Here is a 115343-nt window from a genome sequence, read left to right on the forward strand (position 1 = left end):
TGCTTTTTCACTATGGAGGTCAGAGTATTAAAAAAAGCGGACTCTATCAGGAAGTGGTCGATTCTCTGAATCGTGAAAATATAGAGTTTGTTGAGCTGCCAGGCGTTCAGCCGAATCCAAGGCTTTCCCTTGTCTATGAAGGAATTCGGCTATGCAGGGAAAACGGGATTGAATTTATTCTCGCAGTGGGCGGCGGCAGTGTGTTGGACTCCTCAAAGGCTATTGCGCTGGGAGTTCCTTATGACGGAGATGTATGGGATTATTATCTGACCCGGAAAGAAGCCGATAAAGTTCTTGATGTAGCCACCATCCTGACTTTGCCGGCCACCGGAAGTGAGTCCAGTGACAGTTCGGTAATTACCAATGAAGAGGCTCAGCTGAAGCTGGGATATGGAAGCGATAAAATCAGGCCGTTGTTCAGCGTTATGAATCCGGAACTGTTCTTTACCTTGCCGAAACACCAGATGGCTAATGGTGCCTGTGATATGATGAGCCATATCATGGAACGCTATTTTACCAATACTCTTCATACCGATGTAACGGACGGGCTCTGTGAAAGCACTCTCAAAGCGATTATGAAAAATGCCCTGATTCTGAAAGATGATATGCAGAATTATGACGCCTGGGCGGAAGTGTCCTTTGCAGGATCCATTGCCCATAATGGACTTCTGGGTCTGGGGAGAATGCAGGATTGGGCTTGCCACAAAATGGAACATGAGCTCAGTGCTATTTATGATGTCGCTCACGGAGCAGGATTAGCGGCAGTAACACCCTCCTGGATGAGATCTGTGTATCAGGAAAACATAGGCATGTTTCTGCAGTTTGCCGTAAATGTGATGGGCGTGGAAGCCTCTTTCAGAGATCCGGATGCAGCTGTACTGGAAGGCATCAGAAGATTGGAACAATTTTTTGCTGACCTGGGTCTTCCTGTTACGCTGACAGAACTTGGAATTGAGGAAAAAGATTATGAGCGAATGGCAAAAAAGGCCACCTGGTTTGACAGAGGTCCCGAACGACCCATTGGCGGCTTAAAAAAGCTTTATTGGCAGGACGTTCTTCAAATCTATAAGATGGCTAAATAAAACAGACAAAGCCCCCGCCTTGTGTTGTGGTGTGATACCACAATGCAAGGTCTATTTTTTTGATTTTCCCTTCATCTAAAATCTCAATCACCGCATTCTTTTCATCTCCGGTTGAATCTATGGAAATGACGGTAACCCAGTGCCAGCGATCTAAATTTTCTTCACATCCATTGCAAAGATTCAGAAAAGCCACCGGGATATTTTTTATCAGAGCTTTTTCAATAAAATCAATCATCTCTTGAAGGGGCGGGCGCAATGTTTTTTCTTCAGGGATATCACAAAACTCGTAGCCTATGGGGAATTCTTTCGCTTCAGCATATGCCAAAACCCGATCGTAAAATAGCTTTGTGGTAGGAATTCCCATTTCTGTGGGCGTTACATACTCCCAAATTTCTTCCATGAAGGACAGACATTTTGATTTAGAACTGATATCATGGACAAGATCCGGTTTTTCGGAATGCAAGTAAGTGATTATATTGCAGGCTACGGATGGCCCGCAGCCGGAACGGCGCTGCCATTCAGAGGTGTACCATTCCTGATTGCATCCATAGTAGGCGTTCTCGTTGTTTTCATCCAAAACTTTAAAGATATCTATATTAGATAAGCTAATTTTCATGATTCTATCACCTTACATCTATAACTGCAAATAAACAATAAAAATCTTCTCCATGTAGTATATGTATCAAGTTTGCACTTGTCAACCGGGACCCCGGAGAAACAGCAGCATGAAAAAATAAAAAAGTGGAAATGACAGAATAATATAAAACTGTCAGGAAAGGATAAGACCTTTTCTGACAGTAAAGCATGAAACCTATAGGGTTTTATAAGCAGGGTTTGAGAGAGTTATTCCGGATTCTGCCCGTTTATGATCCACTGGGCAACTTGTACCGTTCTCTTTGCCTGGTGATGTACTGCCTCCTTCACATCCTCCACCATTCTTCCGTCTTGGCCCTGCGTAACGGATGTCCCGTATGGATTGCCGCCACCCTTGAATATAGATGCATCTGTATAACCGGGGGGTACAATAATGGCACCCCAATGCATCATGGAAGTGTAGAGAGAGTGAATGGTTGCCTCCTGTCCTCCATGTGGATTTTGGGCTGAGGACATGGCACTTACCACTTTGTTCATCAATTTTCCTTTGGCCCATAAACCTCCTTGCAAATCAATAAATTGTTTCATTTGTGAAGCAACATTTCCAAAACGTGTCGGCACGCTGAAAATGATGGCATCAGCCCATTCGAGATCTTCAGATCCGGCCTCCTGAACGTCTTTGGTGGACTCTGTATTTGCTTTCCAAGCCGGATTTTTTTCGATTACAGATTCCGGTGCCAGTTCCTTAACCTTTAGAAGTCTTACTTCTGCTCCGACGGATTTTCCGGCATTAGCCGCCCATTCTGCTAACTGATGGTTGATCCCGGTCATACTGTAATAAATAACAGCTAGTTTTACAGCTTTCATAAATTGATCTCCTTTCACCTTCTATTATCTTATCCTATCTTGCTCAACTGATCACGATTACGTAACAAATAACAACCCTTTTGTACTAATTAATTACCCTTTTGCACATCTATTAATCAAATAGTTCCGTTATTTTGTGAGGAAAACGTAAAAACCCTCTTGCTTTCAAGTTGGGTTTGATTTATAGTAGAGGTGTTAGCACTCTTGTCAGATGAGTGCTAATGCCTAGATTTTGATTCGTATACAGCAGAAAATTTCAAGGGAGGGAGATAACATGGCAAAAAAGCAATTTAAAGCAGAGTCAAAGAGGTTGCTGGATCTGATGATTCACTCTATTTACACCCATAAGGAGATTTTTTTAAGAGAGTTGATCTCCAATGCAAGTGATGCTATAGACAAGCTTTATTATCGCAGTCTGACCGAAAATAATACAGGCCTTTCCAGAGAGGACTTTGAGATCCGGCTTGATATCAATTCGGAAGAGAGAATCTTAACCATTTCGGATAACGGCATCGGCATGACCAGGGAAGAATTGGAATCCAACCTGGGAACCATTGCAAGGAGCGGATCTCTTGCATTTAAGAAGGAAAAGGAAGCCAAGGATGAGATTGATATTATCGGCCAGTTCGGGGTTGGCTTTTATTCCTCATTTATGGTGAGCAGCAACGTTACCGTAATCAGTAAGGCCTATGGGGAAGAACAAGCTTACATGTGGGAATCAACGGGTTCGGATGGATATACCCTTACGGAATGTGACAAGCCCAATTATGGAACCGAGATTATCTTAAAAATAAAAGAGAATCATGAAGATGAAAATTATGATGAATTTTTACAGGAATATAAAATAAGAGGTCTTGTTAAGAAGTATTCCGATTATATCCGCTATCCGATTAAAATGAATACCCAGCAGCGAAAGCTGAAAGAAGGTACGGAAGATGAGTATGAGACTGTTATAGAAGATCAGACCTTAAACAGCATGGTTCCCATCTGGCGGAAAAATAAAAACGAAATTAGCACAGAGGAATATCATCACTTCTATCAGGAAAAATTTTATGACTTTTCCGATCCCGCCAAAGTGATTCACACCAATGTGGAAGGGGTATCCACTTACAATGCGCTGCTTTATATTCCGGGGAAAGCGCCTTATAATTACTATACAAAAGAATATGAAAAGGGCCTGCAGCTCTATTCCAGCGGTGTATTGATCATGGATAAGTGTGCGGATCTCTTGCCTGATTATTTCAGCTTTGTGAAGGGACTTGTGGATTCGCAGGATTTATCCCTGAACATTTCCAGGGAAATGCTGCAGCATGACAGGCAATTGAAAGCCATTGCATCCAGGCTGGAGAAAAAAATCAAAAGTGAGCTGCTGGAAATGCAGAAGACGGAACGAGAAAAATATGAGGATTTCTTCAAAAATTTTGGCCTTCAGCTGAAATACGGCCTTTACGACAGATTTGGGGCGAATAAGGAAATGCTTCAGGATTTGGTTCTGTTCTATTCTTCTACCGAGAATAAACCGGTGACGCTATCGGAATATGTTTCTCGTATGAAGCTGGATCAAAAATATATTTACTATGCCTGCGGGGATTCTGTGGAAAGGATCGAGAGGCTTCCTCAGACAGAGATGCTGAAGGATAAGGGATTCGAAATCCTCTATTTCACTGATGATATCGATGAATTTGCAATCCGGATGCTGCATGAGTTCGACGGAAAAGAATTCCGGTCCGTATCCAGCGATGATCTTGGATTTGAAGAGAGCGAAACGGATAAAGAAGCCGCCCGGAAGGAAGCGGAGGACTATCAGGATATGTTTGCTTTTATGAAGGAAACCCTTGGGGATAAGGTAAGCGAAGTAAGACTGTCCCAAAGATTAAAGACGCATCCTGTCTGCCTGGCCAGCAGCGGCGGTCTGTCCATTGAAATGGAAAAGATTCTGAATGCCATGCCCAATGACGAAAAAGTAAAGGCTGAAAAGGTGCTCGAGATCAACGCAGGCCATCAGGTTTTACAAGCACTGAAAAAGGCATATGAAAGCGATAAAGAAAAAGCGGGAAAATACACTGAACTGCTCTATAACCAGGCTCTGCTGATCGAAGGAGTTCCTATAGAGGATCCTGTTGCCTTTTCCAATGCAATCTGTGATTTAATCATCTGATAGAATCCCTATACAAAAGAACTTATAGCAGCCGTTCCGGGCAGGTTTTCAGGAAATTCGGTATAGATAGAATTTTCAAGTGACACTGTCCGTAACGGCTGTTTAACATAATCTTTGCTCCAGGAATATTATAAATTATATCTGTCGTTGCAAGTTTCTGCTTGGAACAGCGGACATGAAAATAAACGAACTGGAGTGAAGCAAAAGATGAGAGCATTCAAACATCTTTCCCATGTCTTTGATTCGGCGCTGGAGATCCCTATAGACGATTCATCCAGAATCGTTCTTATGAGCGACTGTCACCGGGGGGATGGCAGCGGTGCAGACGATTTTTCAAAAAATGAGAATATCTATTACGGTGCATTGTCTCACTATTATAATGAAGATTACACCTATATAGAGCTTGGCGACGGAGATGAACTCTGGGAAAATAAAAGAATAAACGATATCATAAATGCCCATAGGGACGTATTCAAGCTCCTCCTGAAATTCTACCGGGATAAGCGGCTTTATTTTATTTTTGGGAATCATGATATCGTTAAGAAAAATGTAAATTATGTAAAAACCAATTTATACCGATATTTTGATAAACGGGAAAAAGAATTTCAGCCATTGTTTGAAAATATTACGATCCATGAAGGGTTGGTTCTAAGATATAAGGACACGGATAATAAAATTTTGCTAATTCACGGACATCAGGTAGATTTTCTAAACAATGAATTGTGGAGGCTAAGCCGTTTTTTAGTCCGATATCTATGGAGACCCTTGGAGCTCTTTGGAATTCAAAATCCTACAAGTCCTGCGGAAAACCAGGAAAAGAAAGAAACGGTGAGCAGGAAACTTTCGGAATGGGTAAGCAAAGAAAAGCATGGCATGGTAGCAGGTCATAATCATCGCCCTAAATTCGCCGGGCAAAAGGATGCGCCTTACTTTAATGATGGGAGTTGTGTTCACCCTCAGTTTATTACAGCCATTGAAATTGTTAACGGCAGCATTCTGTTGGTAAAATGGGGAATTAAAACGAAGGCGGACGGGACTTTGTATATCGGTAAAGAGGTAATTGCCGGCCCCAGCAAACTGACGGAATATACGGATCGGTTGTAGGTTTCAAATACCGGTTTGGTGAGCGAAATGGATTCCATTCTACGCTCTGATGAAAAGATACAAATCGTATATTTCACAGGAGCCGGAGGCTCGGTCAGAGTTGCTTCTGCATTTGCCTGTTCTTTTTCACAAAAGGGATATGAAGTCTTCATCCTTCCATTAGATCAACAAAGCTGCGAATATCAGGAAAAACCCACAATAGAGCATACCGTAGGACTTTTAGTTTTGATCAGTCCCTTTCATGCATTTGATGCCCCGTCTACTATGTGCAGCTGGATTTCCGGCTTGAAAGGAAATAAGGAAATCCCTACGGCGGTGATCACCGTTTCCGTAGCAGGACAAATTTGGCTGAATACAGCCGGCAGGGCAAATTGCATAAAGACCCTGGAAGAAAAGGGCTGCATTACTTTTTATGAACGTATGCTTCTGATGCCTGCCAGTATTTTTACTCCTGGAAAGGCTGAATCTGCAGCAAAATTGCTGCAAGTTCTCCCCTTAAAAGCAGAGCACAGTGTCGCTGAAATTCTTGGAGGTAATGTTAGAAGGCCAGGAAAGACTAAACTTTTTTTCCTAGGAATAAAAAAGTATTTGAAAAATATCAATGTTTAGAATCAGGGCTTCCGTTTAGAGGAGCAAGCTACACGAATACAACAAGTTTTCATAAAAAATATCGTGCCAAATGACACGATATTTTTTATATTTGAACTTTTTAATTATAAATGACCATTCTTTAAGCGAATTTCTTTATTGACGAAATAAGCTTCTCATAGTATAATTCCTTTAAATAATTGCGAATATATGCAAATAGTAAAGTAAAAAGATAGTAAAGGTATATATATGAATAATCAAAAAATTCTATATCAGATGCACGCGGATTTCTGTAAATTTATGAGTAATGCACTAAGAATAGAAATTCTTTTTCTTTTAGGCAATAAAGAGATGTGCGTTGAGGATCTAGCTTCAGCAATGGATGCGAAATTACCCAATGTATCGCAACATCTGGCGATAATGAGAGAAAAAGGCATCGTAAAAGTTAGACGTGAAGGTAACAGAATGTATTACAGCTTATCAAATCCTAAAACCCTTAAAGCTTGTAACATTATGAGAGAAGCGATGATTGAGGAAATGAAAAAAAATATAGGATTGGTAAGTGAATTTACGGAGGAAATAAATGAAATATAGAGAATCGGGTATGCCACCGGAAGACCTGTGGGATACATTTTTTACACCGGCTGAGATACTTGAAAAACTAGGTGTTGATGAGAAAATAAATACTTTGGTAGATGTTGGCTGCGGATATGGTACTTTCTTAATTCCGGCTGCAGAACTTGTTGGCGGAAAAGTAATAGGCATAGATATAGATGATGACATGATCAAAGCTTGTAAAGATAAAATACAAGATTATAACGTTCCTTTTGTGGAATTAATTTATGGTGACATAATGACCGATGAGACTATGAATTTTTTAAGTGATTATATCGGTAAAATAGATTATATTTCCCTGTTTAATATTTTACATTGTGAGGAACCGTTATTACTTCTAAAAAAGGGATATGAAATTTTAAATGATAAAGGCAAAATTGGAGTTATACATTGGAAAAGCGAAGAAACACCAAGAGGTCCTTCCATAGAAATCAGACCAAAGCCTGAAATGATTATTCATTGGGCTTTACAAGCAGGATTTACATTGGAGCAGCAATTAGAACTTCCGCCATATCATTTTGGTTTGGTATTTAAAAAATGAAAAAGTAAAGGAGTAATGAAAAAATGAAGGCAGGTTTAATAAGATGTTTACAGACAGAGGATATGTGCCCTGCAACTACATGTTTAAAGGTAATGAGTACGAAGAAACTCGCTTTTGAGGGTATTGAAGAGGATATTGAAGTAGTTGGAGTTAATACTTGCGGAGGTTGTCCGGGTAAAAAAGCAGCAACTAGAGCTGAAGAAATGGTAAAACGAGGAGCAGACACAATCGTATTAGCTTCCTGTATAACAAAAGGTACGCCAATTGGATTTGCTTGCCCCCATGCTGAACAGATGAAAGCTGCAATCAAGAGAAAAGTGGGAGAAGACATTACAATTATCGATTACACTCACTAATCGCTTACATAATGAATAATGTATAAAAAAATCATGCAATCTGAAGTGCACCCCAAATGTTAGACGCATTTGGAGGTGCATTTTTTATTTGGTTTTATACTTGTATTGTAACGAACGTTACATTATAATGATATTAATGTAACGGATATTACAAATAGAATGAACGAGGTAATAAGATGGAAAAAAGAAGATGGATCACCATGAATTATAACCTGCCTACAGAACCTTCAAGGCATCGGGTGGCCGCTTGGAGAGCCTTGAAAAAGCTGGGTGCCGTTAATGTACAGCAATCCATGTGGGTATTGGCCTATAATGAAAAGAACTATTCCTCTCTGGAGAAAATAGCATCGGATATTGAAAATAATCGGGGAGAAGCGTTATTATTGGATTGTGTTTTCTTTGAGAAAAAACATGAGGATCGGGTGATTTCGCTTTTTCATGCGGTACGGGATGAAGAATATCAGGAATTGATCAATGAATGTGTCAAGTACTTAAAAGAATTGGAAAAGGAAATTAGTATTGAAAAGTTTACCTTTGCCGAATTGGAGGAAGAAGAGGAGGAGCTGACGAAGCTCCTGGCCTGGTATGATAAAATTGCTGAAAGGGATTTGTTCGGTGCCCCGGAGTCTGATTCGGCTAAGGAGAAGCTGCTGGAGATCAAACAGGCTTTTGATGAATACAGCACGCTGGTTTACCAGCACAACAGCAAAGAATCCAATTGATTCGGAGGAAGATATGTTCGACAGGAAACAAAACAGTAGCAGAATTCTGGGAATCGAAAAGAATATCTTTTTTATAGGTATAACCAGTTTTTTGACAGACACGACTACAAAAATGATATATGCCGTAATGCCTCTGTTTTTAATGAGCCTTGGAGCTTCGAAAACGGAACTTTCCCTGATCGAGGGCATAGCTGAAAGTTCGGCATCCCTGCTGAAGGCATTATCCGGGTGGTGGAGCGATAAAATCGGGAAAAATAAACCCTTTATGATACTGGGTTATGCATTTACCGCGCTGTTGTCGCCATTGTTTGCTTTCACCGCAACTCCATTGCAGGTTCTCCTCATAAGGTTTACCGAAAGAGTGGGAAAAGGGATTCGTACCGCGCCTAGAGACAGTCTTATTGCAGGTTCTGCTGAAACAGGCGGCAGGGGGAAAAGCTTCGGATTTCACAAGGCTATGGATAACAGCGGGGCCATCCTGGGCCCTCTGGCAGCCTTTGGTATTTTAATGCTGTTTCCGAAAGCTTATTCCAAAGTATTTTTCATTGCGGCAATTCCCAGTTTGCTGGGCCTATTGACGCTAATCGTATTTGTAAAAGAAGCAAAGAAAGAAAAAAAAGACAAGCTGGAGAGGATCAAGGTAAGTGATTTTCATAAGGATTACTATCTCTTTCTCGGAATCGTGTTTCTGTTTACACTTGGGAATTCAACGGATGCATTGCTTCTTGTAAAAGCCTGCGACATCGGAATAGAGGAGACGTTTATCCCTGTCCTGTACCTGGTTTTCAATTCGGTGTCTGTTTTATGCTCTGTTCCGGCAGGCATGCTTTCAGATAAAATCGGACGGGAAAGGATCATCATTTTCGGATTTCTGCTATATTCAGCAATTTATCTTGGATTTGGCAAAACAAGCAGCCCTTCCGTAGTGATCCTTCTCTTTGCATTTTATGGACTTTACAGTGCCGCTACCGACGGCGTCCAAAAGGCATTGGTTTCCGACTTGATTCCGGAGAATAAAAGAGGAACCGGATTGGGTCTCTATAATTGTATTTTAGGCTTCACCTTATTGCCTGCCAGTCTGATAGCCGGATTTTTATATGACCATATCAATAATTCCGCTCCCTTTTATTTTGGTGCAGCAATGTCATTTGCCGCCTCTGTCCTGCTGTATGGATTCTATAAGAAAAGAAACGGCAAATGATTCCTCCTGCCTGCTGAAAGGACTTCAAGTATCATTCTTGCCGCCGGAAGCATAAACTATAGCACATCGGGAAATTGACAAAAAGGAGGAAAATTTCCATGATTCAAGAAACGGTGCAACTAATGGGAGAAACACTGTCCCAGCAGCCTGCTGCCTGTGCAAATATAACCGGAAGCTCAGAACTTCCAGATCTGACGGGTAACGTATTTCTTTATCCGTTTTTGGAAGGAACGTTAGTGGTGGCTGATGTTGCCGGGATCCCTTTTTCAGGTTTTTATGGTTTTCATATTCATCAGCATGGGCCTTGTGTAATGGGGGAAGGGTATACCGGATATCATGATGTAGGCGGCCACTATAGCCCTACGGAGCAGCCTCATCCCTACCATGCAGGTGACCTTCCAGTACTTATGGCTTACAACGGTCATGCTTTTATGGTGGTATATTCCGACCGGTTCGTTCCGGATGAAGTCATCGGCCGTGCAATGATTATCCACGAATGGCCGGATGATTATCATACCCAGCCAACAGGCGACTCAGGAGCCCCGATCGCATGCGGAACCTTCTATCCCTGCGAGGCTCAAGTAGGTCCCTTATTACCCTAAAGTAAAAATCCCGAAGCTGGATCTATTCTTCGGGATTTTCTTTCTGTTTTATCTTCGCCATCCTTTCCTGATAGGAAAGGATATTCTTTCTGGAGACAAGCCTTTTGCAGGTGTTGCACATATATCCTACCGCACCGCAGCCCGAAAGACGCTCCAGTTTGTCAAAACATTTTGGGCAATAGTAATCTTCCATATCCGCTCCTTTCTTATGGAACAATATTTTGTTCCATAAAGTCTAATGAGTAATACAGCAATGCTGGATTTTAACGGCTTTGTTCATTATACCATACAAACATAACAATCAAACAAAAATCCCAGCTGCATTTGGGAATGAATTTACGTTATGATGGGTAAAACTAGAGAAGAGGTTCAGGTCACGGCGGTCAAGCTGGATAAGACGGAAAATATGATGAAAGACGAAAAAAGAAATACGATATCGTGAGCGAATCTGAAAAATAGAAAGAGAAAGCGGGGTTACAAAAGTGAAGTTGAGAATGAAAAAGAAATTCGGCAGGCGTATTATGATCTGCATTGGAATACTGACGTTGCCTGGTATGCTGTTTGGCTGTTCCGGCAGCAACAGCAACGATCCGGATCCGTTGCCGGAGGAAAAGGCTTCGATTCAGGATTATTTTCCCATGCTGGAAAATGTCCGATATGTTTATGAAGGAAAAGGCAATGAATACGCCACTTATGAAACCTATACGGAATATACTTTCGGGGATAAAATGCAGCAACGAGTGGAGAATGGCGGAACTGTGGTAAATCAAGTCTATCAGGTTACGGAAGAGAAAGTTACCAGATTGCTTGCAAGGGGTGAAACCTATTATCGTGAGAATATGCTGGAAAAGGGAGACATGGAAGAAGTTCTGTTGATGGAGCCGCTGGAGGTAGGTACGACCTGGTCTCTGAAGGATGGCAGGGAAAGAACCATTACCAGTCTGGATTCAAAAGTTGAGACACCGTCCGGATCCTATAAGGCCATTGAAGTGATTACGGAGAGTAAAGATTCCACCACCACGGATTATTATGCAAAGGGTGTTGGTCTGGTAAAATCCGTTTTTGCATCCAACGGAGTAGAAATCAGTTCTTCATTGAAAGAAATGGAAGCCGATACGGACCGGGTGGAAATGGTATCCTTCTATTATCCCAATATAGAGGAAGATAAAATATATTATATTAATAAAGAGGTTTCTTTTAAAACCAATGATGTTACAAGCGATGTACTGGAAAAAGAATACAAGGAATCTGTAGATCAGACGCTGGGGGTGGTAATTCCCGAAGAGACCAGGATCAATGAGCTTTATCTTGACGAGAATAATAAAGTAAGGATTGATTTAAGCACTGGTTTTGTGCAGGCTATCAATGCAGGAGGCGGCTATGAATCCATGATCCTGCAAAGTATTGCCAATACATTTGGACATTACTACAATGCAGAGGAAGTGATCATTACCATAGACAAAAAACCATATGAATCAGGCCATTTATCCATGAAAGAAGACCAATCCGTAACTGTTGACTTTGAGAATGCGGTGGAATTCAGATAAAAAACTGGCGGCATACCAAATTCAATGATGGAAATTGAAACCGGATAATGATGAAAAGCGCTTGCTGAAAGGCAAGCGCTATTTTATACTATTATTAACGTTTAGGCCAACAGTTGATGATATTACAGTCACATGACCGTCGTCTGCAACAATCATGTCTGTTGAAACAATCATGACGTCTGTTGCAACTGCTGCCTGCAACGAAACCTAACAGCAATGGGAGAATACAATACATTGCGCTAACCTCCATTCGTTGTTAATTTAATATATGCGGTTTGATACAAAAAGGAGTTAGAAGCCCATGAAAAAAATTGCGGTTGTGTATCGTTCCAAATCCGGTTTTACAGAAAAATATGCGAAATGGATTGCCGGATCTACTGGAGCCGACCTGATGGAAGGCAGTAAGATCAAGCCGGAAGATCTGGTGCCCTATGACATTATCGTCTATGGAGGAGGCCTTTATGTAGGCGGAATTTATGGTCTGAAATTAATTACCGATCATGACGAGCTGCTTCGGGATAAACATATCATTGTTTTTTGTCAGGGTGCTACTCCGGTTCGGCCTGAAATAAGAGATGAGGTAAAAAAGAAAAACTTTACGTCTGAACAGCAGGAAAGGATCGCTTTTTATATGCTGCGAGGGGGCTTTGATTATAAAAAATTAGGTCTGGTGGATAAAGTTTTGATGAACATTCTTAAATTCAAGTTAAAGAGAAAAGAAAAACCGTCAGCGGATGAAAGGGGGATGCTTGCAGCATATTCTCATCCTGTTGACTTTACCGATGAAAAAAATATACAGTCAATATTAAATACCATTGGAGATTATATTCGTGAATAAGGGGAAAGATCCGGTTTTTATCAGATTTATAAAAGGATTTATTATAGGGGCATCCATGCTGGTTCCGGGAGCGAGCGGCGGTACTATGGCAGTGATTCTGGGAATCTATGATGAATTGATCCATGCTGTCAGTTCTTTAGGCAGAAATCTAAAATTCAATGTAGTGATTCTTGGGCAATATGTTGCCGCAGGCATCCTGGGAATTGTATTGCTGTCAGGACCTATGCTGACGGCACTGAACTTGTGGAATAAGCCTATGATGTTTCTGTTTATGGGAGCGATTATTGCAAGTATTCCCCCTCTCTATAGAAGAGTAAGAGTATCAAGAATAAGGCCCGTTAATATCGCCGTATGCGGTATCGGAGCTCTGTTGGGTGTACTGACCATGCTGCTCCCCAAGGACTTATTTCAATTTAGTGAAGGCTTCCATTTGACGAATTTTCTAGCTCTTACTATGGCTGGGATCATTATTGCGGTGGCGCTGGTGCTGCCGGGAATCAGCGCCTCCTATATTCTGCTGATGCTGGGGATGTATGATATCACCTTACTGGCCATCAGGGAATGGAACCTGTCCTATCTGCTTCCTGTGGCACTCGGACTTATGGCCGGTACCTATCTTTGCGCCGGCATATTGGAACGGGAGATGAAACGGCATCCTCAATTCACTTTCATGCTGATCATCGGATTTATGATCGGTTCTCTGATTGAAGTCTTCCCTGGGATTCCCGACAGAAATGAAATCATCCCATGTATCGCTACGTTTTTGCTGGGGTTCTTTGTTATCCTGTGGGTGGGAAGCACCGGTAAAAAAACCGGTAACAAATCAAAAAAGAGGAAATAAACATATATCGACTGTCAGTATAGGATTAAAATTGCAGAACATCAGGAAGAGTTTGAATTGATTCACCGGTTAAACTATAAGACCTTTGCGGAAGAAATCCCGCAGCATCCCTCAAATGGCAGACAACTTCTGGTCGATAAATTTCATCAGGAGAACACCTATATCATTGCTATGGATGGAGATAAACTGGGTCTGAAGAAGCTAAAAGTCTTCGGTTAGCAATTTTCCTATTGTATTCACATCTTCTTCCATTGTCAGCGGCTTCACCGCAGGACCCTCGATGACCTTTCCTTCGTATGTGAATCTGGATCCATGGCAGGGACAATCCCAGGTTCTTTCCGCATCATTCCAATTCAATTCACATCCCATATGAGTACAGGTGGTATTGACAACATACAGAATACCATCTTCGTCACGGTAGGCACCGGCTCTTTTTCCGTAAAGTTCAATGACCTTTCCTTCACCCGGCTGAATATCCACGTCATCTTTCGGATTGGATTTTATTTTTCCGCCGATAAGTTTCTCTGCTACATTGAAATTTTCTACTACAAAATTGATAGCAGATGCCGCCATGGTCTGCCTGGATGGATTATAGACATCCTTCCAAGGACTGTCGCCTTTTACAATGAGATCTCTTATCAGCATGGAAGAAGCCATACTGTTTGTCATTCCCCATTTTTTGAATCCTGTAATGATATATAGATTCGGCGTTTTCGATGTGAACTGGCCGACATAAGGCAGTCCGTCCAACGTCATGCAATCCTGAGTAGACCATCGATAAGGCATGTTTTCTATGGTAAAGTAGGTGTTTGCATAGTCAATTAGGGCATGATAATGTTTTGTGGTATTTCCATCCTGCCCGCATTTGTGTTCGTCTCCTCCCACAAGGATTAATTCTCCGTTGTTATAGGGCTGACTCCGAAAAGATCGCGCCGGTTCTTCCACGTTGATATACATGCCTCCGGGGTATTTTTCCCTGGCTTGGATTCCGATGACATAGGACTTTTCCTGATAGATCCTGGTAAAATACATACCGTGCTTATTGTAGATGGGATAGTGAGTTGCTATAATCACCTTTTCAGCCGTTACTTTTATGCCGTTTTCCGTTGTAAGGATGAAATTCTCACCCTCTTCAATATCGACAACTCTGGTATGCTCATGAATTTTACCCCCCAGTTTGACGTATTCTTCGGCCAGCGGGAAAACATATTTCAACGGATGAAATTGGGCCTGATCATCAAACCGGACGGCAGCCTTTACCGGAAATGGGAATGGGAGCTCATCAACATAGGCAGCTTTTATTCCGAGACTGGAAGCGACGGAAACCTCCTCCATAACATCTCTGATGTTCTCGTCTCTTTGTGTATAGGCAAAAGCAGATTGCGGGATATAGTCGCAATCAATCTGCAGCTTATCGATGACTTTTTTTATTTCTTTTATCGCGGTTTCATTTGCATCCGCGTATTGCTGCGCCAGTTCCTGACTCATCTGATTTTTTATTTTATGATAAATCAATTCGTGCTGGGATGTTATCTTTGCCGTGGTATGGCCAGTGGTATTTCCGGCTATACGGCCGGCTTCCAGGATCATCGTATCCACGCCTGCCTGAGCCAGAAGATAGCCGCAGGTAATTCCGGCGATACCGCCGCCTATAATTACGGTTTGTATTTTTCGTTCTTCCTCAAGTTTAGGATAATTGTCGCCGTCTGCCGATGCTAACCAATAGGATTCGGGTAAACTTTTAAAATTTTTGATTTCTTCTAATTTCATTTTATTTCTCCCAATCTTTACGAAATAAGATATCTATGAACGCAAGCCAATGAGATGCAGCGTTTCACGATTTATGGTATAATATATTCTCTACATTTACAGGAACTTTATCCGGAAAATTTTTCAATTTTTAGGCTGAGATGCTATTGAAAATTGATTTCGGAATAAATCCTAGGTAGAATATTTTTAAAAATACATTAAAATTTTATTTCGACCCCAATTTTTATTTTATGCTCCTCGAATGTTATATTATGAGGTAAGTTGTCGATGAGAGAAATTGATCAAAATGCAATAAAAGCACAAAGCGATGCGGCTTATTTAGAAATATTTATAAAAGAATATGAAGTTTTTATATTACATACGGCACATAAGAGTGCAGGCAAATATATCACAAAAAGAGATGATCAGTGGGCTGTTGCCTTATCTGCTTTTCACGAAGCAATTCTATCCTATGATATGGACAAAGGAGCCTTCTTATCCTTCGCCGAAATCGTTATAAAAAGAAGGCTCTATGATGATAAGAGAAAGCAGCTTCGTCATTCCAATGAAATCTTTATTGATTCTTACTCCTTGGAAAATGATATGGATGTTGATGATATTTCCATAAAGCAGGAAGTGATGGCGAAAACCACCATGGTGCAGCAGGACATAGCGAAACTGGAAATCGAAGCGATCTCCGATATCTTAAAAGAATATGGATTTTCTTTTTCCGATTTGGCACAGGTTTCGCCAAAAGCTGCAAAAACAAAGAAAATATGCGCCCAGGCAATCATCTACCTGATAGACCATCCGGTATTATTCCATGAAATGAAACAAAATAAGACAATTCCGCTGAAAGTTCTTGAAAAAAATGGCGGGCTACCCCGAAAAGTTCTGGAAAGGCATAGAAAGTATATTATAGCAGGGACAGAAATTATCTCCGGAGATTATCCAGTCCTCGCAGAATACTTAAGCTATGTTAGGAAGGAGCTGAAAAAGTGAAAGGGATAATTGTTGAAGCCAGTAAAATAGATGCTGTTGTTCTTCTTGAAGATGGAACCTTCCAGAAGGTAAAAAATAATCGTTATGAGGTAGGTCAGCAAATCACTCTCGAACTGCGAAAAAAGGTCTCCAGATTTATGGCTGGTGCCGCCAGCTTTGCCGCAGCAGTAGCCGTGTTTACCATAGGAACCTTTGCCTATTTTACGCCGACGGACTATGTCAGCCTTGATGTCAACCCATCCATAGAATATTCTCTGAACCGGTTTGACAGAATCCTGAAAGCAGAAGCTGTTAATGATGACGGAGAAAAGATTCTTTCCCAACTGGAAGTGAAACATATGACTGTTGAGAAAGGCGTAAAAAAGACCATTGATCTTCTCATTGAGGAGGGGTATCTGACGGATGATGAAAACAGCGGTGTGGTCATTACCACTTCGAATTCCGATATGGATGAGGCGGAGAAGCTGGCAGAAGAACTGAAGGAAAAAATTCAGGGATATCTTGACGACAAAGCGGATATCCATGCAACCATAGAAGCAGAAGCAGTAGGAAAGGCCAGAGTGCAGGAAGCAAAAGCCTTAGGGGTAACACCGGGTAAATTGAATCTGGTTGAAAAGTTAAAGGCCTCTGCGGAAGGCCAGTCAGAAATCGATATGGATGAGTGGCTGACAAAATCGGTCAAGGATATCAATAAAGCAATTAAAGAGAATAAAATCAAAAATAAAGACCTGAAAGATGATCCTGAAGGGATTGAAGATCAGGAAAATACAGTTGATCAGCCTGGGAAAAGCCAGGAGACGAATGCTCGAATCAAAGACAGAAACACGGAAAAATCTTCGCTAAAAGATGAGCCCTCTTTAGAAAATGAGGAGTCTGATACGGATACGGAGGATGATTCCGATAAAGATAAACTCGAAGAAAAAAAAATGAAAGAATTTGAAAAAGTAGAAAATGAAAACCGGCAAACAAACAAACCGGAAAAGGAAAAGCAGAATTCCGGCAAGTCGGATAAAAATTAGACACTTCACACAATTTTATACACACACACACAATGAAAAGAACGCCTTTATAGGTGTTTTTTTCATTTTTGCATATGCAATCGGCTTGGCACTTTCCTGCTGGAAGTAAAAATTTTGTTTAAAAGAGCATGAAACTGGGAATTAGTATATTGTAAAGATTCTGAATATTGTTCGGAAAATGGAATGCAGTACCACTTGAAATACATAAAATAATCTATATAATATTACTAGGAATTAACGTTTATCTCCTGCAGAGATAAATAAAGAGGAGGGGTATCCTGTTATGACCGGATTGGATTTTGCAATTAAAATGGAGCTTGACGGAGAAAAGTATTATCTGGAGCAAGCTGAAAAAAATCAATCGAATCGTCTCAATACCGTGTTTAAAATGTTGGCAGCCGAAGAAAAAAATCATGCGGAGCTGCTGAAAAATAAAGCGGAGAATTTACCCTATGTGTTATACAATACCTACTCCGAATATAAAAATTTATTTCAGGAAGTGGGCGATTATCAAAACATTATCAAAGACATCCCAGACGCTTTAGATCTTTACCAAAAATCTTTGAAAATGGAGAAAGAAAGTATTGCTCTCTACCGTGATTTTTTAGCAAAGGCATCGGATGACAACGACAAAGAACTGTTTCAATATATCATTGAGCAGGAAGAAGATCATGTGGCTTTGCTGGACAATTTGACAGAACTTCTGAATCGTCCCAATGATTGGGTGGAATCTGCGGAATTCGGTCTCAGAACTGAGTATTGATTCAAAGTTGCAGGATGCAACGGACAATTTAAAATATAAATAATATAATCGATAAGTTCATGATTAAACCCAGATTACGGGGGTATATTAATAACGCCGGAATATTCTTCGGCGGTATTTATATGTGCTTTTATATGTTAAATTCCTAACAATATTGTTGACAAAGGACTCTTTATTATGCAGTTCTAGATAATATTGTTCAAAAAAAGAGAAACAAAGGAGAGTAAAATGGAAAAGAAAATCGTAATAGTTGGAGCGGGGTATTCCGGTATACTGACCGCGAAAAAACTGGCAAAGAAATTTAAGCGTAATAACGAAGTTTCTATAACGATTATAGATAAAAACCCTTTCCATACTATGCTCACTGAGCTGCATGAAGTTGCCGCAAACCGTGTAGACGAAGACAGCATCAAGATCAGTCTGGATAAAGTATTTGCAGGCAGAAAAGTGGATGTGAAGCTGGATACCATAAACCGGATCAATTTTGAGCAAAAATTGGTGCTCGGCAATACAGAGACCTATGCTTATGATTATCTCGTACTTTCGGCAGGGTCAAAACCCACATTCTTTGGCACTCCCGGTGCCGAGGAATATACCTTCAAGCTGTGGTCCTATGATGATGCCGTAATTTTAAAGGATCACATACACAATATGTTCCGTAAAGCAGCCAGCGAAACAGACAGGGAAGAGAAGAAAAAATTATTGACTTTCTATGTAGTAGGAGCAGGGTTTACCGGAGCGGAAATGGCTGGCGAACTGGCAGAATATGCTCCTATTTTGTGTGAAAAATTCGAAATTGATAAAAATGATGTTACGATCTGCAACGTAGACGTATTAAACCGAACCATCCCGAATCTGCCTGAAAAGTTGTCGGATAAGGTGGAACGCCGTATGAAGAAAATGGGCATCAGGATCATGCTGAATACCGGTGTTGTTGCGGTGGGAGAAGATTTTGTCGAGACAAAACAGAACGATATCGTAACAAGAGAAGCCACAAGGACGGTTATTTGGGCTGCAGGGATAGAAAGTGCCGATATCGCTGCAGAAGCTGCCAAAACGTTGTCTTCTGCAGGGAGAGGCAGAATTAAACAGGATTCTTATTTGCGCTCGGTGGATAACGAGGAAGTATACGTTGTCGGTGACAACATGTTTTATATTCCTGAGGGAGAAGAAAGACCGGTTCCTCAAATCGTTGAAAACTGTGAACATAGTGCCGCAACAGCGGCAAACAATATCGCCTGTGCCATTACCGGACAGGGGAAGATGGAGGAGTATAAACCTTCCTTCCATGGATTTATGGTTTGCATCGGCGGACGATACGGAGTAGCCAGAGTGGGCTTACCCAACTTTATGTTGAATCTTCCTTCTTTCCTGGCGATGTTTTCCAAGCATTTTATCAATATCATTTATTTTGTTCAGGTTTTGGGATGGAATAAAGTTTTCAGCTATATGAGGCATGAATTCTTTACTATCAGAAATTGCAGAAGCTTTGTCGGAGGCCATTTTTCCAACAGAACCCCAAGCTTTTTACTGGTGCCTTTAAGAGTTTGGCTGGGAGCGGTCTGGCTCTTTGAAGGAATTATGAAGATTGTCGAGGGCTGGCTTACCGATGCAAAACTGACTGGTTTCTTTGGCGGTGCCACTGCATGGTTTAACAGTATTGTCAACGGTGCGGATGGTACCTCAGGCGCAACGGGTGAGGCAGCTGCCCAAACCGCAAAAGTAGTGGCGGATGCGGTAACAGCAGCTACAGGTGAGGCTGCAGGCGGAGGCGCTGCGGGCACCGGTGAAGCTGCTGCCCAGCTGGGTCATGTGATTTTCAATTTTGATTTCCTTGGACTTTTCCAGGCTATCTTCGTATGCGGTAAGGAATTCGCCGAAGCGACCATCAGTGATTATGCCTTTAAGCTGGATATACCGCTGATGAACTGGTTTGTGGATACTTTTGTTCTTGCAAGTGATCCGGTACAGGTTGCTATGCAGACATTTATCGTTGTAGCGGAAATCCTGATCGGCCTTGCGCTGATCGGCGGCCTGTTTACAACACCTGCGGCGGCCCTTTCTTTGATCCTTCAGTTCATGTTTGTTGCTACAACAGGACTTTATCTGGGAACTTTCTGGATGATCTTTGCAGGAATTGCCGTACTGATCGGTGCGGGCAGAACTTTCGGATTGGATTATTATGCAATGCCGGCTTTGAAAAAACAGTGGAAGAAATTATCTTTTGTAAGAAAGTTGTATATTTATCATGATTAATGAAACAAAAGAAAAAGCCCTAGAAAGAGAAATAAAGTTTGATCAGGCATTTGAACTTGTGAAGAATGAGGTGGACAGAGCGCTGTCTGCCTCTCCTCACATCGTCAGAAAGTACACAAAGCATCTGGCCTCTTCCATGGGTAAATTTATCAGAGCGGTATCCCTGCTCACCTGCTCCGAGGACAGAGACGGGCTGATTCCACCGGATGCCATAAAGTTTGCTGCAGCTATAGAACTGCTGCATTTGGCTACCCTGGTTCATGACGATGTCATTGATAATGCCGATCTTCGCAGAGGAGAAATTACTCTGCAGAAAAAATACGGCAAGAGAACAGCGGTAATTTGCGGAGATTATTTATTGTGCATGGCGGTAAACCTGGCAGCTTCCGTTCCCAATAAACAGGATTATCTGGATCTGGAAATGCCTGATTATATGAGCAGGGTCTGCCTGGGTGAATTGAATCAACATATTAATAACGGAAACTTTGATTTATCCGTACTTCAATACTTAAAAATTATATCGGGCAAAACAGCAGCACTTTTTGAAGCTTCCTTTTATGGTGGTGCGCTTCTTAGTGAAAAGAATCCTGACATGCTGAAGAAGTATGCAAAAATTGGGAAATATGTGGGTATGATATTTCAACTGACCGATGACTGCATGGATTTTGAGACTACGGAGCAGGTAGCGAAAAAGCCGGTTCAGTCGGACTATGAACAAAATGTGATTACGCTGCCGTTAATTCATGCTTTTCGGGAAAAGGATGAATTTAAACAAAAAGCAAAAAACGGAATCATTACCCGTGACGAAATTAATGATACGGTACTGTCCACAGGCGGATTAAAATTTACGCGTATGGTAGCAAAAAAATATTATGAAAAAACATTGAAACTGATTGAGTCTTTAGATGCAGCAGCTGGGAAAAAATCAAACTTAAAATCCATACTGGATAAAGCATATCGTGTTTTTTGATCGACAGGGAGAATACAGTGATAAACAGGTTTCTGAATTATGTGGAAATACGGACGAAAATAACAAGTCTCTTTGCATTCCTGATGACATTGGCATACTTGTTTTATAAAGATCAACCCGTTTCATGGAATGTGACCTTTATTTTCTTCGCTTCCATGTTTTTATTTGATCTTACTACCACGGCTATTAATAATTACATTGATACAAAGACAAACGCACAGGTTTTGCAGTTTAAACGAAGCATCGCTCTGGCTATCATACTGGTCCTCCTTGGTATCAGTACAGCGCTGGGGTTGTATCTGGTTTATCTGACAGATCTGCTGGTATTGATTTTGGGAGGGCTTTGTTTTCTTTGCGGGATATTTTATACCTACGGTCCGGTTCCTATATCGAGGCAGCCATTGGGAGAAGTCCTGTCAGGTATCTTTTACGGTTTGCTGATTCCGTTCATTTTGTTATATATCAATATGCCTGCAGGTACCTATATCAACCTGGATATTCGTCTGGAAACCATCAGTATTACCCTGCATATTCTGCCGATCCTCACGGTACTTCTGCTTTCCGTGGCACCGGTTTGCACCACTGCAAATATCATGCTGGCCAATAATATCTGTGATTTGGAAAGCGATATTGCGGTAAAGCGCCATACCCTTCCCTATTATCTGGGAAACAAAGCATTGCCTCTTTTTGCGGGAATTTATTACTGTACGTATCTGGCGACGATGGTTATGGTGGCTTTTAAAATAGTATCCCCTATCATGCTGCTTTCTTTGCTCACGATTGTGATTGTTCAAAAGAACATTAGAAAGTTTTTTCAAGTACAGGAAAAATCCAAAACCTTTATTTTATCAATTAAGAATTATGTCATTATTATGACGGCGAATACTTTGCTGATGTTTATCAGCGGCTTTTTTTCCTGATAAGAGAGGTTTACAATGAAATTTTTTAAGAAAACGGATTTAATCATCATCTCTGTTATTTTAGCAGTCAGCGCTGCAGCCTGGTTTGCGTATCAACACAGCTTTGGACAGGAACGGGCAGAGGCGGAGATTTATTATTATTCCGAGCTTGTGGAGACGGTGGCATTAGATCAAGGAATTGAAAAAACCTTTTCTATACCGCAGGATGAACATGTGGTATTTCATTTATATGCTGACGGCACTATACGATTTGAAGAATCCGATTGTCCTGACAAAGTCTGTATTCATGCAGGAAGGCTGGGTACCGTCGGACAATATGCGGCTTGCCTGCCCAATGGAATCATATTGAAGATCGTACCTGTAAATGGACATCATGAGGAGGATGTGGACATCACCGTCGGAAACTGATAAGAAATAATAAAAAGGATTTTGCTGTGATATTTCATTAGGAAATCGAAAAGTCACAGTTAATCAGACAGCAGAAAACAGAAAGGTTCATCATGGACATAAAGTTAAGCGATTACAAAGGAATAGCAAATCTGAACAAAACCCAGCAAATGGTGCTTACCGGTTTGATCTTTGCCGTTGCTCTGGTCTTAGCCGTGGTGGAGAATACATTGCCGCCGCTGCCCCTTGCAGTACCAGGAGTGAAATTTGGATTGTCCAATATTGCGGTTATGTATGCACTCTTTTTCCTTGGCAGGAAGCAGGCCTATTTAATCGCTGTTCTGAAAGCTTTTTTTGTATTTACCACTAGGGGAGCCATTGCTGCCGCACTGAGTCTTAGCGGCGGACTGTTGTCTATTACGGTTATGATCCTGCTCATGTTTCTTTTTCGAGATAAGATTACTTATCTGATCATCAGCATTTTGGGGGCGGTTTTTCATAACATTGGACAATTTTTTGTTATTATCCTTATTTATACGGGTATGAATCTATGGGCATACCTTCCAGTACTTTTGATTTCAGGACTGGTGGCCGGAATTGTCACATCAACTTTACTGAAGTTTATTTTACCGGCTTTAAAACGGCTGGTTTAATAATAATAAAAAAATATTTTGGAGGAAAGAAATGAAAAAGAGATTAGCACTATTGTTGAGTCTGACCATGATTATGGTTGCACTGGCAGCTTGCGGCGGAAAGACTGAAGAACCTGTCAGTAATGACGAGCCTTCTGCTGCTGTTGTAAAAACAGGTCTTGCAGTTATTACATCTACTGCAAAATCCACAGATGCTGCAGACGCAGACGGACTTGCCCAGGCGGATTCCGTTGTGGTAGCTGTAACCGTTGATGAAGCAGGAAAAATTGTGGATGCTGCAATCGATCAGGCACAGACAAAGATTAATTTTTCCAAAGAAGGTAAGATCGTTACTCCGTTAGACACCGTATTCCTGGCAAAGCAGGAGCTTGGTGCTGACTATGGCATGGGCAAAGCTTCTTCCATCGGGAAAGAATGGAACGAACAGGCGTCTGCTTTTGCTGATTATGTAATCGGAAAGACAGTAGACGAAATCAAAGGCATCGCCGTCAATGAAGAAGGTGTTCCGACCGATGCTGAATTAGCATCATCTGTAACCGTTCATATCACTGAATTTGTTGAAGCAATTGAAAAGGCGGTTGCCAATGCACAGGATTTGGGTGCATCAGCCGATGACAAACTCGGTCTTGGCGTAATCACTACGATTGCCAAGTCTAAGGATGCCGGTGATGAAGATGGATTGGCACAGGTGTATTCCAACTACACGGCAGTCACCTTTAATGCGGACGGCGTGATCACAAGCAGTATCATCGATGCTTCTCAGACCAATGTAACCTTCTCCAAGGAAGGCAAGATTACATCCGACATCGCAGGAACATATAAGACAAAGAATGAGCTTGGTGCTGAGTACGGCATGGCTAAGGCTTCTTCCATCGGAAAAGAATGGAATGAGCAGGCGGCTGCTTTCGCAGAGTACGTAGTAGGAAAAACTGTTGATGAGATAAAGGGTATTGCGGTAAATGAAGAAGGCGTTGCTACTGATGCGGAGATAACTTCTTCCGTAACAGTGCATATTACCGATTTTGTTACGATTATTGAAAAGGCTTTTAATTCTGCTAAATAGTGAATATAATAGTCATCAGAGGATGCTGAAAAACGCATAAAAGCCTTGATTCGTAGTATGAAGTAAAAAAAGAAAGAAATGATGTTGAGAGGTAGAGATTCTACCTCTCAGCTTTTGAGGATTGAATGAATGAAAAAAGCCATCGGGATCATCCTGTCACTGATCATGATCATGAATATAACAGCTTGTGGAGCGCAAAACGAAAAAAAGCGTTATGAAGCCGAATTTCTCCTGCTTTTTGATACCGTAACCAGAATCGTCGCCTATACGGAAAGCAAAGATGAATTTACAAAATATGCGGAGCTCATTCATGACAAACTCGAAGAATATCATCAGCTTTACGATATCTATCACGATTATGAGGGGATCAATAATGTGAAGACAATCAATGATCATGCGGGCATTTCCCCGGTAAAGGTAGACCGTAAAATTATTGATCTTTTATTATTCTCAAAGGAAGCCTATGAACTTACAGGCGGCAAGGTGAATGTAGCCTTTGGCTCTGTGCTGAAAATTTGGCATGACTATCGCACCGAGGGCATCGAGGATCCTGAAAAGGCCAAGCTGCCGTCTTCCGAGGAATTACAGGAAGCGGCGAAGCATACGGATATTCATAACATGATTATCGATGAAAAGGCTTCAACTGTTTACCTTTCGGATCCTGATATGCGCCTTGACGTAGGAGCTGTTGCCAAGGGTTATGCTACGGAACAGGTCAGTGAATATGCCATGGAGCAGGGATTTCGTTCAGGCCTGCTCAGTGTAGGGGGTAACGTCAGAGCCATAGGAACCAAAGGAGACAGCGATGCGCTTTGGAACGTAGGAATTCAAAATCCCGACAAGGAAAGCAAACAGTCCAATTTATATGTGGCCAATATAACGGATTTATCGCTGGTTACCAGCGGCACCTATGAACGATATTATTCGGTAAACGGGGTGAATTATCACCATATCATAGATCCCGAAACCTTATTTCCTGCTCAGTACTTTACAGCTGTTACCATTGTAACCCATGATTCCGGTCTTGCAGATGCCTTATCCACTGCTATCTTTAACATGCCTGTGGAGCAAGGTAAGAAACTAATTGAAAGTATGCCGGATACGGAAGCCTTATGGATTTTTCAGGACGGCACTACAGCAATGAGTACAGGCTTTCCAGAATTTATAAAAGAATAGAAGTCACAGAATTCATCATCATCATTCTAATCTCATTTTACGATTAACAAAAAAAGCCAAGATTATTTGGCTTTTTTTTTCATCTCCATAAAATATACATAACCTTTTGTTAGGATAAAGCCAATAGAACAAATCTGCCAATGACGCAAACAACAACATAATGAGAAAGGGGTTTTTTTATGGCGCTTAATTTTATAACAAAAATAATTAAAATAGATGGTATGACTTGTGTAAGCTGTGAAAATAGAATCGAAAGAACGTTAAAAAATACAGAGGGGATCATAAGTGTAAAGGTCAATTATTCGAAAGGAACTGCTACCGTTACCTTTGATGCCGGGATGATTCGTCTCAAGGAGATAGAAAAAATCATAGAAAAACTTGACTATCGAGTCATAAAACCGGATCAGCATTCAAATAATAACGAAAATACCAGTGTGCAGATTGTTGGAGTGATCGTGATCATTCTTGCTCTCTATATGATCATCAATCGATTCGGCGGATTTAATATCTTCAATTCTTTCCCGGAAGCGAAGGAAGGAATGGGATACGGGATGCTCTTTGTGATCGGACTTCTGACTTCAACTCACTGTATTGCTATGTGCGGCGGGATCAACTTATCCCAGTGCGTGCCGTATCAATCAGGAAAAACAGAGGGAAAACACAGATTAGCAAGTTTAAGCCCAAGTCTCCTTTACAATGCCGGAAGGGTGATTTCCTATACGGTCATAGGAGGAATTGTAGGCACTTTAGGATCTGTGATCAGCTTCTCAGGAGCTGCAAAAGGAATCGTGGCGGTGATTGCCGGAATCTTTATGGTTATCATGGGCTTGAATATGTTGAATCTGTTCCCATGGCTGCGTAAATTGAATCCCAGAATGCCGAAAATATTCGCCGCTAAAATTTATGAGCAAAAGAAAAGCAACCGGCCGCTTTATGTAGGGCTTCTGAATGGTCTGATGCCCTGCGGTCCGCTTCAGGCCATGCAGTTGTACGCTCTTTCTACGGGAGATCCTGTGAAAGGTGCTTTATCCATGATGCTGTTCAGTCTGGGTACCGTACCCCTTATGTTTGGCCTTGGTGCTTTAAGCTCCGTTTTAAGCCGAAAATTTACACACAGAATGATGACTGTCAGCGCAGTGCTGGTCGTAATCCTTGGCGTATTTATGTTCAGCAATGGAGTGGCTTTGTCAGGATATGCCCTGCCATTCTCCGATGGCATAAGCAATACGGAAAAAGCAGGCGGGATCGCCACCGCTGAAATCATTGACGGTGTTCAGGTTGTGACAACCACACTGTCATCGGGAAGATATGAGCCTATCCGGGTACAGGCAGGAATTCCGGTACAATGGAATATTCAGGCGGAAGCAGGTTCCATCAATGGCTGTAATAACAGAATCATTATACCGGAGTACCAATTGGAAAAGAAGCTGGAACCCGGTGACAATATCATTGAGTTTACTCCATCAAACAGCGGTACGATTCCTTACAGCTGCTGGATGGGCATGATCAGAAGTGAAATCGTAGTGGCGCAGGATCTGAATGATCCTGCCGAAGCGGTTTTACCACCTTCGGAAGGTTCCCTGCAAAATTTACCTAGCTGCTGTAATTAGGGGCTACTGAACAACCCACAAAAATAAAAAAGGTAAAAATGGGCAAACTTTGATTATCGAAATCATACAGATTCGACTAGATTCTATAAGGTAAATCCGGATAATCAAAGTTTGTTTTAAAAAAAATAAAATTGGCATTTTTTATTTGATTGAAATATACCCTACAGGGGTATAGTATATAAGAAGTGGATAAGGAGGTTGAAAGAATATGCAAGAAAATGATAAGAATAACCAATGTCAGCATTGTCAATTGGATTGTAATGATATGAAAACGACACACAGAGAGCAGAAGCTGCAATCAAACCTCATAACAAGATTAAATCGTGTTGAGGGACAAATAAGAGGCATAAAAGGCATGATTGAAAAAGATGCTTATTGCAATGATGTTTTAAACCAGATTTCAGCCGTCCAGGCAGCTTTGGATTCTGTCAGTAAATTAGTCCTGGAAAATCATATTCGCGGCTGTCTGGTAAAAAAGATTCAGGCAGGGGAAGATGAGATCATCGATGAATTGCTTGTAACCATAGGAAAGATGCTTTAAAGATCACATAAAGAAGGAAAGGTGAGGGTATGAAAAAAGATACGTTAAAAATAACCGGTATGACCTGTGCGGCCTGTGCGGCCCGAATAGAAAAGGTGGTAGGAAAAGTAGAAGGAGTAGATCAGATTTCAGTCAATTTAGCCACGGAAAAGGCGGTTGTCACTTATCATCCTGAGACCACGAAATTGGAAGATATCAAGAGCCGAATTGAAAAAGCAGGCTATGGAGCATTGGATATAGAAGAAAAAAAGATTGTAGATGAGGATAAATTACGCAAGGAAAAGGAAATTAAAACCCTTTGGACGAAATTTACTGTCAGTGCGGTATTTGCGGTACCTCTCCTGTATTTCGCCATGGGCTCCATGATCTGGTGGCTCAGGTTCCCGATCCCGGAAATAGTGGATCCAATGCAGTTTCCATTAAATTATGCAATCCTCCAAATCGTATTGACTCTGCCAATCGTTGCAGCAGGATATAGATTTTATACAGTAGGGTACCATGCTATCATCAGCAGGAGTCCCAATATGGATTCTCTGATTGCCATGGGTACCACAGCAGCCATTGTCTACAGTCTGTATTCCGTATATCAGATTTCCATCGGGAATTTCGGTGCGGTGGAGGGTCTCTATTTCGAGACGGCAGGCGTTATTATCACCCTGATACTTCTGGGGAAATCTCTGGAAGCAGTATCCAAAGGAAGAACCTCGGAAGCAATCAAGAAGCTCATGGGTCTGGCACCAAAGACTGCAGTGGTGCTTCGGGATGGAAAAGAATATGAAGTGCCTATTGATGAAGTGGAAATCGGCCATGTCATTCTTGTAAAGCCGGGTGAAAAGATTCCTGTAGACGGTGTTGTATTAGAAGGAAATACTTCTATCGATGAATCCATGCTGACCGGTGAAAGCATTCCCATTGAAAAGAAAGCCGGAGATCCGGTTTATGCTGCAAGTATCAACAAGAACGGCATGATCAAGTTTCAAGCTACGAAAGTCGGCGGAGATACGGCACTTGCCCAGATCATAAAGCTTGTTGAGGAGGCCCAGGGTTCCAAAGCCCCTATTGCACAAATGGCAGACATTGTATCCGGATATTTTGTCCCTATTGTATTTGTCATTGCTGTAGTTGCGTTTCTTGCCTGGTTTATCAGCGGAGAATCCCTGGTATTCTCCCTTACCATATTTATTGCTATACTGGTCATTGCATGCCCTTGTGCCTTGGGCCTTGCCACACCGACAGCCATTATGGTGGGTACCGGTAAGGGTGCCGAATACGGTATCCTGATCAAAGGCGGAGAAGCATTGGAAACCACCCACAAAATCAATACCATTATCTTTGACAAGACCGGAACCATTACAGCAGGGAAACCGGAGGTGACGGATGTGGTCACCGTAGAAGGTATTGAAAGAAATCAGCTGATTCAAATCGCCGCTTCCGCAGAGAAGGGATCGGAGCATCCGCTGGGAGAAGCTATTGTAAAGGCGGCTGAAAAAGAAGAATTGGAGCTTTCTGATCTGGATCAGTTTAAAGCTATTCCGGGACACGGAATTGAAGTTGAGATCAAAGGCAATGTGGTATTGCTGGGAAATAAAAAGCTAATGAACGAAAGCAGCATCTCATTGGAAGCTTTGCAGGCAGAGTCCGACCGGCTTGCCGACGAAGGGAAAACCCCTATGTATATTGCCATAAACCATAAGATCGCAGGTATCATAGCCGTAGCCGATGTGGTAAAGGAAAGCAGCGCCAAGGCTATTGAAAAATTGCAGTCCATGGGTCTGGAGGTGGTGATGATCACCGGAGACAATGAGAAAACAGCCAGAGCCATTGCCAAACAGGTAGGGATTCAACAGGTTCTTGCAGAAGTTCTCCCTCAGGATAAATCCAACGAGGTTAAGAAGCTGCAGACAGCGAATAAAAAGGTGGCTATGGTAGGCGACGGTATCAATGATGCCCCGGCCTTAGCTCAAGCGGATATTGGAATCGCTATCGGCTCCGGAACCGATGTGGCAATGGAATCAGCCGACATCGTTCTAATGAGAAGTGACCTGATGGACGTTCCGACAGCAATACAATTAAGCAAAAGCACCATTAAAAATATTAAAGAAAACCTGTTTTGGGCCTTTGGTTATAATGTAATCGGAATCCCCATCGCAGCCGGATTACTGCATCTCTTTGGCGGTCCGTTACTGAATCCCATCTTTGCCGCAGCGGCCATGTCCTTAAGCTCGGTATCCGTGCTAACCAATGCATTGCGGCTGAAGAGGTTTAAACCCTATAAATAAACGCAGATAATGATAAAAGCGAAAGGAAACAAAAAATATGAAAAAGAATTTAAAAAAGAAATTTGCAATCCTGTCCGTATCCGTTCTTCTGCTGCTTGCACTGGCAGCCTGCACGGAAACAGATGTAGTGGGAGAGACCTCCATTACATCCTTTGAAGCCGTATTGAACGCAATCCCGGATAATATTCAGGCTGATGATGAGAATGGGGGCTGGTCACTGACTTCACCGACAGGAAGTGAAAGATTCATCTGGAGCAAAGATTTCAGCTCAGGAACACCTCATGATGTAATGTTGGAATTTGATGCCAAGCCATTTCTGGATGCCGGCTTAGATCCAGGCAAGCTCCCTGCCGGAATGTTCCTTGGTGACAAGATTATGGTAGGAACCAATCTGGGTGAAGACAAACTGACTTATCAGGGGGACGCGACTCCGCTGGAATCATACAAAAAGATCGTGGAGCTGAAGAGAGATCAAATTAAATATCATAAGGATCTGGATCATTATGGTGTGGATCTGGGTGAAGGAAACATGTTTGAATGGGCCAAGGATATGGGTACCAATGATAAGGACATTGTCTTTGTCCTGAACCCGCAGATGTTTATCGATGCAGGAGTGGATCCTGAAAAGGTGGAAGGCTGGTTATTTGCGAAGGTAAAAGTAATGGATGAAGACGGCAAGCCTATCGAGGTGGATAAATTCCTGAAACCTTTCAACTTAAAATAACAAAGGAAATCATGAATCTAAACAAATGAAATCATGAATCTAAACAAATGAAATCATGATTCTAAACAAATGAAATCATGATTCTAAATAAATAAAATCATGAATTTAACAAATAAAATCAAGAAAACTATTGATAGAAACAAAGAAAAGAAATCGGAGGAAAAGAAAATGGAAAAAACAGTTTTAAATGTAGAAGGTATGTCTTGCTCTCATTGTGTGAATGCAGTAAAGAATGCAGTAGGTGCACTGGACGGAGTAGCCGAAGTAGAGGTAAATCTCGAAGGAAAAACCGTAACCGTAACCTATGATGCCGGTAAGGTATCGCTTTCCGCAGTAAAGGATGCCATTGAAGAAGAAGGGTACGATGTTCTATGAGAGAAGAGAAGAAGAAGGTTCTTATCGTAGACGATGAAGCCAAAATTCTGGATGTGGTCAAGTCTTTTCTTGAAACTAAAGGATATATCGTCTACTCTGCTGAAAATGGCAGGGAGGCCTTCCAAATCTTTGACAGGGAAAACATTGCGCTGGTTATTCTGGATTTGATGCTTCCGGACATGTCCGGTGAGGAAATCTGTATGGAATTTCGCAAGAAATCCAGGGTGCCTATTATCATGCTGACGGCAAAATCAGACGAAGAGGATATGTTGACGGGACTTTCAATCGGCGCCGATGATTATCTGACCAAACCCTTTAGCCTAAAGGAATTATCAGCAAGGATGGATGCTATTTTAAGGCGTTCTGGAAACGATCTGGTCCCGTTATACAAAAGAAATTCTTTTCGGGAAGGCGAACTTGAGGTTGATTTTGAAGGCCGGAGCATTCGGAAAAATGGAATGGAGGTCAATTTGACCCCCAATGAGTTTAAACTGCTTGCAGCTTTGATCAAGTATCCGAACAGGGTATTTACAAGAGAGGATTTGATATCTGTTGCCCTTGGAGATGAATTTGAAGGGTACGATCGTGCTGTCGACAGCCATATAAAAAATATCAGACAAAAAATAGAATCGGATTCAAAAAATCCGGTGTATATCCTCACAGTTCATGGGGTTGGATACAAATTCGGAGGGAAATAAGATGAAGTACAGCTTGAAGACGAAACTGTCCCTGTCGATTGCTGTAGTTGTATTGCTGACGGTGGCACTGGTCAGTCTTCTTGCAAACTACTTTATTGAAAATCAGTTTAAGAACTATATTGCCACCCAGCAGCAGAAAACGGCACAGGAAATCGTTGGCAGTATCAGCAGACAATATGATCCCGGCTCGAATACCTGGAATGTGGATTTTGTGCATACCATCGGCATGTATGCCTTGTATGACGGCTATATTGTTAAGGTTTACGATAGGGAAAACCAAACGGTTTGGGATGCGGAAGCCTGTGATATGAGCTTATGTACGAATGTCATGAACGATATTACCCATAGAATGATGGAAGAATACCCCAACGTGAACGGTGAATTTACATCGAAAGATTTTCCTGTTTATCAAGACAGCGGAGTGATCGGGACCGTAAATATCAGCTATTTCGGCCCCTACTTTCTAAGTGAAAATGATTTTCGTTTTATTGACTCCCTCAATAAAATCTTGATAACCATAGGTTTTCTCTCACTGATTCTGTCCATTGCCGCCGGAATCCTGATGGCAAAACGGCTAAGCCGGCCGATTCTGAAGACCGCCGACGCCGCAAAGCAAATTTCCGCGGGTGATTATACCGTTAGAATTCAAGAGGATCCCGATACAAAAGAAGTGGAGGCATTAACAGAATCCATCAATCAGCTTGCTGCTTCCTTGGAAAATCAGGAAAAATTACGGCGCCGGCTGACAGCGGATGTTGCGCATGAATTAAGAACCCCTCTTGCTACCGTTCAGACTCATTTGGAAGCAATTATTGAAGGGGTTTGGGAGCCTACCAAAGAAAGATTGGAAAGCTGCTATGATGAAATGTCCAGAATCAGTAACCTGGTCAAGGACTTGGAAAAGCTTGCTAAAATTGAAAGTGAAAATTTAAAATTAAATAAATCTCCGGTGGACCTTCTGGAGCTGACGAAGAAGGTTATAATGAATTTTGAAAAAGAGACCAAAACCAAAAATCAGCAGGTTTCCATCTTGGGAAACAGTCAGGAAATCTATGCTGACAGAGATCGCATCAGTCAGGTTCTGATCAATCTGGTCTCGAATGCCGTAAAATATACTCCCGATGGCGGAGACATCAAAATTACCATATCTCAAACAGAGGATGCTGCTATCTTTCAGATCGAAGACAGCGGGGCAGGAATTCCCGAAGAAGAAATCCCCTTTATCTTTGAGCGATTCTATCGAGCCGATAAATCGCGTAACAGAATGACCGGGGGTTCAGGGATCGGTCTTGCTATCGTAAAATCCATTGTGGAAGCCCACGGTGGAAGTATACAGGTAGAGAGCAGGGTGGAAGAAGGGAGTTCTTTTATGGTAATTCTCCCAAAAGGAAAGGAAATGGAAAAATGAAAAAATCAAATATTATGATTGTCATTGCTTTGGTGATCGTATCTATTACAGCTTTCTCCATGTATGTTACTAAAGGTAACGATGGGGATGCAGGGCAAGGGTCCGCCGCTATCCCGGCAGTCAATGAAAATGGGGATCTGGAAATTCCAATAGCAGATATCACAGAAGATGCAACCTTTTATGCATACGATGAATTGGACTCCAAAATGGAAGTGATCGCTGTGAAGGCATCGGATGGAACCATCCGGACTGCTTTTAACACCTGTCAGGTTTGTTACGGGTCGGGCAGGGGCTACTATATCCAGGAAGGAGATTCTCTGGTCTGCCAGAACTGCGGCAACCGTTTTGGTATGGACGATGTAGCGCTCACAAGAGGCGGCTGCAACCCGGTACCGATTCCGGATGATAAGAAAGAAGCAAACGGTGAATCTATTATCATCTCAAAGGAGTTTTTAAAAGAAGCAGAAGTGATTTTCCAAAATTGGAAGCTGTAGAGAATGGCTGGAAGCTGTTATAGACGATGCTCAAACACAAAAGAATTGACATTTACCGACAGGTCACATATTCTATTAACATAGATTTATACGATAGACTCGGAATATGAAATCATCGGATCAAGGGGTGTTACTATGGATGAAAAATATATGATGAATGCAAAGCTGTTTAAAGCGTTATCTGATCCAAACAGACTCAGTATTTTAGATATGCTTTCCTGCGGGGAACTGTGTGCCTGCAAGATCCTGGAGGAATTCAGTATAACTCAGCCCACGCTTTCCCATCATATGAAAATCTTGTGTGACGTTGGACTCGTTAAGTCGAGACGGGAAGGAAAATGGACACACTATACTCTGGACACGGAACAAGTAAAGGAGTTTCAAGAGTTCTTTGATCACATAACCACTAAAAAAGAAGATTGCCTTTGCAATTCCAAAAAATAATATTTTAAAACGCCTATGGTCAACAGGAGCGAATCGAAATCATTGATTTCGTCATTCGCTCTTTTTTTGTAAAAAACATTGACAATTATCTATGTGATTCATATAATGGTTATATAGATGATTGTCTATGTTTAAACATGGTTAAATTATTGGAGGTCGCATCTATGTTTTTTATACAAACCGTATGGGATTTTTTTCAATACCAGGTACTGGGGATGAAATGGTTAAATGAATTAATTGGAGATATCCTCACTTCTATGGGACTGGATCTTACCGGAAGAATAGGCGGAAGTCTGCAGTTTCTTATTTATGATATCATTAAAATACTGATATTACTTTCGGTTCTGATCTTTATCATTTCCTATATCCAAAGTTATTTTCCGCCGGAAAGAACAAAACAGATACTGGGGAGGTATAAAGGTATCACTGCGAATTCAATGGGAGCGCTTTTAGGAACGGTGACTCCTTTCTGCAGTTGTTCTTCAATTCCTCTTTTTATAGGATTTACCAATGCAGGTCTGCCAATAGGCGTTACTTTTTCCTTTCTGATTTCCTCACCGCTGGTTGACCTGGGCGCCTTTGTGCTTCTGATGAGCATCTTTGGATTTAAAATTTCTCTCGCTTATGTAATCGTAGGCCTTGTGCTCGCCATCCTAGGAGGATCCTTTATTGAAAGGCTTAGAATGGATGATCAGGTTGAGCAATACATTCGAGCAGCGGGAAGTATAGATATTGAAATTCCGGATCTAACCAAGCGGGATAGATTCCTTTACGCGAAGGAGCAAATGCTGAATACCGTAAAGAAGGTGTATCTTTATGTTTTTATCGGTGTCGGGATTGGAGCATTGATTCATAACTGGATTCCGGCTGAGGTCATCCAAAATATCTTGGGCAGGGACAATCCGTTTTCAGTACTCATTGCTACTGCTGTTGGCATTCCTATGTATGCCGATATCTTTGGTACGCTGCCTATCGCGGAGGCCTTGTTTTCCAAGGGTGTAGGACTTGGCACTATTCTATCCTTCATGATGGCGGTAACGGCATTATCGCTTCCTTCTGTTATCATGCTGAGAAAAGCTGTGAAGCCAAAATTGCTTGGAGTCTTCGTTGTAATTGTAACGATAGGGATCATTATCATAGGCTATTTCTTTAATGCATTCAGTTTTCTTATCGTATAGGGTAAACTATGGTCTTAATTGTGTTATTTAAAATATGAATCTATTTCTATGAGGAGGGTTATTTCATGAGTGAAAAAAAAGATCTGCTACAAGGAGCCGACGGGGTGATGAATATTAAAGTTCTAGGGCCGGGCTGCAAAAATTGCGTAACGTTGATGGAAAATACAAAGCTGGCATTAAATCAAATGAGACTGGAGGCCAATGTTGATAAAGTCACGGATTTCGCTGAAATAGCAAGTTATGGAATTATGTCCACACCGGGGTTGGTGATCAATGGCAAGGTAGTTTCCTTCGGAAAAGTGCTAAAGCCGGCAGACATCGTTAAGATTATTGAAAAGGTTCAGTAAACTTTTGCAAGATTCCGAAATTCCTATAATATAATAAGAAATAGGAAAGGAAGTGGAAACGGTGAAAATGATAAATTTGGAATGTATTTTTGAGGAAGTAGGAATTCCATTGAAAGTCTTTATCAGGAGGCGTGTAAATAACGACCAAGATACAGAAGATATTCTACAGAATGTTTTTTTAAAAATTCATCAGAATATTCATACGATAAAGGATTACAATAAAATTCACCCTTGGATTTATCAAATCACCAGAAACGCTGTCATTGACTTTTATAGAACTCAAAAAGGAGAAATTATAACTGACGATTTCATCCGGGAAATGAACCGTGATACCTTTGAAGGCGGAAACGTAAATGAAGAAATTGGTCAATGTTTAAAGTTAATAATTTGTCATTTGCCTGAAAAGTATAAAGAAGCACTTTTACTGACAGAGTTCCAAAACCTGACACAGAAAGAATTGGCGGAGCATCTGGGCTTAACGTTATCAGGGGCAAAATCGAGGGTTCAAAGAGCACGCGCTAAACTGAAAGAACTCCTTTTATGCTGCTGCCGTGTGGAATTTGATCATTATGGGAATGTAATAGATTATGAACGCAGATGTGGTAATTGTAAATTTTGTTAAATAAGGTGTAATTTTAAGACGCAAATTTGCGTCTTTTTTATTTTTCTTACGTCTTTCTTTAGGTAATCAATAAATCAATACCATTTAAGATAGGAGGCTATGGAATGGGAAATAAGGAAGAAGTCAGGAATTTTATCCGAAAAAACTATGCGAATGTTGCATTAAAAGGCTCAAATGGTGGGTGCTGCAGTGGCGGTTGCTGCTGCGGGGGAGATTCTTTTGATATCAATGAGGCATCTGCGAGGATCGGTTATACGGAAGAGAACCTTTCCAATATACCTGCCGATGCCAACATGGGTCTAGGCTGTGGGAATCCTTTAGCTATAGTATCTCTTAAAAAAGGAGAAACTGTTCTTGATCTCGGAAGCGGCGGCGGGTTCGATTGCTTTCTTGCAAGGGAGCAAGTAGGGGAACAGGGATATGTAATCGGGGTTGACATGACCCCTGAAATGGTCAGTTTGGCCCGAAAAAATGCTGAGGAAAGCGGTTTCACCAATATTGACTTTCGGCTCGGCGAAATCGAACATTTACCGGTATTAAATGAATCTATTGATGTCATTATTTCAAATTGTGTTATCAACCTTTCTCTTGACAAAGAGCAGGTATTCAAAGAAGCTTTTAGAGTTCTTAAATCCGGTGGAAGAATGTCGTTATCGGATATAGTCATTACTTCGGAATTGCCGCAAAACGTAAAAGAGAATCTTGCGCTGACAGCAAGCTGTATCAGTGGAGCAGAATCTGTTGAAAATCTCGAAAGTATGCTTTATAAGGCCGGATTTCAACATGTTAAAATGACGCCGAAATTGAACAGTAAAGAAATAATCAGGAATTGGAATTTGGGAAATCATCTGGAGGATTTTGTTGCCTCGTACCTAATAGAAGCAGAAAAATAAAATAATGATATCAATAAAATACATTAAGTAATAAGTTAAAAATATTTATATTGACGTTTATCTATGTTTGAATTAAAATATAGATAAACGTCGATATGTTTTTGTGAAGAAAATATTTTAAGTTTCATATTAAAAAATTATTATGAAATAATAATTCAAAAAAGGGAGGTTCTCTTATGGTAAAAGAAAAAGTATCAGGTATCGGGTTTTTTGAAAAGTATCTGACGGTATGGGTTATACTGTGCATGATTGCGGGAGTATTTATTGGAAAGTTTATACCCGATATACCGAATTTTTTAGGAAAATTTGAGTATGCAAATGTATCTGTACCCATAGCAATTTTAATTTGGATCATGATTTATCCGATGATGATGAAGGTAGATTTTCAAAGCATAAAGAATGTAGGAAAGAACCCCAAAGGGCTTTTTGTAACATGGATAACAAATTGGATTATTAAACCATTTACAATGTATGGGATTGCAGCTTTTTTCTTTTATATAGCGTTTCAATCGTTTATATCGCCTGACTTGGCGAAAGACTATCTGGCAGGTGCGGTTTTGCTTGGTGCGGCACCCTGCACAGCGATGGTATTTGTCTGGAGTCATTTGACAAAAGGAAATCCTGCTTATACGGTTGTACAGGTTGCTACAAACGACTTAATTATTTTGATTGCATTTACTCCTATTGTTGCTTTCCTGTTAGGTGTCAGCGGTGTTACTGTTCCCTGGGATACCCTTATTTTATCGGTAGTCCTGTTTGTTGTAATTCCTCTTACCGCCGGAATATTTACTCGTACATCAATACTTAAGAATAAAGGAGAAGAATACTTTAATCAAATATTTTTGCCAAAATTCAATCATATTACAATCATAGGGTTGCTTTTGACGTTGATCATCATCTTTTCATTTCAGGGAAATGTTATTTTGGGAAATCCAATACACATTATACTGATAGCGGTTCCTTTGATCATACAGACATTTCTGATATTTTTTATTGCTTATACTGCTGCCAAAATATTAAAATTGCCGCACGATATTGCTGCCCCTGCGGGGATGATTGGAGCGTCAAACTTCTTTGAACTTGCTGTAGCGGTTGCAATTGCAATTTTTGGAACAACATCGCCGGTAGCCTTGGCAACGATTGTAGGGGTGCTTGTTGAAGTGCCTGTAATGTTGATTCTTGTTAAAATAGCAAATGGTACAAAACATTGGTTTATCTCGGAAAAAAAAGATTATGACTGGTAACTATGTTAGTTTTTTGTTGAAGATGGTATATAAAAAGGGAGGATAATTAAGAAAGGGGAGTCAATCTATGAGGATTATCATAATCGGTGCAGTGGCAGGAGGTACTTCTGCAGCTGCAAAGGCAAGGCGAAACTCAGAGGATGCTGAAATCGTGATATATGAAAAAGATTCGTTCATATCCTATTCCGGATGCGGTATGCCTTATTATATCGGAGCGCATGTGGATAGATTTGAAGATCTGGTGCCTCGAGATGCTGATTTTTTTAAGAAAAAATATGATGTTGATGTCTTTACCGGACATGAAGTTTTGGATGTTGATCCGATCCATAAGAGAGTTCAGGTAAAAAACCTGACCTCCGGCAAACTTTTTACCGACAAATATGATAAATTAATCATTGCTACCGGGGCTTATGCTGTAAAACCTCCCATAAAAGGTGTGGATCAAGATCATGTATTTACGCTGCGAAGCATTACGGATATGAATCAGATCCTTACCTTCCTGGAAACTCGAAAACCAAAAACTGCTGTGATTATCGGAACGGGATTTATCGGGCTGGAATTATCTGAGAACTTTACAGACAGAGGAATCCAGGTGACGATGGTGGAACGGCTTCCCCAGGTAACGCCTGGCCTGGATGGTGATATGGCAGACTATGTTCAGGAATATCTTGAAGGTCATGGCGTACAGGTTAAAATAAACGATGGCGTGGAAACCATCGGGAAAGAGGATGTGGTATTATCCTCGGAGGAAAAAGTACCCGCCGAACTTGTGATTGTGGCGGCAGGAATCCGGCCCAATGTGTCCCTCGCAAAATCGGCCGGTGCGATGTTGGGGGTTACCGGCGCTATACAAGTGAATCATAGAATGGAAACCAGCCTTCCTGATATTTATGCCTGCGGAGATTGCATTGAGCATTTTCACCTGGTAACCGGAAAGCCGGTTTGGAGACCTCTTGGGTCTACCGCTAACAAGACGGGTAGAATAGCCGGTGATTGTGCCACCGGGGGCGACATTGAATTCAGAGGGATCCTTGGCACCGGAATTTTTAAAATCTTTGATTTGGCTGTTGCTCAAACAGGGCTGTCCGAACGGGAAGCAAAAGAACTCGGTTATGACGTTTCTGTCAGCCATAATATTAAAATAAGCAGAGCTGAATACTTAGGAGGAAAAGAACTCATCATCAAGGGCATCGCGGACCGGAACAGCGGCCGTCTCCTTGGCGTACAGATCGTCGGTGAAGACGGAGTCGACAAGAGAGTGGATGTATTTGCCACCGCCATCACCTTCGGTGCGAAAGCGGAGGATTTATTTCACCTTGATCTGGCCTACGCACCTCCTTTTTCAACAACCAAGGATCCGGTCATGTATACGGGCATGATTATGGAAAATGATATACACCGGGGACGGGGGATGATTACCGCGGAACAACTGAATGACCTGCTGGAGTCCGGTGAACGGGTGAATGTCATCGATGCCAGAATACAAGAACAATATGAAAAAGATCATATCGGGCAGGCCGTAAATGTTCCCCATGAAAAGATCCGATGCAGCTGTGAGGCTCTGGATCCTGAAGCAGTTACGGTGACCTATTGCAATAAAGGGGTAACGGGAAATGCTGCACAGAATATCCTCCTCAACAGGGGATTTAAAAAAGTATTGAACCTCTCCGGAGGATATAAATTCTATACAATGAAGAAAAAGGACTAATTATGGAAGAAAAAGGTTTGGCCTATCATATCTTTTCTCCTGTTTACAATCAGGACTCAAAAATATTAATATTGGGAACCATGCCGTCTCCGGCTTCCCGGGAAGTAGGATTTTATTATTCCCATCCCCAAAATCGATTCTGGAGATTGCTTTCAGATCTTTTGGAGGTAGATTTGCCGAGAACCAACGAAGAAAAGCAAGCCTTTCTTCTTGCCAACGGCATCGCTCTTTGGGATGTTTTGCAATCCTGTGAAATACAGGGTGCTGACGACAGCAGCATCAGAAACGGGGTGGAAAATGATATCAGTATGGTATTGAATCAAGCGGATATCAAAGCGGTTTTTACAACGGGAACAAAGGCTACGGAATTATATCGGAAACTTTGTTATCCGAAGACAAAAGTACCGAGCCGGTATCTTCCCTCTACAAGTCCTGCCAATTGCAGACACTACACCTACGAGAGTTTGCTGGAACAGTATCGGATTCTGCTGCAATATCTGAGAAAATAATAGTATGAAAACCTCAAAATAGAGAGAGTAAAATTAAAAAAATAAAGAATGTAAAATTAAAAAATAAAAATATAAAAAGCTGCAGGCAAAGGAAGCGAAGCCTGCAGCTTTTTTGACCTTATGTTCCTTACGGTTACTTAAGGTCAGGTCTGGGAATTTTATATTTCAGAATGAATCCTAAAATGAATCTAAAATATTCATAACAATCTCTCTGAAAACTCTGGTGTGTTTGTCAATGTCATCTTCTGTTGTGGCTGCCGCAATCAAAGCCATGTTGTGGAACGGAGTCATTAAAATTCCGCGATTGAGAGATGCAAGATGCATATATTGATCCAGTTCAAAATCAACTGCGGCCTCTGCTTCTCCGCCATTTCTGGCAGGCTCCTTCCGGAACCAGTATTCTGTCCTGCAGCCAAGCTGTGTCGTGTTCCAGGGCAGGTTGAATTCATTGATGACGCTCTGAACACCTTCGTTGAATCTGGTAGCTAAAGGAATATTTCTGGCATAGAATTCTTCGGTTAAGATTTCGCTCAACGTTGCTTTCATAGCATGCATGCTTAAAGCGTTTGCTGCAAGGGTTCCGCCGATTCCGCCGATATCGCAGAGTTCATAGGGAATTTCCGCTGCAACTTTGGCTCCCAGCTCCTCTGAAAAACCGTAAGCGGCAGCCGGAATGCCCGCAGCGATGGTCTTGCCTACCACGACGATATCCGGTTTTAAATTGTAAGCTTTGGTATAACCACCGACTCCTGTACAGATGGTATGAGTCTCGTCGATAATGAGAATAGCCCCGTATTTCTTCGTCAGCTCTCTTAATGCATCATGATAACCAGGCTCCGGATGTACGATTCCGCAGTTTGTCATAACGGGTTCGGCAAGAACTGCTGCCACATCACCGACCTTAAGGGCGGCCTCCAATGCAGGGATATCATTCCATTCAATGATTCGGGTCGTGAGCCCCGGATCAACCTGCGGTCCCAGATTTCCAGGCTTTGCAACGGTTTTTCCGTCTTCTGACATGATGGCTACGGTTTCGTCTACTGTACCGTGATAGCACCAGTTATAGGCAATGATCATAGGCTTTTTTGTAACCTGTCTTGCCAGGCGAAGGGCAAACCTGTTGGCATCAGTGGCACTGGTAGAAAACTGCCAGTATTTCATTCCAAATCGTCTGGAAAGCTCTTCGCCGTTCCATGCAGCGTCCTCCGTTGGCAGCATAAACGTTGTACCTTGCTTCACGTAATCTGTAATCGCTTTCACAGCGGCTTCCGGTGCGTGACCGATCATGGAGCCGGTATCGCCGAGACAGAAATCTATGTAGTCATTCCCATCAACATCTTGAAAATGCGCACCCTTGGCATTGGCTACAAAAACGGGATAACTGCCGGCCCATTTCACCATCCAGTTCATGGGTACACCCTGGAGCAGACTTCCCTTAGCTCTTTCAAACAATTCTTTCGATTTCGGATGGGTCCCTTCAAAGAGCTCCATTTCTTTTTGATATTGGATTTTCAACTTTTCTCGATTGATCATTTCTTCTCCTCCATTTTTTATTCCACCAAATTGTGAAACAGATACTATTTATATAAGCAAGAGCAATGCCAAGGATAGGAGATTCATATCAAATGTGAAAATAATCCGAAAAGGCAGTCGTTTTAAAGGATCTTTAGGATTCATCGAGGAGGTTGCCTGCCTGAAATTTTTCTATATGAATAAAATTCAGCAATTAATTATCAATTATGAAAAAATAATTGTCAATATTGAAAAATAATATTATACTGATTTTAAATCAAAAGAGATGATTTTTTAAGTAGAATGAGATCACAGGGCTTCAAAGTGAATTCGGAAAGGAGAGTCCTATGCTGGAGTTATCAGTTATTCGGGATACCGTTATGAATGTAGCGGAGGCCATTACCGCTGCATTGGAAATAGAAACGGAGATTATCAATGAGCATTTGGAAATCATCGGCGGCACCGGCAGATACCGTTATAAAATAGGCACCTATGAAGAGGGCGGGGATATCAATTCCGGTGCAATCTATGGAAAGCTGTTGAAATCCGGGAAAACGTATATTTGTCTGGACCCGGAAAATGATCCCGAATATGACCCTCAGGAGGGAGAACTGGCTGAAATCTGCTGCCCCATTCAACTGGAAGACCGAATCATAGGTCTCATTGGTTTGGTAGCATTTAATGAGGAGCAGCGGAAAAAAATTATGGACAACAGCGAAACCTTAACTCTTTTTCTGGAGAGAATGTCAGAGCTGATCGCCAGCAAGCTGTCCGAAACAGAGCAGAGAAATCAGCTTCAGGGTATCGTGGAGTCCATGCATGAAGGACTTATTGCTCTTGATAAAAACGGCAGGATTATGTCCTGCAATTTCGAATGTGAAAAACTGCTGGGTGTTAAACGGAATCATATGGTCGGAAAGCTACTTTCCGATGTTTGGGACATCAGGGATGCGGAAAAAGTCATCAGCACCGGGGTTCCCATCAAAGACAAGGAGGTTCTCTACCAGGGGAAAAAAGACAGAGAACAGCGATATTTATGTACCATAATACCTTTACAGCTGAGAAAAGGGGACCATGAGGAAACTCCTGCTTTGGGCGCCATGATCCTGTTTCAAAGCAGTTCCGATGTGAAAGAACGTATCTATAAAATGACGGTCCATGACAAGCAGACAACCTTTGCCGACATCATAGGAGAAAGCCAGGCCATGATTCAGGTAAAAAGAAGAACACTTCAAATTGCGTCAAGCGACTCAACCGTCATGATCACAGGGGAAAGCGGAACCGGTAAGGAATTGTTCGCCAGAGCCATTCATTCGGAAAGCCCCAGAAGAGATTCGCCTTTTATTGCCATCAATTGCGGCGCTATTCCGGAGATGCTGCTGGAAAGTGAACTGTTCGGCTATGAAAAAGGAGCCTTCACCGGTGCTGACTCCAGGGGAAAACCCGGAAAGTTCGAGATCGCACATAAAGGGACATTATTTCTGGATGAAATCGGTGATTTACCCCTCCATTTGCAGGTGAAACTGCTTCATGCCATTCAGAACAGGCAGATTGAAAGGGTCGGAGGAATCAGCCCCATCGATATCGATGTCCGTATCATATCGGCAACCAATAAAAATCTGGAACAGATGATTACGGCAAGGGAATTTCGGGAAGATTTATTTTTCAGACTAAACGTAATTCCGCTAAACATCCCTCCGCTTAGAGAAAGGGATGGGGATGTGGAGCTTTTACTGAACTTCTCTCTCAGAAAATTCAATGAGCTGCTGGGGAAACGTATCACTAGCTTTGATCCCTCTGCTTTGCAGGCCTTATTGCAATACGTATGGCCGGGGAATGTCAGGGAGTTGGAAAATGTAGTGGAATATGCGGTGAATATGGAAACCGGGAATCAAATTCGTTTAGAGAATTTACCGGATAAGATTGTCAAAAGGCATATGGAATCGCGGACCAATCGGTCCGGCTTGAAAGAAAAGATGGATGACTATCAGAGAATGCTGATAGAAGAATGTCTGGATAAGACGGGAAGATCTACCGAAGGGAAAATCATGGCAGCAAGGCTTCTGGGAGTCAGTGAGTCTACCCTGTATCGAAGAATCAGGGAGCTTGGAGTCAGATAAGAGGCTGTATCAAAAAGATGATCTTTGATCTTTTTGATACAGCTTTCTTTTATGGAATACTTATTATATAAATGATTGTTTCTTTTCTGCTAGGATTGAGTTTTTATCGTACAAAGCAGTTATCTGCCGTTTAGAGATTCCCGTTTAAAGGAGGGAATTTATCGTCGAAGGCTACCTCGTCGGCTGCAAGGGTCCTTACGGATCGTGTTTTCCCCATGGTTTTCAGAACCTTATAGATCACCATCGGACCTGCCGTCCAAGCCACTGAGAAAATAAAGGCGGAGAGCAGATCAGGCTGGAAGGCCATGAACAGCAAGCCTACGACTATGACAAAGAGCCCTATGGCAGGAAGCACAGGATGAAGCTGGGTTTTCACAGTCAGAACCTCATTTGGATCATAACCTCTTTTTTTCAGTTTTCTGCGCATAATCAGCTGTGCGGCAATGATTCCGCCCCAGCATACGGTGCCGGTGAATCCTGCCATCCCAAGGATCATGGTATAAAATGCTCCTTCACCGAAGTAATAAGCGCAAGGGATAAAAAGCCACATGGGGATGATGGTAAAGATGGTGGCAATTTGTGGAACGTTGTATTTGTTCAGTTTTAAAAATGCCTTGGGGGCCAATCCTTCGGAAGCTAAACCGTATAATGCCCTGACTGTTCCGTACACACCGGAGTTTGCACAGCTGAAGGCGGCGATCATGACGATCACTGAGAAAAAGCCTGCAGCCCATCTCATTCCATACATAGCCAGTGCCATACTGAAAACGGAGTCCTCTAAATTTGCCTTTTCATAAGGAAGGATCATCACCAGCAGTGCAAGAGGTATGATATAAATCAAAATGATTCGATAGGCTACCCTTCTGCAGGCAAGAGGAATGTTCTTTTCCGGATCCTGCGTTTCCGATGCGGCAAGACCGACGATTTCCGAGCCCTGAAAATTAACCAGGATCATCACCATGGTAGTAATCATGACCCAGGAACCATGAGGGAAGAGAGAACGATACCAGCCGACTTCAGGATGATAAAGGATGGAGAGTCCAATAGGCTCGCCCCCTATGACTCCAAATATAATCAGTATTGCACATACCGAGAAAATGGCAATGGCAGCGATTTTCATAATGGATAAAATGGACTCGATATGGCCGAACCAGGTAACGTGATAGAGATTTACGATGGTAATCAGTAATAGCGCAATGACGGAATACAGAACGATGTTTCCGGGTATAAAGGTATTCATAATGATTCCGCAGGCAACTGCTTCAGCCGGTACATAGCCTACCCAGTTGATCCAGTATGCCCATCCTGCGCCGCAGGCAAAGCTTTCGCCGATAAATTCCTTGGCATAGGAGACAAAGGAACCTCTTCTTGGGACATTTACCAGCAGCTCTCCAAAGGACTGCATGACGGCGTAAATGACTAAACCGCCAATCAGATAGGCGGCTACAATGGAGGGTCCGATTTCATTGATGGTGTAACCGGAACCGAGAAAATAGCAGGAACCAATGATGCCGCCAATGGCAATTAAAGAAACATGCCATGGATGAATTCCACGCTGCAATGTTCTTTCCTCCTGCGGGCAATGGGATACATTCTTTTCTGACATTGAATTTTCCTCCTGACAAAAGATTTCACGTAATAAAATTATGAAGTAATATTGGAGTAAAGTAGCAAAAATAATGCCATTTTTCTTTTTTGCTCCCTTTTCTTTTTTTGATTGGATTTGTAAGGGTAACAACAGGTTAGAATAAACATTATTCGGAAAGCCCAGAAAAATAATAATCAATGTTGACAGAAAATTGTCAGAATTGACAATTCGAAAAATAAAATCCATTAATATATTGAAAGAAATTTTTATGAAAAATTTTTTAAATTTCTATTGACCTTTCCGTTGCGTCAATGTGTATGATAGATTTATCAGGAGGTGAAAACATGGAATATACAGTGAAAAGCCTTGGAAAACTGGCGGGAATCAGTACAAGAACCCTACGTTACTATGATGAAATTAACCTTCTCAAGCCGGCGAGAGTGAATTCATCAGGATACAGGATTTATGGACAGAAGGAGATTGATCAGCTGCAGCAAATTCTGTTCTACCGGGAACTTGGAATCAATCTGGAGGATATCAAAGATATCGTTTCCTCCGCAGACTTTGACAAGAGAAAGGCTTTGGATGAGCATCATGAAAAACTTCTTGAGAAGAGAAAACAATTGGATGCCTTGATTGAAACGGTTGAAAAGACCATCGCATCAGAAGAAGGGAGAATCGTTATGAGTAATAAAGAAAAATTTGAAGGTTTTAAGAAAACCATGATAGAAGAAAATGAAAAGAAATATGGTCAGGAAATCAGAGAAAAATATGGAAAAGAAACAGTCAATAAATCAAATCAGAAATTGATGAACATGACACAGGAAGAATATGAGGAAGTGACCAAGCTGGCCCAGGACATTACGGAGACTTTGCATGAAGCATTTCAAACCGGGGATCCTGCCGGTGAACTTGCACAGAAGGCAGTTGAGCTTCATAAAAAATGGCTGTGCTTTTATTGGGACAGCTATTCCAAAGAAGCCCATGCCGGGTTGGGTCAAATGTATGTGGATGACGAAAGATTCCGCGCCTATTATGACGAAAAACAGCCTGGAACAGCGGAGTTCCTGAGGGACGCCATTGCAGTCTATACCTCAAAATAAAAAAGAACTGTCTCTATAAAAGAAAGAAGATAAAATTGGATAGCCATGATTTGTAGGGTTCGTTTTCGGAATTTATCTTTTCATAAATTTTACTCCTGACTTTCAGACAGAAAAGCAAACGATAACGCCAACAGTGCTTTTCTTCGCATTGCATGCTCGCTGAAAGTCTGGATCGTAAAATTTGAAAAGATAGAAATTCCTCAAAATACCCTTCATACCATGGCTATCTCAAATATATCTATTTATTTTGAGACAGTTCTTTTTATCTCATGCGGACGGCGGCCATAGCGCAGGCACCTTCATGAACCACCTTGAACCCCTTTTTCTCTGCAAACTCTATGATTTCCTTGTCATAGGTTCCTGGCTGCAGCCAAATGTAAGGATGAACCGACGGATCCATTTCTTCAAGGCTTTTTAATGTAACCTTCGGGGGAACGACAAAGTCTACACAATCGGGAACCTGAGGAAGATCTTCCAGACAGGCATAACATTTACTGCCGTCCTCCATTTCCGTATAGTTCGGGTTAACGGCATAGGCTTTGTACCCGTGAGAACGAAGGGTATGGTAAATATGGTTTGCTGTTTTATCCGTATTGGGAGTGGCGCCGACGATAGCCCAAACCTTTTTCTCCAGCATCTCGTTCATTTTCTTTTCATTATCCATAGTGGGCTCCTCCAATTTCATTAAATTTATGTTAATCATAGTTTAATTTTTCCCATTTTTCAAGAAATGAAACAATTTTCAGGAATCCAACTTTTATATTTTCAATACATATTGTCCACTTTTTCAGAATACAATCTACAAGCGGTTAAATTTTGAAAACGTATGACAAGGAGTAATGAATATGCGAAAGCACATTGGATTAAACCCTTCCGAGGTTGCAGAATCCAGAAAAATTCATGGGGGCAACGTGTTTGCTCAGAAGAAGAGGAAGGGATTTTTGAAACAATATCTGAGCAGCTTCGGCGATCCTATTATCAAAATTCTATTGGTTGCACTGGCTCTCAATATCATTTTCCTTTTTCGGGATGCAAATTGGATGGAATCTGCGGGAATTGCCATTGCGGTGTTTCTTGCAACTTTTGTTTCGACACTGTCCGAATATGGAAGTGAGTCTGCCTTTGCAAAATTAATGGAGGAAGCCCAGCTGATCCAATGCAGGCTTATTCGGTCGGGCCAACCTGTTTCCGTACCCATTACGGAGGTTGTTACAGGAGATATCGTCTTGCTGCAGGCAGGTGAAAAAATACCTGCAGACGGCATTTTACTTTCAGGAATACTAAAGGTCGATCAGTCCGCTTTAAACGGGGAGAGCAAGGCCGCAGCAAAGTTCCCCTCCGATTCTCCCGGAATACCGGATTCTGTCCGGAATTGGGACTTGCTCGCTTCTCATCAATTGTTCCGCGGCAGCGTGGTGGATGAAGGAGAGGGCATCATGGAGGTGTGCCGGGTCGGAAAGGATACCTTTTACGGACATATGGCAGGAGCCATGCAGGAAGAGACAAGGGAAAGCCCTCTGAAACTTAGATTGGGCCAATTGGCAAAAACCATAAGCCGTCTTGGATACATAGCAGCATGTCTTGTAGCGCTGGCAGACCTTTGCAGCAATGTAGTGCTGCAAAATTCCATGAATCCTGTACTGATACTGCGGGAACTGACAAATCTGCATACCATGACAGGACATGTTCTTCATGCCCTGACTTTAGCCATAACCATCGTTGTGGTTGCTGTTCCGGAAGGGCTGCCGATGATGATTACGGTTGTGCTTTCCTCTAATACCATGAGAATGATGAGGGACAATGTTCTCGTCAGAAAATTGGTGGGGATTGAAACAGCTGGCAGTCTGAATATTCTATTTACGGATAAAACGGGAACCCTTACCCAAGGAAAGCTGTCCGTGAGCCATTTGATTACGGGTGAAGGGAAAATATACAGAAACAAGGACCGGCTCAGAAGAGGCTCGAAGCTTCTATATTTACTGACTCTCTCAGGATTTTACAATACCGGCTGTGTTCTTTCCGGAGAGGAGCCTCTGGGAGGAAATATGACAGATCGTGCTTTGCTGGATTATGTATTGCCTATTCACGGAGATATGAATGAATACGTGAAAATGGATTCCATTCCCTTTGACAGCACCAATAAATTTTCAGCTGCCAGGATATCAGGTCCGACGGATCTGTCACTGATTAAAGGGGCACCGGAAAAGCTTCTATGTGCCTGTACCAGGTACTTTGACGAAGAAGGGCGGATTCAGCGCCTTTGTAATCAGGACATGCTGGAGTCTTTGTGGCATAAGCTTTCTGATAATGCAGTACGTGTTTTGGTGATCGCAGCAACGGAAAAATGGCCTGTTCAAAAGGACAGGTTTTCTGATCTGATCCTGATCGGTATTGTCGGAATACGGGACGAGCTGAGACCGGAGGCCTATGATTCGGTAAGGCAGGTCACCAATGCAGGTGTTCAGGTGGTTATGGTAACAGGAGACAATCAGGAAACCGCAGTGGCCATTGCCAGAGGATGCGGACTCATTGATGTTTACAATAAAAATCAGGTGATCACCAGCACAGAGCTGGGACGGTTAACGGATGATCAGTTAAAATCTGTTTTGCCGCAATTGCGTGTAGTTGCCAGGGCACTGCCGACGGATAAAAGCAGGCTTGTGAGCCTTGCACAGGAAATGGGTATGGTAGCTGGAATGACAGGGGATGGGATTAATGACGGACCGGCTTTAAAGATAGCAGATGTAGGCTTTGCCATGGGGGACGGAACGGAAGTGGCCAAGGAAGCCGGAGATATTGTGATTCTTGATAACAATATTGCTTCCATAGCCAAGGCCATCCTGTATGGTAGAACCATTTTCAAGAGTATACAGAAATTTATCATATTTCAGCTTACTATGAATCTGTGTGCGGTAGGTGTCTCTCTTATCGGACCGTTTATCGGATTTGAAACACCCATTACGGTCATTCAAATGCTTTGGGTAAATATTATCATGGATACCCTTGCAGGGCTTGCCTTTGCAGGAGAGCCGCCATTGGAGGAATACATGGAGGAATCGCCTAAATCCAGAGAAGAGCCGGTTCTAAACGGAAACATGGTCAATCAGATTATGTTTGCGGGTTTGGTCACCATTACTATTTGTATGCTGTTTTTAACAATGAGCTGGGTAAAGGTATTTTTCCACTATCATCTCAATCCCATTTGCTTCTATTCCGCATTTTTTACCCTGTTTATCTTTTGCGGTATTTTTAACAGCTTTAACGCCAGAACACCCAGGATCAACCTTACGGCCTATTTGTCAAGAAATCCGGCTTTCATACTGATCATGTCTTTTATAGCCATTGTGCAGATTTTGCTGTTATACCTAGGAGGAAGTTTATTCAGAACCATAGGGCTTACGTTTTCAGAACTGGCTTTCACCCTTGGAGCAGCTGCCATCGTAGTGCCAGCAGATGTGATAAGAAAAATTATGGTGAAAAAGATCAGAAAGGTCAGAAGATTATAGATTACTACTGTATTTTTGATAAAGTTTGTGATAAAATATTAAGAATACTTTGGAGTAGGTTATTTGGAGTCAAAATAGAAATCGGAGGAATTTATATGAGAGCAGTAGTAACTGTAATCGGTAGAGATATGGTCGGTATTCTGGCAAAAGTCAGCACAACCTGTGCAGAAGCCAATGCAAATGTCATTGAAGTAACACAGTCCGTGCTTCAGGAGTTCTTTGCCATGGTAATGCTGATCGATATTTCACAAATGAATTGCGAATTAGGTGAGCTTCAGGAAAAGCTGAAGAACAATGTATCCGGAATGAAAATTCACGTGATGCATGAAGATATCTTCAATTCCATGCACCGCATTTAGAAACTGGAAGTTGGAGGTATGAAATGCTGAATATGACGGATATCATGGAAACTATAACCATGATACAAGATGAAAATCTTGATATACGAACCATTACCATGGGAATCTCCCTGTTGGACTGCTGTGACAGCGACATCGACAAGTCCTGCGAAAAGGTTTATGAAAAAATATACCGCTGTGCCAAGGATCTTGTAAAAACCGGCTGTGATATTGAGCAAAAATATGGGATTCCGATTATTAACAAAAGAATCGCCGTGACACCGATTGCCATGCTGGTGGGGGCTTCCGGCGGAGACCCTGTGAAATATGCAAGAACCTTGGAGAAGGTGGCAAATGACGTAGGGGTCAACTTTATCGGAGGATTTTCCGCCCTTGTACACAAAGGCTTTTCTCCGGGTGACAGAGAATTGATTGAAGCAATTCCGCGTGCTTTGGCTTGCACGGAACACGTGTGTGCTTCTGTAAATATTGGATCTACCAAGTCTGGAATCAATATGGATGCAGTGAGAACCATGGGCAAAGTAGTGAAAGAGGCTGCAGAGCTTACGGCTCATGAGCAGTGCATCGGAGCCGCTAAACTGGTAGTTTTCTGCAATGCTCCTGAGGACAATCCGTTTATGGCAGGCGCCTTCCATGGCCCCGGAGAACCGGATTGCGTGATCAATGTGGGAGTTTCCGGCCCCGGTGTTGTGAGAGCCGCCCTTGCAAAAGCAGGAGATGATTGTGATTTGACACAGGTAGCCGATATCATCAAAAGGACAGCCTTTAAGATCACACGTATGGGACAATTGGTAGGAAGTGAAGCTTCCAAGCGGCTGGGTGTGCCTTTTGGTATCGTAGATCTTTCCCTGGCACCGACACCTGCCATTGGAGATTCGGTAGCATATATTTTAGAGGAAATTGGTCTTGAGAGCTGCGGTGCCCACGGCACCACAGCGGCACTTGCCCTATTGAACGATGCGGTGAAAAAGGGCGGAGTCATGGCTTCTTCCAATGTAGGCGGCTTGTCGGGAGCCTTTATCCCTGTGACCGAGGATGCCGGCATGATCAATGCTGCCCGCAGCGGTGCCCTTTCTATTGAAAAACTGGAAGCAATGACGGCTGTTTGTTCGGTAGGATTGGATATGATCGTTATTCCCGGCGATACCTCGGCAGACATCATTTCTGCCATCATTGCCGACGAGGCCGCCATCGGCATGATCAATTCCAAGACGACAGCGGTAAGAGTCATTCCTGCCATCGGTAAGGGAGAAGGGGAGGAGCTTGAATTCGGCGGTCTGTTGGGAAATGGTCCGGTGATGAAGGTAAACCGTAATTCCCCTGCAAAATTGATTCGCCGGGGAGGAAGAATCCCGGCACCGATACAAAGTTTAAAAAATTAAAAATCAGCGGGTTCCGCTATATAAGTATCCTCAGGCAAGGTATCCTTCATACGAAAGGAAAACCGGTACTGGGGATATTTTTTTTCAAAGTAATATCGATTACATTTTTTATTACCGATCATATTGGAAAAGGATGTGCTGTTGCTGAAAAATGTAATCGCCTTATGATAAAATCCTTGGATTATCAATGATTGCAGCTCCTTCTCCAGCTTTTCCTTTGCGATTTCACCCTCTACAAGCTGTCGGAATGCAGGATGGTAGGTACCACCGGTGATTTCTCCGTTTTCGCTGATAAAATCGGTGCTCTTAAGGCCGACTCTGATGATATTGATTCCGGCATTCTGCAGAATCACATACATGTCTTTCGTGGTTCTTACCGCTTCCTCCAATGTCAGCGGAGTATAAGCTCCCTTACGGTACATCTGATATAATTCCGTATTCTGAATGATGATCGTTGGATACAACCGTGCAATAGAGGGTCCGACGGAAACAGATTCCAAAGCGGAGGCAACGGACTTCTCATGAGAGTCTCCCGGAAGGCCGATCATTAACTGATGCCCAAGCTGGAATCCATAGGTTTTGATTAGCCTGGAGCTTTGATAAATAATCTCTCGGTTATGCCCACGGTTTGAGAGCTTTAATACTTCTTCGTCGAAGGACTGAACTCCAAGCTCTATGATATCAACGTCATACTCTTTCAAATGGGTAAGGATGGCTTCATCAATATAATCGGGCCTGGTGGACAGATGGATTTTGTGAATCAGACCTCTGTCTTTATATTCTTTGGCAATGCTCAGATATTCCCTTTGCTGGGAAAGAGGAATCCCGGTGAAGCTTCCGCCGTAAAAAGCCGCCTCTACAGTCCGGATACCGCGATGGGATATAGTTTTCAAATATCGGTCCAAGAGATCCATAATCTCTTCTCTTTCCACAGGCTTGTTTTTCGCTGTAATGGTTTTCTGATTACAAAAAACACAATCATTGGGACAGCCCAGATGGGGAATGAATATAGGAATAATTGCATGAGTTTTCAAAGGGTACCTCCTGTTATGACGGATCCGATATCTTTCAGAGGGAAATCCTTAAAATAGGTTACGGATAAACTCCGTTTTTCAATAAATATTTTTATTCTTTCGAAATCAGGGTGTCTTGACAGATCGCCGTGAAAGATGATTTCATTTCCAACTCTGCCGGATGCTCCTCCCAGAAAACCATAGGGGAAACCCGGCAGCTCCACATGTCCATGGGAGATCAGCAGGGTGTCGATCTTATTTTTCTCCAAGCTGCGGGCAAGACCCTCATCCGAGGTGATAACGGATTGCTCGTCCACCACTACAAGGCTGCATTTGGTGTACCCCTGTTTTACCGGTATCACCTTCAGTCCTGTCTGTTCAACCTTTTTCATCAGGTCAGATGCGGTGAACGCCGTATTATGAATAAAATAACTGCCTAATTGCACTGCATTATACTTGATATTATCAGGATACCGGCTGCCCAAAGAATCCCTGCACAGAGTAAAGGGCATAGATTCCCGGGATAACGCTTCTTTGATCATCGGATACTGCTCCTTGGCAACCATCAGCTCCTGTCCTATTTTACACAGAAATATATCAGCATGGGAGGCGATGGCATCATAAACAACACCGCATTTTCTGATTTCGCAAAGGCGGTGCCCCTGATTGATCAAATAAGTTTTTACGATTCGATGCGAATCTTCCGATAAATAGATGTTCATATGGGTATTATACACCATAACGCCTTGTTTTTTTTGGAATTTTATTATAATATAAGAATATGGTTAATATAGGTAATGACTGGGATCAAATCCTGGAGGGAGAATTTGAAAAAGAATATTACAAAAGTCTTAGAGCATTTCTGGTCAGTGAATACAGGACACGAATCGTTTATCCATCCATGTATGATATTTTTAATGCGTTGAAATTTACTCCTTATCATGGTGTAAAGGCGGTAATCCTGGGACAGGATCCTTATCACGAACCTAATCAGGCTCATGGGCTATGTTTTTCTGTTAAAAGAGGGGTTCCAAAACCCCCTTCTCTTGTCAATATCTTTAAAGAGCTGAAAACAGATTTGGGAATGGAGCCTCCCGATCATGGAAATCTTGAAGACTGGACGAAGGAAGGCGTTTTACTTCTCAACACGGTACTTACAGTGAGAAACGGCCAGGCCAATTCCCATAAGGGAAAAGGCTGGGAAATCTTTACGGATCGTGTCATTGAACACTTGAATCAACGGGAAAAGCCGATGGTTTTTCTCTTATGGGGAGCCAATGCAAAAGCCAAGACAGGGTTGATAACCAATCAAAATCACCTGATTCTTACGGCAGCCCATCCAAGCCCCCTATCCGCACATAACGGATTTTTCGGATGCAGGCATTTTTCGAAAACCAATGAATTCCTTTCACGGTATGGGGAGAGTATAAATTGGAAATTGGATGTTTAAGAGGGAGAAGTGAATGAACGTGATGTTTTTAGGTATGGTAGCCATCGTAGTCCTGGTTATTGTTGTGGGCGTTGTGATTGCCATTTCAAACAGGTAAAAAGCTGATTATAAATAAAAAGGGTTTAGGAGGTTAAAAAATGGGGACAGTATCGATTGTTCTTTTAATCATTGTTGCTGTTATCGCAGTTCTGGTGATCTGGGTGATTGCGGCCTACAATGGTTTTGTGCGCTTGCGCAATATGGTAGAGGAAGCATTCTCCACCATGGATGTATATCTGAAAAAGAGATATGATTTGATACCGAATTTGGTTGAAACAGTGAAAGGTTATGCTGCTCACGAATCCGGTACTCTGGAAAAGGTCGTGCAGGCCAGAAACATGGCGGCGTCTGCCACTACCATTGAAGGAAAAATTCAGGGTGAAAACGCATTACAGGGGACTCTGAAGAGCTTATTTGCCATAGCGGAAGCTTATCCGGATCTGAAAGCAAACACCAATTTTCTGGATTTGCAGGCGCAGCTCCAGAGGATCGAGGATGAAATCGCAAATTCCAGAAAGTATTATAATGCCATAGTGAAGGAATTTAATACAAAGACCGAAGTGTTCCCGAGCAATATCGTTGCCGGAATCTTTAACTTCAGGCGGAAGACTCTCTTTGAAGTAAATGATGAGAGAGAGCGGGAAGCTGTAAGAGTTGCATTTTAAAAATTCAGGAACGACCGATGGTCGTTCCTCATTATTTTGTTTAAATAAAAGAAATAAGAGAAGGAAAGTGGTTAGAGACTATGATGAGATATCAGAAAGTGATTGCCATCCTGTTTTTTACTTTGATTTTTGCGGGATTCAGCTACGTTTATGCCAGTGCAGAGTCCTTTGAAACAAAGAATTTCGATGTTCAGGTGGATCTGAATGAGAATAACACCTTTCGTGTCAATGAATCTATAAACGTTGAATTCACGGAGCCGAGGCACGGAATTTACCGCTATATCCCCTATACCGGCGTAACAACCAGGAAGATAGACGGAGAGGTGGTTGAAAAAAGATACCGGATGAAGATTTCGGATGTTCAGGTTGACGGGTACGATTTCGATACTTATTGGGAGAATGGAAATCTGGTGATTCGAATCGGCAGTGAAGATATTTTGGTAAACGGCCCGCAGACCTATCATATCAGCTATCAATGCACGCTCTATGATGATAGGAATGAAGCATTTGACAGCTTTTATTGGAACATGATTCCGGCAGAATGGACTTCTCAAACAGAGAGTGGATGGCCTTCGTCCATAGAATCAGCCGCTATGACCGTTCAGATGCCGAAAGAATTTGATCAAAATAAGGTTGAATTTATAGCTGGTTTTTATGGTATGGCGGATCTTGATTCAGTAGATTGGAAAAAAGAAGGTACCGTTATTACGGCAGCTACCAATCGTGTCCTGGAGGCTGGGGAGGGTGTCACCCTGAATATTCTGCTGCCCGAAGGATATTTTGCCGGAGAGAAAACCAATGACTGGATGCTTTGGCTGATGATTATTCTGATGATTGCGGCGCCTGTTTTGAGCCTGCTCTTGTGGTTTGCCTTCGGCAGAGATCCGAAACTGATCAAGACTGTGGAATTTTACCCCCCGGGGGATATCAGCCCTGCAGAAATCGGCTATATTATAGATGGCTATGTTGACAGCAAGGATTTGGTTTCCCTAATTATTTATTGGGCCAATAAGGGATATATAACCATTAAAGAACTAAAAAAAGATCATTTTGTTTTAAGAAAAGAAAAGGATCTGCCAATCAATGCCAAGACTTATGAATATACCATGTTCGGCGGTTTATTTCAGGATCGTGACGAAGTGACTCTTGAGGAGCTGAAAGGTGACTTCTACAGTCATTTCGACGCAGCAAAGGGGCAATTGAAAGCAAACTTTACCATGAGAAAAGAAAACCGGATATTTACTCAAAGTTCTTTGGGCGCCAGAGCAATGGGCATTCTTTTGATGGTGGTTCCTACCTTCTCGTTATTGCTGCTCGGATGGGGTTACAGCTTATTTGATCCGCTCTTCCTCATTTTTGGCATTCCGGTCGTGCTCTTTGCTATCCTTGGGTTTGCAATCATTATTGTGACCTATGACAGAAAAGACAGCAATTCCGGAAGAAAGAGTACCACACTGTATTTCTTCGGATATCTGCTTTTCGGGCTGTCCGGAGTCGGGGCAGTGGTTTACAGTTATTTTTTACTGGATGCTGTTTTAGTAGGTGTGATGGCAGTACTGGCATCGTTGATTTCTCTTACTTTTACCATGAGGATGAAGCAAAGAACAAAGAAAAGCACCATGCAGCTGGGCCGAATCCTCGGCTTTAAGGAATTTATCAGAACGGCGGAATTGGATCGTATCAAAATGCTGGTGGAAGAAACGCCAAATTATTTTTATAATGTTCTGCCCTATGCCTATGTTTTTGGTCTGACAGACAAATGGGCCAAGAAATTTGAAGGGATCGTTGCAGAGCCGCCCAACTGGTACCAAGCGGGCTACCAGGGAGGAGTATTTCACACCTATCTCTTTATAAACTCTTTCCACCATTATACAAATGCATTGCAAAACAACATCGCCATACCACCGGCCCCTTCCGGCGGAGGCAGCGGCTTTTCCGGCGGTGGTTTTTCAGGAGGCGGCGGCTTCTCAGGCGGCGGCATGGGAGGCGGAGGAGGCGGCAGCTGGTAGCCGATCATTCAACGACAAAAATAATAATAGTGCACCTGCCTGGTATATTCCCTTGGGAACACGGTCGCTTTCACGTAAAGAAAAGCTCCAACGGTTCCCGCGGAAACATACCGGCGCGGTGCACTTTTTTCGACTATTTGTTAAGTTGACTTATTGTGGGATTGACGTTCCAGTACTCCGAAAGCTGCCGGAATTCCTCTCCTGAGGATTTCTTTTCCTTTCCTGTTTTGACAGCCCGGATCATGATATTTTTTGAGGTATGTTCCAGGCTGGTAAACTCCACTAAAGCGACGTCATAGCCTACTTCCTCCAGCTTCAGGCTGCGAAGGCCATCCGTAAGAATAGAGGAAAACCGTTCTTTTAATATACCGTGCTTCATGATCGGTAAGTGAAAATTGTTTTCAAGCTGATGAAATAATTCATGCTGACAGCAAGGAACGGATAGTATGATAGATGCATTCCATTTGACAGCCTTCATCAATGCAAAATCAGTTGCGGTATCACAGGCATGAAGGGTGACCACCATGTCAGCAGGATCATTACCGGTATAATCAGCGATGTCTCCTTTTAAAAACTTCAGTTCCTGATAGTTCAAATCAGCTGCAACGATATTACAGAATTCGATTACGTCTTCTTTCAAATCCAACCCAATGATTTCAACATTTTTGTTCAGCATTATTTTCAGATAATAATAAAGTGCAAAGGTGAGATAAGCTTTGCCGCAGCCGAAATCTACAATCCTGATTGCTTTGGCATCTTTTGCAGGATCCGGCAAATATGCTAATACATCAGAAACAATATCTAAAAATCGATTGATCTGCCGAAATTTTGAATAATGCTTCTGTATAACATGTCCTTCCTGATCCATGACTCCAAGACGAATGAGAAAATCACAGGGTATGTCGTCAGGAATCAAATATTGCTTTGCCTGATTATGATCTAAAGAAGGCAGTCCTTTTGAAGGAGGCTTTTTTAGGATTCTTGGCAGGTGTGGTTTTGCTGCCAGTATCTGATAGTCTCCTTCGGAGCTAAATAAATTCACCTGCTTAAAGCTGTCCTGAATTAAGTTTTTACTAACCTCCAAGCATTTTTCAGGGGACAGATTTTCATGGGTGACCTTATTTTTATAATGGTATTCGATCTGACAGTAATAACTCCCATTCAGAAGGATCGGCCTTATCACAGCTTTCTGATAAGGTACGGACTTGTTTCGTAATCCGCTGAAGACCGCCTTTACTAAGGTTTGATTTGATAGTATTTCTTTCAATAATAAAATAATCTTTTCCATATTGGTATTTTACCATATTTCATCTTTTTTTAACAATAAAAGAATGACGGCTATGTATTTTTGCAAGGGCCGCCATTCCATCCTTAAGGTCTTGGTCTTTCAAAGGGGATGCCGAAATATTGAGACACACCCAGGGCAAGAATTCTTCCTATGGCATTGAGGTTATCCTGGATCCAAAGGGCATCAAGAAGATTATCTCTGTATCCTACATTTGCGCGAATGGAAGTAGCGTTGGTTAATCTTAATTCTTCATTGGTTCGATTGGGTACTGTCGTTACCAGATTGGGTCTGGGATAAATCGCTCTCAGATTATCCGCTATGATTTCCGCTGCTATTTGTCCTTGCGGGTCATCGGCAAAAAAGAAAAAAGTAGGTCCTTGTAAAGTTCCTGATAAGTACTCCGGTGATACACTGGAACCTAATGAGAAGTGCAAGTCATAGTTACCGGCATTGGATTCCTCTATAATTTCAGATAGATCTGCATTGGGTGCGCTTCGAGTCACCTCGATCCCGCTGCCAATTAAATAAGGCACCATGGCATCAGCGATTTTGTTCATATAATATTCTTCGGTTCCTCCGGTAATAAACTCAAAATCATCACTGGAAGGGCTTAAATATAGTGTAGGCACGAAAGTAACCTCCTTCAAAAATTATGTTCTTGTGACAGGATTATAGAAATTTGGAAGCTCTGTAAATGGAATATTGAAATATTCTGTTAAAGATAAAACTAATTGTCGGGCAATGGGCTGAATATTATCTTTGATCCATTGAACCTCTTCTGCATTATCCCGATACCCCAAGTCAGCAACGGTGGCAACCGCATCTGTATAGACCAGCTCCATCATGGTTTTGCTGGGGACTGTCAGCACCAGATTGGGTCTGGGATAAATCGCTTTTAAATTATTGGCAATAATCTCGGCAGCTGTATGACTGCGAAGATCATAGGCAAAAAAATATATTTCAGGACCTTGTATTTCTCCAGCCAGTTCCTCAGGTGCTTCATTGGTTTTCAAACCAAGAAACAGATCATAATAGCCTGCGTTGGCATCCTCAATAATCTCGGATAAAGAGTCGCCCGGGTTGCTTCTTGAGAATTCAATGCCATTAGCTCTCAAATAGGGAACCATTGCGTCAGCAATAAGGTTCATATAGTATTCTTCTGTACCTCCATTGATCAATGGAATCTCACGGTTGGATGGATTTAAATAAACTCTGGGCACAAAACTAGTACCTCCTTATCCGCTTTTTAAAAGCCGGGGTCACGGGTTGTGCTTGCTGCGGTGCCGCAAAGGGGACATCGAGATACTCCGCTATTGACATTACCAGATTTTGAGCGATGAGATCGATATTGTTCGTAATCCACATAGCATCCAGAAGATTATCCCGGTACCCAAGCATTGGCATCACTGCCGCTGCATCGGTATCCCTCAATTCCCTCAGAAGGCGGTTGGAGTTTACCTGAACAAGGTCCGGATTGGGATAAATCTGTTTCAGGTTTTTTGCCATTATATTTGCAATGACTCTTCCGCCAGGGCTGCCCGTATAATAGATGACATTGGGCCCCTGAAGCGTTCCCACAGAAAATTCCGGTGCTGAATCGGTGTTGAGTGCAACATGCAAATCATAGTATTGAGCATTGGACTCATCGATGATTTGCTGCTCGGTCATATTGGGACTGCTTCTTGTAAACTCTATTCCCGAAGCGCGCAAATAGGGTACCATGGCGTCAGCAACCTGGTTCATGTATTCTTCCTCGTTTCCTCCTGTAATAAAATACTGAAATTCTGCACTTGAGGGGCTTAAATAGATTCTTGCCACAAAAAATACCTCCTTTATATTCTTGAGTAGGGAATGGCAGAATTCCCTTGATCAGTTACCTGCTTCTATTCCGGCAAAAGGAATTTCGAAGTATTCCGTTAAAGAATGTACCAAATTTCCAGCTATAATATTGATATTGTTTTCTATCCACTGCGCATCATCATAATTATCATGATAAGCAATTTCAACCAGAACCGACGGAGCTTTGGTTCTTCTGAGTTCGGCAAGAGTGGTAGTTGGAATTACGGTGACGAGAGTAGGATCCGGATAGATTTTTTTCAGGTTATCACCAATGAGTTTTGCTGCTTGTTTCCCGGCGGTACTGTAGGCATAATAGTAAACATCCGGACCTTGCAGGATCCCGGCCAAATTATCCGGAGAAGAGTTGGAGTGCAAAGCAAAATGTAAATCATATTCGTCAGCATTTGACTGTTCGATTACCTGAGATAAGGAAACGGCAGGATTATTTCTTGCAAACATGATATTGTTTGCCCTTAAGTAGGGTACCATTGCATCTGCAATGAGATTCATGTAATACTCCTCATTCCCGCCTGTCACATAAGAATTCTGATCCTGGACAGACGGGCTTAAATATATATTAGGCACTAAAAATACCTCCTTTTTTTCCTATATATTATGCGAAAGCAAGCATGCTGGTGATTTATTTAAAATAATAAAGAAAGTACTTTACCTGTCGTACCGTCGTAGTTTTCCTCTGTTGGGATTTACGAGGGAGCTACATAATAATTTAATAAATTACTATAAAAATTACGATAAAGTAGAAAAAACTGTTGTTTTTCTGATAATTCTGTTATAATAGTAAGGTTGAAAAACAGAAAGCAGGAAATAACTCATGAAAGAAAAACAAAAAATAATTAATATTGCTGTAATTGCCCACGTTGATGCGGGGAAATCCACATTGGTGGATGCCTTTCTTTCTCAGAGCGGAGTATTCAGAGAGAATGAAGAAATCGTGGACTGCATCATGGACAGCAATGATATAGAGAGAGAACGGGGAATCACCATATATTCAAAAAATTGTTCCGTTATGCATAATGATGTTAAGATCAACATCGTAGACACGCCGGGGCATGCCGATTTTTCATCCGAGGTAGAGCGTATTATCAAAACGGTAGATACGGTAATTTTATTGGTGGATTCCAGTGAAGGGCCTATGCCGCAAACCAGATTCGTGCTGCAAAAATCTCTGGAAATGGGGCTGAATCCTATTTTGCTGATTAATAAAATCGATAAGAAAGATCAACGGGCCGTAGAAGTCGTAGACATGGTCTACGAGCTGTTTATGGAGCTTGATGCAACCAACGAGCAGCTGGATTTTCCGATTCTCTACGGCATTGCAAAGCATGGTATTGCAAAAACGGAACTGGACGAGGAAAGTGACGATATCACACCTCTCTTTGATACCATAATCAATCATGCGGAACCTTATCCCGACTATAATGACGAGCCTCTGCAGATGCAGGTATCTACCTTGGCTTATGATGATTATATCGGCAGACTTGGAATCGGCAGAATCTATAAGGGAAAGATCAGAACCGGCCAGACCGTGGCGGTCTGCAAGGCCGACGGCAGTACGGTTCAGAGAAAAATCAATCAAGTCTTCGTTTATAAAGGACTTAAGAGAACACCGGTAGAAGAAGCTGAATGCGGGGATATTGTGGTACTTTCCGGAATATCCGATATTTCCATCGGGGAAACCATTTGTGATGAAAAATTCCCGGAAGCTATGGAAATGATCCATATCGAGGAGCCTACCTTATCTATGAACTTTATGGTAAATAAGTCGCCCTTTGCCGGCAGAGCGGGAAAATATGTAACTTCCAGACATATCAAGGAGAGACTGGAAAAAGAGCTGGAGGTCAACGTAGGGCTTTTGGTAGAACCCCTGGAAACCACCGATGGGTTTAAGGTCTCCGGCAGAGGAGAGCTCCACCTGTCCATCCTTCTTGAAAACATGAGAAGAGAAGGCTATGAAGTAGCGGTATCCAAACCTGAAGTCATCATGCATCGTGATGAAAAGGGGAAGCTGCTGGAACCCATTGAACAGGCAGTGATCACCGTTCCTGACGAATACTCCGGCGCTGTGATTTCCAAATTGAATATCCGAAAAGGGATCATGACCAGCATGTCCGGCAAGGACGGGTATTCCAAGCTGGAGTATCTGGTTCCCACAAGAGGGCTTCTTGGGTACCGGACAGAATTTATCAACGACACCAGAGGAGAAGGAACCTTCGTCAGACGCTTTGAAAAGTTTGAACCATATAAGGGAGAAATACCACAAAGAATAAACGGTGCTGTCATTGCACAGGAAGAGGGTGTGGCTACGCCCTATGCTCTGGATAATATCAGTGAACGTGCAATTCTGTTTATCGAACCTGGGACAAAGGTTTATGAAGGTATGATTGTAGGAATGAACAGCAGGAATGAAGACATGGTGGTAAATGCCTGTAAAGCAAAAAAGACTACTAACATGAGAGCAGCAGGAAGCGATGAAGCAGTCAAGCTTTCGCCGGCCAGAATCTTCACCCTGGAAGAAGCTCTGGAATTCATTAATGACGATGAGCTGGTGGAAATCGTCCCTAACGATATACGATTAAGAAAAAAATATCTAAAAGAATTAGAACGTAGAAGAAGCGGAAGATAACCGCTTCTTTTCTTTAAATTCTCTATTGACAATGTGTGACTACGAGTGTAAACTATAACCGTGACTACGATTGTAGTCCGCGTTTCAAAAGGGGTATTTCTTCGTTCTCGGATACAGGGTGAATTTTCTGGAACGAAGGGATGCTTTGTGAAAGGGGAAATATTGTGGAATTACTCATTAATATGACCATTGCAGGGACAGTGACGGCATCTGTCATTCTAATGATAAAAATAATCTTTAAGAATAAGCTTACACCGAAGTGGCACGTGGCTATCTGGTTGGTTTTAGCTCTTCGGCTGCTGATACCCGGACTTCCTGAAAGCAATGTGAGCATATTCAACACCGTCCCAAGAGCAGATCATGTTCAGATTGTAGAAAATACAATTGAAAATTCGACGGATAGCACCGTGAATGAGCAAGCGATGGCCGGGCGCTTTACGGTAAAAGCCCCTATTACAGGAGTTGAGAGAAAAGGTGAATTTACGGTAAGAAAACAATTGTCAGACTGGATCCTTTATGGTTGGGCCGCTGGCATGACGGTGATGGCCGCTTACCTTATGGGCGTATCTGTCGTGTTCGGAAGGCGGGCAAGAAAACTTCCGTTGTGCAGTGACAGAGAGCTTTTCAATCTCTTTGAAGAATGCAAAAGAGAAGCCGGTATTCAAAGCGATAGGATTACTTTGAGAATGGGCAGCAACACACCTATGCTGCAGGGAATTCTAAGACCTGTAATTTTGATCCCGGAGGGTTATACCTATCAGGAACTAAGACATATACTGCTTCACGAACTCTGCCATTACAAACATAAGGATATCTGGATCAATATTTTATGCTGCATTATCCTTTGCATTTACTGGTTTAACCCGGTTCTTTGGATCTGCTTTTTTGTGATACGCAGAGATCTGGAGATGCTTTGCGATTATCGGGCTATTGAAATTACCGGAGAACGAAAGGCCTATGCTACCGTTTTACTGAGAACCGCATTAAGAAAAAATCAGTTTATCTTTGCAACCACATCTATGCAAAATGGGGAAAAAGAGGTCAGCAAGCGGATACGGTCTATTGCGCTGTCTAAAAAACCTAAGCGTTGGATCACAATCTCCGCGTTCCTTCTTCTTCTTGTAATCGCCGCAATTTGTCTTACCAATGGAAGCTTCAGTAACACGGTGATCCAGGATGCGGGAGAAGGATATTACTTCAAAATACCCGAAAGCTGGGAAAAGAATGCAAAAAATGAGGTTCATGACGGCCCGGAAAGCTTCCTCGGATACACGATCTTTTATGATGGACAGGGAAATACTTTCGGTGGAATCGAAACACTGGGGATTGATATCAGGGATATGGAGCAAGTGGATTATGAAACTATTGACCTTCCGACACCAAACCATTCCGTCATTCTCGAGCGTAAAGTAATGGAAGGGATTTTACCCTTTCCGGTGATCATGGTAAATCTGGATCAGGATCTGGAGACGGCGGCCCAGGAAGCAGAACGAAATACTTTAGGAGATAAGACTCCATTAAAGAAGAGCAATCAAAATCATATATTCCTATGGCCGGATCAGAACTTTGGCAGAGTATTTGATCTTTGGGCCGACAGCAGTGAGGTAGATGCAGAAGAACTGCTGGAAATCGCTAAGACCTTCCAAAAAGAGCCTGATCCGCAAATGTATCAGCCGGAAACATATTTTACGGGGGATTGGTCAAAAACGGCCGATTACCTTCTGACCAAGTATTTTGACAATTACAGGGATGCTGAGCTTACCAAAGCCTCAGATATCAGCGGCTATGAAATAACAAACATTCAACCCGTTGAGGACAAAGAAGGCTCCTGGAGCGTTGTCTACCCTGATGCTGCGGTATTTCTGATAGACTATACCTTAACTATCACTTATCCCGATCAATATACTTTTGCCGGCGGGGATTTTGAAATAGGAGAAGGAAATAAAACGAAAATATATTACAATCAATTGGCGGTATTTCAGACTGGTTCCGATGGTCAGGCACGATTCCTTGGATTTGTTTGGCCTCAGAACATCGGGGAAATGGGAGAGTCCATGGCAATTATTCATACCATCAATTATTCTCAAATGGATGTAAATGCAAAATTGCTTTTGGAACATAAAACTCCTTATATTGGCAATCATGTAATGGTGGGACAATTGATTCAATTGATGCCGCTGGCCCGGTATGCCTCTGCATTGGAGCTGCAAACTAAGGAGGAGCCGTACGGTTTGACGGTAAATTACGATATGACCCAACTCGGAGGGCAGATCTTTGCCGATGACGGGGAGAGAGCTCCAACAGACAGCAGGGGTTGGGATCCCAATCCGTATTTGAATGCCCAGCTGTATCAGAATGCTGCCAAGCTATTGGCACTGATCGATAACGCTGGATGGGTTTCTCTGAAAGTTCAGGGGATTTCAGATATCGGCGCACCCTATACCTACATTTACAATCTGGATCGAACGGTTCTGAATGAGAAATTTCCCAAGGATGCAAGACTCTCCACAGAAAGTTATGAGAAGTTTGTTGAATTTCTGAGCCTTTTAGCCCAGTCCCAATCTTATCCTGCTGAAAAGGATATGGTGTATCAAATCAATGAATAAGAAATTTCATTGCGGCTGAAAATTAGCATTAAATTGAAAGAAAGGGGATCAGAAATGGAAAACAGCAAAGGAAATATCCATATCAGCGATTCCGAGTGGAAAGTCATGAAGGTCTTATGGGAAAAACCGGACCTGACACTGAAAGAAATATCAGCAAAGTTGGAAGATACCAAATGGAGCTATACCACGATACGGACATTGGTTACCAGACTGATGGATAAAGGTGCCATAAAAGCCGACAAGACTTCCAGCAATTTTCTCTATTCTCCGGCGATAGCGGAAAAGGAGTGCAAGACAAAAGAAATCAACAGCTTTCTGTCAAAGGTATTCGATGGTTCGGTTTCAATGATGGTCTCTGCACTTACCAAAGACAGCAAGCTTACGGAAGAAGAACAGAAAAAATTAATGAGCATTATTGAAAAAATAGAATCTTAAAAGTGGCGGACAGCCACTTTTTTCATTTGTGCAACCGGACAGGCTGGTGTATAATTAATACATCTTTTTTATAAGGAGGAATTTCATGCCGGATAAAACCGTTACATTCATAGATGTCGGCTTGGCCCTGTTGATCGTCGTTGTAGGATTCCTTGCAATCACCGTAATTTGCAAGCTGTTACGGAAAGCGTTGATGAAAAGCAAACTGGATGAAGCACTTCATACTTTTTTTGTTAATTGCTTAAAAGTTTTTTTATGGATCATTGTTCTCATCACTGCCATGAGCTACATCGGTATCCCTGTTTCAGCTTTTCTGGCTGCACTGGGAGCCGCCGGAGTTGCGATAGCCCTTGCGCTAAAAGACAGCCTGGCCAATTTTGCAGGGGGAATTCTTATCATCCTGACAAAACCTTTCAGCAAAGGTGATTTTATTGAGGATTATGAAACCTCGGGGAAAGTTGATAAAATAGACCTTTTATATACGACCTTGAAAACATTTGATAACAAGATTATCACAATCCCCAATGGAAAGCTTGCCAACTCCACCATTGTGAACTATTCAAGAGCCGACAACAGACGTGTGGACTGCAATTTCTCCATCGGGTATGATGACGATATCGCGAAAGCGAAGGAGATTCTTCTCGTAGTTGCTGAGTCAAATCCGGATATCTTTGATGATCCTGCCCCGCTCATAGGAGTATCAGGCCATGGTCAAAACAGTGTTACCATAGACCTGAAAGTATGGTGTAAGAACAGCGATTACTGGGATATCAAATATTATTTGGAGGAGCAGGTGAAGCTGGCATTTGATGAAGCTGGGATCACCATTCCTTATCCTCAGTTGGATGTTCATATCAAGAAATAACGAGATGAAAAGATGTCTCCCGCTTCTATAAGAGGCGGGTGCCATATTCAACCCGTCAGGTAAAAACACAGCAGAAACGGAGAAACTATATGAGCAAAATCAGTGTCGTTTTGTACTACTGGATCGCAGTGGCTGCCGCACTTCTATTTGCCAGAACGGCAGGGATCGCAGACAATGATGCGGCAATTATTAAGATTTTAATTGTGGTAACCATCGCATATATCGGACTGGTAATGATCTTCCATTCCAGAGCAAAATCCGTAACGGAAAATCAGTCCGGGCAAAAGAAGAACAGGAGCCAGCAAACCAATCATCAGAAAAAGAAAAAATAATAGATAAATTACTTGATTACTTGTTGATAAAATTTTGAATTTTTATCAATAAAAAAAATATTGGAAGGTATTTTTGATTTGGCCTTGACGAACAGATTAACATGTGATAACATACTGGAGATTTGAGCAAAATTTCGAAAGGATGAGGGACATGATTCTAAAGGCAAAAGTAATGGCAAAATACCTTGATACCTTCAGCACACCGGGTGCGGATTGCCTTTTCTATTCCAAAGATAAGGCGGATTGCCTTTTCCGTTCCCAGGGTAAGGCGAATTGCCTTTTCTATTCCCTAAGTGTCGCGTTCCCTGTTTTTTCTGAAAAGTATTTTTAAAGTCTTCCTTTTGGAAGGCTTTTTTTTTATGTTTTTTCATTAACTGAGGGATTTTAATCCCGGTAAAGCAGAGGAGGAGATGGAATGTTAGAAGGAAGAAGCTTGTTGGAGCCTATGGATTTTTCAGCAGAAGAGCTGGAGTATTTATTTACATTAGCGGATAAAATTATAGATTCCCCGGAGAAGTTTCAAAAATCATGCGAGGGAAAACTGCTTGCCACCTTGTTTTACGAGCCCAGCACCCGTACCCGATTTAGTTTTGAAGCAGCTATGCTAAGGCTGGGAGGACAGGTGATCGGATTTTCCGAACCCAACTCAAGTTCTGTTGCAAAGGGTGAAAGCATTGCCGACACCATCCGAACGGTAGCATGCTATGCGGATATGGCGGTAATGCGGCATCCAAAGGAAGGAGCACCGAAGGTTGCAGCCCAGAGCACGAATATGCCGGTGGTAAACGCAGGGGACGGCGGGCATCAGCATCCTACCCAAACCTTAACAGACCTCTTGACCATCAGACGGGAAAAGGGCGGATTTCAAGACCTGAAGATCGGTATTTGCGGAGATTTGAAATTCGGAAGAACCGTACATTCTTTAATCAAGGCATTATCGAGATATGAAAATGTATCCTTCGTTCTAATCTCACCGGAAGAGCTGAAAATTCCGGATTACGTAAGAAAAGAGATTCTGGTGAAAAATAAGATTCCCTTTAAGGAAATCGAGAGCATGCAGGAAGTGCTTCCGGAACTGGATATCCTGTACATGACCAGAGTCCAGAGGGAACGGTTCTTTAATGAGGAAGATTATATCAGACTGAAGGACAGATATATTCTGGATATGGCAAAGATGAAACTGGCCAAGGAGGATATGATGGTGCTGCATCCACTTCCAAGGGTCAATGAAATCGCAGCCGAAGTGGATCAGGATCCCAGAGCGATGTATTTTAAACAGGCTAAATACGGTATGTTTGTTCGTATGGCATTGATTATGAGTCTGTTAGGAGTGGATAAGGAGGGAACGAAATGGTAGTGATCAACAGCATTGAAAAAGGAATTGTAATTGACCACATTACAGCAGGCCTTGGTGTAAAAATTCTGGAGTTTCTCGATATCGACACCACAAAAAATACCGTAGCATTCATTATGAATGCTACCAGCAGCAAATACGGCAGAAAGGATGTCATCAAGATTGAAAACGTTGTGGATATCAATCTTGCCGCATTAGGGCTCATTGACCCGAAAGCAACGGTAAATATTATCGAGGATCACTTGATCAGCAAAAAAATCAATCTAAAATTGCCAGAGATGGTGACCAATATTGTCAAATGTAAAAATCCACGCTGTGTTACCTCCGTCGAGGTCAACGCACCTCATATCTTCCACCTGATCGATAAGAAAAACAGAGAATATAAATGTGATTACTGTGACGATATCATCAGCATGAAGGAGGGATTTAACAATGAAATTATACATAAGCAATGGCTTCATCGTTGACCCGTCAAGTAACCGGCAGGGAATTGGCACACTGGTCATTGAGGATGGGATCATTTCAGAGATTCTTATGCAGGAAGGCTTGTCCGAACTGAATTTTCAGATTGATCATCAGGTTGATCAGTGGGTTGATGCGGAAGGAAAATGGGTGGTACCAGGACTCATCGACCTCCACGTTCATCTGAGAGAGCCTGGGTTTGAATATAAAGAGGATATTGCAAGCGGCTGCCGGTCAGCGGCCAGAGGCGGAATTACGACCCTCTGCTGTATGCCAAACACAAAGCCTGCCATAGATCGGGAAGAAGTGGTGAAATTCCTGTATAAGAGAGCGAAAAGAGCCAATGGCGTACAGATCCTTGGTGTGGGTGCCATAACGAAAGGTCAGGCAGGAAAAGAGCTGGCAGACTACGAGGGAATGCTGAATTGTAAAACCACAGATTCGACCCTATTCGGCAAGGGTATCTGCGCCCTCAGCGAAGACGGAAAAACGGTAGAGGATGCAGACCTGATGAGAGAAGCGATGCAGGAAGCGAAAAAATATGGGCTCCCTATCTTTTCCCACGCGGAACCGGAGGCTGAAATCGTAGAAAGAGACTTAAAACTTGCGGCGGAAACAGGCTGTAGACTTCACTTTTGCCATATCAGCAAAAAAGAGAGTGTAGCGCTTATCCGGGAGGCCAAGAAAAGCAATGGGAATATTACAGCGGAAACGGCGCCCCACTATTTTACCATGGATGAGAGTATGACCGGCAGGGATCCAAACAAAAAGATGAACCCACCCCTGAGAGAAAAGGAAAATGTCGCAGCAATCCTGGAAGGAATCAAGGATGGCACCCTTGATATCATCGCTACGGACCATGCTCCCCACCACTCCAGAGAAAAAGAGCTTCCCTTTGAAGAAGCCCCTTTTGGAGTCGTCGGGCTCGAAACAAGTTTTTCAGTAAGCTATACTGCCCTTGTCAAATCCGGAATTCTGACTCCCTTAGAGCTGATGCGAAGGATGAGCACGAAGCCCGCTGAAATCGTCGGGATCGAAAGAGGGAGCTTGCAGCCGGGAAAAGCGGCTGACCTTGCCATGATTGACGTTAACAGGGAGTATGAAATAAAACCGGAAGACTTTCTGTCAAAGGGAAGAAATTCAGCTTTTATCGGAAAAAAGGTATTTGGAAGAATCGCCTGTACCATCATAGGCGGAAGGATTCTTTGGAAGGAGGAATCAAATGATTGACAGACTGATGCAGAAGATAGATCAATGCAGAAATCCCACTGTGGTAGGGCTGGATCCTACCTATGAAATGATACCCTATGGAATCCGCATGGAAATGATAGAGAAATACGGAAAAACCACAAGAGCGGTATCCAAGATGCTCCTTTGTTTTAATAAGGCCATTATAGAAGGAGTCGGTGATCTGGTTCCTGCAGTAAAGCTGCAGATTGCCATGTATGAACAATATGGGCTGGAAGGGATTCGGGCATATCTGGAAACCATTGTAGCTGCAAAGAAAAAAGGGCTGATCATTATCGGAGATATCAAAAGAGGGGATATTGCCTCTACTGCCGCGGCCTATGCTTCCCATCTCGGAGGCGTTACCATAGAGGGAACCCATTTTGATATCTGGAATGAAGATGCGGTGACCTTGAATCCTTATCTGGGCTTTGACAGCATTGAACCCTTTCTGCCTTATTGCACGGAATTTGATAAGGGACTCTTCCTTCTGGTAAAAACCAGCAACCCCTCAGGAGGGGAAATCCAGGACCTGATAGCAGACGGAGTTCCGGTCTATGAGCATACTGCAAGGCTGGTAAGCCAATGGGGCAGGTTGGTTATGGGGGATAACGGCTACAGCAAAATAGGAGCTGTGGTAGGAGCAACTTACGGCGAGCAGGGGAAGAGCTTAAGAGAGAAAATGCCCCACACCTTTTTTCTTGTGCCCGGATATGGGGCCCAAGGGGCTAGCGGAAATGATATCAGAGGATATTTTGACCGGGACGGAAGGGGCTGTATTGTCAACTCTTCCAGAGGTATCATAGCCGCTTATCAGAAGGATAAAAAATATGGTGCTCATAACTTTGCAGAAGCCGCACGTGAGGCGGTGCTGACCATGAAGAAGGACTTGGAGGATAAAGGATGATGAAAAAAATATTGAACGGCAGAGTTGTAGAAAACATAGAAATTGCAGATAAGGTTTACAGGCTTGTTGTAAATGCCCCGGAAGCCGTAAGAGATTACGTCCCGGGCCGTTTTGTCAATGTATATCTGAAAGACAAAAGCCTTCTTTTGCCCAGGCCTGTCAGCATCAGTGAAACGAACGGTGAAAATATGGCCTTGATTTACGGAGTGGTTGGAAAAGGTACTTCGGAGATCGCTCAGTACGATATGGGAGACAGAATCCGCATCAGTACACCCCTTGGCAATGGATATCAAATAGGCAGCCTTCTGCAAAAGATGAAAAGAGATCATGCAATGCAAGACGGAGCAAAAGCCGGTGTGATCGGATTGGTTGGCGGCGGCATCGGTGTACCGCCTCTTCTTGGCCTTGCAAAAGCTATCAGAAAAATGCAGCGTGAAGCTGCGGATGACGATAAAAGTAATCTGGAGTTTCGGAATCTGAAAACCGTAGCAGTCCTTGGATTCCAGCGGGAACCTTTTTTAGAGGAAGAACTGAAGGAGTACTGTGATGAAGTGTTGATTGCCACTGATGAGGGGAACTTTGGCTTCCACGGTAATGTTTTGGATTTGATCGGTCAAAACCAAATTCATGCGGATGGTTATTTTGCCTGCGGTCCAAAGCCAATGCTGAAAGCCCTGTCGACCTATTGCAGAGAGCGGCAGATTCCGGTTCAGATTTCCATGGAAGAGCGCATGGGCTGCGGATACGGCGCCTGTGTGGGCTGTGTTTGTAAAACACAGGAAAAAACAGATGAAGGTATTGCTGTTGCAGCAAAGAAGGTCTGCAAGGATGGACCGGTTTTTTATGGGGATGAGGTGATTTGGGATGAAGAATAAAGGACTGGATTTACGAGTAACGATAGCAGGAATCACGCTGAATAACCCGATCACCACCGCTTCCGGGACTTTTTCCGCCAGAGAAAGCAGTGCCTTTTATAACATCAATGAGCTTGGAGCCATGATCACAAAAGGGGTGTCCACTATACCATGGCCCGGAAATCCCACCCCCAGAATTGCGGAGGTATATGGAGGAATGATCAATTCCATCGGTCTGCAAAATCCCGGTATCGATGTTTTCATCAAGGAGGAGCTTCCCTTTTTAGAGCAGTTTGATACGGCTCTTATCGTTAATGTAGCAGGGAGAACCGTCGAGGAATATTGCGAAGTAGTGGAAAAGCTGAATGATACAAAAGCGGATATGCTGGAAATCAACATTTCCTGTCCGAATATCAAAGAAGGCGGGATCAGCTTTGGAACGGACCCGAAAATGGCGGCGGAAGTAACGAAGCAGGTAAAAACGCGTTCACAGAAACCTATTCTTATGAAGCTGACACCCAATGTGGGAGACGTTGCGGAAATCGCGCGGGCAGTTGAATCAGAAGGGGCGGATGGCATTTCACTGATCAATACCCTGCTTGGCATGCGGATTGATGTACATAAAAAAACACCGGTACTGTTTAATCGGATGGGAGGCCTTTCAGGACCTGCCGTGAAGCCTGTCGCCGTAAGGATGGTTTACCAGGTGCGAAGAGCAGTAACCATTCCCATTGTCGGAATGGGCGGAATCATGTCGGGTGAGGATGCTGTTGAATTTATCATGGCCGGAGCGGATGCCGTATCCGTCGGTACGGCAGCGCTGGTGGACCCCGCGGCCCCCGTGCGGATTAAGAAAGAGCTTATAGAATATATGAAGAAAAATAATTTCAAGACAATGAAAGATATCAGAGATTCCTTCCAGGATAGATAGGAGAATACCATGAGCTATAAGGACGAATTTATCCAATTTATGATCGGTGCCGGAGTCCTGACTTTTGGCCAATTTATTACCAAGAGCGGGAGGGAGACCCCTTATTTTATCAATACCGGCAATTATCGAACCGGAAGTCAGATTTCGGCACTTGGAGGGTTTTACAGTGATTGTGTGATAGAAAATATGAAAAAGGGAACGATCAAGGAAGATATAACGGCACTGTTTGGCCCGGCCTATAAAGGAATTCCCATAGCGGTGGCTGCTTCCATCGCTTTCGCCGGTAAATACGGCAAGGAGATCAATTACTGCTTCAACCGAAAAGAAAAGAAAGACCATGGCGAGGGCGGCGTAATGGTAGGCTATCCGCTGAAGACCGGAGATTCGGTTCTGATTATGGAAGATGTCATTACGGCAGGAACTGCGGTGAGAGAATGTCTGCCGATTTTAAAAGCAGCCGGTGAAATTTCCGTAGAGGGTCTCGTAATCTCGGTTGACAGAATGGAAAAGGGAACAGGGGAGAAAACAGCGGTTCAGGAAATCTATGAAGAATTCGGGATCAAGACCTATTCCATCGTTACCGTTACCGATATCATCCAATACCTGGATCAACATCAGGAAATGAAAATCGAGGATAGCATCCGAAAAAGAATGGACCGGTATTTTAAAGCCTACTGCGTAAATAATCGATAGATTAAAAGCATAACGAATCTCTTTTTGGAAAAAATAGTTTTAAATAGGAATAACAAAGGGAGATTCATTATGCACGAAAATAATCAATTCAATGAATATATAGCGTTTTTTCGAAAGAATCTGGGTGTCGGCGAAAGCTTTGATGTGGGTGAAAGAAAGCTCATTATCGGCGGGAAGGAAAGCTGCATTTACTATATTGAAGGATTTATTATCAGCGATATCCTGCAGGAAATTATCTCAGATTTTTTCTCGGTGGCTAAAAAAGATATGGATCAAACCGTTACGGCAATGGATTTTATCAAATCTCATTTGCCCTATGCTCAGGTTACATTAGAGAGCAATACGGATAAGATGGTAAAGGCGGTACTGTCCGGCCTCATCATCTTGCTGGTAGACGGTTATTCGGAAGCAATGATAATCGATCTTAGGACCTATCCGGTCCGTGGGATAGAAGAACCGGAGAAAGAAAAATCTTTAAGAGGGCCAAAGGACGGTTTTGTGGAAACTTTGATGTTCAACACCAAAATGATCCGCAGAAGAATCAGAGATACCAGGCTGGTTTTCGAAATGCACACCATTGGGTCGGCATCCAAAACCGATGTTTGCGTCACCTTTATGAAGGGAATTGCTGATGAAAAAGTGTTGGAAAAAATCAGGGATAAAATGAAGGGAATCAGGGTGGACACTCTTACGGTTGGAGATCAGAGCCTTGTAGAAGCCATTGCAAAGTCACAATGGTTAAATCCGTTTCCAAAGGTGAGATACACACAAAGGCCTGACGTTGTAGCCGCTCACTTGACTGAAGGCAAAGTAGCGATTTTGGTCGACAACAGCCCCACGGTTATTTTGATTCCAACCAGTATTTTTGATTTCCTTCAGGATACGGATGATTATTATTTCCCGATCCTCACGGGAAATTATTTCCGTATGCTGAGAATCATGAATATGCTTGCTGTCATTTTTTTAACACCCGCCTATCTGCTGATTGCGGAGGAACATATTCCTGTACCGGACAGACTGGATTTTTTTATCCCGGATGAAGGATATGCGATACCTTTATTTGCACAGTTTATTCTGCTGGAATTTGCTATTGATGCCTTGAAGCTGGCTTCCCTGAATACCCCTAGTTCTTTGGGCATGTCCCTTTCTGTTATTGGCGCTTTGATTTTAGGTCAATTCTCTATAGATTCCGGCTGGTTTATTCCTCAGACCATTCTCTGCATGGCGGTGTTGGCTCTTGCGAGCTTTACGCAGCCAAGCATTGAGCTTGGCTACGCAATAAAATTCATGCGAATTTTAATTCTGGTTGGCGTTGCCGTAGCCGGTGTCTATGGTGCGGTTGCCGGGATCATCATCAATATTATCGCTCTGGTGAAAACAAAGAATATAATAGGTGTATGTTATTTATATCCCCTTTATCCTTTTGACTGGAAGATACTGAAACGGCTTGTTTTCAGAACTAGAAAGGATGCAAAAGATTAGCCGGTGACAGAACCGGTAGAACGATAATAGAATTTAACAAATTTTATGTTATAGAAATCGCAAGAAATAATATCCTGGGTTTCTACATCCAACAGCAGGATATAGTTGATGCCGACGCCAATGAGCCGCCCGGTTCGCATGACCCGATTGCTGGTGCCTATCAGAAATTCAACTTCTACGTATTTTCCGATTTGCGTTCTCAGGAAGCCATTCATATATTGCAAGCTTTCATAATCGAGTTTCTGTCTCAGTTCAGGTGGAAGGAGAGGATTGCTGGGGACGCTGATACTGGGAGACTCAGATGTTGCAGGCAATGTAGAAGGAAGCTGAGGATAGAGCGGTACGGGAGTCCCAAGATTAGGGGAACCCGGCGCTGACGGCATCTGCAGCTCTAATTCCTGCATTTTCTGTACCCTGGATTTAATTAGGTTACAATCAAACATAAGTAAACGATCCTTTCTTTTTAAGTATTGGCATAATATTGAGTGGGGATATAGAAGCAATGATCCCCTACCCGGTTATGAATGACCCCTACGTTGGTAGGAAAATAAGGCGGGCAACTGGCGCTGTAGGGATTGAAGAAGAACAGGGAATGATCCACACCTTGAAGCTTGTTTCCTGCCATAGCCCAGTCAACGATGGCATAATGCTCATCAGTAGGGTTCATATTTGCCACGTTTTGTGGATTATAGACACCTCCTACAGAGGTTTGCATACATACAAATTGTCTCGTGTGTTCAATAATATTTCTAACATTTCCGCCCTGACTCACTCTCGAAAATTCACCAAAAGGAACCGTAGCCCTGTTCATAATCACCGTAGCCACAGCTCTCATTCCGTCTTCTCCTTCGCCGCCTGCCTCACATTGAATTAATCGTGCAAAAAGTTCTCGCGTATCAAATTGATCAAAAGCCATGTAAGTCACCTCGATAAAGTTTTACTTTAGTATATGCGGGGGCTCGAAAATGTGATAAAGAAGAGAGGAAAATAGGACATGAAATCTTATTCGGCGGATTGGTTATCGGGCGAATTGAACTTTATTTCAGGAACATCTTCCTCATCAGCCTGCATTTTTTCATATTTAAAAAACATTTTAAATGTCCGATCCAATGTTTCGTGCTTTATTGCGGTAGAATCAAACTTAAGCAGCTTAAAGGTGGTCTGAACACAAAATCCGATTAAAAACGCAGAGATTATTGTGCCGATACCAAGCATACCGCCAAGCCTCCATCCGACAAACACGGCTAAAAGCTCAATCATGCCGCGGCAGACACCGATCGGCAGTTTCGTCTTTCGTGTAAGTGCAATCATTAAGCTATCCCTCGGGCCTGCTCCAAAGGCAGAACCAATGTAAAAATAGGAGGCTAAGGCAATAATAAACAATCCTGCAACCAACATGATGATTCCCCACACAAAATGATTTGCAACCGGTATGATGTCTAATCTAAGAATCAGATCCAAAAACATTCCGATAAGCACCATATTCAAAACAGTACCGAGACCAAGTTTCTCGCCCAGCAATAGTACGATGATTCCAATAACGACTCCTGTAATAATGGAAGCGTTTCCGATGCTTATTCCTGCTGTTTTTGCAAATCCAACATGGAAAACTTCCCACGGAGCGTAGCCTATATGGGCATTCAGTGTAAATACGATTCCAAGTGCATATAGGAAAAGCCCCCAGATTAATCGCAGCAGACGGATATAAAATTGTTTCATAATAATAAAAGCCCCTTTCTATATTGTATGACTTAAAATAATGTGTTATAGTAATTGTATGACAATCAATTTGCAAGCGAGTCTTGCAACCAAAATAGTCAAAATGCTGATTAATCCTTATTATAACTGCATTTACGGCAGAGTCAATAGAACATTGTTTGTCATACAATATAAAGGGGAGTGGAAATTCATGTGGAACCCTAAAATTATCGATACGGATAAAGTACTATATATCGCAATTGCTGATGCAATTGAAAGAGATATTCGCCTTGGAATTCTGAAACAAAATGAAAAAATGCCTCCTCAGCGGTCACTTGCGAAAACAATTGGCGTAAACCTGACTACCATTACAAGAGCATATAAAGAAGCCGAAAAGCGAGGACTGATCACAGGTACTATCGGAAGAGGCACTTATGTTTCCGATGATAAAAAAGATAGAATCTTACCGGAAATTCTCGGGAGTGAAGATGAAATCATAGAACTTGGCCTGGTCGGTTCTATAAAAATTGAAGGTTATGACTTGTCGAAGCAGTTGAAAGCTGTTGCGAAAGGCCATGTTCTGGACTCACTTCTTGACTATGTTCCAAGCCAGGGAATCCGCAGACACAGAGAGGTTGCTGCGGGCTGGATAAAGCAATACGGGCTGAATGCGGATTGTGAGCATATTGTAATATGTGCGGGGGCCATGCATGCTATCAACTGCTGCCTTCTCGGACTTTTTGATCCGGGAGACAGGATCGCGGTGGATATGTTAACCTTCACCGGGTTTAAAAATGCAGCTCAGTTGAATCGTATGAAGCTTGAACCCATCGTGATGGATTCTGAGGGCATGGTTCCCGAGCATCTTGAAGAACAGTGTAAAAAGCATCAAATAAAAGGGATTTATCTGATGCCGAATCTGCAAAATCCAACAGCAACTGAAATGTCAAAGAAAAGAAAACGAGAAATTGCGGATATCATCCTAAAATACGGCCTCATATTGATCGAGGATGATATTTATAATTTTATGAACGTGACAAATAAAACGGCGCTAAGTACCCTGGTCCCTGATAACGGTGTTTATATCTGCAGTATTTCAAAATCACTGTTTCCCGGACTCAGAATTGCATTTGCTTCGGTTCCCCAACGATTTCTGTACAAATTTAATCAGGCGGTCACCAATACTGTATGGATGGCTCCCACGATAAGCTCTGAGCTGGTTACACAATTCATTGAAAGCGGTACTGCCGCGGAAATGATAAATCAAAAAAAGCTGGTCATTGAGAACCGGATTCAGCTTGCCAAAACTGTATTGAGAGACTATTCCTTTCAGGCCATTGAAGGAAGTCCTTTTCTATGGCTTAACCTTCCTGAAGGATGGAATTGTGCGGAATTTGAAAACACAGCGCTAATGAATCATGTCAGAGTTATTTCTGCTTATAAGTTTTACGTTGGAACCCAATTACCGCCAAATGCAGTAAGAGTTTCACTGGGCTCCGTAGAAAATGATGAACAAATGCAAAAGGGGCTTCATATTTTATTGCGCATTCTGAAGCAATATCCGATCCTTGCATCCTCATTTTTAATCTAATTTTAATCTTTATTTAAGAAGCCTTGAAAGTTTTTCCATTATCATATCGTTATAGTAAGCAGAAATCACATAAATGAACGGCAGATTTGTGATTTCTCGCATAAGCTCGCCGCTATTCTGCTGGAAAACAGGCGAGCCGGGAAAGGAGGTATAATGATATGGTAACCAATGATCAGGTGGAAAAGCTCTGCGATTATGCCAGAATCTCTTATGAGGATGCGAAATCGGCTTTAAATAAAACAGAAGGTGATGTAATTGAAGCTCTTATCGATCTGGAACAGCTTGGGAAGGTGGCTCCGATGAGAGGGAGATCTCCTCAGGGGTCCTCGGCGCTCCTTTATTCCGCTCTATTTATGTTATAAAATGCACTAATCTGATTATTTATATTACATGTGAAAGGGCTGCCCAAAATAGAAAGAAGATATACATTTGGAATGACCATGGTTTGCAGGGTATTTTGAGGAATTTCTATCTTTTCAAATTTTGTAACCAAGGCTTTTAGCGAGCATGAAATGCGAAGAAAAGCACTGTTTGAGCGAAGCGAGTTTGCTTTTCTGTCTAAAAGTCGGGAACAAAATTTATAAAAAGATAAATTTCGAAAACGAACCCTGCAAATTATGACCATCCAAATATATCTCAGATCTATTTTGGGCAGCCCTTCTGTGTATCTATCAAATTGGAGGATCTAAATGAAAGTATTTCATTTCATCTTATTCTTTATTGTTATGATTCATACCTTTTGATGAATTCTCTTTTTTTCCCATCAGCATCATCATAGGCACCATAAGCACCATCATAATCGGACAAATGAAAGGAATGATCCCTAGCAGAAAACCTTTATAACCAAGAAGCGGTAATAAAAGGATCAGCAGGATAGGGATTCCGCAGCATAATGCCATCATTTTCAAATGCGATTTATGGCAGCTGTGTTTCTGGTTGTCAGTTTGGATATGTTCCTGATTCGTGTTTACGATATCATTATGATTTTCATTTTTTTTGCAGCAATTCATACCATCATCTCCTTATCAGTATTGCTATGCTTTATTTATAACAGATCGATATGGAGATTTTATGGAGCTGTGGTATATTTTAAATTTGATTTTAATAAGAGCTGCAATGTAATTTTTAAGAGAGCCGCAAACGGAGTTGCCTATGGTTAAACCATCTTATATTATGGTATAATAAAGTATCAAAAAATAAGAAGTTATCTGTTATTGCAGAGAGTAAATCAGTATTTCATACTGATAGGAAAAAAGGGATAAACATGGGTTTTACACATCTTCACGTACATACGGAATATAGTTTGCTGGATGGTGCTTCGAGGATCAAGGATTTGATTGCGAGAACCAAGGAGCTCGGCATGGACTCGGTGGCTATTACGGATCACGGAGCCATGTTTGGTGTCATAGATTTTTATAAGGAAGCCAAAAAACAAGGAATCAAGCCTATTATCGGCTGTGAGGTTTATACCGCTGCCAGAACCATGAGGGACAAGGACGCAGAGAAGGATAAGCATCAGGGCCACCTTGTTTTACTTGCTGAAAATCAGCAGGGATATAATAATTTAATGAAGATCGTCTCTGCTGGGTATACGGAAGGATTCTATTATAAGCCGAGAATCGACCATCATGTTCTGAGGCAATATAAGGGTGGGATTATTGCTTTGAGTGCCTGTCTTGCCGGAGATATACAAAAAAAATTGCTGAATAATGATTACGAAGGGGCAAAAAAGGAAGCGCTGGAGCTTTTGGATATTTTTGGCGAGGGTAATTTCTTTCTGGAACTGCAGGACCAGGGGCTGGAAGAGGAACTGAAGATACTGCCATTAATGAAACAGCTTCATGAAGAAACAAAGATTCCCTTTGTTGCCACCAATGACGTTCATTATGTGAGACAGGAGGACGCTGTTCCCCATGATGTACTTTTGTGCATTCAGACTGCCAGAACCGTTGAAGATGAAAACCGAATGCGCTTTCCCAATGATCAGTTTTATTTAAAATCTGAAGAGGAAATGGAGCATTTGTTTGCGGATATCCCTGAAGCTTTGGAGAATACGGTAAAGATTGCCCAAAGGTGCAATGTGGATTTCCGGTTTGGGGAAATTCATCTGCCGGAATTTCATGCTCCCGACGGTCAGGACAACCGACATTATCTGAGGTCGCTTTGCTATGAAGGCCTGAGAGATCGTTATGGTGAGATCTCGGAAGATTTGGGCGAGCGGTTGGAATATGAGCTTGGTACCATTGAAAATATGGGCTATGTGGAGTATTTTCTCATCGTCTGGGATTTTATCAATTTTGCAAAACAAAACGGGATAATGGTCGGACCTGGCAGAGGCTCCGCCGCCGGAAGCATCGTGGCTTACGCACTAAAAATTACGGACATCGATCCTATCAAATACGGACTTATCTTTGAACGCTTTTTAAATCCTGAACGAATCAGTATGCCGGATATCGATATCGACTTCTGCTATGAAAGAAGGCAGGAGGTAATCAATTATGTAATCGAAAAATACGGGGAAGATAAGGTTGCCCAGATCATTACCTTCGGAACCATGAAGGCTAAGGCAGCAGTAAGGGATGTAGGGCGTGCCATCAATATGAGCTACAGCGACGTGGATGTAATCGCCAAAGCAATTCCTTTTGATTTGAAAATGACCATCGATAAAGCTTTGGATTGGAATTCGGAGCTGCGGGAATCCTATGAATCGGACAAACGGGTAAAGGAGCTTCTGGATACGGCTCGGGCTCTGGAAGGGATGCCGAGACATGCTTCCACCCACGCTGCCGGGGTGGTGATTTCCAAAAAAAGTCTGAATGAATATGTCCCTTTGTATTTAGCCGATAAAGGAGTCAGTACCCAGTTCCCTATGGGAACTATAGAAGAACTGGGGCTGTTGAAAATGGATTTCCTGGGATTGCGGAATCTTACGGTAATAAGAGATGCCCTGGAGCTCATAGAACAAAATCATGGGGTCAAACTTGATCTGTCCAGGATGGAGTATAATGACAAAGCTACCTACGAGCTCATCAGCAGCGGAAATACCCAGGGGGTATTTCAGCTTGAAAGCTCAGGAATGACTCAATTTATGAAAAACCTGAAGCCGGACTGCCTAGAAGATATTATTGCGGGAAATGCTCTCTACCGGCCGGGACCCATGGCTTCCATCCCTACATACATAGAAAACAAAAAGAATCCCCATCGCGTTCAGTATCTGCATCCCAGCCTGGAGCCGATTTTGTCTGTTACCTATGGCTGCCTTGTATATCAGGAGCAGGTTATGCAGATCGTTCGTGACCTGGCGGGATATACCTATGGGCGGAGTGATTTGGTGAGACGAGCCATGGGAAAGAAGAAAATGGATATTATGTTGAAGGAACAGGAATACTTCATTTACGGGAAAGAGGATGAAGAGGGAAATCTGGAGATCAGGGGCTGTATCCGAAATGGGATACCGGAGGAGGCAGCCAGAGAAATCTATAACCAGATGATCAGCTTTGCAGAGTACGCCTTCAATAAATCCCATGCCGCAGCCTATGCTGTTTTGACCTATCAGACTGCTTATCTGAAAACCTATTATCCCGTAGAATTTATGGCGGCACTGATGACCAGCGTTATTGGCGATTCAGCTCAAATCGCCAAATATATTAGAAACTGCATGGAAATGAAAATTCAGGTTCTACCGCCGGATATCAATGAAAGCCATGTAAAATTTACCGTGAAGGACGGAAAAATCCGATTCGGTCTGCTTGGCGTGAAAAATGTGGGCGAGGGTGTGATTCAGGCCATTATCAAGATGAGAGAGGAAAAGGGCGTACCGCAGGATATTTTCCAGTTCGTGAATCAGGTGGATATCCATGAGATCAATAAGAAGGCCATCGAAAGTCTGATTAAAGCAGGAGCCTTCGACTGTCTCAATGACAACAGAGCGAAGCATTTGGCCGTGTATGAGAGTATCATCGAATCCGCACAGAATAATGTCAGAAAAAATCTGGAGGGACAGATTTCCCTTTTCCAGATGAACTCCGATGCCATGCAGAGTTCTTCCATTGAGGGCAATCTTCCGGATGTGGAGAATTTTTCAAAAGATTTGCTTATGGCCATGGAAAAAGAAATGCTGGGAGTCTATATTACAGGACATCCTTTGTCAGATTATGCGGAGAAAATTGAAAAGCTGGTAACCCTAACTTCAGATGACTTGCTTCATGTTGAGATCCATGACGAGATTCAGGATGGAATGCCTGTTACTATGGCAGGCATGATTAGTTCCAAAAAGACATTAATCACAAAAAGTAATAAAATGATGGCCTTTCTGCAGGTGGAGGATCTTTACGGAAGTGTGGAGGTTCTCGTATTTCCCAATGTTTATGAACGCTCTCTTGCTCTTATGAAGAATGATACGGTCATCGTTGTCAAGGGTACCTTAAGCTTTAAGGAAGAAGAAACACCGAAGGTACTGGCAGATAAAATTTTTCATATCAATGATATTGCTGGGAAAACTATAGCTAATGTTCTAAATCTGACGATACCGGCGGAAATGGAGGAAGCAGCAGCTTTTGCGGGTATCCGTTCCATTCTCACGGAGCATAAAGGTGATACACCGGTTGTGATAACGGTGGCTGCAACAAAAAGGAAATATAAAACAAATTCCGACCTATGGGTAAGTATTGGTGAAATTTTGATAAAGAAACTGGCAGATTTCATTGGCAAAGAGAACATTAGATGATATAATAAATCGAACATATTCAAATAAAACCCAAAAAAATAAGCTGAAATACGGTAGGAGGTAGTTATCGTGAAAAGAATTGCAGTTTTAACAAGCGGCGGAGATGCTCCGGGAATGAATGCGGCCATCCGCGCTGTTGTCAGAGGAGCGCTCTATCATAAGATCCAAGTCTACGGAATAGAAAGAGGTTACGAAGGATTAATCAACGGAGAAATCAAAGAAATGAATGTTTCTTCCGTTTCCGATATTCTTCAGCGTGGAGGCACCATGCTGAAAACTGCCAGAAGTAAACGTTTTATGACTCCCGAAGGCTTTCAGAGAGCCATGGACATGCTTGAAAATTTTGAAATTGAAGGGCTTGTTGTCATCGGCGGAGACGGCTCCTTCCGCGGCGGATTGGAACTGACCAAAGCAGGGATAACCGTTATGGGGCTTCCGGGTACCATCGACAATGACCTTGCTTACACCGATTTTACCATTGGATTTGATACTGCTGTAAACACGGTGCTATCCGCTATCGGCAATATCAGAGACACGTCTTCCGCACACGAAAGAAGCACGGTAATCGAAGTGATGGGCAGACATTGCGGAGATATTGCATTGTATGCCGGATTGACTGGTGGCGCTGAAAGCATTCTGATTCCTGAAGAACCGGTGGATATCAATGCCATCTGCAGAAAACTCATTCAGGGAAGAAACCGAGGAAAGCTTCATAATATCATCATTCGTGCCGAAGGGGTGGAAATCAGTTCTCAGGAACTGGCACAGGTCATTACTGACAGGACCGGCATGGAAACGAAAGTTGTGGTTTTAGGATATATTCAACGAGGTGGCTCCCCTACTGCCGGTGACAGGATTTTAGCCAGCAGAATGGGTTACAAAGCCATTGAATTACTGATGGAAGACAGTACAAGCAAGGCCATCGGGGTATGCGGATCAGAGATCATTTCCTATGATCTGGAAACCGCCCTTAATATGACCGGCAAGCATAATAAATCACTGATGGAGCTGGCTGATATGCTGTCAATTTAATCTAGGGAGGTAAGAATGAAAAAAACAAAAATTATCTGTACAATAGGCCCTTCCAGTGAGGACAAAGAGGTTCTGAAGAATATGATGCTTGCAGGGATGAACGCGGCAAGGATGAACTTTTCCCATGGTTCTCATGAAGAGCATAAGAAAAAAATAGATTTGGTAAAGGAACTACGAAAGGAACTGGGAATTCATATTTCCATTATTCTTGATACCAAAGGCCCGGAAATCAGAACGGGAACCTTTGCCGAGAAAGTGGTCAAGCTGGTGGAAGGCCAGAAATTTACCATTACGACGGAGGAGGTGCTGGGCACCAATGAAATCTGCTCCGTTTCCTATAAAAATCTGATAAACGACGTGAAGCCCGGTGATAAATTACTGATCGATGACGGATTGGTGGGTTTGACGGTAGACCAGGTTGAAGGAAATAATATCCGCTGTACCGTTGAAAACGGCGGTGAAATAAAGGATCATAAGAGTGTGAACCTGCCGGGAGTGCAAGTGAAGCTGCCCCCGGTTACAGAGCAGGATAAATCGGACATCGCTTTTGGAATAGAGCAGGAAGTAGATTATATTGCTGCTTCCTTTGTCAGAAAATCGTCCGATGTGGATGAAATCAGACAGTTCCTCAATGAAAACGGCGGAAAAGATATCAAGATCATCGCGAAAATAGAGAATAAAGAAGGCATAGACAACATCAGAGATATTATCGCTGTTTCCGATGCCATCATGGTTGCCAGAGGAGACCTCGGGGTAGAAATACCGCCGGAGCAGGTACCGCTTATTCAGAAGAGAATTATCAAATTATGCAATCTGGAAGGCAAGCCGGTTATCACCGCTACACAGATGCTGGATTCCATGATCAGAAATCCAAGACCGACAAGAGCTGAAGTGGCGGATGTAGCCAACGCCATTTTTGACGGTACAGATGTCATCATGCTGTCCGGTGAAACCGCATCGGGGAAATATCCCCTTGAAACAGTGAAGCAAATGGTTCAGATCGCATTGACTACAGAGAATTCCCTGAACTATGAGATGCTTTTGAAAGAAAAGGGGCAGGTGAGAAATACCAGTATAACCAATGCCATCGGTCATGCCACCTGTAATAGTGCCTGCGGCCTGAAAGCCACAGCCATTTTAACGCCGACGGAATCCGGATATACGGCTTTTTGCGTATCAAAATTCAGACCGAAAGCACCTATTTTTGCCTTTGCCGCTTCTGAAAAAGTAGCAAGACATCTCACTTTGGCCTGGGGCGTTACGCCGCTTCTTGCTGTGGAAGCCTATACTGAGAAAGAGGTTTTTAATCATGCTGTCAATACTGCTTTGTCAGAAGGCTATATCAACAAAGGAGATCTTATCGTCATAACCACAGGTGTACCGGTTGGTATAGGCGGAAACACGAACATGCTCAGAATACACATCGTTGGTAATGAAATTTAAAAGCAGCTGATAGAAATCAACCCGGTAAAAAACTGGTAAGCAGCTGATAGAAATCAACCCCGGTAAAAACTGGTAAGCAGCTGATAGAAATCAACCAACCGATAACCAAACTGGTGACCAATATATCTCGTAATTAAATAGAAATTAATAGAAAAGAGAAAATAGAATGAAAAGAAAAAAGGATAGTGAGAGCTATCCTTTTATACTATGTGTTATGATTGTTTTACGAAGGAATCACCACCAGAGAAGCTTGGCCGGCAATTTTGCCTTTTAGTCGGCTTACCAAATTGCTGCTGTTTTCTCCTTCTCCGGATTCTCCTAATATTACATGTGTAATTTTATTCTTTTTCACTAAATCAGTCAGGGTATCCAGTACGTCATTGGAGCGGACCACCGTTAGATTTGCCCCGTATTCAAGGGCTTTTTCGTAGAGATATTCCAACGCCTCGCCCTCTTTGGAGTTCCCGAGAAAATTGAACTGATAGTGTGCAACGTGAATAATAAAAAGCTCACCTTTTTCATCCCCTAGAAATTCGTGACCATATTTGATTAATCTGTCGCAGGTTTTTTGCTGAGTCACGCAGACCATTACATTTTTCATTCCCATACCTCATTTGAACTATATAGATATACTAAATCATAGCTCTATTATACACTAGTCAACAGCAATTTGCTAGTGTAAAATGAGGTGGGAGGATGTATGGGAATGGATCGAACGATACTGCATTGTGATATGAATGGCTTCTATGCTTCGGTGGAATTGCTGTCTCTTCCGGGGCTAAAAGGGCGGCCTGTGGCTGTTTGCGGCAATCCGGATAACAGGCATGGCATTATTCTGGCAAAAAATGAAGAAGCAAAAGCCTGTGGTATTCAAACGGCTGAAACGGTTTGGCAGGCAAAAAAGAAGTGCCCCAATCTGGTGTTGGTACGTCCCCATCATGATCGTTATCATCTTTATTCTAAAAAGATCAATGAAATCTATGGAAGATTTACGGATATGGTAGAGCCTTTCAGTATTGATGAATCCTGGCTGGATGTTACCGGCAGCCAAAAGCTCTTTGGCTCAGGAAGAGTGATTGCGGATAGAATCAGGGAAACGGTAAAGAAAGAGCTGGGACTGACGTTGTCCGTAGGGGTGTCTTTTAATAAAGTCTTTGCCAAGATGGGCAGTGAGTACAAAAAGCCCGACGCAACAACGGAGATCACAAGGGAAAACTATAAAGAGCTTATCTGGACTCAACCGGTAGGGGAGCTTTTTTTTGTCGGCGGTGCCACTGCGGAAAAACTGATAAAATCAGGGATCAAAACCATAGGCGAATTGGCACAAGCTAATCGTGTTCTTCTTACTTCCATGCTGGGCAAGCAGGGAGCGGTGATTCATGATTATGCTAATGGAATTGACGACAGCCCTGTTTCTCTTGCCTGTGAAAGGCAGAAGATAAAATCCGTCGGGAATGGCATGACCTTTAAACGGGATCTGGCCGGTACGGAGGATATCAAGACGGCTATTCTGGCATTGGCAGATACAGTGGCCGGAAGGTTAAGAAGATACGAAATGAAATGCCAGGGAGTCAAGGTGGACATTAAGGATCCGCTTTTTAAAACTATTTCCAGACAAAAACAATTGGAGCTTTCTACAAATCTGGCAGAAGAAATAGGAAATGCGGCCATGGAGCTCATTCGAAAATCATGGAATCTGAAGGATCCCATCAGGATGCTGACCGTAACCGGAATTGGTCTGACGGATGAGCAGGAGTCCCAGCAGCTCAGTTTATTCTCAATCAATGAGGAAAACCGGGAAAAATCAGAGAAAATGGAAAGGACTCTCGACCACATCCGGGCAAAATACGGCGATCACGCCATCACCTTTGCAAGAATATTAAAGAATGATATTGGAATAGATCTTTGTGAACAGAGAGAAGAAGAGGGATTGGAAGAATGATTTTTCGCAATGAATTTTAATGCACGGCGGCAATCCGCTTCTCTACCGGTTGACGGTGCGTCTATATCATACTATAATTAAGTATTCGACAATCAAACACATATCGTGCCATTTTTCAACAGGAGGTTTTGCATGAGATTACTAAAAATTATTGCAGGCGCAATCTTGATTCTGACAGGAGTCTTTTGTTTTGCCAACCAGGGAGCAACCTTTCTCACAATAGCCTTTATATTGGGCTGTGCTATGTTGATTTCCGGCATCAGCGGTATATTGGCCTATCTGTTTATCCGTAAAAACAGAGAGCTCTCCAACATGGTTTTTACAGAAGGTGTTATGACCTTCCTGCTGGGTTCTCTGGTGCTGTCCAACCAACTGATTACGGAAGCTGTAGTTCCGGTCTTCTTTGGATTGTGGGCAATATTCTCCGGAGTTTTGAGAATTTCGGAAGCCTTCGGATTACATAATAAAAGAAAACGGGCCTGGCAATGGACCTTGGGATTGGGCGCTATTTCCATTCTTGCAGGGATTTACGCTTTCCTAAATTCTGTTATCGCATCGCTTTCGGTAATCCTGATCATCGGGTTCATCTTTATCATACAGGGAGCCAATGTATTAATTGCCGGGATACATCTGCCGGCGAATAAAAAAAGTAAGTAGAGCTACTTACTTTTTTTATTTTTCTATTTTGCATTCACTTTTCTGTAGTCCTTTGGAGTAATCCCTTTCATTTTTTTAAATACCTTTGAAAAATAACTCTGATCATCAAAACCCGACTGCATCGATACGTCGATGAGATTGATGCCGGTATTGGCAAGAAGCTCACAGCTCTTATTGATTCTTGTTTGATTCAAATAGTCCGTAAAGGTCATTCCCATTTCCTGCTTGAACAGCACGGATAAATAGGATGGGTTTGTATGTAAATAATCTGCTACGGTTTTTAAAGAAATTCTGTTTTTATAATTCTCATTGATATTTTGAATAGCCTGCTTGATAATCTGAGATTTTCCGGAATAGCTGCTGGAAGCAATGACCTGGCTTATATTTTCAATGAGATTGGAGGCGAGGATCGACAGCTCTTGAAAGCTTACGGCCTGATTCAGCATATTCATATCATAAAAATAGGATTCCGTTTGTTCCTGAGACAGGCTGCTTTTTTCAGCTGCAATTCTTGACAATATGGTACATATCCCAAGCACTTTCGTTTTGATAGAGGTAACATCTCCGACTTCTATCAGTGATAGCTCTCCCAGCAGCTTTTTTAACAAGCTGAGGCTCTTATTGGTATCCCCGTCTTTTACACTTTCGATCAACTGATTTTCCAGCTCATAAGGATAGGGCATGGTCTTGTTCTCTTTCTTGTATCTCTGCAGATTCTCCCCGATTCGTTTCTGCTCTTTATATTGGCTGTTGATGCTTGCATAATCCTCATTATGGGTTATGGAAGCTAAAACACAGCTTCCAAGCAGGGAAGCCAGGTGGGACACCTCCTTTGGCTTGAATATCTTCATACTTCTTAGAAAGAGAATGATTTTCGGATAGGAATCAAAATGAATGTTGTTCAGAGAAAAAACATTGGTAATGATACTTTCCTTCAGACCTCCCATAATAATAGGCCCTGCCATAAAACAACCTGCAACTTGCCCGTTCAGGATCAACGAGACCGCAATTTTCACCAGTCCTGCTTTGCAGACGAACACATAAGGTTCTCCCAACTGGGTTGCCAGTTTCGCTGAGGATGCGAGGTTTTTGGAACAAACACTCCGAGGGTCCTTGTAAACGTCAAAAAAATTACAGAACTTGCTTTGCCTATGGCATTCCCATTGGATTTCCCCATTGGTGTTAAAAAAAGTGACCGGAACGTCAGTAATGACAGAAAAGGACTGAATCGCCTCTTCGATTTTATGCAGAATTTCCGGGGAGGGAGATTTAAATGCAGGGGGCAGGGTAAAGTGATCCATCGTTTTTTCACTCCAAATTTAAACATAATTTACCTGATAATTGTTATAAAATATTACCATAAATCAGGGACGCCCACAATAAATAATTATAATTTTACAATAAAAACTACAAAAATAACAAAAACCTTTTCTATGATATCAGTGCTGATTCCGTTAAGATAGGGATAAGATGAAGCGCTGTTTTTTTTTATTTTGGTAAGGAGGTTTCTATGACGAAGGAAACATTATTTAAAGATGCTTTTGATTCCATTGTGGATTGTGATGAAGACAAAGCCATGGAGGTAATAAAAGCCGGAGAAGAGATGGGAATTGACCCGGTAGAGCTGCTGACCGAAGGGTTCAGCGCAGGGATCAAGCATTTGGGAGATCTCTTTGGCAGAGGAGAAGTGTTCCTGCCGGAACTGATTTTTTCCACAGAAGTAATGAAAGTTGTAACGGCTGAAATCGAGAGTAAAATGGATCATACCCAGGTAGAGAGCAAAGGGGTTATGGTTATCGGTACCGTCGCCGGTGATGTTCATGATATTGGAAAAGGAATCGTCGCTTCTCTGGTTAAAACCAATGGCATTGAGGTTCATGATCTGGGAAGAGAAGTTCCTGCGGAAGTATTCATAGAGAAAATTAAGGAGTACAATGCTGATTTCGTGGGAAGCAGTGCATTGCTTACCACCACCATGACGGAGCAGAAAAAGATCGAAGAGCTGTTGGAAAAAGAAGGACTTAAAGGGAAAGTAAAATCTTTGATTGGCGGTGCACCTGTTACAAAACGGTGGGCTGAGAAAATAGGCGCTGATGCTTACTGTGAAGACGCCAGTGATACGGTAAACTTCATTCTCAACTGGATTGGGGAAAAATAATAAAACTACTTTATAAAAGAAGCAAAAGATGTTACGGAAGTTATAAAAAAGTTAAAGCTTTTATGAAGTTATGACGGAATAAAAACAGAAAGGAGGAGAATGGTGAGTAAATTTAAATATGAAGATGACATTTACGGATATTGTATTTTAAGAAATGAAGATTTGGAAGCGCTTCACGAAGCCACACTGGATCTGATGGAAGATTACGGACTTCAGATCCACGGGGACGAAGCATTGGAAATCTACAGTGCCGCCGGATGTGATGTGGATCGCTCCATTGACAGGGTAAGGTTCCCGAGAAATCTGGTAAACGACAGCATCGAATCCTGTCCCGCTGAATTTACTTTATGCGGACGAGATCCCAAGAACGATACCCTGGTAGGTGGAAAGAACGTTGCTTTTAAAAATTTTGGAACCGGAGTATTGATGATCGACCCTTATAGCGGAGAGGTGAGGGATTCCACAAAAGAGGATCTGGGCAATGTGGCAAGATTTATTGACGCTATGGATACCGTTGACGTTTTCTCTATTGCTGTTGCAGCAGGTGATGTCAATCAAAAAGTCAAATCCCTTCATGAAGCCGAGGTGGTTTTCAATAATTTAACGAAAAACTTTGCTCATGATCTTGAAGGAATCAAGAATACCCAGCGGTTTATCGATATGGCTGCTGCTATTCAGGGAGGATATGACAAATTAAGAGAACGGCCGATCATCACCATGGGGGCTTGTCCCAACAGTCCGCTGGAAATCAACGAAAATGAAACGGATATCATCATGCTGTCTGCGAAATATGGTCTTCCGATTGATATCCTCTCCATGGGGCTTTGCGGAGGTACGACACCGGCTACGCTGGCAGGAACCCTGGTAACCACCAATGCAGAGATTTTAGGCGGAATTGTTTTATCTCAAATTCTTAACAAAGGAAACCCGATTCTTTACGGCAGTTCCACCACTATTATGGATATGAAGTCCGCTACCTCACCGGTGGGCGCGCCGGAACACGCCATGTGCGGAGCAGCGGTAGGCCAGATCGGACATTATTACGGAATCCCAACCAATGTGGGAGGAACTTAGGGGGACAGCAAGGTGCTCGATGAACAATTAGGGCACGAAAAGACAATGACTGCCATGCTACCGGCACTGACAGGAAGTAATATTATTTACGGAATGGGAATGCTGGAAATGGGTATGACCATGAGCTATGAACAGCTTTTGATTGATCAGGAAATCGTACGCATGATCAGAAGGATCCTGCAGGGAATTCCTGTCAATAAGGAAACCATCGCCTTGGATGTAATCCGGAAGGTAGGGCCTGCCGGAAATTATTTAGGCGAAAGACATACTCTGAAATACATGAGACAGGAATTGTCCACAACCAATCTCATTAACAGGAAAATGAGGGACAACTGGGAAAATGCCGGTGCAAAGGATATGGCAGAACGAGCGAGAGAGCAGGCCATAGAAATCCTTGAAAATTATAAGCCTATTCCGCTTCCCGAGGATGTAAAAAGAAAAATCAGAAGCATTGTGGAAGAAGGGGAACAGGAAGCCAGAGAGATGGGAGAGTAACGGGATCCCATCTGAATTCCAGAAGAAAGGATCGTATTATGGAAGCAAAAAAGTATTTTACCCGTATGGGCGATGGATCCATCGTTTATATGACGGAGGAAGAAATACGTGCTGATATTGAAAAGGGCGTACAGGATGCGGCGGACAGGGGAAAAATCCCTCCGCTGACCCAAGCGGAAATGGAGCATATCTATGATATCGTGACCATGCCCGGAGGCGTTGTTGGAGTCGAGCCATCCCTGGCCGTTGTAACATCCAACGACTCCGGCTCCGACAAATTCAGCACAAAATGCGGAATCCCCGTGGAAAGAAGCGTCAACGCCATGTTCCATGAAAGAGTTTTGGGAGCGGATTCCGTGGATATCGGTCTGGAGGATTACAATTATAAGACCGTAAAAGGAGTTGCCAAGCGTGAAGCAGCCGTGCTGAAAAATGCGCTGAACAAAACAACCATTCCACTGTTTTACGGAGCGATGCCCAATTTGGGATTTTACACAAAACCGGACGGTCCGGTGGATAACTGGGCGGTTTTATTGCCGGAAGGTAAAATCAAAGAAGCATTGGAAGCACAGGAAGAAGCTGTGGAGCATGCTGTGAGGGACATCGTCTATGTTGCTGAGCAAATGTATGATGTAGGAGCAGACGGTATCCAGCTGGATACCAGCGGTGCGGCCGGAGATGCAGATTTCCTGGTTTCTCTGAAAGCAACGGAAATCATCAGGGAGAAATTCCCGGATATGGGTGTTGAAATCGGTATGGCCGGTGAATTTGTACTGGGAATGCATGGCAGATTGAAATATAACGGCGTGAAGCTGGCAGGCCTTTACCCTCATCAGCAGGTTAAGCTTGTGGAAGAGGCCGGAGCATCCATCTTCGGTGCCGTCGTCAATACGAACTGCAATATGTCCTTCCCATGGAATATTGCAAGAGTATGTACCTTTATCAAAGCCTGCTCCGAAGCCGCTTCCATTCCGGTACATGCAAACGCAGGTATGGGAGTGTGCGCAATCCCTATGTGCGAGACGCTGCCGGCTGATATCGTTTCCAGAGCGGATAAGTGTCTCATAGAAATCTGTAAAATCGACGGATTGTAGATTGGCGTGGGAGATCCTCTCGGTGCCGAAGCTACACACGGTATTGCAGCCAGCATGGGCGGCGTACGTACAGCCGGAGACATGGTTCTGCGTATGCAGCTTTCTCACAAAATGAGAATCAATGAAGCAAAACAGTATGTAGCAGATAAATTAGGTCTTACATTGGAAGAACTATGTGATGTCGTGACCATGGCAGAAGTAAGAGAGGACAGAGGCTTTGGTCTTGGAAACTTCGAACCTTATGCGGAGTCTACCATAGGTATGGAGGCAAAGTTTAGGATCGCCGAAGCTTTAGATATCAAGATCAACTCTGTAGAAAGATTTAAAGAAAGAGCGGGGCTGAAATAACGTTGATAAAAGCAGTGCTTCATAGGTGTGGAGCACTGCTGATCATGCATATTTTTATTTTTGACTAATCTAAGGAACATTGATTTATTTCCACCTGGTTTGGCTAAAATTTTATTTTTATTAATTATTTTATAAGGAGGAAAACAATGGGTAAAAGAATTCCTATGTGGCAAATCTTATTGGTATTTGTCGTACTGATCGGTGGATTGATGTTCACAATTCTTAAGGTTGGAGGTTATGTTCATATTCCGCTTCTCGCTGGCGGTGCTTTCGCAGCAGTGATTGCTATTGCAAATGGTTTCAAATGGTCTTATTTGGAAAAAGGAATTATCAAGAATATCGGCAATGCCATGCAGGCATTATTGATTTTACTGACAGTAGGTATGCTGATCGGAAGCTGGATAGCGGGCGGCATTGTTCCGTCCATGATCTATTATGGACTGATGATTTTAAGCCCCGGAATCTTCCTGATTGCCACCTGCCTCATCTGTTGTATTGTTTCTCTGGCAACCGGAAGTTCCTGGACAACAGCGGGAACCGTTGGTATCGCCTTGATTGGTATTGGTTCCGGATTGGGCATTTCTCTGGGAATGACCGCAGGGGCCATCATATCAGGCGCTTACTTTGGTGACAAAATGTCTCCGCTTTCGGATACGACAAATTTGGCTCCGGCTATGGCCGGAACGGTATTGTTTGAACATATCAAGCATATGGTTTATACCGTTACCCCTTCTTTAATCATCGCGCTTATTCTGTTTGGCATTATGGGATTCAACCATTCGAAAAATAATGCGGATCTAAGCAGCGTTACGGAGCTTATGAACGGTCTTTCCGACAACTTCTACATATCTCCGGTTTTATTAATTCCGGCATTACTGATTATTCTTATGGTTGTATTTAAAGTGCCGGCATTACCGGGACTCTTTGCCGGTGTCATTCTGGGAATTTTATGCGCAGTCATTTTCCAGGGGGGCGATTGGGCTTCCTTGGCAGGGATTGGTCTGTACGAAGGATATGTTTCCGAATCAGGAATTGAATTTATAGACAGCCTCTTATCCAGAGGCGGATTATCCAGCATGTTCTATTCTGTTTCATTGGTAATATGCGCGATGGTGCTTGCCGGTGTTCTGGATGCAAGCGATATTCTGAAGATTGTTTGTGAACATCTTCTCAAGGTTGCGAAAAATACAGGTTCTCTTGTACTCGTCGTAATCATCACTTGTATCGGATGCAATATCCTGGCTGCCGATCAGTATATCGCCATCGTGTTGCCGGGCAGAATGTATAAAGAAGTTTTTGAGGACAGAAGATTAAAAAGAAAGAACCTATCCCGTATTTTAGAGGATTCAGGAACCATGACTTCTGCTTTAGTTCCCTGGTCTACCTGCGGCACCTTTATGTCTTCTACCCTTGGTGTGGCCACCGTTGCGTATCTTCCGTACTGTTTCCTCAATCTCATGAATCCGCTGGTTTCTCTTTTCTATGGCTTTACAGGAATCACAATGGAAAAGATGAGCGAGGAAGAATATCAGGCTATTTTAAGACAGAGAGAAGCTGACGCTGCGGCTGAGGCTAAGCTCATCGCATAATGGACAGCATAAAAGGCAAATCAATCTACCCTATATAGATCCTTAAAGCCGGGGAAGTGACATATTTGAATGTCACTTTCTTGGCTTTTTTTTAATGAGAACTATTTATTCACAAAGATTTCGTGTATAATAATGCTAATATTTAGAGGCTGCTGAACAAACCCCGAATGGATGCATTGGTTTGTTCAGGCCGGATCAAGTCCGGGCGAAAGCAGCCGAAAAGAAAGCTGGAGGCTGCTTTCCAGCCTCTCATTATCGGCGAATCGAACCAAAGGTGATATGGAAGGATATTGGAGAATATATGAAAAATAATACCTGTATTGGCGGCGGTAAATGCGAAGAATGCGGAAAATGCAATTTAAAAGATTCCACCGGGCGGAAAAAAAATCTGACTTATTTACCTGATGATTTTGTTCCGGATGCTGAACCCTTTGGTGAGGGTGTCCAACCATTGGGAATTGCATTTGATATCGGGACAACAACGGTTGTGGCAATGTTCTGGGATCTGAAAGAACGGACTCTCATCGATACCATTGCTAAGACAAACCCGCAGAGCACCTATGGTGCGGATGTTATTTCCAGGATTACTTACAGCAGTGAAAGCGAAGACCGCCGGCATCTCATGCAAGCGAAAATAATAAATTGTTTTAATGAGATGATCGAAGAGTTTCTTTCCATCCATAAATGGAAGGAGGATTCTTTTATCAGAGCAACTGTGGTAGGAAATACCACAATGAGTCACCTGTTTTTAGGAGTCGATGCCTCCTCGCTGGCAAGAGCTCCCTTTGAACCTGCTTTCTATGGGCCCGTGTTAAAACGTTCTTCCGAGTTGGGAATCCGGATGAATCCGGACGCTGAAATACATATTCTCCCTAATATTGCCGGTCATGTAGGCTCCGATATCCTTGGAGTGCTATTTGCATCGGGAATGAGGCGCCGGAAAGGTCTGACCCTTGCTATTGATGTGGGAACCAACGGAGAAATTGTACTGGCACTCAACGGCAGACTGATGGCATGCTCTACTGCTGCAGGACCCGCTTTTGAGGGAGCCTGTATTCATCAGGGCATGCGTGCGGCAAAAGGATCTATTGAACGTGTGAAAATTGAAAATGGTGAGGTAAAAATTCAAGTCATTGAAGGCGCTGCCCCCATCGGGATCTGCGGCTCCGGCTTGATCGACACCATTGCGCAAATGCTGGACGCAGGTATCTTGAATTATAAAGGAAATATCGTCACCAAGGAAGCTGCTGTGGCTTCCGGTATGGATGCCGATTTGGCAGAAAGGCTTCGAAAGGGTATCCATGGAAATGAATTTGTTTTGGTGTGGCAGGACTCGGGAAAGGATATTGTCATTACACAGAAAGATATTCGTGAGGTTCAGCTGGCGAAAGGAGCAATTTATGGCGGTATTGTCATTCTGATGCAATGTATGAATACAGACCCGTCACAGCTTGAAGAAATATTATTGGCAGGAGCCTTCGGAAGCTATATTGATAAAAAAAGTGCTTTACGCATTGGTATGTTACCTAATGTTAGAGAAGAGAAGATTACGTATATTGGAAATGCAGCGGGAGTAGGTGCCTGTATGGCACTATTGTCGGAGAATTTAAGAGAGCAGGCAGCTGAGCAGGCTCAGGAAGTAGAGCATGTGGAGCTTGCGCTTCATCCGAATTTTGAGAAGGAGTATCTGAATGCTATGTATTTCCCTCGGCAATACCCGGTATGACTAAGACTCTAAGGAGGGTATCGTTTTGTGAGTAAAGAAGAATTAATTAGAATTGCACATCATACGATTATGGATGCGGACGAGGAAAAAGCAGTACAGGTGATCGAAGATGCGTTGGAAGAGGGCTTAGACCTGATTGAAATTCTGCAGGAAGGATTTGCAGAAGGAAACCGGGAAGTTGGTGAACTATTTGAAAATGGTCAGCTCAGCTTACCTGAACTTATATTTTCTACTGAAGTAATGAAGAAGGTCATCGATCTGGTGGAAGCCCATACCGGGATGGGAAAAGAAAAGGTGAAAGGAAAGGTGCTCATCGCTACCGTAGATGGAGATGTTCATGAAATTGGCAAGGGTATGGTAGCCTCCACTATGAAAAGCTATGGCATTGAAGTGATAGATATTGGAAGAGAGGTGCCTGTAGAGACCATTATTGAGAAAGCGGAGGAATACGGTGTAGATATCATCGGAACCAGTGCGCTGCTTACCTCTACTTTAAAGGAGCAAAAGAAGCTGGAGGATGCTTTAAGGGAAATGGGACTGAGAAATAAATATAAAACCATGGTAGGCGGGGCCCCGTGCACGCTGCGGTGGGCGAAGCGAATCGGCGCAGATGCTTACAGTGAGGATGCGGTGGAAGCTGCCAAAAAGGCATTGGAACTTCTGAAAAAATAGAAGCGGAAGATAGGAGATTGTCATGTCGGAAAGGTTTACAACAACTCAGATTCAGAGGCTGATAGAACTGAATGCGGGGGAGGATAGAGAAAAACTGGAATTTGAGAGCACAGAGGAAAGAAATCGAAATTATAAAATAATAGAGGGAGCTTTGGTGAAGGAACACAAAGAAAAAATAAAAAAGCTTCTTGAGAAAGATCGAAGGCCTTTATCTTTGCAGATTATTCGTAATCTTGAATCCTGGCTTTTTGAAGAAGGCTTTACCCAGGTGGTTACACCTACTATGATTTCCTCCTCCATGCTTGAGAAAATGACCATAACTAAGGATCATCCGCTTACAAATCAAGTATTCTGGATAGACTCCAAAAAATGTTTGAGGCCTATGCTGGCTCCTAACTTATATGAGGTGATGAGAGACCTCTATAAGGTTTCAAAAGATACGGTGAGAATCTTTGAGTGGGGATCCTGCTTCCGTAAGGAATCTCAGGGAGCAGAGCATATGAATGAATTTACCATGCTGAATTTTGTGGAGCTTGCCGGTGTCGGGGAAGGATGCCAGATGGAACGGCTGAAAAGCCTGGCAATCTCTGCAATGAAAGCCATTGGGATTGAGGACTATGAATTGGTCACAGAAAAGTCGGAAGTATATGGAGAGACCCTGGATATCGTATCAGGAGAGTTGGAACTGGCTTCCGGTGCTTATGGCCCGCATTTTCTCGACAGTAAATGGGGTGTTTTTGAACCTTGGGTTGGAATCGGCTTTGGTATCGAACGAATTGCTATGAAATTAGGCCAATATGAGACGATTAAGAGAGTAGGCAGGAGTACCACGTTTCTGGATGGCTCCCCGTTGAGCTTATAAATAGGGGCCGCAGAACAAAACCGAAGGGTAAGCCCTAATAAATTTATTACATCAGATTTGGAGAAGAAAAGTATGACTAGATTAATAAGAGATTGGTTAGCAGACATTGAGGATGGGATCAAAGAATATCAGCAAATTCTGAAAGCAAAGACCGGCTTGAATTACGCAGCGCTGGCTGCCAAAGCAAGCGGCTGTTCTGCCGGAGATATTGAAAGGGCTTCTTTGAGCCTTAAAGTTGCTGTGGTTCCAGTGACCAGCGGTTTGGGCATGATCGGATCCTTTGCCCAGTCGGTGGCGGCAGTGGTGGGTGTTATGGGTTTTCAAACCTTTGTTACGTCACATACGGATGTAGACGGTATTTATGAAGCATACCAAAACGGTGCGGATATGGTCTTCATCGCTGACGATAATCGATTTATCAGTATGAACCTTCACAAAAAGAAGATGGCTGACAACAATAATGCCACTGCTTTGGGTTACATTGCCGCTCTGGAAGGGGCCTGCGGAACCCTGGCCGGGAAAGAGGTCCTGCTGCTTGGATGTGGTGTTCTGGGACGGGAGTTCCTAAAAGCATTAAAGAAAAGAGGTGCTTCTGTCAGTGTCTATGATAAAGATCAGGAGAAGAGATCCGATCTGGAAAAAGAAGATGTTCGTGTGCTTTCTGCACCCGAAGAAATCAGTGGTTATCGCTATGTTATCGATGCAACGAATCAGGAAGGATGGCTGAAACGAACCATGCTTCATCCGGATGTATGGTTGATGTCCCCAGGAATTCCACTGTCTTTGGATCAGGATGCTTATCGTTGCCATTCCGACAGAGTGGTTCATGACTATCTGCAGATTGGTGTTGCAGTGATGCTCGGATTGATTTTATAAAACGAAGCCGGATTTGATTTCATAAAACTAATGATTTTACAAATACATAATAATTTTACCAGCAATTATAAGATGCATGTAATAAAAACACTAAAATACCTAAATTAAATACAAAAATATCAAAGAAGCCTTCTAGTTTCCCTGGAAGGCTTTCTTGTATAATAAAGCTGTAAACGTGCTCGGTCGAAGGATCAAATGTAGGAGGAATAGCAAAATGGGGAAAGAATTAATATTCAAAACATTACGCCATGAAGAAACCAATGAAATACCCTGGGTTCCCTTTGCCGGCGTTCATGCTGGTAAACTGAAAGGGTACACGGCGGAAGAAATCTTAAAAGATTCGGATAAATTGGCGGAATCACTGATAGAGGTCAAAAAGCTCTACACTCCGGATGGAATGCCGGTGTTATTTGATCTTCAGGTGGAAGCGGAAATTCTGGGCTGTGATTTGCTGTGGGCGAAGGACAATCCGCCCTCTGTGAAATCTCATCCTTTTGCAGATACCAATGAACTGCCATGCAAGTGCAAGATCCCAACAGAGGAATCCGGCAGACTGCCAATCATTCTGGACGCCATGAGAAGGGTTAAGGCTGAAATTGGAGAGGATGTCGCCTTATACGGACTTATTTGCGGTCCTTTTACCCTGGCTTCTCATCTAAGAGGCAGTAATATCTTTATGGATATGATGAAAAATGCCGATTATGTAAAGGAACTGGTAGGATTCTGTGCCGAAGTTTCCTGCAAAATGGCTGAGATGTACATTGACGCCGGAATGGATGTCATCGCGGTAGTTGATCCGCTGGTCAGTCAGATTTCGCCCAGACATATAGAAAAAATGCTATCAGATGCGTTTAAAGCAGTATTTGATTTTATCAGAGCAAAGGGAAGCTACTCCTGTTTCTTCGTCTGCGGAAACGCCACCAATCAGATAGAGGTCATGTGTAAGATGGGTCCTGATGGTATATCTGTAGATGAAAATGTAGATCTGGTAAAAGCAAAAGAAATTACGGATCGATATAATATTTCTATCGGAGGAAATATTCCGCTGACTACCACCATGCTTCATGGTACGCAAGAGGATAATATGAAGATTGTTATCGATCTGATGGATAGTCTCACTCATAGAAACCTCGTCATCAGCCCCGGCTGCGATATGCCTTATGATACGCCTATAGAAAATACAATCGCGGCATCTCAGGCTGTAAAGCATCCTGAGAAAGCAAGAAAGCTTTTAGAAAATTATCAGTCAAAAGTGGATGACATAGATGTAACCCTTCCTGATTATGAGCATCTGGATAAAGTACTCATCGAGCTTTTCCTTTTGGATCCGGATCAGTGCGCAGCCTGCACCTACATGCTGAACAGTGTAGTGGATGCTTTTGATGAGATTAAGGATATTGCAGATTATGCCGTTTACAAGTATACTATAAAAGAGGACATCGCAAGGACGAGAAAAATGGGAATACCTAATCTTCCTACCATGTGTGTAAACGGAGAGATCAAATGGGTTTCCATTATTCCTGACAGAGAAGAATTTATTTCAGAAGTTAGAAAGTATGCTAAATAAGAATGAAAAATCAAATAATCCCGATCAGCATGGAAGAAGCTGATGTTTATGCAATCGAATATTTCCTGAGTATTTGCGGCTTTCAACGGGAAGGCGAAAAATATAAAAGGCTGGCAATGCAGGGCATGGAGGTCAAGGATAAGATTAAGGACAGGGTCAGAATTCAAGCCATCGTTTCCTCTTATTCAAAGGAAATCATAGAAGGAAATACTGCTGTCATTGAAGATGTGACCTTTGTGTGCAATGCGTTCGAACAATTAAACAGGGATAGTATACAATCTATTTATGCCTTTATCCTCACCGCCGGTATTTACGAATGTAACAAGGCAGTGCCCATGATAGAGCAGCTTTATGCGGATATCTGGGGAACCGCTTACGTGGATGCCGGCTTAGAGGTACTGAAAAACCGTCTTCTGGCAGATGTCAGAGGAAAGGGAGACGATCAGTCCGTATCAGCCGTATTGGATTCTTTCGGCCCCGGATATTACGGTATGGAGGTAGATCAGATCGGCAGCTTTTTTAAGATTTTGAATGGGGGCAGAATTGATGTAACGGTGAGAGATAACTGCCTGATGCTGCCTCTGAAATCCTGTGCGGGATTTTTTATAGCAGTGGATGATGAAACAAAATTACCTTCTGCCGACTGTAAAAGCTGCCGTGCAGAACATAAAGGCTGTGCCTATTGTCAAGTACAAATCAAAAAACGGTAAACCTCTTCCAGCAACATGGGGGGCGGATCGTATGGATCGCATAGACTCTAAATTTATGCAGCCGAGTGAAACTCTCGGGCTCCTCGCCAATATTTTTTTAATACTTGATTTTAGGCTGGCAGTGTGCGGCGAAATAGAATGTTTCATGATGAGAGTAGGCGGTTCAGTCTACTTTTTTCATCTGATAGGCAATATCGTTTCCGATCAGATGAAAAGAGGGAATGCAGAGGGGCCCGCCCTCTGCCGTTAAGGAGGGAAGACGATGATACAATTACTTTTATTGACCGGATTCTTGGGAGCAGGTAAAACCACTTTATTAAACAACATTTTAGATGGGTATCAGGATCAAAAAATTGGCATTATCGTAAATGAATTCGGATCTGTCAATGTAGACGGCAGGCTGCTGCACAGTCAGGGAATACAAATGGCTGAGCTTTCAAACGGATCCATCTTCTGTGCCTGCATTAAGGATAAATTTGTTGACAGTCTGATTGCACTTTCCAATACGGATATCGAATATTTATTTGTGGAGGCTTCCGGGCTGGCAGATCCCTCCAATATGCCCCAAATCCTTCAGGGTATTGAACATAAGACCGGAAATACCTATCTTCTGAAAGGAACCGTCTGCATTGTCGACGGTGAACATTTCCTGGAACTATTGGATTTACTTCCGGCTCTGCATCGACAGGTAGAATATGGAGACATGATTGTTATCAACAAAGCGGATCTTATCGAAGAGAAGACCATTGATCAAATCAAAGAAACGATCAAGGAAATCAACCCGGATGCAGAGATCGGCATCACCTCCTATTGCAGATTGAATATCCCCGAAATGCTGGAACATCTTTCTGCAAAGCCCAGAGCATGGCAGGAAACCACCAACACCTATGAATCCAGGCCCAACACTTTTGTTTTAAAGGCAGAAGAATTCGTTTCCTGCAAAAACCTGAAGGAATTTTTAGAAGAAATTTCTCAACATACCTATCGAATCAAGGGGTTTTCCATGACAGATCAAGGTCCGATGGAAATCAATGCCGTAAGAGAGGATGTCCGAATCATTCCCTGGAGAGAGGAGATCACAGGCAGTGAAATTGTGCTGATTTCGGCTGTAGGGATTCGTTTGCTGAGTCTTATCACCTCGGCGCTGGAAAAAAATCTAAAGGGAAAACTGCATCTATAAGATTTGTGTTGACTGGGATAAAGCAAGAAATTTTCAAAGGTCTGTCCTATTCTCTTGAATTCAGGAAAAAACCGGAGTAATATAGTACATATAAGGATGAGGACAAAGAAAGAAGAGGAGCAGCGGAAGCAGTAACATGGGAGAAGAAAAGAAAAGATATTACAGAAAGCATGCCGAGCTTTTTCTGTTATTGGACAAGATCAAGCTGTGGCCCTCTCGAACCGGTATTTTGCATGGGATCAGGAGCATCAGAATGAACGGCGACTACGCCGAAATTACAACTCATTGCGGAAAGGAATTCAGAATCCGAAACTCCAGAAGCTCCAGAGCAGCCAGATGGCTTCGAAACAAATGGATTTGCAGACCTTGCAAAGATTGTAAAATACCGCAGTGGAAATTAGAGAAGTATTCTTCTACTTATTTTGCGGAACATTATGGCAGTGATTTAAAAAAACGAAATGATATCTTAGGCTCTGCTGATTAATCCCGGTTTTTCAGTAAGACCAGTCTTGATGAGAAGGGATAGCGGTAAAGCGTTTTATTGCTATCACTTTTTTTCGTGGGGAAAAGTAAATACGGAATATCGGGTTAATAACAGAAATGAATCCTAGAATTTTCTTCCAAAATTCTTGATTTGAAATGGGAAATTTCATATGATAAGATAAAAGAAGAGGTAATTTGCTCCTTTCAGGAGCTGTAAATGATAATGAAGAAGGCAAGTGGTGAATCAAATGACAGACTGCAATGACAATCAAAGAGGACGGGGAACGAAGGAGATCATTATTTCTCTTGTCGTTTTATTTTTAATGTTTGTTACGATAGGGTACATGCTGGACATTGTCCTGCTGACCTTTATTATTACTTTTATCTTCTACCATCTGGTGAAGAAAATACAGAACAAGGCTCGGCTTGCCGGCCTGAGAGTTCCCGACGGAGTCGTTCTCAGCATCCTTTATATTCTTTTTATTCTGGTGTTGGCATTTGCCAGTATTGAATTTGCGCCGATTCTGGCAACTCAATTTACGGATCTTGCGAACATCTTTATTCGTTTTGATATCAATGCCGTCAGAGATTCGCTGGATCCCAGACTTGCAGAAGCAATAGATCACATTGATTTCAACAAATATATAACCGAGGCTGGAGTCATGCTGGCTACCGGTATCACGAAGATAGGCGGTTTTGGTGTCAGTCTGTTTTTATCTATGATTCTGGGTTTTTTCCTTCTACTGGAAAAAAACAAGATTAAAAAATTCGGTGAGATTTTGGGACAAAGCAGAGTATCCTACATTTATGAGTATTTAATCGTTTTCGGAGGGAATTTTGTACAGACCTTTGGAAAGGTCATGAAAGTACAGATCACCATTGCCCTGATCAATTCTATTCTGTCTATGATTTTGCTTACCTTCCTGCAATTTCCGCAGATCATGAGTTTAGGCGTTATGATTTTTCTCCTGGGCTTAATTCCGGTAGCAGGTGTGATCATTTCCCTGGTACCCTTAAGTATCATCGCCTTCAATATAGGGGGGATCAGCAAGGTCATTGCAGTCATTATCATGATCGTTCTGATTCACACGGTGGAGGCTTACATTCTGAATCCGAAGCTGATGTCGGATAAGACAGAATTGCCGGTTTGCTTTGTGTTTATCATCCTGTTGGTTGGTGAACATTACCTGGGTGTTTGGGGCCTTCTGATCGGTGTGCCCATCTTTATCTTTTTGATGAATGCTTTACAGGTTGAATTTGAAGGAGCCAATAAGAAAGAAAGAGTGAAAGTGAAAAAAATAAAAGGCAGCAGTGAGGAGCGAGAAGAAGAGTGTTAAAACAATATATAGCAGATTTACAATCAGAGTTTACAGGTTATAATAAACAAAAATTTTCCAGGGATGTCATGGCCGGCCTGACGGTGACCGCAGTAGCCTTGCCTCTTGCCCTGGCCTTCGGGGTAGGATCCGGCGCCACCGCCGCATCCGGGCTGATTACCGCAATCATAGCGGGGCTGGTCATCGGTGCTTTTTCCGGGGCTTCCTTCCAGATTTCCGGCCCTACCGGGGCAATGACAGCCATCTTAATTATGCTGGTGCAGAAATATGGACTAAACGGCATCTTTATAGCAGGCTTTCTGGCAGGAATCATTTTGGTAGTAGCAGGTTTTTTTAAGCTGGGCAGGATTATCTATTTTATCCCGTCTTCTGTTATTTCAGGATTTACTTCGGGAATCGCCATCGTCATTGCTTTAGGGCAGCTGGACAATCTCTTTGGAGTTAAATCAACTGGCAGTTTAGCCATTACGAAAGTCTACTCCTATTTTACCAATGGTTTTCCGCTGGATATTCCAACCTTTGCACTTGGGTTGGCGGTTATTGTCACTATGATCATTTGGCCGAAAAAGTGGAATGAAAAATTTCCGTCTTCTCTGGCAGGGCTAATCATCGTATTGATCATAAACCATTTTCTGAAATTAGATGTAGCCATGGTAGGGGAGATTCCTAAAACCATTTTGCTCCAGGATCGGCTATCTTTTCAGTCGCTGACCATAGCCCAGTTTTGGGATTTTCTGGTCCCGGCCATGAGCATCGCCGCCCTTGCCATGATTGAAAGTCTTCTTTGCGGTGCATCGGCAGGTAAGCTCAAAAAGGAAAAACTGAACGGAGACAGAGAGCTGGTGGCACAGGGAATCGGCAACATCCTGATTCCTTTGTTTGGAGGGGTGCCTGCAACCGCAGCCATTGCAAGAACAAGCGTGGCTATTAAATCCGGCGGAGAAACGAGAATGACGGGAATCCTTCATGCAGTTGGACTGCTGCTTTCCATGTTTCTTTTGGCTCCGGTTATGTCTGCCATTCCGTTGTCGGCATTGGCCGGAGTTCTGATCGTTACTGCCTGGAGAATGAACGATTGGGAGAATATTCATTATATCTTCGATCATAAATTTAAATCGGGAATTGCTAAGTTTTTCATCACGATGTGTGCCACCGTGGTACTGGATCTAACCCAGGCCATCATCATTGGGGTTGCTTTCTCAGCATTTCTTATCGTTGTTCGGATAACCGATATCGATATTACTATCAGCGAAGTGGAAAATGAACGATTGGAGGAAATAGGAATCAATATTCCCTCAGTACCGGAACATATCCGGGTGGCCTATCTGACAGGAACCATCTTCTTTGCGGTAGTGGAAAAGCTCACCAGCCAGCTTGCTGAAATGGAAAACACCACGGTTTTGATCCTTTCCATGAGAGGTGTTCCGGTCATTGACCTGTCGGGGCTTCAGGCTCTGACGGAACTGACGGCACATTATCAGGAATCCGGCACTACCGTTATGTTAACCAGTGTGCAGCCTAAAGTACTGGAGGTTTTGAAGAGAGGCGGTCTCATTGATATGATCGGTGAGGATCATGTCTTCAAAAGTGCAGAATACGCCATTGTATGCGCCAATGAGGAGCACATACATAAAAGCTATCAGTACTGACCTATACATTTAAAATTTACTGTGAAAATATTATGTATTTAAAAATATCGTGGATTCCACGATATTTTTTTTAGCGAACAAATCATGGTTAGGATTCATATTATATTTCAAATAGCAAGGAAGGGGTTGTTTCAATGAATAGTAATGGGCATAACCAGGACACTTTCCCCAGCGGGCAGGTGAATTTAAACAACAGACTCAGGAGACTTTGGAGCCAGCTGGCTATGTGGAGAAGAGATTATCTGGTAAGCCTGGCATCGGGTTACGGAGATTTGCAGCTGATAGAAGACAAACTCTATCATGTAACACAAGATTTTGGCAATGTTTTTGAGACTTTTTTCGGAGTCGTATTTGCAAACCGTATGGAATATTATTTTACAGTCCAGGCTTCTATTTTAAATGAAATTGCAAATGCAATCAACATGGGAAACCAGGAGGCAGCTGATACTGCTACAAGAAGACTGTATGAAAATGTCGATGATATGTCTGCTTATTTAGCAAGCATCAATCCTTATTGGAATGAAGTAAACCTGAGAAGTCTGTTTTATGAATATTACAGAGAGACCGTGTTGGAAATCATCAATATACTGGCGGGAAATCAGGAGGAAGCCATTAGAATCTATCAGACTTTGGAAGATTACGTGCTTGAGATTGCAGATTATTTAACAAGAGGATTTGTAGAATTTTTTACTTAAAGGAAAAGAAAGCCTCCTCCGGCTAGCCGGCAGATCAATGTGGATTGTACTTTAGCTGGATTTTTTGATTACGATCTTTGTCAGCTCCGGCGGAGACAGGAAGCGGAACGGCAGTTTCGTCATTCCTACACCGGAGGTTACATACAGCCGGCTTGCACGGGCATTTTCAAAATCATACAAGCCTTTGATATATTTTTTTCCATAAGCAGGAAGAATATAGTCGTCAAAATATTTTAGATTGATTTGTCTGCCGTGAGTATGAGCGGACAACATCAGATCCACATTGTAATCCAGAACCTCATCCATAACATCCGGTTCATGAGCCAGAACAATATTATAGTAATCAGGTCTGCCCCAGCTTACGATTTCCGGATTTCCGTAACCAATGAGCACATCGTCTACCCCTATGACGGCGACACCAATCTCATCCAAAGGATAATATTTATTTTTCAAAACGGTAAAGCCTCCGGCTTCCATGATGGATTCGTAGACATATTCGGCACCTCCGCCATAATCATGATTTCCGAAGACTGCAAATTTTCCGTAAGGAGCCGATATTTCAGACAGCTTCGCCGATATGTCGGCGGTATCTCCGGAATAGGAATCGTAGTGATCGATAAGATCTCCGGCAAAAACTACAAGGTCCGGTTCCATTTTATCAATGGCTTCCAGGACTTTGGAAAAGTCTTCGAGGGTATAATAATCTCCAAAGTGGGTATCGCCAAAAACAGCGATTTTTAACTCCTTCTGATCTGTTTGAAAGAAACTCGACTCAATGGATACTTCCTTGACTTTCAGCATATTCGGTTCGATATATCTTGCATAAGCAACTGTGAACCCAGTTACTATAATAATGAATAGAAACAGGCGGAAAATGGCCTTGATAAATTGAAACATGACTCACCTCAGGGTTTTGATTTTAAAATGTACACACTTTGTCATTATATCAAGAGGAGCTTTCCTTGGCAAAAGGAATTTTCTTGTGATATAATCATTTATGTATGGAGGAAATCATCTATGTCAAAAAATAGAGCAATTAAAAAAGAAATCACTGTGATCGGAGGCGGAGCCTCAGGACTTATGGCAGCCATTTCCGCTGCCAGAACATTAGGCGGTGACAGCGTGCGCATCATAGAGAAAAATGATAAGGTAGGACGCAAGCTCCTGGCTACAGGCAATGGCAGGTGCAATTTTTCAAATGTGAAATGTTCCTTTCCCGATTTCTATAGCTGGATTTTGGATGAATATACCATAAACTTTGCAAAGGAAACTCTCTCTCGGTTTGATGTGGATGATACACTCGAATTTTTCAGAGAAATTGGAATTCTTCCGAAAGAAGAAGCAGAAGGCAGAATCTACCCTTATTCGGAGCAGGCAAGCACCGTTCAGGAATCCTTGAAGGCGGAAGCCGAAGGATTAGGAATAGAAATCCTGTATTCCAGCAGTGTAAAGTCTGTCAAATTCCTGGATAACGAGGAGGGGACAGCGGCGGATGGCAACCCAGGATTTGAAATTCTTCTGGATAAGGGAGATTTGTTATATACCCGGTACCTGATTCTGGCTGCCGGCGGCAAAGCGGGATCCCAATACGGTTCAACGGGAGAAAGCTATCAAATGGCAAGATTTTTTGGACATACTATCGTTAAGCCGATCCCGGCTCTGGTGCCTTTTACATCCGAGGATCAACGGTTTCAAATGTTAAAGGGCATAAGAGCCAAGGGAAAGGTAACCCTATGGAAGGACAGAGCCGTAGAAATTCACGCTGAAACGGGAGAAATTCAGTTTACTGACGAAGGCCTTTCCGGCATCTGCGTGTTAAATTTAAGCAGATTTTTAAGATTGCGCGAAAAGACAGATGCTTATCATGATTATACTGTCAGGATCGATTTCTTTCCGGAGTACTCCGAGGAAGAATTACATGATTTGCTGCATTCCAGAACCGAGTATTTAAAAAACAGAAAAAAGGAAGAATTTTTAAATGGAATGATCAATAAAAGACTTTCACCCGTGCTATTAAAAGAAGCAGGATGGGATTTTGCAGGCATCTGCAGGGAAATAACCTCTGAGGAGGTAAAGAGACTTGTGATGCTTTTAAAATCATGGGAAGTCGAAATATCCGGAACAAAAGGCTGGAAAGAAGCTCAGGTTACCTCCGGCGGTATTTGCATTTTGGAAATCAGTGCAGAAACAATGGAGTCAAAACGAATCAAAGGATTGTATTTTGCCGGTGAGATCATAGATATGGATGGCTTGTGCGGCGGATATAATCTACAATGGGCATGGACCTCAGGTTATATTGCCGGTGCATCAGCAGCATCGGCGTCATCGTCGGCTGCAGCAACAGCAGCGTCGGAAAGAAAAGGATAGAAGAACATGCTCAGAATACATGAGATAAAACTGAATATAGATGAAACAACGGAGTTGCTGCCTCTAAAGATCATCCGGAAATTAAACCGGCCGGATCTTACAATAGCCGGTTACCGAATTGTGAAGGAATCTATTGACGCAAGAGATAAAAGCGATATCAAACGGGTCTATTCCATTGATTTTACTCCTGCTTCAGAAAAGCTGACATCGGAGGAGCTGGAAGAGAAGCTGCTAAAAAGCTGCTTAAAAATAAAACTGGAAAGAGCACCGGATAGAAGCTATGAACGGGCGATTCCGGGTACCGCGGAAATGAAGCATCCGCCGGTTATCGTCGGCTTTGGACCTTGCGGAATGTTTGCCGGACTGATCCTTGCCGAAATGGGATACCGGCCTGTTATTCTGGAACGCGGAAAGACCGTTGAGGACCGGATCGAGGATGTAAGGGCCTTCTGGGAACAGGGAATTCTGGATGAAGAATCCAATGTTCAATTCGGAGAAGGCGGTGCAGGTACTTTTTCCGACGGAAAGCTTACTACCCAGATCAAGGACCCAAGAATTCATAAGGTTTTGGAAGAGCTGATTCTTGCCGGCGGGCCTGAAGAAATCGCCTATAAGCAAAAAGCACATATCGGAACCGATGTACTCAGAAATGTAGTAATGAACATCAGAAAAAAAATATTGCATCAGGGCGGAGAAATTTTATTTCAAAGCAAACTGACAGGTATTGATATTGATGAGCATAACGGAATAAAAAAACTCACGGGGATCCAAGTGAACGGCAAGGAAACAAGAAAGGCCGATCAGTTGATCCTAGCCATCGGGCATAGCGCCCGGGATACCTTCCGCTTCTTATACCGGGAAGGCATTGAAATGAAGCAGAAGCCTTTCTCCATCGGGGTTCGTATCGAGCATCCCCAAAGACTGATCAACGAAGCACAATATGGAAGGCAATGGGAAAGCTATGAGCTGGGCGCAGCCGACTATAAGCTGTCTTATCATTGCAGCAATGGCAGAGGGGTCTATACCTTTTGTATGTGTCCCGGAGGCCATGTAATAGGAGCTGCATCTCAGAGCGGCGGTGTCGTAACCAACGGAATGAGTTTTCACAGCAGAGATGGTCTAAATTCAAACAGTGGTTTGCTGGTGGATGTAAAGGTTGAGGATTTTGAGGATGAATCACCCCTTTCCGGAATCGCATTTCAGGAAAAATATGAACGGCTGGCATATGAAGCAGGGGGAGGCAATTACAAGGCTCCTGCCCAGAAGGTCAGGGATTTTTTAAACCTGACAGAGGCAAACACTTTAAGAACGGATGTCATGGCATCAGAGGTTTCATTACCGGCGACTTCCGCACCGGAGACATCGCTATCGGAAACTGTCATTCCCACTTATTCTCCAGGAGTGGTTTGGACAGATCTATCCCTGTGTCTTCCGAAATTTGCAGTGGAATCCATGAAAGAAGCGATTCCTGCACTTGGAAAAAAGCTCAAAGGCTTTGACAGAGGAGACGCTGTACTTACAGGAGTAGAGACAAGAAGCTCTTCACCGGTCCGTATCGTAAGGGATCAAAGCTTGATGAGCAATATAAAGGGCATTTATCCAGGGGGAGAAGGAGCCGGATATGCCGGCGGGATTATCTCCGCAGCAGTAGACGGAATCAGACTAGCGGAGGAAATTATTAAAAGATATCAAAAACCATTGTAACAAGCCCATTGGTTTCTATAATATATTAAAAATATGGCTTTTGAAAAAGATAGAGTAAAGGAGTAATAACCATGTTGGAAAAAGGGTACATTCAAGTTTACACCGGAAACGGTAAGGGGAAAACAACGGCTGCATTGGGCATTTCATTACGGACCATTTGCGCAGGAAATAAGGTTTTCTTCGGGCAGTTTATGAAAGGTCAGTGCTATAGTGAGTTGAAAGCCTGTGAGCTTCTTCCCGGTATGGCTATGGAACAATTCGGCAGCGTCTGCTTTATCAACGGAAAGCCTACGGAGAAAGACTATGCTGATGCAAGAAAGGGTTTGGATCGAATGAAAGAAGTGCTTTCCTCAGGAGATTATGATATCGTTGTGTTTGATGAAATCAATACTTCCTTGTTTTTTCATCTTGTAACCGTTGAGGAAGTTCTGGCTGTCCTGGATTTGAAACCTGAAAAGACGGAGGTGATCCTGACGGGTCGTTATGCTCCTGATGAAATTATACAAAGAGCAGATCTTGTAACGGAGATGAAGGAAATCAAACATTATTACAATTCAGGTGTTGATTCAAGAGTTGGAATAGAAAATTAGAAAGGACTGCAGCTGTGAAACATAAAATTATTACGTATTTCTTTTGCTATGCGATAGCAATAACGCTGATTTTCGGACTTGCTCCATTGGCATATGGAGCTGAGAACGGGCAAAGCGGCCTTTATAGCCTGGAACCTGCCGGGGTTTATGATAAATTCCAGAACTATGTTGACGGATATTCTATGATGGTTGATTCGGGGCTTCTGGTGGATATGAACAATTCCGAAGTCTGTACCGTTTTGGAAAACGACCACAAAAGGATCGAAATATATAAGGAGACGTTACCTTCCGGCGTTAGTCAGGAAGCCTATATGAATTATTCCAACCAATTTATCCTCAACACGGCGGATCATACGAAAGAATATGAGACAAAGACAAAAATAAACGGATGTACGGTACATATATTGCAATGGTCGAGAGAAAAGCTTGCCCGTGTGAACAATGACAAAAACTACTATGCATCGATAGAAATTTTATCCGGAACCAGAGACGTGATTACCATATTTGTAAAGGCGGATACGCCATTTTATATGAATGGGGGATATCTCCATCTGGTAAACCAGTTTTCAACCTTTGCCCCTTCCAAATTTGCTTATCAAAAGCAGGCAGAAGCTGTTTCTGTAGCGGGCAGAGGATGGAATCAGGAAACAAAAGATGTATTTGAGAAATATTTTTCTGGGGACAGCAGTCTGCAATGGGGAATCTTTGAACCATCCGCTCCCGATGATTTTACCCAGTTACGCCATCTGGAAACCGAAATGGAATACGAGTTCCCATTTTTGTTAAACTATACCAGCTTTGAAAATAAGTATAAACATCCCAATCTGGCTTATCGGCTGGAAAATGCACAGAAAAACAATAAGATTCTGGAACTGACCCTACAGACCTCATGGACCGCTTCGGGGGAAGGAAACATGGTATACGACGTTTTAGACGGCGAGTATGATGAATTTATAAAGGATTACGCAAAAACAGTCAGTGATTTCAATCATCCCGTATTGTTCCGCCTGGGAAATGAGATGAACGGAGACTGGTGCCCTTATTCCAGTTATAATACATCGAAGGATACCTTGATTTTCAAAGAGTTTTATCGCTACATTTACAAAATCTTTGAAGAAGCAGGAGCAGATAACGTGATCTGGGTCTGGAATCCGAACGGAAAATCTTTCCCGGACTTTGAATGGAATGATGCAGTCATGTATTATCCCGGAGATGAATACGTGGATATTGTGGGATTAACCGCTTATAATACCGGCACTTATTATCCGGGAGAAAACTGGACTTCCTTTCAGGAACTCTATGATCCACTTTATTCCGAAGCTATGCGGATTTATGGAAAGAAACCCATGATGATAACGGAATTTGCATCCAGCAGCATCGGCGGAGACAAGAATCAGTGGATCAAGGACATGTTCTCCAGGATAGAAAGCTACGAGAACATTAAAGTGGCGATCTGGTGGGACGGCTGCGACTGGGATGCATACGGCAATATCGCAAGACCTTATTTCATCGATGAAACACCCGCAATCATCAAAACTTTTAAAGAACTGCTGAATAAGAGACCTTTGTTCTGGGATGTTTACGCTTGAAATTTAAAATAAAAAAATTTTCTTCGCTATCGCACGGTGCATTATAGGGGGAATTCATATGGAAAAATGGGAGTACAAAACAATTGTGTTTGATAAAAATGGGCTTTTTAAAGCAAAATTTGATCTAGATGAAAAATTAAACGAACAAGGTGAAGAAGGTTGGGAACTTGTAGCAATGGTGTCTCCCGTATCTAGCAGTGGGATGTCAGTTCAGATGTTTGCAACATTAAAGCGTAAGAAAAAGTAATTTTCTATTCAATAAAAAATTTATAAAATGTACTTGCAAATTAGTTAAAATTAGTCCACAAAATAAAAACCACTATATGAAGTTCTTAATGAATCATATAGCGGTCTTTTATTTTGTTTATTATTTTGAATGATCCCTAATTATCAGCCATTAGTCGTGACATAGCCTTATTTTTATTTCAGCAACAAACTATGGCCTGTCATTTCTTCAGGCTTTTCAATCCCCATTAAATCCAACAAGGTTGGAGCTACATCGGCAAGAACGCCGCCCTCTATAAGGGTAACGGGCTTGTTGGCGATCACCAGGAACGGTACGGGATTTACGGAATGGGCGGTAATCACCTGACCTTGCTCATCCAGCATGCAATCCGCATTTCCATGATCTGCCGTGAGGATGACCTGGCCCCCTTTATCATTAATTGCGTCTATGACCCTGATTAAACATTTATCCAGAGTTTCGATTGCTTCGATGGTTGCTTCCATATTTCCTGTGTGTCCTACCATATCCGGATTTGCATAGTTCAGAATGATCACATCATATTTGTCTTCCTGAATTTGCTCCAGTACACGATCCGTCACCTGGCATGCGCTCATTTCAGGCTGCAGGTCATAGGTGGCGACCTTAGGAGAAGGAACCAGGATACGATCTTCTCCATTATTCGGAGCCTCAATACCGCCGTTAAAGAAGAAGGTTACGTGCGCATATTTTTCAGTCTCTGCAATCCTCAGCTGCCTTAATCCAAGTTGTGACAAATATTCTCCCAGCGTATTTTTTAATGATTGCGGAGGAAAGGCTACCAGTACATTCGGCATTTCCGCATCATACTGTGTCATGCAGACATAACAAAGATCCGATACCACTTTTTCACGGCGGAATCCGTTGAAGTTTTCATCCACAAAACAACGGGTCAATTCTCTGGCACGGTCCGGTCTGAAGTTGAACATGATAACCGCGTCATGATCGTTGACGGTTACTGCGGAACCGTCCGGATTTGCAATGGAGGTAGGAAGAACAAATTCATCATTGTTTCCCTGTTCGTAGGATGCTTTCAGAGCTTCTTTTGCAGAGGCGGCTCTTTCGCCGATCCCCAAGGTCATGGCATCATAAGCCTTTTGCACTCTTTCCCAGCGATTATCCCGATCCATGGCGTAGTACCGTCCAGAAACCACTGCAATTTGACCGACTCCTATTTTTTCAAGCTCTTCTTCCAACATAGTAAAGTAGATTCCGGCACTTTGTGGCGGAACATCTCTGCCGTCAAGCAAGGTATGGATATAAACTTTCGTCAGGCCTTTTTGCTTTGCCAATTCCAGCAAGGCATAAAGATGTGTAATATGGCTGTGTACGCCGCCGTCGGAAAGAAGGCCGATAAGGTGCAGGGCGGAGTCGTTCTTTACTGCGTGATCTATTGCCGTATTCAGTGCTTTATTCTGATAAAAAGTTCCTTCCTGGATTTCTTTGGTAATCTTTGTGAGCTCCTGATAAACAATACGGCCTGCGCCGATATTCAGATGACCTACTTCAGAATTTCCCATTTGACCCTGAGGCAGACCAACGTCTAATCCGCTGGCGCCGATAAGGGTATTTGGATATTGCTGAAATAGAGAATCTATATTTTTTTTATCTGCATTGGCTATGGCATTTCCTGTACATTCCTTGCTTGATCCATAGCCATCCAGGATCATTAATAACATAGGTTTTTTGCTTGTTTCCATATTTTACTGCTCCTTTAAAATCTCTATATCTCATCATATTTTTATTATTATATCAAAATTAAAAAATAAAATATATAGAACAAGCCAAAAATTTTGGTATAATAGAACTAAATCAAGTTTAGAAGGCGTGTTGGAGGAAACAGAGATCATATGAGCAAAAAAACATTTTTAAGG

General features: G+C 42.6%; 110 protein-coding genes and 2 pseudogenes (2 of these 112 cut by a window edge). 90 read left to right on the forward strand and 22 right to left on the reverse strand.

Features of this window, described 5'->3' with window-relative positions; all coding sequences use genetic code 11:
* Positions 1-1082, forward strand: partial view of an iron-containing alcohol dehydrogenase gene (locus KCX82_RS12650; protein ID WP_227018847.1) — the 3' portion only. Its footprint begins 97 nt before the window's first position; the window shows 1082 of its 1179 coding nt (coding positions 98-1179); the start codon falls outside the window, past its left edge; its stop codon occupies positions 1080-1082.
* Here the strand turns inward: KCX82_RS12650 and KCX82_RS12655 are convergent.
* Together KCX82_RS12655 and wrbA are read right to left on the reverse strand one after the other, a co-directional pair.
* Positions 1075-1698: a hypothetical protein gene (locus KCX82_RS12655; RefSeq protein WP_227018848.1), complete on the reverse strand. Its 624-nt coding sequence runs from the start codon at positions 1696-1698 to the stop codon at positions 1075-1077. The two genes, KCX82_RS12650 and KCX82_RS12655, sit on opposite strands and share 8 nt — an antisense overlap.
* A gap of 227 nt (positions 1699-1925) precedes the next feature.
* Entirely contained in the window at positions 1926-2543 is a 618-nt protein-coding gene (gene wrbA, locus KCX82_RS12660; RefSeq protein ID WP_227018849.1) for an NAD(P)H:quinone oxidoreductase, read from the reverse strand.
* 274 nt (positions 2544-2817) lie between these two features.
* Between wrbA and htpG the strand changes: the two genes are divergently transcribed.
* From htpG to KCX82_RS12705, 9 genes are all read left to right on the forward strand, one after another.
* Positions 2818-4701: a molecular chaperone HtpG gene (gene htpG, locus KCX82_RS12665; protein WP_227018850.1), complete on the forward strand. Its 1884-nt coding sequence runs from the start codon at positions 2818-2820 to the stop codon at positions 4699-4701.
* 207 nt (positions 4702-4908) lie between these two features.
* A complete protein-coding gene (locus KCX82_RS12670; protein WP_227018851.1) occupies positions 4909-5805 on the forward strand; it encodes a metallophosphoesterase in 897 nt (298 codons plus the stop codon).
* A gap of 27 nt (positions 5806-5832) precedes the next feature.
* Positions 5833-6414 (forward strand): hypothetical protein, encoded by a 582-nt coding sequence (locus tag KCX82_RS12675; RefSeq protein ID WP_227018852.1) that lies wholly within the window; start codon positions 5833-5835, stop codon positions 6412-6414.
* A 255-nt stretch (positions 6415-6669) separates the two neighbouring features.
* Positions 6670-6987 (forward strand): ArsR/SmtB family transcription factor, encoded by a 318-nt coding sequence (locus KCX82_RS12680; protein ID WP_227018967.1) that lies wholly within the window; start codon positions 6670-6672, stop codon positions 6985-6987.
* Complete coding sequence (locus KCX82_RS12685; RefSeq protein WP_227018853.1) at positions 6977-7549, forward strand: class I SAM-dependent methyltransferase; 573 nt, start codon at positions 6977-6979, stop codon at positions 7547-7549. The genes KCX82_RS12680 and KCX82_RS12685 overlap by 11 nt, the downstream gene beginning before the upstream one ends.
* A 23-nt stretch (positions 7550-7572) precedes the next feature.
* On the forward strand, positions 7573-7905 hold the full coding sequence (locus KCX82_RS12690) for a CGGC domain-containing protein (RefSeq protein WP_227018854.1): 333 nt from the start codon (positions 7573-7575) through the stop codon (positions 7903-7905).
* 176 nt (positions 7906-8081) lie between these two features.
* Positions 8082-8627 carry a Chromate resistance protein ChrB gene (locus tag KCX82_RS12695; protein WP_227018855.1) on the forward strand — a complete coding sequence of 182 codons (546 nt, stop codon included), beginning with the start codon at positions 8082-8084 and terminating at the stop codon, positions 8625-8627.
* Complete coding sequence (locus tag KCX82_RS12700) at positions 8578-9828, forward strand: MFS transporter (RefSeq protein WP_465250656.1); 1251 nt, start codon at positions 8578-8580, stop codon at positions 9826-9828. The genes KCX82_RS12695 and KCX82_RS12700 overlap by 50 nt, the downstream gene beginning before the upstream one ends.
* A 98-nt stretch (positions 9829-9926) precedes the next feature.
* A complete protein-coding gene (locus KCX82_RS12705; RefSeq protein ID WP_227018856.1) occupies positions 9927-10430 on the forward strand; it encodes a superoxide dismutase family protein in 504 nt (167 codons plus the stop codon).
* Between the two features lie 22 nt (positions 10431-10452).
* Here KCX82_RS12705 and KCX82_RS12710 read toward each other — a convergent pair whose 3' ends face one another.
* Positions 10453-10623 carry a YfgJ family double zinc ribbon protein gene (locus tag KCX82_RS12710; protein WP_227018857.1) on the reverse strand — a complete coding sequence of 57 codons (171 nt, stop codon included), beginning with the start codon at positions 10621-10623 and terminating at the stop codon, positions 10453-10455.
* Between the two features lie 301 nt (positions 10624-10924).
* Between KCX82_RS12710 and KCX82_RS12715 the strand changes: the two genes are divergently transcribed.
* The 4 genes from KCX82_RS12715 (at position 10925) to KCX82_RS12730 (ending at position 13875) form a co-directional block, all read left to right on the forward strand.
* On the forward strand, positions 10925-11977 hold the full coding sequence (locus KCX82_RS12715) for a GerMN domain-containing protein (RefSeq protein WP_227018858.1): 1053 nt from the start codon (positions 10925-10927) through the stop codon (positions 11975-11977).
* Between the two features lie 301 nt (positions 11978-12278).
* Positions 12279-12815 carry a flavodoxin domain-containing protein gene (locus tag KCX82_RS12720; RefSeq protein ID WP_227018859.1) on the forward strand — a complete coding sequence of 179 codons (537 nt, stop codon included), beginning with the start codon at positions 12279-12281 and terminating at the stop codon, positions 12813-12815.
* Entirely contained in the window at positions 12808-13656 is an 849-nt protein-coding gene (locus KCX82_RS12725; RefSeq protein ID WP_227018860.1) for a DUF368 domain-containing protein, read from the forward strand. The genes KCX82_RS12720 and KCX82_RS12725 overlap by 8 nt, the downstream gene beginning before the upstream one ends.
* A 57-nt stretch (positions 13657-13713) precedes the next feature.
* A complete protein-coding gene (locus KCX82_RS12730) occupies positions 13714-13875 on the forward strand; it encodes a hypothetical protein (protein ID WP_227018861.1) in 162 nt (53 codons plus the stop codon).
* Here KCX82_RS12730 and KCX82_RS12735 read toward each other — a convergent pair.
* Positions 13858-15426 carry an FAD-dependent oxidoreductase gene (locus KCX82_RS12735; RefSeq protein ID WP_227018862.1) on the reverse strand — a complete coding sequence of 523 codons (1569 nt, stop codon included), beginning with the start codon at positions 15424-15426 and terminating at the stop codon, positions 13858-13860. The two genes, KCX82_RS12730 and KCX82_RS12735, sit on opposite strands and share 18 nt — an antisense overlap.
* Positions 15427-15693: 267 nt before the next feature.
* Between KCX82_RS12735 and KCX82_RS12740 the strand changes: the two genes are divergently transcribed.
* From KCX82_RS12740 to KCX82_RS12865, 26 genes are all read left to right on the forward strand, one after another.
* On the forward strand, positions 15694-16407 hold the full coding sequence (locus tag KCX82_RS12740; protein ID WP_227018863.1) for a hypothetical protein: 714 nt from the start codon (positions 15694-15696) through the stop codon (positions 16405-16407).
* Entirely contained in the window at positions 16404-17426 is a 1023-nt protein-coding gene (locus tag KCX82_RS12745; protein WP_227018864.1) for an anti-sigma-I factor RsgI family protein, read from the forward strand. Before KCX82_RS12740 ends, KCX82_RS12745 begins: the two co-directional genes overlap by 4 nt.
* 283 nt (positions 17427-17709) lie before the next feature.
* A complete protein-coding gene (locus KCX82_RS12750) occupies positions 17710-18189 on the forward strand; it encodes a ferritin-like domain-containing protein (RefSeq protein ID WP_227018865.1) in 480 nt (159 codons plus the stop codon).
* Between the two features lie 228 nt (positions 18190-18417).
* A complete protein-coding gene (locus KCX82_RS12755; protein ID WP_227018866.1) occupies positions 18418-20445 on the forward strand; it encodes an NAD(P)/FAD-dependent oxidoreductase in 2028 nt (675 codons plus the stop codon).
* Complete coding sequence (locus KCX82_RS12760; RefSeq protein WP_227018867.1) at positions 20438-21415, forward strand: polyprenyl synthetase family protein; 978 nt, start codon at positions 20438-20440, stop codon at positions 21413-21415. Before KCX82_RS12755 ends, KCX82_RS12760 begins: the two co-directional genes overlap by 8 nt.
* Positions 21416-21432: 17 nt before the next feature.
* Positions 21433-22335 (forward strand): UbiA family prenyltransferase, encoded by a 903-nt coding sequence (locus tag KCX82_RS12765; protein WP_227018868.1) that lies wholly within the window; start codon positions 21433-21435, stop codon positions 22333-22335.
* A gap of 15 nt (positions 22336-22350) precedes the next feature.
* Positions 22351-22743, forward strand: a complete 393-nt coding sequence (locus KCX82_RS12770; protein ID WP_227018869.1) for a NusG domain II-containing protein — start codon at positions 22351-22353, stop codon at positions 22741-22743.
* A 92-nt stretch (positions 22744-22835) separates the two neighbouring features.
* Positions 22836-23375, forward strand: a complete 540-nt coding sequence (locus tag KCX82_RS12775; protein ID WP_227018870.1) for a Gx transporter family protein — start codon at positions 22836-22838, stop codon at positions 23373-23375.
* Positions 23376-23406: 31 nt separating this feature from the next.
* Positions 23407-24438, forward strand: a complete 1032-nt coding sequence (locus KCX82_RS12780) for a hypothetical protein (protein ID WP_227018871.1) — start codon at positions 23407-23409, stop codon at positions 24436-24438.
* 129 nt (positions 24439-24567) lie between these two features.
* On the forward strand, positions 24568-25614 hold the full coding sequence (locus tag KCX82_RS12785) for an FAD:protein FMN transferase (protein ID WP_227018872.1): 1047 nt from the start codon (positions 24568-24570) through the stop codon (positions 25612-25614).
* A gap of 179 nt (positions 25615-25793) precedes the next feature.
* Entirely contained in the window at positions 25794-27224 is a 1431-nt protein-coding gene (locus KCX82_RS12790; RefSeq protein WP_227018873.1) for an urease accessory protein UreH domain-containing protein, read from the forward strand.
* Positions 27225-27432: 208 nt separating this feature from the next.
* A complete protein-coding gene (locus KCX82_RS12795) occupies positions 27433-27765 on the forward strand; it encodes a metal-sensitive transcriptional regulator (RefSeq protein WP_319633355.1) in 333 nt (110 codons plus the stop codon).
* A gap of 29 nt (positions 27766-27794) precedes the next feature.
* The gene (locus tag KCX82_RS12800; RefSeq protein WP_227018874.1) at positions 27795-30044 is read left to right on the forward strand and encodes a heavy metal translocating P-type ATPase; all 2250 of its coding nucleotides are present in this window, start codon (positions 27795-27797) and stop codon (positions 30042-30044) included.
* Positions 30045-30081: 37 nt separating this feature from the next.
* Positions 30082-30768, forward strand: a complete 687-nt coding sequence (locus KCX82_RS12805; RefSeq protein ID WP_227018875.1) for a hypothetical protein — start codon at positions 30082-30084, stop codon at positions 30766-30768.
* A 99-nt stretch (positions 30769-30867) separates the two neighbouring features.
* Positions 30868-31143: a copper chaperone CopZ gene (gene copZ / locus KCX82_RS12810; protein ID WP_405127696.1), complete on the forward strand. Its 276-nt coding sequence runs from the start codon at positions 30868-30870 to the stop codon at positions 31141-31143.
* Entirely contained in the window at positions 31140-31841 is a 702-nt protein-coding gene (locus KCX82_RS12815; RefSeq protein ID WP_227018876.1) for a response regulator transcription factor, read from the forward strand. Before copZ ends, KCX82_RS12815 begins: the two co-directional genes overlap by 4 nt.
* Before the next feature lies 1 nt (position 31842).
* Positions 31843-33249: a sensor histidine kinase gene (locus tag KCX82_RS12820; protein ID WP_227018877.1), complete on the forward strand. Its 1407-nt coding sequence runs from the start codon at positions 31843-31845 to the stop codon at positions 33247-33249.
* A complete protein-coding gene (locus KCX82_RS12825) occupies positions 33246-33743 on the forward strand; it encodes a DUF2318 domain-containing protein (protein WP_227018878.1) in 498 nt (165 codons plus the stop codon). Before KCX82_RS12820 ends, KCX82_RS12825 begins: the two co-directional genes overlap by 4 nt.
* Positions 33744-33878: 135 nt before the next feature.
* Positions 33879-34187 carry an ArsR/SmtB family transcription factor gene (locus tag KCX82_RS12830; protein WP_227018879.1) on the forward strand — a complete coding sequence of 103 codons (309 nt, stop codon included), beginning with the start codon at positions 33879-33881 and terminating at the stop codon, positions 34185-34187.
* Positions 34188-34351: 164 nt separating this feature from the next.
* Positions 34352-35365 carry a permease gene (locus KCX82_RS12835; RefSeq protein WP_227018880.1) on the forward strand — a complete coding sequence of 338 codons (1014 nt, stop codon included), beginning with the start codon at positions 34352-34354 and terminating at the stop codon, positions 35363-35365.
* Between the two features lie 65 nt (positions 35366-35430).
* Complete coding sequence (locus KCX82_RS12840) at positions 35431-35712, forward strand: thioredoxin family protein (RefSeq protein ID WP_405127697.1); 282 nt, start codon at positions 35431-35433, stop codon at positions 35710-35712.
* A 67-nt stretch (positions 35713-35779) separates the two neighbouring features.
* The gene (gene sigZ, locus KCX82_RS12845; protein WP_227018972.1) at positions 35780-36334 is read left to right on the forward strand and encodes an RNA polymerase sigma factor SigZ; all 555 of its coding nucleotides are present in this window, start codon (positions 35780-35782) and stop codon (positions 36332-36334) included.
* A 104-nt stretch (positions 36335-36438) separates the two neighbouring features.
* Positions 36439-37227, forward strand: coding sequence for an arsenite methyltransferase (gene arsM, locus KCX82_RS12850; RefSeq protein WP_227018881.1), 789 nt, complete (start codon positions 36439-36441; stop codon positions 37225-37227).
* Positions 37228-37403: 176 nt separating this feature from the next.
* Positions 37404-38471, forward strand: coding sequence for an ACR3 family arsenite efflux transporter (gene arsB / locus KCX82_RS12855; RefSeq protein WP_227018882.1), 1068 nt, complete (start codon positions 37404-37406; stop codon positions 38469-38471).
* A gap of 67 nt (positions 38472-38538) precedes the next feature.
* A complete protein-coding gene (locus KCX82_RS12860; RefSeq protein WP_227018883.1) occupies positions 38539-40179 on the forward strand; it encodes an FAD-dependent oxidoreductase in 1641 nt (546 codons plus the stop codon).
* A gap of 2 nt (positions 40180-40181) precedes the next feature.
* Positions 40182-40688, forward strand: coding sequence for a DNA-deoxyinosine glycosylase (locus KCX82_RS12865; RefSeq protein WP_227018884.1), 507 nt, complete (start codon positions 40182-40184; stop codon positions 40686-40688).
* A gap of 177 nt (positions 40689-40865) precedes the next feature.
* Here the strand turns inward: KCX82_RS12865 and KCX82_RS12870 are convergent, their stop codons facing one another.
* On the reverse strand, positions 40866-42221 hold the full coding sequence (locus KCX82_RS12870) for an aspartate aminotransferase family protein (RefSeq protein WP_227018885.1): 1356 nt from the start codon (positions 42219-42221) through the stop codon (positions 40866-40868).
* A 326-nt stretch (positions 42222-42547) separates the two neighbouring features.
* On the opposite strand from KCX82_RS12870, the gene KCX82_RS12875 reads away from it, so the two are divergent.
* Complete coding sequence (locus tag KCX82_RS12875; protein ID WP_227018886.1) at positions 42548-44320, forward strand: sigma-54-dependent Fis family transcriptional regulator; 1773 nt, start codon at positions 42548-42550, stop codon at positions 44318-44320.
* A gap of 130 nt (positions 44321-44450) precedes the next feature.
* On the opposite strand, the gene KCX82_RS12880 is transcribed toward KCX82_RS12875, so the two are convergent.
* Positions 44451-45926, reverse strand: coding sequence for an amino acid permease (locus KCX82_RS12880; protein ID WP_227018887.1), 1476 nt, complete (start codon positions 45924-45926; stop codon positions 44451-44453).
* Positions 45927-46252: 326 nt separating this feature from the next.
* Here KCX82_RS12880 and KCX82_RS12885 point away from each other — a divergent pair, with 326 nt between their 5' ends.
* On the forward strand, positions 46253-47011 hold the full coding sequence (locus KCX82_RS12885) for a MerR family transcriptional regulator (RefSeq protein ID WP_227018888.1): 759 nt from the start codon (positions 46253-46255) through the stop codon (positions 47009-47011).
* 262 nt (positions 47012-47273) lie between these two features.
* On the opposite strand, the gene KCX82_RS12890 is transcribed toward KCX82_RS12885, so the two are convergent.
* Positions 47274-47675 (reverse strand): CoA-binding protein, encoded by a 402-nt coding sequence (locus KCX82_RS12890; RefSeq protein ID WP_227018889.1) that lies wholly within the window; start codon positions 47673-47675, stop codon positions 47274-47276.
* A 181-nt stretch (positions 47676-47856) separates the two neighbouring features.
* Between KCX82_RS12890 and KCX82_RS12895 the strand changes: the two genes are divergently transcribed.
* The 3 genes from KCX82_RS12895 (at position 47857) to KCX82_RS12905 (ending at position 52258) form a co-directional block, all read left to right on the forward strand.
* On the forward strand, positions 47857-50517 hold the full coding sequence (locus KCX82_RS12895; RefSeq protein ID WP_227018890.1) for a calcium-translocating P-type ATPase, PMCA-type: 2661 nt from the start codon (positions 47857-47859) through the stop codon (positions 50515-50517).
* A 95-nt stretch (positions 50518-50612) separates the two neighbouring features.
* On the forward strand, positions 50613-50876 hold the full coding sequence (locus KCX82_RS12900) for an ACT domain-containing protein (protein WP_227018891.1): 264 nt from the start codon (positions 50613-50615) through the stop codon (positions 50874-50876).
* Positions 50877-50899: 23 nt separating this feature from the next.
* On the forward strand, positions 50900-52258 hold the full coding sequence (locus tag KCX82_RS12905; RefSeq protein WP_227018892.1) for a PFL family protein: 1359 nt from the start codon (positions 50900-50902) through the stop codon (positions 52256-52258).
* Here KCX82_RS12905 and KCX82_RS12910 read toward each other — a convergent pair.
* Both KCX82_RS12910 and KCX82_RS12915 read right to left on the reverse strand, forming a co-directional pair.
* On the reverse strand, positions 52255-53292 hold the full coding sequence (locus KCX82_RS12910) for an elongator complex protein 3 (protein WP_227018893.1): 1038 nt from the start codon (positions 53290-53292) through the stop codon (positions 52255-52257). The genes KCX82_RS12905 and KCX82_RS12910 overlap by 4 nt on opposite strands.
* Positions 53289-53993 (reverse strand): DUF6873 family GME fold protein, encoded by a 705-nt coding sequence (locus tag KCX82_RS12915; RefSeq protein WP_227018894.1) that lies wholly within the window; start codon positions 53991-53993, stop codon positions 53289-53291. The genes KCX82_RS12910 and KCX82_RS12915 overlap by 4 nt, the downstream gene beginning before the upstream one ends.
* 59 nt (positions 53994-54052) lie before the next feature.
* Here KCX82_RS12915 and KCX82_RS12920 point away from each other — a divergent pair, with 59 nt between their 5' ends.
* The 3 genes from KCX82_RS12920 (at position 54053) to KCX82_RS12930 (ending at position 57434) form a co-directional block, all read left to right on the forward strand.
* Positions 54053-54721: a uracil-DNA glycosylase gene (locus tag KCX82_RS12920; RefSeq protein WP_227018895.1), complete on the forward strand. Its 669-nt coding sequence runs from the start codon at positions 54053-54055 to the stop codon at positions 54719-54721.
* Positions 54722-54858: 137 nt separating this feature from the next.
* Positions 54859-55425, forward strand: a complete 567-nt coding sequence (locus KCX82_RS12925; RefSeq protein ID WP_227018896.1) for a LemA family protein — start codon at positions 54859-54861, stop codon at positions 55423-55425.
* A gap of 83 nt (positions 55426-55508) precedes the next feature.
* Positions 55509-57434 (forward strand): DUF2207 domain-containing protein, encoded by a 1926-nt coding sequence (locus tag KCX82_RS12930; RefSeq protein WP_227018897.1) that lies wholly within the window; start codon positions 55509-55511, stop codon positions 57432-57434.
* A 133-nt stretch (positions 57435-57567) separates the two neighbouring features.
* Here KCX82_RS12930 and KCX82_RS12935 read toward each other — a convergent pair whose 3' ends face one another.
* The 5 genes from KCX82_RS12935 to KCX82_RS12955 form a co-directional block, all read right to left on the reverse strand.
* On the reverse strand, positions 57568-58722 hold the full coding sequence (locus KCX82_RS12935; RefSeq protein WP_227018898.1) for a class I SAM-dependent methyltransferase: 1155 nt from the start codon (positions 58720-58722) through the stop codon (positions 57568-57570).
* 83 nt (positions 58723-58805) lie between these two features.
* The gene (locus KCX82_RS12940) at positions 58806-59351 is read right to left on the reverse strand and encodes an N-acetylmuramoyl-L-alanine amidase (RefSeq protein ID WP_227018899.1); all 546 of its coding nucleotides are present in this window, start codon (positions 59349-59351) and stop codon (positions 58806-58808) included.
* Between the two features lie 21 nt (positions 59352-59372).
* Positions 59373-59942 carry an N-acetylmuramoyl-L-alanine amidase gene (locus KCX82_RS12945; RefSeq protein ID WP_227018900.1) on the reverse strand — a complete coding sequence of 190 codons (570 nt, stop codon included), beginning with the start codon at positions 59940-59942 and terminating at the stop codon, positions 59373-59375.
* Between the two features lie 4 nt (positions 59943-59946).
* Entirely contained in the window at positions 59947-60540 is a 594-nt protein-coding gene (locus KCX82_RS12950; RefSeq protein ID WP_227018901.1) for an N-acetylmuramoyl-L-alanine amidase, read from the reverse strand.
* Between the two features lie 51 nt (positions 60541-60591).
* The gene (locus KCX82_RS12955) at positions 60592-61146 is read right to left on the reverse strand and encodes an N-acetylmuramoyl-L-alanine amidase family protein (RefSeq protein ID WP_227018902.1); all 555 of its coding nucleotides are present in this window, start codon (positions 61144-61146) and stop codon (positions 60592-60594) included.
* Between the two features lie 247 nt (positions 61147-61393).
* On the opposite strand from KCX82_RS12955, the gene typA reads away from it, so the two are divergent.
* The 13 genes from typA (at position 61394) to KCX82_RS13020 (ending at position 75353) form a co-directional block, all read left to right on the forward strand.
* A complete protein-coding gene (gene typA, locus KCX82_RS12960; protein WP_227018903.1) occupies positions 61394-63205 on the forward strand; it encodes a translational GTPase TypA in 1812 nt (603 codons plus the stop codon).
* 164 nt (positions 63206-63369) lie between these two features.
* Entirely contained in the window at positions 63370-65811 is a 2442-nt protein-coding gene (locus KCX82_RS12965) for a M56 family metallopeptidase (RefSeq protein WP_227018904.1), read from the forward strand.
* 54 nt (positions 65812-65865) lie between these two features.
* A complete protein-coding gene (locus KCX82_RS12970) occupies positions 65866-66246 on the forward strand; it encodes a BlaI/MecI/CopY family transcriptional regulator (protein ID WP_227018905.1) in 381 nt (126 codons plus the stop codon).
* A gap of 85 nt (positions 66247-66331) precedes the next feature.
* The gene (locus KCX82_RS12975) at positions 66332-67111 is read left to right on the forward strand and encodes a mechanosensitive ion channel family protein (RefSeq protein WP_227018906.1); all 780 of its coding nucleotides are present in this window, start codon (positions 66332-66334) and stop codon (positions 67109-67111) included.
* Between the two features lie 89 nt (positions 67112-67200).
* The gene (locus KCX82_RS12980) at positions 67201-67443 is read left to right on the forward strand and encodes a hypothetical protein (RefSeq protein ID WP_227018907.1); all 243 of its coding nucleotides are present in this window, start codon (positions 67201-67203) and stop codon (positions 67441-67443) included.
* Positions 67444-67858: 415 nt separating this feature from the next.
* A complete protein-coding gene (gene pyrB, locus KCX82_RS12985; RefSeq protein WP_227018908.1) occupies positions 67859-68800 on the forward strand; it encodes an aspartate carbamoyltransferase in 942 nt (313 codons plus the stop codon).
* On the forward strand, positions 68794-69264 hold the full coding sequence (locus KCX82_RS12990; RefSeq protein ID WP_227018909.1) for an aspartate carbamoyltransferase regulatory subunit: 471 nt from the start codon (positions 68794-68796) through the stop codon (positions 69262-69264). The genes pyrB and KCX82_RS12990 overlap by 7 nt, the downstream gene beginning before the upstream one ends.
* Positions 69230-70489 carry a dihydroorotase gene (locus tag KCX82_RS12995; protein WP_227018910.1) on the forward strand — a complete coding sequence of 420 codons (1260 nt, stop codon included), beginning with the start codon at positions 69230-69232 and terminating at the stop codon, positions 70487-70489. The genes KCX82_RS12990 and KCX82_RS12995 overlap by 35 nt, the downstream gene beginning before the upstream one ends.
* Positions 70482-71393, forward strand: a complete 912-nt coding sequence (gene pyrF, locus KCX82_RS13000) for an orotidine-5'-phosphate decarboxylase (RefSeq protein ID WP_227018911.1) — start codon at positions 70482-70484, stop codon at positions 71391-71393. The genes KCX82_RS12995 and pyrF overlap by 8 nt, the downstream gene beginning before the upstream one ends.
* Positions 71390-72268 carry a dihydroorotate dehydrogenase electron transfer subunit gene (locus tag KCX82_RS13005; RefSeq protein ID WP_227018912.1) on the forward strand — a complete coding sequence of 293 codons (879 nt, stop codon included), beginning with the start codon at positions 71390-71392 and terminating at the stop codon, positions 72266-72268. Before pyrF ends, KCX82_RS13005 begins: the two co-directional genes overlap by 4 nt.
* Positions 72258-73178, forward strand: coding sequence for a dihydroorotate dehydrogenase (locus KCX82_RS13010; protein WP_405127698.1), 921 nt, complete (start codon positions 72258-72260; stop codon positions 73176-73178). Before KCX82_RS13005 ends, KCX82_RS13010 begins: the two co-directional genes overlap by 11 nt.
* A 9-nt stretch (positions 73179-73187) precedes the next feature.
* Positions 73188-73871: an orotate phosphoribosyltransferase gene (gene pyrE / locus KCX82_RS13015; RefSeq protein ID WP_227018913.1), complete on the forward strand. Its 684-nt coding sequence runs from the start codon at positions 73188-73190 to the stop codon at positions 73869-73871.
* 69 nt (positions 73872-73940) lie between these two features.
* Entirely contained in the window at positions 73941-75353 is a 1413-nt protein-coding gene (locus KCX82_RS13020; RefSeq protein ID WP_227018914.1) for a spore germination protein, read from the forward strand.
* Here KCX82_RS13020 and KCX82_RS13025 read toward each other — a convergent pair.
* The 3 genes from KCX82_RS13025 to KCX82_RS13035 form a co-directional block, all read right to left on the reverse strand.
* Positions 75350-75796, reverse strand: coding sequence for a hypothetical protein (locus KCX82_RS13025; RefSeq protein WP_227018915.1), 447 nt, complete (start codon positions 75794-75796; stop codon positions 75350-75352). The genes KCX82_RS13020 and KCX82_RS13025 overlap by 4 nt on opposite strands.
* A gap of 20 nt (positions 75797-75816) precedes the next feature.
* Positions 75817-76269, reverse strand: coding sequence for a cell wall hydrolase (locus tag KCX82_RS13030; RefSeq protein ID WP_227018916.1), 453 nt, complete (start codon positions 76267-76269; stop codon positions 75817-75819).
* 86 nt (positions 76270-76355) lie between these two features.
* The gene (locus KCX82_RS13035) at positions 76356-77072 is read right to left on the reverse strand and encodes a YczE/YyaS/YitT family protein (protein ID WP_227018917.1); all 717 of its coding nucleotides are present in this window, start codon (positions 77070-77072) and stop codon (positions 76356-76358) included.
* Between the two features lie 58 nt (positions 77073-77130).
* Here KCX82_RS13035 and KCX82_RS13040 point away from each other — a divergent pair, with 58 nt between their 5' ends.
* Together KCX82_RS13040 and KCX82_RS13045 are read left to right on the forward strand one after the other, a co-directional pair.
* Positions 77131-78642, forward strand: coding sequence for an aminotransferase-like domain-containing protein (locus KCX82_RS13040; protein WP_227018918.1), 1512 nt, complete (start codon positions 77131-77133; stop codon positions 78640-78642).
* 158 nt (positions 78643-78800) lie between these two features.
* Positions 78801-79004, forward strand: coding sequence for a UBA domain-containing protein (locus tag KCX82_RS13045; protein WP_227018919.1), 204 nt, complete (start codon positions 78801-78803; stop codon positions 79002-79004).
* A gap of 348 nt (positions 79005-79352) precedes the next feature.
* Here KCX82_RS13045 and KCX82_RS13050 read toward each other — a convergent pair whose 3' ends face one another.
* Positions 79353-79652 carry a hypothetical protein gene (locus KCX82_RS13050; protein WP_227018920.1) on the reverse strand — a complete coding sequence of 100 codons (300 nt, stop codon included), beginning with the start codon at positions 79650-79652 and terminating at the stop codon, positions 79353-79355.
* Between the two features lie 254 nt (positions 79653-79906).
* Here KCX82_RS13050 and KCX82_RS13055 point away from each other — a divergent pair, with 254 nt between their 5' ends.
* The 3 genes from KCX82_RS13055 (at position 79907) to pyk (ending at position 85843) form a co-directional block, all read left to right on the forward strand.
* On the forward strand, positions 79907-83368 hold the full coding sequence (locus KCX82_RS13055; protein ID WP_227018921.1) for a DNA polymerase III subunit alpha: 3462 nt from the start codon (positions 79907-79909) through the stop codon (positions 83366-83368).
* Positions 83369-83437: 69 nt separating this feature from the next.
* Positions 83438-84400: a 6-phosphofructokinase gene (gene pfkA / locus KCX82_RS13060; RefSeq protein ID WP_227018922.1), complete on the forward strand. Its 963-nt coding sequence runs from the start codon at positions 83438-83440 to the stop codon at positions 84398-84400.
* 15 nt (positions 84401-84415) lie between these two features.
* Positions 84416-85843 (forward strand): pyruvate kinase, encoded by a 1428-nt coding sequence (gene pyk, locus KCX82_RS13065; RefSeq protein ID WP_227018923.1) that lies wholly within the window; start codon positions 84416-84418, stop codon positions 85841-85843.
* Positions 85844-86066: 223 nt separating this feature from the next.
* Here pyk and KCX82_RS13070 read toward each other — a convergent pair whose 3' ends face one another.
* Positions 86067-86444, reverse strand: coding sequence for an adenine nucleotide alpha hydrolase family protein (locus KCX82_RS13070; protein WP_227018924.1), 378 nt, complete (start codon positions 86442-86444; stop codon positions 86067-86069).
* 105 nt (positions 86445-86549) lie between these two features.
* On the opposite strand from KCX82_RS13070, the gene dinB reads away from it, so the two are divergent.
* Positions 86550-87785 carry a DNA polymerase IV gene (dinB, locus tag KCX82_RS13075; protein WP_227018925.1) on the forward strand — a complete coding sequence of 412 codons (1236 nt, stop codon included), beginning with the start codon at positions 86550-86552 and terminating at the stop codon, positions 87783-87785.
* A gap of 132 nt (positions 87786-87917) precedes the next feature.
* A complete protein-coding gene (locus KCX82_RS13080) occupies positions 87918-88442 on the forward strand; it encodes an HdeD family acid-resistance protein (protein ID WP_227018926.1) in 525 nt (174 codons plus the stop codon).
* A 23-nt stretch (positions 88443-88465) separates the two neighbouring features.
* On the opposite strand, the gene KCX82_RS13085 is transcribed toward KCX82_RS13080, so the two are convergent.
* A complete protein-coding gene (locus KCX82_RS13085) occupies positions 88466-89743 on the reverse strand; it encodes a helix-turn-helix domain-containing protein (RefSeq protein WP_227018927.1) in 1278 nt (425 codons plus the stop codon).
* A 209-nt stretch (positions 89744-89952) separates the two neighbouring features.
* Here KCX82_RS13085 and KCX82_RS13090 point away from each other — a divergent pair, with 209 nt between their 5' ends.
* The 16 genes and pseudogenes from KCX82_RS13090 to KCX82_RS13165 all read left to right on the forward strand — a co-directional run bounded on the left by KCX82_RS13090 (position 89953) and on the right by KCX82_RS13165 (position 106957).
* The gene (locus KCX82_RS13090) at positions 89953-90600 is read left to right on the forward strand and encodes a cobalamin B12-binding domain-containing protein (RefSeq protein WP_227018928.1); all 648 of its coding nucleotides are present in this window, start codon (positions 89953-89955) and stop codon (positions 90598-90600) included.
* A gap of 102 nt (positions 90601-90702) precedes the next feature.
* A pseudogene (mttB, locus tag KCX82_RS13095) lies at positions 90703-92169 on the forward strand ([trimethylamine--corrinoid protein] Co-methyltransferase).
* 38 nt (positions 92170-92207) lie between these two features.
* Positions 92208-93611: pseudogene (gene mtbB / locus KCX82_RS13100) on the forward strand ([dimethylamine--corrinoid protein] Co-methyltransferase).
* A gap of 146 nt (positions 93612-93757) precedes the next feature.
* Positions 93758-95200: a Na+/H+ antiporter NhaC gene (gene nhaC, locus KCX82_RS13105; RefSeq protein ID WP_227018929.1), complete on the forward strand. Its 1443-nt coding sequence runs from the start codon at positions 93758-93760 to the stop codon at positions 95198-95200.
* Between the two features lie 301 nt (positions 95201-95501).
* Positions 95502-96926 carry an ASKHA domain-containing protein gene (locus KCX82_RS13110; RefSeq protein ID WP_227018930.1) on the forward strand — a complete coding sequence of 475 codons (1425 nt, stop codon included), beginning with the start codon at positions 95502-95504 and terminating at the stop codon, positions 96924-96926.
* A 27-nt stretch (positions 96927-96953) separates the two neighbouring features.
* The gene (locus KCX82_RS13115) at positions 96954-97598 is read left to right on the forward strand and encodes a cobalamin B12-binding domain-containing protein (RefSeq protein ID WP_227018931.1); all 645 of its coding nucleotides are present in this window, start codon (positions 96954-96956) and stop codon (positions 97596-97598) included.
* A gap of 22 nt (positions 97599-97620) precedes the next feature.
* Positions 97621-98460, forward strand: coding sequence for a pyrrolysine--tRNA(Pyl) ligase large subunit (gene pylSc / locus KCX82_RS13120; protein ID WP_227018932.1), 840 nt, complete (start codon positions 97621-97623; stop codon positions 98458-98460).
* 72 nt (positions 98461-98532) lie between these two features.
* The gene (pylD, locus tag KCX82_RS13125; protein WP_227018933.1) at positions 98533-99336 is read left to right on the forward strand and encodes a 3-methylornithyl-N6-L-lysine dehydrogenase PylD; all 804 of its coding nucleotides are present in this window, start codon (positions 98533-98535) and stop codon (positions 99334-99336) included.
* A gap of 214 nt (positions 99337-99550) precedes the next feature.
* Positions 99551-100903, forward strand: a complete 1353-nt coding sequence (locus KCX82_RS13130; RefSeq protein ID WP_227018934.1) for a uroporphyrinogen decarboxylase family protein — start codon at positions 99551-99553, stop codon at positions 100901-100903.
* 2 nt (positions 100904-100905) lie between these two features.
* Positions 100906-101613, forward strand: a complete 708-nt coding sequence (locus KCX82_RS13135) for a hypothetical protein (RefSeq protein ID WP_227018935.1) — start codon at positions 100906-100908, stop codon at positions 101611-101613.
* Between the two features lie 31 nt (positions 101614-101644).
* A complete protein-coding gene (locus tag KCX82_RS13140; RefSeq protein WP_227018936.1) occupies positions 101645-101863 on the forward strand; it encodes a hypothetical protein in 219 nt (72 codons plus the stop codon).
* Positions 101864-101875: 12 nt separating this feature from the next.
* On the forward strand, positions 101876-102793 hold the full coding sequence (locus KCX82_RS13145; protein WP_227018937.1) for a CobW family GTP-binding protein: 918 nt from the start codon (positions 101876-101878) through the stop codon (positions 102791-102793).
* Between the two features lie 136 nt (positions 102794-102929).
* Positions 102930-103277, forward strand: coding sequence for a pyrrolysine--tRNA(Pyl) ligase small subunit (gene pylSn, locus KCX82_RS13150; protein ID WP_227018938.1), 348 nt, complete (start codon positions 102930-102932; stop codon positions 103275-103277).
* A gap of 247 nt (positions 103278-103524) precedes the next feature.
* Positions 103525-104613, forward strand: a complete 1089-nt coding sequence (locus KCX82_RS13155; RefSeq protein WP_227018974.1) for an AI-2E family transporter — start codon at positions 103525-103527, stop codon at positions 104611-104613.
* Entirely contained in the window at positions 104607-106262 is a 1656-nt protein-coding gene (locus tag KCX82_RS13160; protein WP_227018939.1) for a SulP family inorganic anion transporter, read from the forward strand. Before KCX82_RS13155 ends, KCX82_RS13160 begins: the two co-directional genes overlap by 7 nt.
* Positions 106263-106396: 134 nt before the next feature.
* On the forward strand, positions 106397-106957 hold the full coding sequence (locus tag KCX82_RS13165) for a hypothetical protein (RefSeq protein WP_227018940.1): 561 nt from the start codon (positions 106397-106399) through the stop codon (positions 106955-106957).
* Between the two features lie 51 nt (positions 106958-107008).
* Here KCX82_RS13165 and KCX82_RS13170 read toward each other — a convergent pair whose 3' ends face one another.
* Complete coding sequence (locus KCX82_RS13170) at positions 107009-107854, reverse strand: metallophosphoesterase (RefSeq protein WP_227018941.1); 846 nt, start codon at positions 107852-107854, stop codon at positions 107009-107011.
* 120 nt (positions 107855-107974) lie between these two features.
* Here KCX82_RS13170 and KCX82_RS13175 point away from each other — a divergent pair, with 120 nt between their 5' ends.
* From KCX82_RS13175 to KCX82_RS13195, 5 genes are all read left to right on the forward strand, one after another.
* Positions 107975-109324: a BaiN/RdsA family NAD(P)/FAD-dependent oxidoreductase gene (locus KCX82_RS13175; RefSeq protein ID WP_227018942.1), complete on the forward strand. Its 1350-nt coding sequence runs from the start codon at positions 107975-107977 to the stop codon at positions 109322-109324.
* Positions 109325-109330: 6 nt separating this feature from the next.
* A complete protein-coding gene (locus KCX82_RS13180) occupies positions 109331-111028 on the forward strand; it encodes an NAD(P)/FAD-dependent oxidoreductase (protein WP_227018943.1) in 1698 nt (565 codons plus the stop codon).
* A 71-nt stretch (positions 111029-111099) separates the two neighbouring features.
* Positions 111100-111618, forward strand: coding sequence for a cob(I)yrinic acid a,c-diamide adenosyltransferase (locus tag KCX82_RS13185; protein ID WP_227018944.1), 519 nt, complete (start codon positions 111100-111102; stop codon positions 111616-111618).
* 14 nt (positions 111619-111632) lie between these two features.
* On the forward strand, positions 111633-113207 hold the full coding sequence (locus tag KCX82_RS23140) for a glycoside hydrolase family 26 protein (RefSeq protein WP_227018945.1): 1575 nt from the start codon (positions 111633-111635) through the stop codon (positions 113205-113207).
* Positions 113208-113265: 58 nt separating this feature from the next.
* Positions 113266-113454 (forward strand): DUF4177 domain-containing protein, encoded by a 189-nt coding sequence (locus tag KCX82_RS13195; protein WP_227018946.1) that lies wholly within the window; start codon positions 113266-113268, stop codon positions 113452-113454.
* 173 nt (positions 113455-113627) lie between these two features.
* Here the strand turns inward: KCX82_RS13195 and gpmI are convergent, their stop codons facing one another.
* Positions 113628-115169 carry a 2,3-bisphosphoglycerate-independent phosphoglycerate mutase gene (gene gpmI, locus KCX82_RS13200; protein ID WP_227018947.1) on the reverse strand — a complete coding sequence of 514 codons (1542 nt, stop codon included), beginning with the start codon at positions 115167-115169 and terminating at the stop codon, positions 113628-113630.
* A 150-nt stretch (positions 115170-115319) separates the two neighbouring features.
* On the opposite strand from gpmI, the gene KCX82_RS13205 reads away from it, so the two are divergent.
* On the forward strand, positions 115320-115343 hold the start of the coding sequence (locus KCX82_RS13205; protein ID WP_227018948.1) for a putative polysaccharide biosynthesis protein. It continues 1587 nt past the right edge of the window; only the first 24 of its 1611 coding nucleotides appear in the window; the start codon lies at positions 115320-115322; the stop codon falls past the right edge of the window.

This window comes from Sinanaerobacter chloroacetimidivorans (genome assembly GCF_018128545.1).
Lineage (GTDB): Bacteria > Bacillota > Clostridia > Peptostreptococcales > Anaerovoracaceae > Sinanaerobacter > Sinanaerobacter chloroacetimidivorans.

Coding starts and splice junctions, on each gene's coding strand:
- KCX82_RS13170 (WP_227018941.1), bottom strand. CDS start 107,854: ATGTTTCAATTTATCAAGGCCATTTTCCGCCTGTTTCTATTCATTATT.
- KCX82_RS12655 (WP_227018848.1), bottom strand. CDS start 1,698: ATGAAAATTAGCTTATCTAATATAGATATCTTTAAAGTTTTGGATGAA.
- KCX82_RS12755 (WP_227018866.1), top strand. CDS start 18,418: ATGGAAAAGAAAATCGTAATAGTTGGAGCGGGGTATTCCGGTATACTG.
- KCX82_RS12770 (WP_227018869.1), top strand. CDS start 22,351: ATGAAATTTTTTAAGAAAACGGATTTAATCATCATCTCTGTTATTTTA.
- KCX82_RS12805 (WP_227018875.1), top strand. CDS start 30,082: ATGAAAAAGAATTTAAAAAAGAAATTTGCAATCCTGTCCGTATCCGTT.
- KCX82_RS13155 (WP_227018974.1), top strand. CDS start 103,525: ATGACAGACTGCAATGACAATCAAAGAGGACGGGGAACGAAGGAGATC.
- KCX82_RS12995 (WP_227018910.1), top strand. CDS start 69,230: ATGAAATTATACATAAGCAATGGCTTCATCGTTGACCCGTCAAGTAAC.
- KCX82_RS13045 (WP_227018919.1), top strand. CDS start 78,801: ATGGTAACCAATGATCAGGTGGAAAAGCTCTGCGATTATGCCAGAATC.
- KCX82_RS12885 (WP_227018888.1), top strand. CDS start 46,253: ATGGAATATACAGTGAAAAGCCTTGGAAAACTGGCGGGAATCAGTACA.
- arsB (WP_227018882.1), top strand. CDS start 37,404: ATGGTAAAAGAAAAAGTATCAGGTATCGGGTTTTTTGAAAAGTATCTG.
- KCX82_RS12830 (WP_227018879.1), top strand. CDS start 33,879: ATGGATGAAAAATATATGATGAATGCAAAGCTGTTTAAAGCGTTATCT.
- KCX82_RS12835 (WP_227018880.1), top strand. CDS start 34,352: ATGTTTTTTATACAAACCGTATGGGATTTTTTTCAATACCAGGTACTG.
- KCX82_RS13195 (WP_227018946.1), top strand. CDS start 113,266: ATGGAAAAATGGGAGTACAAAACAATTGTGTTTGATAAAAATGGGCTT.
- KCX82_RS13040 (WP_227018918.1), top strand. CDS start 77,131: ATGACAATCAATTTGCAAGCGAGTCTTGCAACCAAAATAGTCAAAATG.
- typA (WP_227018903.1), top strand. CDS start 61,394: ATGAAAGAAAAACAAAAAATAATTAATATTGCTGTAATTGCCCACGTT.
- KCX82_RS12685 (WP_227018853.1), top strand. CDS start 6,977: ATGAAATATAGAGAATCGGGTATGCCACCGGAAGACCTGTGGGATACA.
- KCX82_RS13050 (WP_227018920.1), bottom strand. CDS start 79,652: ATGAATTGCTGCAAAAAAAATGAAAATCATAATGATATCGTAAACACG.
- pylSc (WP_227018932.1), top strand. CDS start 97,621: ATGTCGGAAAGGTTTACAACAACTCAGATTCAGAGGCTGATAGAACTG.
- KCX82_RS13020 (WP_227018914.1), top strand. CDS start 73,941: ATGCACGAAAATAATCAATTCAATGAATATATAGCGTTTTTTCGAAAG.
- KCX82_RS13130 (WP_227018934.1), top strand. CDS start 99,551: ATGGGGAAAGAATTAATATTCAAAACATTACGCCATGAAGAAACCAAT.
- KCX82_RS12760 (WP_227018867.1), top strand. CDS start 20,438: ATGATTAATGAAACAAAAGAAAAAGCCCTAGAAAGAGAAATAAAGTTT.
- KCX82_RS13090 (WP_227018928.1), top strand. CDS start 89,953: ATGACGAAGGAAACATTATTTAAAGATGCTTTTGATTCCATTGTGGAT.
- KCX82_RS12925 (WP_227018896.1), top strand. CDS start 54,859: ATGGGGACAGTATCGATTGTTCTTTTAATCATTGTTGCTGTTATCGCA.
- nhaC (WP_227018929.1), top strand. CDS start 93,758: ATGGGTAAAAGAATTCCTATGTGGCAAATCTTATTGGTATTTGTCGTA.
- KCX82_RS12935 (WP_227018898.1), bottom strand. CDS start 58,722: ATGGAAAAGATTATTTTATTATTGAAAGAAATACTATCAAATCAAACC.
- KCX82_RS12710 (WP_227018857.1), bottom strand. CDS start 10,623: ATGGAAGATTACTATTGCCCAAAATGTTTTGACAAACTGGAGCGTCTT.
- KCX82_RS12895 (WP_227018890.1), top strand. CDS start 47,857: ATGCGAAAGCACATTGGATTAAACCCTTCCGAGGTTGCAGAATCCAGA.
- pylD (WP_227018933.1), top strand. CDS start 98,533: ATGACTAGATTAATAAGAGATTGGTTAGCAGACATTGAGGATGGGATC.
- KCX82_RS12970 (WP_227018905.1), top strand. CDS start 65,866: ATGGAAAACAGCAAAGGAAATATCCATATCAGCGATTCCGAGTGGAAA.
- KCX82_RS12720 (WP_227018859.1), top strand. CDS start 12,279: ATGAAAAAAATTGCGGTTGTGTATCGTTCCAAATCCGGTTTTACAGAA.
- KCX82_RS13005 (WP_227018912.1), top strand. CDS start 71,390: ATGATGAAAAAAATATTGAACGGCAGAGTTGTAGAAAACATAGAAATT.
- KCX82_RS12900 (WP_227018891.1), top strand. CDS start 50,613: ATGAGAGCAGTAGTAACTGTAATCGGTAGAGATATGGTCGGTATTCTG.
- KCX82_RS12785 (WP_227018872.1), top strand. CDS start 24,568: ATGAAAAAAGCCATCGGGATCATCCTGTCACTGATCATGATCATGAAT.
- KCX82_RS12840 (WP_405127697.1), top strand. CDS start 35,431: ATGAGTGAAAAAAAAGATCTGCTACAAGGAGCCGACGGGGTGATGAAT.
- KCX82_RS12920 (WP_227018895.1), top strand. CDS start 54,053: ATGGTTAATATAGGTAATGACTGGGATCAAATCCTGGAGGGAGAATTT.
- KCX82_RS12695 (WP_227018855.1), top strand. CDS start 8,082: ATGGAAAAAAGAAGATGGATCACCATGAATTATAACCTGCCTACAGAA.
- KCX82_RS12980 (WP_227018907.1), top strand. CDS start 67,201: ATGAGCAAAATCAGTGTCGTTTTGTACTACTGGATCGCAGTGGCTGCC.
- KCX82_RS12930 (WP_227018897.1), top strand. CDS start 55,509: ATGAGATATCAGAAAGTGATTGCCATCCTGTTTTTTACTTTGATTTTT.
- KCX82_RS12865 (WP_227018884.1), top strand. CDS start 40,182: ATGGAAGAAAAAGGTTTGGCCTATCATATCTTTTCTCCTGTTTACAAT.
- KCX82_RS12690 (WP_227018854.1), top strand. CDS start 7,573: ATGAAGGCAGGTTTAATAAGATGTTTACAGACAGAGGATATGTGCCCT.
- KCX82_RS12735 (WP_227018862.1), bottom strand. CDS start 15,426: ATGAAATTAGAAGAAATCAAAAATTTTAAAAGTTTACCCGAATCCTAT.
- KCX82_RS13035 (WP_227018917.1), bottom strand. CDS start 77,072: ATGAAACAATTTTATATCCGTCTGCTGCGATTAATCTGGGGGCTTTTC.
- KCX82_RS13030 (WP_227018916.1), bottom strand. CDS start 76,269: ATGGCTTTTGATCAATTTGATACGCGAGAACTTTTTGCACGATTAATT.
- KCX82_RS12750 (WP_227018865.1), top strand. CDS start 17,710: ATGACCGGATTGGATTTTGCAATTAAAATGGAGCTTGACGGAGAAAAG.
- KCX82_RS13175 (WP_227018942.1), top strand. CDS start 107,975: ATGTCAAAAAATAGAGCAATTAAAAAAGAAATCACTGTGATCGGAGGC.
- KCX82_RS12675 (WP_227018852.1), top strand. CDS start 5,833: ATGGATTCCATTCTACGCTCTGATGAAAAGATACAAATCGTATATTTC.
- pyk (WP_227018923.1), top strand. CDS start 84,416: ATGAAAAAAACAAAAATTATCTGTACAATAGGCCCTTCCAGTGAGGAC.
- KCX82_RS13180 (WP_227018943.1), top strand. CDS start 109,331: ATGCTCAGAATACATGAGATAAAACTGAATATAGATGAAACAACGGAG.
- KCX82_RS12790 (WP_227018873.1), top strand. CDS start 25,794: ATGGCGCTTAATTTTATAACAAAAATAATTAAAATAGATGGTATGACT.
- KCX82_RS13185 (WP_227018944.1), top strand. CDS start 111,100: ATGTTGGAAAAAGGGTACATTCAAGTTTACACCGGAAACGGTAAGGGG.
- KCX82_RS13165 (WP_227018940.1), top strand. CDS start 106,397: ATGAATAGTAATGGGCATAACCAGGACACTTTCCCCAGCGGGCAGGTG.
- KCX82_RS13145 (WP_227018937.1), top strand. CDS start 101,876: ATGATACAATTACTTTTATTGACCGGATTCTTGGGAGCAGGTAAAACC.
- dinB (WP_227018925.1), top strand. CDS start 86,550: ATGGATCGAACGATACTGCATTGTGATATGAATGGCTTCTATGCTTCG.
- KCX82_RS12915 (WP_227018894.1), bottom strand. CDS start 53,993: ATGAACATCTATTTATCGGAAGATTCGCATCGAATCGTAAAAACTTAT.
- KCX82_RS12740 (WP_227018863.1), top strand. CDS start 15,694: ATGAGAGAAATTGATCAAAATGCAATAAAAGCACAAAGCGATGCGGCT.
- KCX82_RS12680 (WP_227018967.1), top strand. CDS start 6,670: ATGCACGCGGATTTCTGTAAATTTATGAGTAATGCACTAAGAATAGAA.
- KCX82_RS12780 (WP_227018871.1), top strand. CDS start 23,407: ATGAAAAAGAGATTAGCACTATTGTTGAGTCTGACCATGATTATGGTT.
- gpmI (WP_227018947.1), bottom strand. CDS start 115,169: ATGGAAACAAGCAAAAAACCTATGTTATTAATGATCCTGGATGGCTAT.
- KCX82_RS12825 (WP_227018878.1), top strand. CDS start 33,246: ATGAAAAAATCAAATATTATGATTGTCATTGCTTTGGTGATCGTATCT.
- KCX82_RS13085 (WP_227018927.1), bottom strand. CDS start 89,743: ATGGATCACTTTACCCTGCCCCCTGCATTTAAATCTCCCTCCCCGGAA.
- sigZ (WP_227018972.1), top strand. CDS start 35,780: ATGATAAATTTGGAATGTATTTTTGAGGAAGTAGGAATTCCATTGAAA.
- pyrE (WP_227018913.1), top strand. CDS start 73,188: ATGAGCTATAAGGACGAATTTATCCAATTTATGATCGGTGCCGGAGTC.
- copZ (WP_405127696.1), top strand. CDS start 30,868: ATGAATTTAACAAATAAAATCAAGAAAACTATTGATAGAAACAAAGAA.
- KCX82_RS12875 (WP_227018886.1), top strand. CDS start 42,548: ATGCTGGAGTTATCAGTTATTCGGGATACCGTTATGAATGTAGCGGAG.
- wrbA (WP_227018849.1), bottom strand. CDS start 2,543: ATGAAAGCTGTAAAACTAGCTGTTATTTATTACAGTATGACCGGGATC.
- KCX82_RS13010 (WP_405127698.1), top strand. CDS start 72,258: ATGAAGAATAAAGGACTGGATTTACGAGTAACGATAGCAGGAATCACG.
- KCX82_RS12890 (WP_227018889.1), bottom strand. CDS start 47,675: ATGGATAATGAAAAGAAAATGAACGAGATGCTGGAGAAAAAGGTTTGG.
- htpG (WP_227018850.1), top strand. CDS start 2,818: ATGGCAAAAAAGCAATTTAAAGCAGAGTCAAAGAGGTTGCTGGATCTG.
- KCX82_RS13110 (WP_227018930.1), top strand. CDS start 95,502: ATGAAAAATAATACCTGTATTGGCGGCGGTAAATGCGAAGAATGCGGA.
- KCX82_RS13055 (WP_227018921.1), top strand. CDS start 79,907: ATGGGTTTTACACATCTTCACGTACATACGGAATATAGTTTGCTGGAT.
- KCX82_RS12775 (WP_227018870.1), top strand. CDS start 22,836: ATGGACATAAAGTTAAGCGATTACAAAGGAATAGCAAATCTGAACAAA.
- KCX82_RS13140 (WP_227018936.1), top strand. CDS start 101,645: ATGGATCGCATAGACTCTAAATTTATGCAGCCGAGTGAAACTCTCGGG.
- KCX82_RS13025 (WP_227018915.1), bottom strand. CDS start 75,796: ATGTTTGATTGTAACCTAATTAAATCCAGGGTACAGAAAATGCAGGAA.
- KCX82_RS12990 (WP_227018909.1), top strand. CDS start 68,794: ATGGTAGTGATCAACAGCATTGAAAAAGGAATTGTAATTGACCACATT.
- KCX82_RS12670 (WP_227018851.1), top strand. CDS start 4,909: ATGAGAGCATTCAAACATCTTTCCCATGTCTTTGATTCGGCGCTGGAG.
- KCX82_RS12870 (WP_227018885.1), bottom strand. CDS start 42,221: ATGATCAATCGAGAAAAGTTGAAAATCCAATATCAAAAAGAAATGGAG.
- KCX82_RS12795 (WP_319633355.1), top strand. CDS start 27,433: ATGCAAGAAAATGATAAGAATAACCAATGTCAGCATTGTCAATTGGAT.
- pyrF (WP_227018911.1), top strand. CDS start 70,482: ATGATTGACAGACTGATGCAGAAGATAGATCAATGCAGAAATCCCACT.
- KCX82_RS12820 (WP_227018877.1), top strand. CDS start 31,843: ATGAAGTACAGCTTGAAGACGAAACTGTCCCTGTCGATTGCTGTAGTT.
- KCX82_RS13070 (WP_227018924.1), bottom strand. CDS start 86,444: ATGAAAAATGTAATGGTCTGCGTGACTCAGCAAAAAACCTGCGACAGA.
- KCX82_RS12975 (WP_227018906.1), top strand. CDS start 66,332: ATGCCGGATAAAACCGTTACATTCATAGATGTCGGCTTGGCCCTGTTG.
- KCX82_RS12860 (WP_227018883.1), top strand. CDS start 38,539: ATGAGGATTATCATAATCGGTGCAGTGGCAGGAGGTACTTCTGCAGCT.
- KCX82_RS13135 (WP_227018935.1), top strand. CDS start 100,906: ATGAAAAATCAAATAATCCCGATCAGCATGGAAGAAGCTGATGTTTAT.
- KCX82_RS12800 (WP_227018874.1), top strand. CDS start 27,795: ATGAAAAAAGATACGTTAAAAATAACCGGTATGACCTGTGCGGCCTGT.
- pyrB (WP_227018908.1), top strand. CDS start 67,859: ATGTTAGAAGGAAGAAGCTTGTTGGAGCCTATGGATTTTTCAGCAGAA.
- KCX82_RS12715 (WP_227018858.1), top strand. CDS start 10,925: ATGAAAAAGAAATTCGGCAGGCGTATTATGATCTGCATTGGAATACTG.
- KCX82_RS12905 (WP_227018892.1), top strand. CDS start 50,900: ATGCTGAATATGACGGATATCATGGAAACTATAACCATGATACAAGAT.
- KCX82_RS12880 (WP_227018887.1), bottom strand. CDS start 45,926: ATGTCAGAAAAGAATGTATCCCATTGCCCGCAGGAGGAAAGAACATTG.
- KCX82_RS13080 (WP_227018926.1), top strand. CDS start 87,918: ATGAGATTACTAAAAATTATTGCAGGCGCAATCTTGATTCTGACAGGA.
- KCX82_RS12705 (WP_227018856.1), top strand. CDS start 9,927: ATGATTCAAGAAACGGTGCAACTAATGGGAGAAACACTGTCCCAGCAG.
- KCX82_RS12815 (WP_227018876.1), top strand. CDS start 31,140: ATGAGAGAAGAGAAGAAGAAGGTTCTTATCGTAGACGATGAAGCCAAA.
- pylSn (WP_227018938.1), top strand. CDS start 102,930: ATGGGAGAAGAAAAGAAAAGATATTACAGAAAGCATGCCGAGCTTTTT.
- arsM (WP_227018881.1), top strand. CDS start 36,439: ATGGGAAATAAGGAAGAAGTCAGGAATTTTATCCGAAAAAACTATGCG.
- KCX82_RS12700 (WP_465250656.1), top strand. CDS start 8,578: ATGAATACAGCACGCTGGTTTACCAGCACAACAGCAAAGAATCCAATT.